104 protein-coding genes, 2 tRNA genes and 2 pseudogenes (2 of these 108 running past the window's edge) are annotated in these 115343 nt (G+C 62.6%); 51 read left to right on the top strand and 57 right to left on the bottom strand.

All coding sequences use genetic code 11. The annotated features are described in order from the left end of the window. The 4 genes from AIOL_RS11805 to AIOL_RS11790 all read right to left on the bottom strand — a co-directional run. Nucleotide 1 carries a 1-nt sliver of a carbohydrate ABC transporter permease gene (locus AIOL_RS11805; RefSeq protein ID WP_049643157.1) on the bottom strand. The gene continues 941 nt to the left of window position 1, outside the view, so only 1 of the gene's 942 nt is visible here; the start codon is cut by the window's left edge — 1 of its three bases falls inside, at nt 1; its stop codon lies beyond the left edge, outside the window. An 83-nt stretch (nt 2-84) separates the two neighbouring features. Further along, the gene (locus tag AIOL_RS11800; RefSeq protein WP_082152556.1) at nt 85-1338 is read right to left on the bottom strand and encodes an ABC transporter substrate-binding protein; all 1254 of its coding nucleotides are present in this window, start codon (nt 1336-1338) and stop codon (nt 85-87) included. 496 nt (nt 1339-1834) lie between these two features. Next, on the bottom strand, nt 1835-2512 hold the full coding sequence (locus AIOL_RS11795; protein WP_082152555.1) for a DUF1036 domain-containing protein: 678 nt from the start codon (nt 2510-2512) through the stop codon (nt 1835-1837). Nucleotides 2513-2586: 74 nt separating this feature from the next. Then, a complete protein-coding gene (locus AIOL_RS11790) occupies nt 2587-5049 on the bottom strand; it encodes a penicillin acylase family protein (protein ID WP_049643154.1) in 2463 nt (820 codons plus the stop codon). 81 nt (nt 5050-5130) lie between these two features. On the opposite strand from AIOL_RS11790, the gene AIOL_RS11785 reads away from it, so the two are divergent. After that, complete coding sequence (locus AIOL_RS11785; RefSeq protein ID WP_049643153.1) at nt 5131-6006, top strand: NAD(P)-dependent oxidoreductase; 876 nt, start codon at nt 5131-5133, stop codon at nt 6004-6006. Between the two features lie 126 nt (nt 6007-6132). On the opposite strand, the gene AIOL_RS11780 is transcribed toward AIOL_RS11785, so the two are convergent. Both AIOL_RS11780 and AIOL_RS11775 read right to left on the bottom strand, forming a co-directional pair. Next, nucleotides 6133-6594, bottom strand: a complete 462-nt coding sequence (locus tag AIOL_RS11780; RefSeq protein WP_049643152.1) for a disulfide bond formation protein B — start codon at nt 6592-6594, stop codon at nt 6133-6135. After that, a complete protein-coding gene (locus AIOL_RS11775; RefSeq protein WP_049645412.1) occupies nt 6591-7205 on the bottom strand; it encodes an exopolysaccharide biosynthesis protein in 615 nt (204 codons plus the stop codon). Before AIOL_RS11775 ends, AIOL_RS11780 begins: the two co-directional genes overlap by 4 nt. Before the next feature lie 654 nt (nt 7206-7859). Here AIOL_RS11775 and AIOL_RS11770 point away from each other — a divergent pair. The 3 genes from AIOL_RS11770 (at nt 7860) to AIOL_RS25055 (ending at nt 11447) form a co-directional block, all read left to right on the top strand. Next, nucleotides 7860-8255 carry a hypothetical protein gene (locus AIOL_RS11770; protein WP_049643151.1) on the top strand — a complete coding sequence of 132 codons (396 nt, stop codon included), beginning with the start codon at nt 7860-7862 and terminating at the stop codon, nt 8253-8255. Between the two features lie 708 nt (nt 8256-8963). After that, on the top strand, nt 8964-9158 hold the full coding sequence (locus AIOL_RS25060; protein WP_152912505.1) for a hypothetical protein: 195 nt from the start codon (nt 8964-8966) through the stop codon (nt 9156-9158). Between the two features lie 33 nt (nt 9159-9191). Further along, entirely contained in the window at nt 9192-11447 is a 2256-nt protein-coding gene (locus tag AIOL_RS25055; RefSeq protein ID WP_160314474.1) for a caspase family protein, read from the top strand. A 516-nt stretch (nt 11448-11963) separates the two neighbouring features. Here AIOL_RS25055 and AIOL_RS25050 read toward each other — a convergent pair. From AIOL_RS25050 to AIOL_RS11755, 6 genes are all read right to left on the bottom strand, one after another. Next, nucleotides 11964-12401, bottom strand: a complete 438-nt coding sequence (locus AIOL_RS25050) for a hypothetical protein (protein ID WP_152912503.1) — start codon at nt 12399-12401, stop codon at nt 11964-11966. A 311-nt stretch (nt 12402-12712) separates the two neighbouring features. Further along, nucleotides 12713-13093, bottom strand: a complete 381-nt coding sequence (locus tag AIOL_RS25045; RefSeq protein ID WP_152912502.1) for a hypothetical protein — start codon at nt 13091-13093, stop codon at nt 12713-12715. Then, nucleotides 13086-13478 carry a hypothetical protein gene (locus tag AIOL_RS11765; RefSeq protein WP_049643150.1) on the bottom strand — a complete coding sequence of 131 codons (393 nt, stop codon included), beginning with the start codon at nt 13476-13478 and terminating at the stop codon, nt 13086-13088. The genes AIOL_RS25045 and AIOL_RS11765 overlap by 8 nt, the downstream gene beginning before the upstream one ends. A gap of 10 nt (nt 13479-13488) precedes the next feature. Then, entirely contained in the window at nt 13489-14037 is a 549-nt protein-coding gene (locus tag AIOL_RS11760; RefSeq protein WP_049643149.1) for a recombinase family protein, read from the bottom strand. Nucleotides 14038-14159: 122 nt separating this feature from the next. After that, on the bottom strand, nt 14160-14849 hold the full coding sequence (locus tag AIOL_RS25040; RefSeq protein WP_152912501.1) for a HEPN domain-containing protein: 690 nt from the start codon (nt 14847-14849) through the stop codon (nt 14160-14162). 39 nt (nt 14850-14888) lie between these two features. Continuing rightward, a complete protein-coding gene (locus AIOL_RS11755) occupies nt 14889-16076 on the bottom strand; it encodes a DUF262 domain-containing protein (RefSeq protein WP_049643148.1) in 1188 nt (395 codons plus the stop codon). A 2153-nt stretch (nt 16077-18229) separates the two neighbouring features. Between AIOL_RS11755 and AIOL_RS26320 the strand changes: the two are divergent. The 8 genes and pseudogenes from AIOL_RS26320 to AIOL_RS11710 form a co-directional block, all read left to right on the top strand. Next, a pseudogene (locus tag AIOL_RS26320) lies at nt 18230-18568 on the top strand (tyrosine-type recombinase/integrase); the annotation flags it as partial. 14 nt (nt 18569-18582) lie between these two features. Further along, nucleotides 18583-18795 (top strand): hypothetical protein, encoded by a 213-nt coding sequence (locus AIOL_RS11740; protein WP_049643146.1) that lies wholly within the window; start codon nt 18583-18585, stop codon nt 18793-18795. A gap of 10 nt (nt 18796-18805) precedes the next feature. Beyond that, the gene (locus tag AIOL_RS11735; protein WP_049643145.1) at nt 18806-19282 is read left to right on the top strand and encodes a hypothetical protein; all 477 of its coding nucleotides are present in this window, start codon (nt 18806-18808) and stop codon (nt 19280-19282) included. A 123-nt stretch (nt 19283-19405) separates the two neighbouring features. After that, nucleotides 19406-19489, top strand: a tRNA-Leu gene (locus AIOL_RS11730). A gap of 248 nt (nt 19490-19737) precedes the next feature. After that, nucleotides 19738-20982 carry a glycosyltransferase family 2 protein gene (locus tag AIOL_RS11725; RefSeq protein WP_326973178.1) on the top strand — a complete coding sequence of 415 codons (1245 nt, stop codon included), beginning with the start codon at nt 19738-19740 and terminating at the stop codon, nt 20980-20982. Then, entirely contained in the window at nt 20982-21767 is a 786-nt protein-coding gene (locus AIOL_RS11720; RefSeq protein ID WP_049643143.1) for an NAD-dependent epimerase/dehydratase family protein, read from the top strand. The genes AIOL_RS11725 and AIOL_RS11720 overlap by 1 nt, the downstream gene beginning before the upstream one ends. After that, nucleotides 21760-22554: a glycosyltransferase family 2 protein gene (locus AIOL_RS11715; protein WP_049643142.1), complete on the top strand. Its 795-nt coding sequence runs from the start codon at nt 21760-21762 to the stop codon at nt 22552-22554. The genes AIOL_RS11720 and AIOL_RS11715 overlap by 8 nt, the downstream gene beginning before the upstream one ends. Then, nucleotides 22551-23711, top strand: coding sequence for a DegT/DnrJ/EryC1/StrS family aminotransferase (locus tag AIOL_RS11710; protein WP_049643141.1), 1161 nt, complete (start codon nt 22551-22553; stop codon nt 23709-23711). The genes AIOL_RS11715 and AIOL_RS11710 overlap by 4 nt, the downstream gene beginning before the upstream one ends. Nucleotides 23712-23872: 161 nt before the next feature. On the opposite strand, the gene AIOL_RS11705 is transcribed toward AIOL_RS11710, so the two are convergent. Continuing rightward, entirely contained in the window at nt 23873-24832 is a 960-nt protein-coding gene (locus tag AIOL_RS11705; protein ID WP_049643140.1) for a glycosyltransferase family 2 protein, read from the bottom strand. A gap of 129 nt (nt 24833-24961) precedes the next feature. Here AIOL_RS11705 and AIOL_RS25035 point away from each other — a divergent pair. The 8 genes and pseudogenes from AIOL_RS25035 to pobA form a co-directional block, all read left to right on the top strand. Continuing rightward, a pseudogene (locus AIOL_RS25035) lies at nt 24962-25090 on the top strand (IS5/IS1182 family transposase); the annotation flags it as partial. 104 nt (nt 25091-25194) lie between these two features. Next, nucleotides 25195-26976, top strand: coding sequence for an ABC transporter ATP-binding protein (locus AIOL_RS11700; protein WP_049645410.1), 1782 nt, complete (start codon nt 25195-25197; stop codon nt 26974-26976). Nucleotides 26977-27025: 49 nt separating this feature from the next. Further along, nucleotides 27026-27445 carry a sugar 3,4-ketoisomerase gene (locus tag AIOL_RS11695; RefSeq protein ID WP_049643139.1) on the top strand — a complete coding sequence of 140 codons (420 nt, stop codon included), beginning with the start codon at nt 27026-27028 and terminating at the stop codon, nt 27443-27445. Then, on the top strand, nt 27355-28551 hold the full coding sequence (locus tag AIOL_RS11690; RefSeq protein ID WP_326973105.1) for a DegT/DnrJ/EryC1/StrS family aminotransferase: 1197 nt from the start codon (nt 27355-27357) through the stop codon (nt 28549-28551). Before AIOL_RS11695 ends, AIOL_RS11690 begins: the two co-directional genes overlap by 91 nt. Nucleotides 28552-28684: 133 nt before the next feature. Beyond that, nucleotides 28685-29926: a hypothetical protein gene (locus tag AIOL_RS11685; RefSeq protein ID WP_049643137.1), complete on the top strand. Its 1242-nt coding sequence runs from the start codon at nt 28685-28687 to the stop codon at nt 29924-29926. Nucleotides 29927-30030: 104 nt separating this feature from the next. After that, entirely contained in the window at nt 30031-30768 is a 738-nt protein-coding gene (locus AIOL_RS11680) for a class I SAM-dependent methyltransferase (protein WP_049643136.1), read from the top strand. After that, the gene (locus AIOL_RS11675) at nt 30765-31718 is read left to right on the top strand and encodes a GNAT family N-acetyltransferase (protein WP_235438988.1); all 954 of its coding nucleotides are present in this window, start codon (nt 30765-30767) and stop codon (nt 31716-31718) included. The genes AIOL_RS11680 and AIOL_RS11675 overlap by 4 nt, the downstream gene beginning before the upstream one ends. Nucleotides 31719-32091: 373 nt before the next feature. Then, nucleotides 32092-33261, top strand: a complete 1170-nt coding sequence (gene pobA / locus AIOL_RS11670; RefSeq protein WP_049643135.1) for a 4-hydroxybenzoate 3-monooxygenase — start codon at nt 32092-32094, stop codon at nt 33259-33261. A gap of 189 nt (nt 33262-33450) precedes the next feature. Here the strand turns inward: pobA and AIOL_RS11665 are convergent, their stop codons facing one another. The 4 genes from AIOL_RS11665 to AIOL_RS11650 all read right to left on the bottom strand — a co-directional run bounded on the left by AIOL_RS11665 (nt 33451) and on the right by AIOL_RS11650 (nt 38272). Continuing rightward, nucleotides 33451-33939, bottom strand: a complete 489-nt coding sequence (locus tag AIOL_RS11665; RefSeq protein ID WP_152912500.1) for a hypothetical protein — start codon at nt 33937-33939, stop codon at nt 33451-33453. 43 nt (nt 33940-33982) lie between these two features. Then, nucleotides 33983-35143, bottom strand: a complete 1161-nt coding sequence (locus AIOL_RS11660) for a hypothetical protein (protein WP_152912499.1) — start codon at nt 35141-35143, stop codon at nt 33983-33985. Between the two features lie 90 nt (nt 35144-35233). Then, a complete protein-coding gene (locus AIOL_RS11655) occupies nt 35234-36475 on the bottom strand; it encodes a lytic murein transglycosylase (protein ID WP_152912498.1) in 1242 nt (413 codons plus the stop codon). Between the two features lie 114 nt (nt 36476-36589). Next, complete coding sequence (locus AIOL_RS11650; RefSeq protein WP_160314472.1) at nt 36590-38272, bottom strand: cyclic peptide export ABC transporter; 1683 nt, start codon at nt 38270-38272, stop codon at nt 36590-36592. Between the two features lie 122 nt (nt 38273-38394). On the opposite strand from AIOL_RS11650, the gene AIOL_RS11645 reads away from it, so the two are divergent. Further along, nucleotides 38395-39165, top strand: coding sequence for a hypothetical protein (locus tag AIOL_RS11645; RefSeq protein ID WP_152912497.1), 771 nt, complete (start codon nt 38395-38397; stop codon nt 39163-39165). Between the two features lie 54 nt (nt 39166-39219). Here the strand turns inward: AIOL_RS11645 and AIOL_RS11640 are convergent, their stop codons facing one another. Both AIOL_RS11640 and AIOL_RS11635 read right to left on the bottom strand, forming a co-directional pair. Beyond that, nucleotides 39220-39831, bottom strand: coding sequence for a CDP-alcohol phosphatidyltransferase family protein (locus AIOL_RS11640; protein WP_049643129.1), 612 nt, complete (start codon nt 39829-39831; stop codon nt 39220-39222). A gap of 7 nt (nt 39832-39838) precedes the next feature. Beyond that, nucleotides 39839-41392: a xylulokinase gene (locus AIOL_RS11635; RefSeq protein ID WP_049643128.1), complete on the bottom strand. Its 1554-nt coding sequence runs from the start codon at nt 41390-41392 to the stop codon at nt 39839-39841. Between the two features lie 108 nt (nt 41393-41500). Between AIOL_RS11635 and AIOL_RS11630 the strand changes: the two genes are divergently transcribed. Continuing rightward, a complete protein-coding gene (locus AIOL_RS11630; protein ID WP_049643127.1) occupies nt 41501-42463 on the top strand; it encodes a stealth conserved region 3 domain-containing protein in 963 nt (320 codons plus the stop codon). Between the two features lie 81 nt (nt 42464-42544). Next, nucleotides 42545-43651 (top strand): fatty acid desaturase, encoded by a 1107-nt coding sequence (locus AIOL_RS11625; protein ID WP_049643126.1) that lies wholly within the window; start codon nt 42545-42547, stop codon nt 43649-43651. Here AIOL_RS11625 and AIOL_RS11620 read toward each other — a convergent pair. Together AIOL_RS11620 and AIOL_RS11615 are read right to left on the bottom strand one after the other, a co-directional pair. Continuing rightward, nucleotides 43621-44715: a glycosyltransferase family 4 protein gene (locus AIOL_RS11620; RefSeq protein WP_049643125.1), complete on the bottom strand. Its 1095-nt coding sequence runs from the start codon at nt 44713-44715 to the stop codon at nt 43621-43623. The genes AIOL_RS11625 and AIOL_RS11620 overlap by 31 nt on opposite strands. After that, entirely contained in the window at nt 44712-45401 is a 690-nt protein-coding gene (locus tag AIOL_RS11615; protein WP_049643124.1) for a CDP-alcohol phosphatidyltransferase family protein, read from the bottom strand. Before AIOL_RS11615 ends, AIOL_RS11620 begins: the two co-directional genes overlap by 4 nt. 84 nt (nt 45402-45485) lie before the next feature. On the opposite strand from AIOL_RS11615, the gene AIOL_RS11610 reads away from it, so the two are divergent. After that, complete coding sequence (locus tag AIOL_RS11610; RefSeq protein ID WP_049643123.1) at nt 45486-46232, top strand: phosphocholine cytidylyltransferase family protein; 747 nt, start codon at nt 45486-45488, stop codon at nt 46230-46232. 90 nt (nt 46233-46322) lie between these two features. On the opposite strand, the gene AIOL_RS11605 is transcribed toward AIOL_RS11610, so the two are convergent. The 9 genes from AIOL_RS11605 to AIOL_RS11565 form a co-directional block, all read right to left on the bottom strand. Next, complete coding sequence (locus tag AIOL_RS11605) at nt 46323-47423, bottom strand: LptF/LptG family permease (RefSeq protein WP_235438987.1); 1101 nt, start codon at nt 47421-47423, stop codon at nt 46323-46325. A gap of 32 nt (nt 47424-47455) precedes the next feature. After that, nucleotides 47456-48622 (bottom strand): LptF/LptG family permease, encoded by a 1167-nt coding sequence (locus AIOL_RS11600; RefSeq protein WP_160314471.1) that lies wholly within the window; start codon nt 48620-48622, stop codon nt 47456-47458. A 124-nt stretch (nt 48623-48746) separates the two neighbouring features. Then, nucleotides 48747-49496 (bottom strand): phosphatidate cytidylyltransferase, encoded by a 750-nt coding sequence (locus AIOL_RS11595; RefSeq protein ID WP_049643120.1) that lies wholly within the window; start codon nt 49494-49496, stop codon nt 48747-48749. Then, entirely contained in the window at nt 49496-50284 is a 789-nt protein-coding gene (locus tag AIOL_RS11590; RefSeq protein ID WP_049643119.1) for an SDR family oxidoreductase, read from the bottom strand. The genes AIOL_RS11595 and AIOL_RS11590 overlap by 1 nt, the downstream gene beginning before the upstream one ends. After that, on the bottom strand, nt 50277-51371 hold the full coding sequence (locus tag AIOL_RS11585; protein WP_049643118.1) for an inositol-3-phosphate synthase: 1095 nt from the start codon (nt 51369-51371) through the stop codon (nt 50277-50279). Before AIOL_RS11585 ends, AIOL_RS11590 begins: the two co-directional genes overlap by 8 nt. A 69-nt stretch (nt 51372-51440) precedes the next feature. Then, complete coding sequence (locus AIOL_RS11580) at nt 51441-52046, bottom strand: DUF4833 domain-containing protein (RefSeq protein WP_082152550.1); 606 nt, start codon at nt 52044-52046, stop codon at nt 51441-51443. Between the two features lie 10 nt (nt 52047-52056). Next, nucleotides 52057-53295, bottom strand: a complete 1239-nt coding sequence (locus AIOL_RS11575) for an aminotransferase class I/II-fold pyridoxal phosphate-dependent enzyme (protein ID WP_049643116.1) — start codon at nt 53293-53295, stop codon at nt 52057-52059. Between the two features lie 325 nt (nt 53296-53620). Beyond that, nucleotides 53621-54601, bottom strand: a complete 981-nt coding sequence (locus AIOL_RS11570) for a glucokinase (protein WP_049643115.1) — start codon at nt 54599-54601, stop codon at nt 53621-53623. Between the two features lie 63 nt (nt 54602-54664). Continuing rightward, nucleotides 54665-55711, bottom strand: coding sequence for a substrate-binding domain-containing protein (locus tag AIOL_RS11565; RefSeq protein WP_049643114.1), 1047 nt, complete (start codon nt 55709-55711; stop codon nt 54665-54667). A gap of 246 nt (nt 55712-55957) precedes the next feature. Here AIOL_RS11565 and AIOL_RS11560 point away from each other — a divergent pair, with 246 nt between their 5' ends. The 7 genes from AIOL_RS11560 (at nt 55958) to AIOL_RS11530 (ending at nt 64531) form a co-directional block, all read left to right on the top strand. Then, the gene (locus AIOL_RS11560) at nt 55958-57226 is read left to right on the top strand and encodes an ABC transporter substrate-binding protein (protein ID WP_049645408.1); all 1269 of its coding nucleotides are present in this window, start codon (nt 55958-55960) and stop codon (nt 57224-57226) included. A gap of 226 nt (nt 57227-57452) precedes the next feature. After that, nucleotides 57453-58454, top strand: coding sequence for a carbohydrate ABC transporter permease (locus tag AIOL_RS11555; RefSeq protein WP_049643113.1), 1002 nt, complete (start codon nt 57453-57455; stop codon nt 58452-58454). A 27-nt stretch (nt 58455-58481) separates the two neighbouring features. Next, nucleotides 58482-59636, top strand: coding sequence for a carbohydrate ABC transporter permease (locus AIOL_RS11550; protein WP_049643112.1), 1155 nt, complete (start codon nt 58482-58484; stop codon nt 59634-59636). A gap of 56 nt (nt 59637-59692) precedes the next feature. Then, nucleotides 59693-61339: an alpha-glucosidase gene (locus AIOL_RS11545; RefSeq protein WP_049643111.1), complete on the top strand. Its 1647-nt coding sequence runs from the start codon at nt 59693-59695 to the stop codon at nt 61337-61339. Continuing rightward, a complete protein-coding gene (locus AIOL_RS11540) occupies nt 61340-62428 on the top strand; it encodes an ABC transporter ATP-binding protein (RefSeq protein WP_049643110.1) in 1089 nt (362 codons plus the stop codon). It begins immediately after the preceding gene. 278 nt (nt 62429-62706) lie between these two features. After that, entirely contained in the window at nt 62707-63660 is a 954-nt protein-coding gene (locus tag AIOL_RS11535; protein ID WP_049643109.1) for a GNAT family N-acetyltransferase, read from the top strand. A gap of 94 nt (nt 63661-63754) precedes the next feature. Beyond that, nucleotides 63755-64531 carry an HpcH/HpaI aldolase family protein gene (locus AIOL_RS11530; RefSeq protein ID WP_049643108.1) on the top strand — a complete coding sequence of 259 codons (777 nt, stop codon included), beginning with the start codon at nt 63755-63757 and terminating at the stop codon, nt 64529-64531. Nucleotides 64532-64582: 51 nt separating this feature from the next. Here the strand turns inward: AIOL_RS11530 and AIOL_RS11525 are convergent, their stop codons facing one another. Next, on the bottom strand, nt 64583-65476 hold the full coding sequence (locus AIOL_RS11525; protein ID WP_049643107.1) for a c-type cytochrome: 894 nt from the start codon (nt 65474-65476) through the stop codon (nt 64583-64585). 6 nt (nt 65477-65482) lie between these two features. Next, nucleotides 65483-65953: a c-type cytochrome gene (locus AIOL_RS11520; protein WP_053101253.1), complete on the bottom strand. Its 471-nt coding sequence runs from the start codon at nt 65951-65953 to the stop codon at nt 65483-65485. Between the two features lie 94 nt (nt 65954-66047). Here AIOL_RS11520 and AIOL_RS11515 point away from each other — a divergent pair, with 94 nt between their 5' ends. After that, entirely contained in the window at nt 66048-66932 is an 885-nt protein-coding gene (locus tag AIOL_RS11515) for a LysR family transcriptional regulator (protein WP_049643106.1), read from the top strand. Between the two features lie 43 nt (nt 66933-66975). On the opposite strand, the gene hpt is transcribed toward AIOL_RS11515, so the two are convergent. After that, nucleotides 66976-67518 (bottom strand): hypoxanthine phosphoribosyltransferase, encoded by a 543-nt coding sequence (hpt, locus tag AIOL_RS11510; protein ID WP_049643105.1) that lies wholly within the window; start codon nt 67516-67518, stop codon nt 66976-66978. A gap of 71 nt (nt 67519-67589) precedes the next feature. Between hpt and AIOL_RS11505 the strand changes: the two genes are divergently transcribed. The 3 genes from AIOL_RS11505 to AIOL_RS11495 all read left to right on the top strand — a co-directional run bounded on the left by AIOL_RS11505 (nt 67590) and on the right by AIOL_RS11495 (nt 70068). Continuing rightward, nucleotides 67590-68033 carry a type II toxin-antitoxin system RatA family toxin gene (locus AIOL_RS11505; RefSeq protein WP_049643104.1) on the top strand — a complete coding sequence of 148 codons (444 nt, stop codon included), beginning with the start codon at nt 67590-67592 and terminating at the stop codon, nt 68031-68033. A gap of 101 nt (nt 68034-68134) precedes the next feature. Beyond that, nucleotides 68135-69427 (top strand): MmgE/PrpD family protein, encoded by a 1293-nt coding sequence (locus AIOL_RS11500; RefSeq protein ID WP_049643103.1) that lies wholly within the window; start codon nt 68135-68137, stop codon nt 69425-69427. An 86-nt stretch (nt 69428-69513) separates the two neighbouring features. Then, nucleotides 69514-70068 (top strand): hypothetical protein, encoded by a 555-nt coding sequence (locus AIOL_RS11495; protein WP_049643102.1) that lies wholly within the window; start codon nt 69514-69516, stop codon nt 70066-70068. A gap of 79 nt (nt 70069-70147) precedes the next feature. On the opposite strand, the gene AIOL_RS11490 is transcribed toward AIOL_RS11495, so the two are convergent. The 4 genes from AIOL_RS11490 to AIOL_RS11475 form a co-directional block, all read right to left on the bottom strand. Next, on the bottom strand, nt 70148-71329 hold the full coding sequence (locus AIOL_RS11490) for an ammonium transporter (RefSeq protein WP_049643101.1): 1182 nt from the start codon (nt 71327-71329) through the stop codon (nt 70148-70150). Between the two features lie 158 nt (nt 71330-71487). Then, the gene (locus AIOL_RS11485) at nt 71488-71958 is read right to left on the bottom strand and encodes a CinA family protein (RefSeq protein WP_049643100.1); all 471 of its coding nucleotides are present in this window, start codon (nt 71956-71958) and stop codon (nt 71488-71490) included. 126 nt (nt 71959-72084) lie between these two features. Continuing rightward, on the bottom strand, nt 72085-72576 hold the full coding sequence (locus tag AIOL_RS11480; RefSeq protein ID WP_049643099.1) for a phosphatidylglycerophosphatase A family protein: 492 nt from the start codon (nt 72574-72576) through the stop codon (nt 72085-72087). Continuing rightward, the gene (locus AIOL_RS11475; protein WP_049643098.1) at nt 72573-73706 is read right to left on the bottom strand and encodes a bifunctional 2-C-methyl-D-erythritol 4-phosphate cytidylyltransferase/2-C-methyl-D-erythritol 2,4-cyclodiphosphate synthase; all 1134 of its coding nucleotides are present in this window, start codon (nt 73704-73706) and stop codon (nt 72573-72575) included. Before AIOL_RS11475 ends, AIOL_RS11480 begins: the two co-directional genes overlap by 4 nt. A gap of 224 nt (nt 73707-73930) precedes the next feature. On the opposite strand from AIOL_RS11475, the gene dusB reads away from it, so the two are divergent. From dusB to ntrX, 5 genes are all read left to right on the top strand, one after another. Beyond that, nucleotides 73931-74863, top strand: coding sequence for a tRNA dihydrouridine synthase DusB (gene dusB / locus AIOL_RS11470; RefSeq protein ID WP_235438986.1), 933 nt, complete (start codon nt 73931-73933; stop codon nt 74861-74863). Next, on the top strand, nt 74860-75924 hold the full coding sequence (locus AIOL_RS11465) for a two-component system sensor histidine kinase NtrB (protein WP_049643096.1): 1065 nt from the start codon (nt 74860-74862) through the stop codon (nt 75922-75924). Before dusB ends, AIOL_RS11465 begins: the two co-directional genes overlap by 4 nt. A 13-nt stretch (nt 75925-75937) precedes the next feature. Beyond that, nucleotides 75938-77299, top strand: a complete 1362-nt coding sequence (locus tag AIOL_RS11460) for a sigma-54-dependent Fis family transcriptional regulator (RefSeq protein ID WP_049643095.1) — start codon at nt 75938-75940, stop codon at nt 77297-77299. A gap of 63 nt (nt 77300-77362) precedes the next feature. Beyond that, entirely contained in the window at nt 77363-79663 is a 2301-nt protein-coding gene (locus AIOL_RS11455; RefSeq protein ID WP_152912494.1) for a sensor histidine kinase NtrY-like, read from the top strand. Nucleotides 79664-79672: 9 nt separating this feature from the next. Continuing rightward, on the top strand, nt 79673-81079 hold the full coding sequence (gene ntrX / locus AIOL_RS11450; RefSeq protein ID WP_049643093.1) for a nitrogen assimilation response regulator NtrX: 1407 nt from the start codon (nt 79673-79675) through the stop codon (nt 81077-81079). 208 nt (nt 81080-81287) lie between these two features. Here ntrX and AIOL_RS11445 read toward each other — a convergent pair whose 3' ends face one another. Further along, the gene (locus AIOL_RS11445) at nt 81288-81797 is read right to left on the bottom strand and encodes a hypothetical protein (protein ID WP_049643092.1); all 510 of its coding nucleotides are present in this window, start codon (nt 81795-81797) and stop codon (nt 81288-81290) included. 132 nt (nt 81798-81929) lie between these two features. Between AIOL_RS11445 and trkA the strand changes: the two genes are divergently transcribed. The 4 genes from trkA to hflX all read left to right on the top strand — a co-directional run bounded on the left by trkA (nt 81930) and on the right by hflX (nt 86580). Then, complete coding sequence (gene trkA, locus AIOL_RS11440; RefSeq protein ID WP_049643091.1) at nt 81930-83306, top strand: Trk system potassium transporter TrkA; 1377 nt, start codon at nt 81930-81932, stop codon at nt 83304-83306. Between the two features lie 2 nt (nt 83307-83308). After that, nucleotides 83309-84826, top strand: a complete 1518-nt coding sequence (locus AIOL_RS11435; protein ID WP_049643090.1) for a TrkH family potassium uptake protein — start codon at nt 83309-83311, stop codon at nt 84824-84826. A gap of 221 nt (nt 84827-85047) precedes the next feature. After that, complete coding sequence (gene hfq / locus AIOL_RS11430) at nt 85048-85281, top strand: RNA chaperone Hfq (RefSeq protein WP_049643089.1); 234 nt, start codon at nt 85048-85050, stop codon at nt 85279-85281. A 3-nt stretch (nt 85282-85284) separates the two neighbouring features. Then, nucleotides 85285-86580 (top strand): GTPase HflX, encoded by a 1296-nt coding sequence (hflX, locus tag AIOL_RS11425; RefSeq protein ID WP_082152549.1) that lies wholly within the window; start codon nt 85285-85287, stop codon nt 86578-86580. Between the two features lie 251 nt (nt 86581-86831). Here the strand turns inward: hflX and AIOL_RS11420 are convergent, their stop codons facing one another. The 10 genes from AIOL_RS11420 to AIOL_RS11375 all read right to left on the bottom strand — a co-directional run bounded on the left by AIOL_RS11420 (nt 86832) and on the right by AIOL_RS11375 (nt 97508). Then, on the bottom strand, nt 86832-87866 hold the full coding sequence (locus AIOL_RS11420) for an ABC transporter ATP-binding protein (protein WP_049643088.1): 1035 nt from the start codon (nt 87864-87866) through the stop codon (nt 86832-86834). Further along, nucleotides 87854-89275 carry a mannitol dehydrogenase family protein gene (locus AIOL_RS11415; RefSeq protein WP_049643087.1) on the bottom strand — a complete coding sequence of 474 codons (1422 nt, stop codon included), beginning with the start codon at nt 89273-89275 and terminating at the stop codon, nt 87854-87856. Before AIOL_RS11415 ends, AIOL_RS11420 begins: the two co-directional genes overlap by 13 nt. Before the next feature lie 4 nt (nt 89276-89279). Continuing rightward, nucleotides 89280-90044 carry an SDR family oxidoreductase gene (locus AIOL_RS11410; protein WP_049643086.1) on the bottom strand — a complete coding sequence of 255 codons (765 nt, stop codon included), beginning with the start codon at nt 90042-90044 and terminating at the stop codon, nt 89280-89282. Beyond that, on the bottom strand, nt 90041-90877 hold the full coding sequence (locus tag AIOL_RS11405) for a carbohydrate ABC transporter permease (RefSeq protein WP_049643085.1): 837 nt from the start codon (nt 90875-90877) through the stop codon (nt 90041-90043). Before AIOL_RS11405 ends, AIOL_RS11410 begins: the two co-directional genes overlap by 4 nt. A gap of 237 nt (nt 90878-91114) precedes the next feature. Then, nucleotides 91115-92053: a carbohydrate ABC transporter permease gene (locus AIOL_RS11400; protein WP_049643084.1), complete on the bottom strand. Its 939-nt coding sequence runs from the start codon at nt 92051-92053 to the stop codon at nt 91115-91117. 172 nt (nt 92054-92225) lie between these two features. Beyond that, nucleotides 92226-93512 (bottom strand): ABC transporter substrate-binding protein, encoded by a 1287-nt coding sequence (locus AIOL_RS11395; RefSeq protein ID WP_049643083.1) that lies wholly within the window; start codon nt 93510-93512, stop codon nt 92226-92228. A 147-nt stretch (nt 93513-93659) separates the two neighbouring features. After that, nucleotides 93660-94490: a protein phosphatase 2C domain-containing protein gene (locus AIOL_RS11390; protein ID WP_049643082.1), complete on the bottom strand. Its 831-nt coding sequence runs from the start codon at nt 94488-94490 to the stop codon at nt 93660-93662. 89 nt (nt 94491-94579) lie between these two features. Beyond that, on the bottom strand, nt 94580-95581 hold the full coding sequence (locus tag AIOL_RS11385; RefSeq protein WP_049645405.1) for a LacI family DNA-binding transcriptional regulator: 1002 nt from the start codon (nt 95579-95581) through the stop codon (nt 94580-94582). A gap of 104 nt (nt 95582-95685) precedes the next feature. Further along, nucleotides 95686-96567 (bottom strand): CobW family GTP-binding protein, encoded by an 882-nt coding sequence (locus tag AIOL_RS11380; RefSeq protein ID WP_049643081.1) that lies wholly within the window; start codon nt 96565-96567, stop codon nt 95686-95688. Then, nucleotides 96564-97508, bottom strand: coding sequence for an amidohydrolase (locus tag AIOL_RS11375; RefSeq protein WP_326973177.1), 945 nt, complete (start codon nt 97506-97508; stop codon nt 96564-96566). Before AIOL_RS11375 ends, AIOL_RS11380 begins: the two co-directional genes overlap by 4 nt. Here AIOL_RS11375 and AIOL_RS11370 point away from each other — a divergent pair. The 3 genes from AIOL_RS11370 to AIOL_RS11360 all read left to right on the top strand — a co-directional run bounded on the left by AIOL_RS11370 (nt 97507) and on the right by AIOL_RS11360 (nt 101140). Next, entirely contained in the window at nt 97507-99078 is a 1572-nt protein-coding gene (locus AIOL_RS11370) for an ArnT family glycosyltransferase (RefSeq protein WP_049643079.1), read from the top strand. The genes AIOL_RS11375 and AIOL_RS11370 overlap by 2 nt on opposite strands. Nucleotides 99079-99094: 16 nt before the next feature. Then, a complete protein-coding gene (locus AIOL_RS11365) occupies nt 99095-100657 on the top strand; it encodes a hypothetical protein (protein WP_049643078.1) in 1563 nt (520 codons plus the stop codon). A 141-nt stretch (nt 100658-100798) separates the two neighbouring features. Beyond that, nucleotides 100799-101140 (top strand): DUF2853 family protein, encoded by a 342-nt coding sequence (locus AIOL_RS11360; RefSeq protein WP_049643077.1) that lies wholly within the window; start codon nt 100799-100801, stop codon nt 101138-101140. 512 nt (nt 101141-101652) lie between these two features. Here the strand turns inward: AIOL_RS11360 and AIOL_RS11355 are convergent. The 4 genes from AIOL_RS11355 to tsaD form a co-directional block, all read right to left on the bottom strand. After that, nucleotides 101653-103482, bottom strand: coding sequence for a M3 family oligoendopeptidase (locus tag AIOL_RS11355; RefSeq protein WP_049643076.1), 1830 nt, complete (start codon nt 103480-103482; stop codon nt 101653-101655). Nucleotides 103483-103597: 115 nt separating this feature from the next. Next, nucleotides 103598-104017, bottom strand: coding sequence for an EVE domain-containing protein (locus tag AIOL_RS11350; protein WP_049643075.1), 420 nt, complete (start codon nt 104015-104017; stop codon nt 103598-103600). A gap of 4 nt (nt 104018-104021) precedes the next feature. Next, a complete protein-coding gene (locus tag AIOL_RS11345; RefSeq protein ID WP_049643074.1) occupies nt 104022-104966 on the bottom strand; it encodes an NAD(P)H-dependent glycerol-3-phosphate dehydrogenase in 945 nt (314 codons plus the stop codon). After that, entirely contained in the window at nt 104963-106033 is a 1071-nt protein-coding gene (gene tsaD, locus AIOL_RS11340; protein WP_049643073.1) for a tRNA (adenosine(37)-N6)-threonylcarbamoyltransferase complex transferase subunit TsaD, read from the bottom strand. Before tsaD ends, AIOL_RS11345 begins: the two co-directional genes overlap by 4 nt. On the opposite strand from tsaD, the gene AIOL_RS11335 reads away from it, so the two are divergent. From AIOL_RS11335 to AIOL_RS11320, 4 genes are all read left to right on the top strand, one after another. Continuing rightward, a complete protein-coding gene (locus AIOL_RS11335; protein ID WP_049643072.1) occupies nt 106032-106820 on the top strand; it encodes a uroporphyrinogen-III synthase in 789 nt (262 codons plus the stop codon). The two genes, tsaD and AIOL_RS11335, sit on opposite strands and share 2 nt — an antisense overlap. 78 nt (nt 106821-106898) lie before the next feature. Further along, the gene (locus tag AIOL_RS11330) at nt 106899-108287 is read left to right on the top strand and encodes a mitofilin family membrane protein (RefSeq protein WP_049643071.1); all 1389 of its coding nucleotides are present in this window, start codon (nt 106899-106901) and stop codon (nt 108285-108287) included. A 13-nt stretch (nt 108288-108300) separates the two neighbouring features. Next, on the top strand, nt 108301-109800 hold the full coding sequence (locus AIOL_RS11325) for a heme biosynthesis protein HemY (RefSeq protein WP_049643070.1): 1500 nt from the start codon (nt 108301-108303) through the stop codon (nt 109798-109800). 111 nt (nt 109801-109911) lie between these two features. After that, nucleotides 109912-109987 (top strand) — tRNA-Thr (locus tag AIOL_RS11320). Nucleotides 109988-110168: 181 nt separating this feature from the next. Here the strand turns inward: AIOL_RS11320 and AIOL_RS11315 are convergent. The 5 genes from AIOL_RS11315 to AIOL_RS11295 all read right to left on the bottom strand — a co-directional run. Further along, on the bottom strand, nt 110169-111236 hold the full coding sequence (locus tag AIOL_RS11315) for an ABC transporter ATP-binding protein (protein ID WP_049643069.1): 1068 nt from the start codon (nt 111234-111236) through the stop codon (nt 110169-110171). Nucleotide 111237: 1 nt separating this feature from the next. Next, complete coding sequence (locus tag AIOL_RS11310) at nt 111238-112674, bottom strand: carbohydrate ABC transporter permease (RefSeq protein ID WP_049643068.1); 1437 nt, start codon at nt 112672-112674, stop codon at nt 111238-111240. Next, complete coding sequence (locus AIOL_RS11305) at nt 112671-113735, bottom strand: carbohydrate ABC transporter permease (RefSeq protein WP_049643067.1); 1065 nt, start codon at nt 113733-113735, stop codon at nt 112671-112673. Before AIOL_RS11305 ends, AIOL_RS11310 begins: the two co-directional genes overlap by 4 nt. Before the next feature lie 33 nt (nt 113736-113768). Beyond that, on the bottom strand, nt 113769-115034 hold the full coding sequence (locus AIOL_RS11300) for an ABC transporter substrate-binding protein (RefSeq protein WP_049643066.1): 1266 nt from the start codon (nt 115032-115034) through the stop codon (nt 113769-113771). A gap of 92 nt (nt 115035-115126) precedes the next feature. Then, nucleotides 115127-115343 carry the final stretch of a sulfatase-like hydrolase/transferase gene (locus AIOL_RS11295; RefSeq protein WP_082152548.1) on the bottom strand. The gene runs 1295 nt beyond the window's last position, so only the last 217 of its 1512 coding nucleotides appear in the window; its start codon lies beyond the right edge, outside the window; the stop codon is at nt 115127-115129.

Here is a 115343-nt window from a genome sequence, read left to right as displayed (position 1 = left end):
TCACGCTGTGTCTTTCGTTTGCAAAGGCCGCACCCCGCTTCGGGTCAAACCGGGGGAAGAGACGGGGTGCGGTAAGGCGCGCTTTTATTGGAAGGCGCGCGTTTCTTCGAGCAGGGCCGCGGCCTCTTCGGCGGTGATGTCGCCCGTGGCCATCTGCGCCGAGACGTCATTGATCGCCCCGCCAAGCGAGCTGCCAAAGAACTGGTCCAGGAACAGCTGGTGGTAGGTCGACGCCCCGCCGATCGCGGCGAATTGCTTGAGGATCGGGTCCTCGACCAGCCCACCGGCCGACGGCACGGTTGGGATATAGACGCCCTCGCGCGCGGCGCGCTGTTGCGCCTCGACGCCCATGAAGGTCTTGAGGAAGTCGATGGCCTCCGGGCCAGCCTTGGACGTTAGCACAAAGCCAGAGGCGCCACCCAGCGTATCGGTCACGGCGCCCTTGCCGCCGGTGACCATCGGGAAGGGGATCACCCCAAGCTGGTCGTTGCTTAGCCCGCCATCCGAGGCCGCGCCGCGGCTGGCGCCCAGATCCCAGTCCCCCATCAGGTGGAACAGGCTCTCGCCATCGCCCCAAAGCCCGGTGGCCTGGTCGTATTTCACGCCCATGAACCCGTTCTGGAAGGGCTCAAGCTCGATCAGGCGCAGATATTCCTGACCGGCGCGCACCCAGTCGGCATTGTCAAACCCGCCATTCTCTCCGGCGGCAGAGGCGGCCATGCCGTCCTGCCCCATGATCCGCATGGCCAGGAAGGAGTAGAAGAAGTGCAGCGGCCACTTGTCCTGCCCGCCAACCACGAACGGGGTCACGCCGCCATCCTTGGCCACCTGGACCATGGCCAGCAGGTCGTCCCAGGTCTCGATGCTGGTGGGGTCGACGCCCAGCGCCGCGGCGTGGTCCTTGTTGTACCAGATCGCCACGTTCTGCGAGGCCTCGGGCGCGCCGTAGAACTTGTCTTTGTAAGACAGCGCGGCCATCCCGCCGGGCGACAGCTCCTGCTGCCAGGCGCTGACCACGTCATCCGGCAGGTGCTTGAGGAAACCCTGCTGGGCCTGCTCGTAGAACACGCCGCCGGACCAGCTAAAGAACATGTCCGGGGCGGAGGCCGATTGCAGCAGGGTGGGCAGCTTTTGCTTGAAGGATTCGTCTTCCATGTATTCGACCGTGACGGTGACGCCGGGATTGTTGGCGTTATACTCGGCCACGACGTCATCATAGAGCGTGCGCCACGGCGTGGAGTCGCGGTTGATTGACAGGACGTTAACGGTGGTCTCCGCCACCGCGGTCGTCGCCAGCGAGGCGGCCACCAATCCCATACCTAGTGATCTTAAATTCATGAATGCATCCTCCTTTGCGCTTCATTGTCTTTTGTGGCGGCGAATCCTGCCGCCCAAATCTCCTCTAGGTATTATCTGTATGACGGCTACATATGATCTGTAAAGGAGCATCGCGAAGATCCGCGCGATGGAGCCGCGATGCGAGCCAAGGAAATGCCCTCCGATCTGGCGCCCGTTGCCTGCCCAGCGCGGGCAAACCCTTCGCGATCAAACCCTTCCAGACAGAGCTAGCGCGCACCCGCAGGAAGGGCGGGGCGCTGGATCGGCGGCGGTGGATGTTTTTGGTCAGTATGGGCGGAAACGGGATGTTTAGACGCGCCTGCGGCGCCTACGCCCCGTCCGATCTTGCGTGGAACGTCTCTATCGGATCACGGACGCCCCTAAGCGGCGGTGCTGTCGCAATCTGTGTTCTGGATCTCAGAGATCCAGCCCCAAACGCATGAGACGAGCGTTTGGGAGGATTGGCCCGGCGCCCAAGTCCGGGCCGGCTTGTGGCCTAGCATTTGAACGTCTGGGTCGGCCCTTCGTCCTTCATGTCCACGCGAAAGAACTTTTCGTCGTTGCCGCGTACCCGGTATTCGCGCATGTCCGGCCCGACGTAGTATTTGTCGCCGCGCCCACCATGCAGGTAGATGATGCTGTTGCGGGTAGAGGTAATGCTGCCGCGCTCGCCGGGGCTGAACACGAAATAACCCCGCGTGCGCCACTCGTCGCTATCAGGATCGACATAGCGCAGGGCCACGTTCAAATCCGAGCCGCAATTGTTGGCGATCCGGATCTTGTAGGGCAGGGCGTCATCGCAGGTCAGCCGCGAGGTCCACTCGCCGTAGGTCTCACGATCGATTCTGACTTCGCGGAACCCGTAGCTAACGGGTTTGTTGCGCACTTTGTAAAAACGGTCTTTGCCGGACCAATCCGTGCCGTCGGATTGGGCATGGTAGTAATAGATCCGGTTCTTGCTTTCGGCAAGGAAACAGGTCTCGCCAGGCGGGATGTCGTACCAGCCGCGCACGCCCCAATCGCCATCAAGGTGCCGGTAGTTCAGCGCAACCTGCACCGACTGCCAGCAATCATTCTGGAAGCTTATCTTGAAGGCGTGCCCATCCGCGCGGGCGGGCGCGCTGTCAAAAACCAGCCCCATTAGAGCCACTGCGATTAATCCAAATATGCGCATGGCTTCCCCTCGGTTTGGCTCTGCTTGCCTAAGGGCTACCCAGCGCGGCGCACGGATTCAAGATGCTATACAGGCTAATTTTCCGGCGCCAGCGTGGTGATGCCAACCGAGGCCGCCCGCGCCAGGGCGGGGTCCAGCGACATCAGGATGTACTCGCCACGGCGCCACAGCACGCCCAGGTCGTCATAGTGGCGGCTCAGCGGGTGCCCGGATTGCCCCGTGGACGTGATGAAGACCGAGCTGTCGGGGTCCGCCAGGTCATAGACCCCGCGATAGCCCGCGCCATGCACGTTCAGGAAGGGCTCGGCCCCCGAGCCCAGCGTGCGCCCGCGCAGCAGCGTGTTGTCGCCGCCAGATGTGGACTGCCGGATGTTCACCACCCAGTTCAGCACCGGCACGGTGCCCAGCACCTGGTGGTCATGGGTGGCCTCGTGGGCGTCGCCCCAGCGCAGGCTCTCCAGCGTGCCGCCATGCGCCTCGTCGATCCAGACCAGCGCGTCGTCCAGCGCCAGCCGCGCGATGTCGGTGCAGGTCTCGGTGGGCGCCGATTGCAGCACGTCGCACCAGGCCGAGGCGCCGAAGATGTCGCGATAGACGCGCTCGATGAAGAGCGGCTCGACATGGGTGTATTCCTGCGCGAGCGGCCCCAGCTCGTCGCGGATCAGCCGGTCCTGCAGCGCGCGCATCCAGGCCGAGTAGATCAGCGGCTCGGGGCGGTGCTCGTTCATCTCGCCGTTCCACTCTGCCAGCAGCAGCAGCGCCTCTTGGCGGCGCCGCGCGGGCGTGCCCTCGGGGGCGCTCTCGCCGGTGAACCACAGATCCGCGGCCACCAGCGGCAGAAGCGCCCGCGCGGTGGGGCTGACCTCGTCCAACTGGGCCTCGATAAAGCTCTCGCGGGTATGCACCTCGCGGTTCTGCATCAGAAAGCGCCAGCGCTGCACCCTCTGGGTGTCGCCGTAATGGTGCGAGACATGCAACGGGAAGGGGCGCTCGACGGTCTTGTTGTTGGTGTTGCCCAGGATGCCGCCCGCGGGGGCCACGAATTCGGGGTTCGAGCTGTAGTTCATGCGCCCCTGCCAGCGGTTCACCGTCTCCCATCCGGGCGTCGGGATGCGTCCCTGGGTCTGGTGGCGGGCGTCGCGTTTGGGCATGGCGCCGATGGTCTTGAGCGCGATATTCTCGCCGTCGATCATCGTCAGGTTCTGGCTGGGCGCGATAAAGCCTTCGCCGGCCGCGAGCCCTTCTTCCACGGTCTTGGCCTGCATCAGCGCCAGCGCGGCGCTCAGGGAGGTGTCCGCGGGCGAAAGCGCCGTCCAAGCCAGCGAGGTGACATGCCCCGGCGGGGTGATCGTGCCGAGGTCGAACAGGTGCCGCGGCAGGACCGGGCCGTTCTGCGTCCATTGCAGCTGGACCGTGACCGGGTCGGCATCGTTGACCGTGATGATCGAGGACCGGCTGGTCATCGGCGCGTAGCCCTCTGGGGTCAGCACCTGGCTCGGATCGTCGGGGTTGAGCTGCTCGATATAGACGTCTTGGTCGTCCAGGTACGAGGACGTGATCCCCCAGGCGAAGCCCTCGGACCGCCCCGCCAGCACCACCGGCATGCCCGGTATGGTCCCGCCGATCACGCCGCCCGATTGCAGCTCTAGCCGGGCCAGATACCAGATCGTCGGCGCCGAGAAGCCCAGATGCGGGTCATTCGCCAGCAAGGTGCCCCCGGCGGCCGAGCGGGACGGCGCCGCGGCCCAGGCGTTGGAGGCGCCCGCAAAGCCGCGCGGCTGCGCCGGCATCAGCGGGTCATGCGGCAGGTCGAGCCCCGCGGTGTAACGCGGCACCGTGGGGAAGAGCTCGGCATATTCCGGCATCGCGGCGATCCCGGCGCCGGGCGAGTCCGGCAGGATATCCTGCAGCCGCTCATTGGGCAGGATCAGCGAGCTGCGCGCGCGCAGCACCTCCTCCTCAAGATGGCCCGCAAGCTGCAGCGCCATAAGCTTGATCACCGCGATGCTGTCGGCGGGCTGCCAGGGGGCCAACTGATTGGAGAACAGGAACATCTCTGGCGCGCCGCGCCCCAGGGCCCCTTCGTTGACCTCGGCGAGCCAGGCATTCACCCCGGCGGCATAGGCCTCGAGCGCGGCCAGGGTCTGAGGGTCCTGGGCGCGCACCGATTGCACCGAGAGGTTGTAAAGGTCCAGCCGCCGCAGCAACTCGTCAATGCGCACCGTGCGCTGGCCGAAGATCTCGCTGAGGCGCCCCTGCGCGGTGCGCCGCAGCATGGTCATCTGCCACAGCCGGTCCTGCGCATGGGCAAATCCCAGGCCAAAGAACACGTCCGCGTCGGTCTCGGCGAAGATATGCGGCACGTTGGCGTTGTTGCGCACAATCTCCACCGGCGCGGACACGCCCGCGACCTTAAGCGTCCGGTCGTAGTCGGGCAGAGAGCGCGACGCGAACCAGTAGCCGGTCACCAGCGCCAGCGCCAGCAGGACCACAAGGCCCGAAAAGATCCGCAAGAGCCAGCGAAAGGCAAACGCCATGATGAGTGATCCCGGTTGACCGTGCGATTGGACCCGTTAGTTAACTAGCCACAAGCCAACTGGCAATGGGAGCAAGGCATCATGGCGAAAGCAGCATTTCTCGGACTAGGCGTGATGGGCTATCCCATGGCGGGGTATCTGGCCAAAGCAGGCCACGAGGTGACGGTCTATAACCGCACCTTCTCTAAGGCCGAGGCCTGGGTGGCCGAGCATGGCGGCGCGGCGGCGCGCACCCCGCGCGAGGCGGCGGCCGGCGCCGAGTTCGTGATGGCCTGTGTGGGCAATGATGACGACCTGCGCTCGGTCTGCCTGGGCGAGGACGGCGCGTTCGCGGGCATGGGGCAGGGCAGCGTCTTTGTGGATCATACCACGGTCTCGGCGGCGGTGACGCGCGAGCTTTATGCCGCGGCGGACGGCGTGGGCGCGGATTTCGTCGACGCGCCGGTCTCTGGCGGGCAGGCGGGGGCCGAGAACGGCCAGCTTGTGGTGATGTGCGGCGGCAATGAGGGGCCCTATGCGCGCGCCGAGCCGGTGATCGACTGCTACGCCAAGCTCTGCAAGCGCCTAGGCGAGAGCGGCGCGGGGCAGCTGACCAAGATGGTCAACCAGATCTGCATCGCCGGGCTGGTGCAGGGGCTCTCTGAGGGGCTGCATTTCGCCGAGAAGGCCGGGCTCGACGGCAAGGCCGTCGTGGAGGTGATAGCGGGCGGGGCCGCGGGCTCCTGGCAGATGGCCAACCGCTATGAGACCATGGTGGAGGACCAGTTCGAGTTCGGCTTCGCCGTGGATTGGATGCGCAAGGACCTTGGGATCTGCCTGGCCACGGCCAATGAGAACGGCGCCTCGCTGCCGATGACCGCCATCGTGGACCAGTTCTATAAGGACGTGCAAAAGCTGGGCGGCGGGCGCTGGGACACCTCGAGCCTGATCAAACGGCTGCGCGCGTTGGACGGGTAGCGGGCTGTTATCAAAATGTGTGCTACCGCACGCTCTTATGATGCTGGGGGCGAGGCGACGCGCGAACGCTGATGTGGTGATTGCGCGCGCGCTTGCTTTCCCGTATTTAAGGCCAAGAAGAAGGGGTTAGGGCGCGCTCTTACGGTAAGCGGCGAGCCAAATCGCGACCAGGGCAAAGCTGATCAGCGCGTTCCAGGAGGCCATTGAGAGCCCCAGGAGCTGCCAAGCGACCTCGTCGCAACGCACCAAGGGCGCGGCCATGATCTGGTTGAAAAGGTCATCGGTGGACATGCCCGTGATGTCGCCGGAGGAGCAGCTTGAGGGCCCCTCCCACCAGCCGCGCTCCACGCCCGTGTGATAGACCCCGATCGCCCCCGTCGTGGCCGCGGCCAAGGCCCCCGCCAAGGTAAGGATCGCGACTGGCGCAGCCATCGCCGCCACCCCAAAGAGCACCGCCGCGCCATGCGGCCAGCGCTGCCAGAGGCACATCTTGCAGGGCGCATAGCCGAGATACTGGAACCCCCAGGCCCCGAGCAGCAGCGCCGCCGAGCCCAGAGTGGCCAATGCTATCAAGTGGTTGCGTCTCATAGCCCCATCCACCCTCTGATCAAACTCACCAATGTTGCCCCTGCGAAGACCAGCGACGCGATCCAGGCGGTGCCCAGGAGCGTGCCCAGGACCACCAACACACCGTCGCGCTGCAAAAGCCCCATCGAGACGATCACCACCGCAAAGCCCGGGACGGTGTTGGTGCCGGGCAGGGGGACCAGGATCGACGCGCTGAAGAGCACAAGGGCGAGGCCCACCAGTTGGTCCATCGGTGCCCGCGTCAGTGCGCCCAGCCGCGGGCGACTGAACGCCTCGATCCGGCGCAGCCATGGCCCCGCGCGCGCCGCCAGCCCGTGTAACGCCTCCGCTGAGACCGTCCGCGCGCCCAGGCGCCTTGGCAGCCAGGGCGTCTTGCGGCCAATCAGGATCTGCATCGCAACAAACATCAGGGGCAGCGAGACGATCTGGGGCACGCCGTAGAGAAACGGGATGCAGCAGGGCAGCGCCAAGACCAGCAGGAAGAGCCCGAAGGCGCGCTCGTGCAGCTGCGCCAGGATCCAGTCCAGCGAGGCCGCGTCGCCCTCGACCTCCTCGGCCAATTGCCGCAGCCGTGCCGATATCGCCATGTCCTCAACGGGTTGAGCCGCCATGCCTGTCACTCCTGGGCGCTCCGATCTGTGTCGGCGCTTCATAATTCCTGTCACCCGCCTAGCAAATCGCAGGCCAGGCCGCCACGTCGATTTGGGCTGGACGCCGCCCTTGCGCTTCGCTACTCAGGCCGCCGGTGGCCCGAGTGGCGGAATGGTAGACGCAGGGGATTCAAAATCCCGTGTTATCCCGCTCGCGGAAACTTCCGCTACAGGGATTGACAACACAAGCGGGAATGTTTTAGGGTGCCCAACCCCCAATAAACACAGGGCTTTCGCGTCCCGCCCTCCGCTGCGCACACCCTCCCTTATGCGGGAGAGTTGTGAGAGCGTTATGTCACTAGATAATTGACCCACACCCTAGGTGTGCCGGGGGTTTAACCCGCACCTTTGGAAAACCTCATGTAAAACAGGGGGTTAGTCCGCTGATAAGGCGGTGACATGACAGTGACATGGCGGTGACGTGAAGTCGCCATAACAGGTGTTTTTGGTAAAAACCAAACAAAAACAGGGGCTTAGCGTTCTGGTTTTTTCTGCGGAAACCCTTCCCTTATCGGAAGAGTTGCGCGGATGGCGAGTGAATAACTGATTAACCCACACCCTAGGTGCGAAGGGGGTTCAACCCACACCCTAGGGAAAACTTATGAGGAAGATGGAATGAAGATGAATATGAAGGTGAACCCTAAGGTGAACCATGAGGTGAACCCTAAGGTGAACCATGAGGTGAACCCTAAGGTGAACCATGAGGTGAACCCTAAGGTTCCCTCTATGGACCACGTTGCGGTCATACCTCTGGATGACCTTTACGAGCAGCAGCTCCAGCTTGAGCAGGGGATGACTGCACTAGGTGCTGACCGATACCGCTCACGCGCTGATAGGGCCGTCGAGCGCGGTGCCGAAGAGACCACCGCATACGGCAACACCTTGCTCGCACGTTGCACCGAGCAGGTGGCCGAAGGTGTTCATGAGTTCCTGCGTGATGCCGAGGCTGGACGCCCCGGTCGCCGTCATGCTGCCGTCAAATACATGAAGCAGCTCGATGCCCGAGAGTAAAGCCAGCGTGCTCAAGCCGGACACCACACACCTTAGGACGCAGAGGACAACGAAATGACACCGCCGAGCTGTTGGCGGACGACGACAAGCAGCCACGCAGAAGCCCAGTCACTCACGCGCCCCCGCGTTACACTGGCATGGTATGAGATTGGGCAGGTGACGGCCCCGATATGACGGCCCTGCGGAGACCAATTCTGGACGGCGGAGCCGTTGCTAACGGTTCATGTTAATGTGACCAAGAGGGTGAAACTGAGTATTCATCTCTATGATCATCTTCTCCTAAACCTCTAACATAAAACTTCACATGAAGCTTTATACCGGCTGTCGCCGGATGGTGGATTGAGGTTGGATGATAAGATGATCTGAGCTTCTGTGATCTTCCAGAGCGCTTGAGCGCGCCTTTATGGTCTTCCCTGAACATGCCCCTGAATCATTGGGGCCGGATGCCCGCTGATGGTTAAAAAAACGTAAAGGAACCTTAAGGTCCGCATGGAGCCCAAAGAGACGAATGCTGCGCGTCGCACCAATGTCCCCTTTCAAGTCTTTGCCGATTGAAGAAGGCAAAAAAGACTCCCCTTGGAGCGGTCTACATGGTTTGGTGTTTCTCGGAGTTAAAAGTTGCCCGCGCGTTCAAAACTGTTGCGTGGAATTTCTCACTAAGGTCAGAACTAGGTAGTAATTATGAAAATATACAGATTGGTGACGGGCTTGTCACTGCTTATTGTTGGGATAAGTGTTTTGATCTACTTTTCCTATCGCATCCCCTCAGGTGTCGAGCCAATGGGTGGAGATGGTGAAACTATTGCTCGATACAGCCTTATCGCTGCAGCGCTTGGAGCAATAACAGCGTTTCTAGGCGTGATCAAAGAAGTAATCTCCATGTTCAGAAAGAAAAAGGAATAGCTTTTGAGTCTGAGGATGTTCAGGGATTTTGGAATGCTTTTTTTGGCCATGCTCTTGGCGGTATGGCTTTTGTCAGGCAAGTCCCTTGCTGACGACACCCCATTTTTTAAGCCGTCAGGTGCTCCGACTTGGGGGAAGGTTGTCTCAACGTTTTCCGGGGCGCGCATCGGGCGGAGTAGAACTTACGCGCTTGTTGTTAGCATAAGCTCATATGATCACACCTACGACATCCCTTCGACGCATGAGAATGCAGTTAATGTTAAAGACTACTTTTTGGATGTCCTGGGCTACGATTATGTGCATGTGCTAACTGAAGAGGACGTCACATACGAACGTGTCCGCAATCTAATTCAGTCCGAGTTCCGCAACTTAATTCAGAAAGATGACCGGTTTGTTCTTTATTGGTCTGGTCACGGGGAAACCATTCAGTCTTGGGACGACATTCCTCAAGGTTTTTTACCAACCAAAGCTTCGAAGCTTGATGATATCTCGACAATGATCGAAATGTCGACGCTGAGCGGCTGGGTTCGGAAGTGGATACCGGCAAAGCAGACATTGTTTTTATTGGACACCTGTTTCAGTGGGTATGGCGCGGTTTCGCGGCAGTCTCCGGGCATTAGGACCACTGTGTCCGAGATGTTTACTCCGAGTCGCCAAACTTTCACCGCAGGTTTAGAAGGACAACAGACATTTGCCTCTGATCGCTTGGGGACTAGCGCCTTCACCCATGCGCTGCTTACTGGTATCGATGGTGCTGCTGATACAGCTGGCATCAATGGCATACCGGATGGCATCGTAACGTTAGGCGAACTGGAGGAGTTCGTCCGAAATACGGTCCGCCGGATAAGGCTTGAGTACAATTGGAGCGAGCCAATAACACCGACAGTTATGTCTCTCGGTTCCTTACAAGGTGAGTTCTTCTTTCTAAGTAAAAACAAGAGAATCGCAGCCCGTGAACAAGATGGCGAGATTTTTTCTGGTGAATTCGCATATGGTATTCCCATGTCGGCCAGCGCCTCGTTGAATCTCAGTCCACGAGAGGTGATTGCGTTAATCCAGCTAAGACTGCTTCAGGCCGGGTATCCCACAGGCAGCATCGACGGCATATATGGTCCTATGACGGGTTCTGCTGTATCATTGTACAAGTCGCATCATCAGGCGTACGAGAAGAATGAGCCGTCGAATGATGCGCTATCCGCAAGAAGCGAAATTGAAGAGCGCATAATGTGGGAGATTTCTGACGCTTGGGTTGCACTTGGGCTAAGCGAAATTGACGATTTATCGCGGTTCTCCTTTCGGGATTTCAACCGCGTAGTTGATAGGCGATTTGGGTTGGAGTACGGAACGTTGGACGTTCCAACTCATCTGGAGCGAGGTTCTCGAGTATTCACAAGTATTAGTTCTTTGATCGGTGCGGACGCTCCAATAGATATTCAGATTGCCGCGGCGTTGAGACGTGGACGAACTTCAACTGTGCAGAGTGAAAAGAACGACTTCAGACCACGACTTACACGTCATGATTTGGGCAAATTGTCATTTGACAACGGCACATTTCGGTACGCCGGGATTGAGCCGATATTTGAGCCGTTCCCCAAAATAAACGTTCCAGTCACCTCACTCATCGATTCAGTAAATAATGCGAATTCCGCTGATCTCAGCAAGGTTGATTACAACGATCTGCTTTCGAGCTTGAAGCGCCTGAACGGACACATAGTATACGAACCCAACGATTTTTCTCCAGCACGTATTGTCGATGTTCGTATTGCCGGAGCAGTCGACGGTTCAGCTCTGAAACTTCAGGCAATGCTGTCGCCGAACCGCCGAACCTCCGGCGCGGCATGCTTTGAAGACGGCATAGGTTGCGAAAATTATGACGTCAGAGATTGTGATTTTCTCGTTCTAGATTTGGACAATGGTCATCTGAATTCAATGACTTCAGAAATCGATTCGCGACTTGCAAGACAACATTTCCGGTGCTTCTATCGTGCATATTCAAGCGAGAACTCATCATCATTTCCAAATGATGGTTTTGCCTTTTCTTCAGAAAAACACTTTGTTGAGGTTTTTGGAGACTTCCAGGGCAGGGTGATATTTCAGGGTAAGGTGTATTCGCTTCAGGAGCTTTGGAATTCAAAGTCGTTGGACGGGGCGCTGCCGACGAATTATGGCTGCATTGAGTTTGCGGAGCCAAAGATCATTCGAGTTTGGTCTGTGCCGTGTGGAGAAGCTTTCTGGTTCGTCGCTGCCGATTCTGAATATCACGACGCAGCGCAGCTAAGCCCTTACTAAATCCGTTCACCGACCGGAACCGAAAGCAAAATTCGCCCCTGAACTGAAGCAGCCATTCAACTGAGTAAAACGAATGGCAGCATCGCCCCGCAAGGCGGTCATCAATCGGGAGACCTAGTTACTCCAGCCTAACTGTGTCCTCGGCACCCCGGGCCACGCCTTGCGCGTTTTGATCGCCACGGCGTCAGGGTGGTCGGCGAGATCTAACGCTTCGCCCTCTGTAACTACTAAGGCCCAACCTTGCCGCGCATCTGGGCCGTCTAGATCGGGGCGTATGAGAATTTTCCATACCATCATTGGGGCAGGATGCCCGCTGGTGGTTAGCAAAGCGTAGAGGAGCGCTAAGGTCCGCATAGAACCCTTAGCAGCCGTCGACCGGGTCGCGCAGCATTGCACTTGCGGCATCTTGCGTCGGCCCAAAGCCGCCCTCCACTCTGGATGTCGGATGCTGCGGTGCGGCCCGTCAAACCCGCCGTTCGCTGCGTTCACACCAATGACCGCTAACGTGCTCAACGACTAGAACACATGGATGTCTTGAAGAACCAACACGAATTGTTCCTTGACTTGCATAACTTCAAAAGTCGCAGTGAGGTCAGACCATTCTCCATCCAACGGAAGGTCAAACGACACAAATCCAATACGGCTACTTGGCTCAGCGTCTTGCCAACGATCGACTTCCCAACGAGGTGAAGGCCCTCCTTCGGTCTGTGAAATTTTTGAAATTCCATATACGTGGTCCCCAGGCTCATGCGGCATCCCATAACCAGCGACAACAGATTGGATTAACTCGGGTGTCCACGCATAGTAACTGTCATGTGCAGTGAGATTGTAAGCTTCGGAGAACCTATTTTCCGAAAGCAGGTCGACCCATTTTCTTACGCCATCTAACAGCTCTTCATTGCTTGCCGTTTTCGGGAACGTAAGAACACCTTCTGGCACGGAGATTTCTGACAAGTATCGACCCCACTTCTATTCCTTTACCTAGATAGCAGACCTTCGTGCATCTCGCAGCATCGGTCGAAGTGGGCTCTCAGCGGTCATGCGGCGATGCAGTACCAAAACCAATAAAATCGAATATACTGCCGTCGAGAAGAGCCCAGAGCTGCCGTCAGGCGGCTTGAGCGGCACTGCAACTGCAGCATCGTACATCGGCCCCATTGAGGTCCTTCGACCTGCCCACAAGATGCTGCTGTTGCAGCCCAAAAAGCGGACATTCGGGCCGATAGGGTTCATTATGTAATTTTTGTTGCTTAACGTGTTGAGCGTTAGTTCGCGCCTGTTTTTGAAGTTTTTTCGCTTGGAGGTTCCAAAAAATTGTCTCCAAGCTCTCTTTTCATGATTTGGCTGAGAACTTCGGCTTGTTCATCTGCTACCTTATTTAGGCCAATGATCGTAATGCGATGGTGAGACGGGTCAAAGAAGAATATGACACTTAGACCATGCATCCGATACTCCATGATTTGCCCCTCTAACCCATCATCACTTGCGATTCTTTTTGCACTTAGGGGATTTGCCAATCTAAGTGTGTCTCCGTTCGCCAGCCGTTTGAGGACCGCGAGCATCCTGTGCCGATCTCGTCTTGTAGCTGTTTCAACTTGATCCATCGCCTGCTTGGTAAGTTGGATTTTTTGCACGGTATCATTCATCGATTTCCACCAATTTTAGAGCATCTTCCAACGACTTCACTTCGCCATTTTCAACCATCTCCGGTATCTTTTTCGCGAAGTAATCAACTGCGACCTTGCCAACCAACGCACGACGAAAAGCGTCATCGTTGTATCTGAAAGCATCGTCTAACGCGCTGCTTTGGAGGATGCTTAGAACAATGTTCAAGATGAAGAGCGCGACAGTCACATAAAGCCAAGCAGTATGAAAAACTAAGTTTAACCGGATAGTTGCAGGATTTGTGCTTCCGTCAGTAATCTCTGTCGCCAAGAAGGAACTGCTTACACCAAGAAATAGTGCTATCAGGGCAAACAGCGTCGTCCTAAGAATATGATTTTTTATCAGAAGCTTACCAAATTTTTTCATTTGTTGATAGCTACTTTGTCATTCGACTAATTGTTGAGTGCGATACACCCATATCTTTGGCGATAGAGCGGCAACTGTCACCTGCGGAAAGCCGCTTACAGGCAACAATTCTTTGATGTTCGGTCAGTTTCGATTTTGGGCCAAATTTCACTCCCCTCGCCTTAGCAGCTTCTCGACCCTCATTCGCCCGCTTTGTAATCCTCTCGCGCTCGTCTTCGGCCAAAGCGGACAAGAAGGCGAGAATACCCTTGCCCATTGGACTGGTCAGATCAATCCAAGGCTTGTCCAGAACTTTCACAGTGGCACCACGTTCGGCAACACGCTGCATGATGGCGATGCCATCCATCATGGACCGGGTGGCCCGGTCCCACTCAGCGATCACCAGGACGTCATCCGTGCCGAGTGCATCGATAGCTTTTTCGAGCTGAGGGCGGCCCCTCACAGTTTTGCCTGTAGCTTTCTCGCGAAAGATGCGGGCCACGCCTGCACCGTTTAGCGCCCCGATCTGACGGTCGAGGCTTTGGGCTTGAGTGGACACTCTGGCGTAACCGATCTTCATGCGTTGAGGCTATCAGAACGGCCTGTAACTCGCACCTGATTTACGCACCATGTCCACAGATTGATTCCGTGGGATTTTTAAGATGGTGCGCAAGTCATGATTTATGCACCATAAGCATCCGATTAGGCTGCTTGCGGCAGATGCATGGGCAACGTCTCAGCGATGCTTAAACCGAATGATTCAAAAAATGCGATATCTTCGAAAAGCGACGTCGCAGAAGCCGAGTTTCCCGGGTTCAGGGAATGGGCAATATCATTCCTCTTCTCCATAAAGTCGTTCAACCGAGTCAAAAGCATTCCATGCACGCGCCCACTATCGTCATCACCAAAGAACGCCAGCAGCGGCTGTTTGTCAGAGGCTTTTCTGCATACATCTTTCAAATCACAGATCGCAAATATGGCATTTAGCTGAGCTGGCCGCATATTGCTTTCATTGTGCACCAAAGGCCCATAAATTTCTTGGGTCAAGTCGCCCTCTAGAAACCTACAAACCGCGTCTATTCGTGAACGCGCGTCGCGGGATACAGTCTCCAAGGATACAGCGGTCCCGCCAGTATCAATCTTGGCGCGTGCTAGTTCTTCGAGAGTTCGCTTCCATGCCGTTGCACTTAGCTTCCGCGGCAGTGTGCTTGGGTCAGTCTGAAGCTGCACCATTTCCCGGGCATACTGTCTTCCTTGTTCCCGAATGAACTCTTCAAACCGTGCGGCCAGCAACAACGTCGAAGAGTTCACGGAGGCAACTCGTGATCGCGCAGAATTGGCCGACGTTTCTACAACCGAAACCAGCTCCGATATCGCTGTCAGATCGGCCAAAAATTCGTCTGATATGGCATCGAAAATTGTAGACAAAGCTCAAGCCGCAACAAGAATTGCTTTAAGAAGATTGATACGATCTCTCACAGAGTCGGCGGTGTTCCCCCTGCCAACAAGAACTTCATACTTGTCTGGGTCTTCGTTGGCCGCACGCATACGCCCTACGACATTGACTTTGTCCGCGATGATTGCGGCCCTGTCGTCCCACAAAGAATTCATAGCAACCATTGCTGCATCGTATACAGCAGCAGAAACACGCTGCTTCTGATCGGTTTGGGATGTCAGAAGGAACGGTTTTTTGTCGAAGATCTCGTACAATGTGAGGAATCGGGCTGTATATTCTTCGCTAGCCTCTGCTGCCTCATTCTCGGTGAGTTTGACCTCCATTGCCCTATCAAGCATCGCCCTCATGGAACCCCTGATTTTACTTGGGTCTTTAAGCGCAAAATATCTTAGCACAAGCTCGCAGTCTTTCATGTTGCGATACAACGAGTTCTTCTGCCTGTCCGGATTGATGTAATAGTCCTCAGGGTCTTCTTCAGTGTAGGCCGGTATCCCAAACACTTCTGTAAAAAGATCAAACCTGCTGAGAGAAACAATAGCCTCGTTGAACGGTCCGGGGTTTTGAGCATTGCGCAGCTCTTGGGCGTTGAGACGCATCCCACCCGTGTTCAGGCGATCAAAAACGAGCCTGCGAATATCTGTCAGTGATAACGTGCCTTGGTTTGGGCGCTCAGATTCACTCTCCATAAGGAGTACGATTGCTGACAAGTTTGCCCTGTCTAGTGTTCGCTTCACTCTGGGAGGGGCCTTTGGGTAACGTAACCCATTGAGGGGGGATAGAACCTTCAAGCCGCTGAGTGCGAACGACCCTGCAAAGAAGTCACGGATAGTGTTCAATCGTTGTTGGCCGTCCATGACTTCGTATCGCGCAGCAGAGCTTTCGTAAAAGAACACTGGGGGAACGGGAATGTTCAAAAGTAAGGACTCGATAAGCTTTGATTTTTGAGATGGCGACCAACGCAAGCGACGTTGATACTCTGGGTGGAGGTTGATGGCCTCGCGTCTTTCGATCATGTCGCGGATTTGGGGGAGTAAGAAATTATTGGTCTGATAAACGATGCGAAAGGCGTTTTGGGCCAGAAACTCGTCTGGGTCACGACTGTCTGGTGGAACCGGCGCATCGTCATTTTCGTCGATGTCGCCAAGATCAATTTCTACACTCATTCGTAAATGCTCGCTTCCAGTCGATTGTCCATCATGGCTTATAGCTTTTCGTAGAATTTAACCAGACAAGGCACAAAGGCGCATAAGCCCTTGTATGTGAATTTAGGCAGATCTCCAATGTCGGCTTTTACGAGTGTCCGCTCGACGGCATGCGAGTGCAGCGAATGGCACCTTCCCACCCTGGGTCGCGTTGATAGGGCCAAGTTGTACAAACGCAGCGAATGACGGCTAGTGTCCGCTACCTCGCCATCGCGATATCTAAGATTCTGCCCGTTGCCGCCAATGTCTACAAAGCGGCCAAATCGGAGCCGCCGCCAGCTTGCACGACTTTTGGGCTTCACGAATGCCAGGGGCGGTGTTGAGCGTGTCGAGATAGTCGAGCAATACAGGCAACGTGCGATAGACCACCTTCTGCACCCCGTTCGCGGCCCCGAAGGCCACAAGAGTGGGGCGAGATCTCCGGACTGGTGCGTCCGCAGGGGCCGCCAGCGCCGCTGTGGAGGGCTACATTGCTGCTCAAGACCCAACCCGAGGGGCAGCGGATGTCCTCCTCGCAGGGGCCACTGGGCTGGCTGCGAGCGGCCCTCTGGCTTCCGGCTTCACCCCTGATGCGGAGGGCTTGGACCCCCTCGACTGGCGGGCCGTGGCTGACCACCTGAAGCTCGCGGTCGCGGACGCCGGGGCCACCTCCCCGAGGGTGCAGTTTACCGAACTCGCGGGCCTTCACGGGCTCCAGCGCATCATCCCCGCCGAGGCAGCGTAACGGCACTTCGTACACCCGCTCAGGGCACCTTCGGGGGCTCTGGGAAAAGATACAATGTTTTCAACTAATTAGTCAATTAACCCACCCTAGACCGGGCAATTAACCCACACCCTAGGGAAGGTGCATGGGAAGGTTACATAAGGTTACATAAGGTTACACATAAGGTTACACATAAGGTTGCACATAGAGAGTATATAGAAAGTGTATGTGAGGTTGGTGTGAGAGAGGGATGATAGAGATGTCCTCCTCCTCCACACCACCTTCATATACCCTTTAGGTGCCCCATGAGGTGCCCCCTAAGGTGCCCGCTAAGGTTCACCATAAGGTGCCCGCTAAGGTTCACCATAAGGTGCCCGCTAAGGTTCACCATAAGGTGCCCCCTAAGTTTCACCAGCAGCCCCCTTAGGTGCCTGGAAGGTTTTACCTGATGGTATCTCCCTCCTCATCTATCTCCTCCATCCATACCCCCTAGGGTGCCTCCTAAGGTTCACCACTAGGCACCTAAGGGGCCTGGGAGGTTTTACCTGATGGCATCTCCCTCCTCATCTATCCCTTCATCCATACACCATAAGGTGCCCATGACAGACCCCTCTGAGCTGCATGTGTACGGTTACCCCTCGGGGTGCCCCGCATGTGACAACCTCAAGGCTTTGCTGATCGAGCATAGCCTCTCCTTCACCTTCCATCATCTCCACCATAAGGGCCCCAAGTGTTCGACCGCGAAGGGAACCGTGTCGGGGATTACCAGACCATCAAGGCCACCCTCTCATGACCAAGAACTGCAACTTTAGCCACGCCTCTCTCAGGCCCACTGGGAAGCCCGTGGAGTGCTCGGTCTGCGGAGCCAAGCATGTGCCCGTGAAGACCGCCTAAGGGGCCTCTCAGAGGTGCTGTGGGGGGCTTCTGGGGTCTTCAGCCCACCCCAAGGGCCCGGAATGTTTTGTCACAAAAATCTGAGCAGCAGAGATCATTATAGAGGCCGCGCAAATCCCCCGGTGGGGGCCCCTATACGCGCACGCAGGCAAACGCAGGTGCGGATTATTGCTCCCGCGCGCCCGGATTATTGCTCTCACACGCTGCCCATGTCACCATCTTACGTCACCACATAGTTTAACCTGTTGTTTTCATTTTGTTTACGGGGGATTGAGTATCCCTTGAGGCATGTGAGAAGCGCCAGATGGGGCGTGTATGGGCGAGGGGTCTTAATACAACATCACTCCTGTCCTGTGGGATGCATCAGTGATTATTTTTGTTATAATGTAACAATCATCGTGAGCACCATCACGGGCACCAGATGGGGCAGGAAGCGCGCGCAAACGCGGGCGCGAGCTATACCCGCGCGTAGGCGAGTAGGGGCACCGGCAGGCTCTCCACCTGGGTCACCAAGGGCGACACGCCCCGCTCGGTGCCTCTCACGCCCCGCGCTAGGGAGATAGTCCTGCGTCGCCGGATGGATATTCGTGACTGGGAACCGCTGTTCCCGCGCACGGTCAACTCCAGCGCCGTGTCGCGCCGCCTTCGGGCATGGAAAGAGTGGGCGAAGCTGCCTCCTGATGACGAGGCTGTCTTCCATAGCTTCCGGCACACCACCTGTTCCCGCTTGATACAACGTGGCGTGTCCCTCCCGGTAGTCCAGAAGTGGATGGGTCACGCGACAATCCAAACGACCATGCGGTACGCGCACCTCGCGCCTGACGCCTTCGATGACGCACTAGCAGCGCTTAGCTGAGAAAGAACCCAGACATGAAGAAATACCTAACCGGCGGCTTTATGGCGGCCCCTTTGCTTGCCCTCACAGTCTGCCAGCAGGACGCAGGAGGGGCGGAACGCAACACCCAAGGGACCACCACGCGGCAGCAAGATCGCGGCCCCTCGGTGACGCTCCACGGGCCTCGCTTGGGGTTCGACGGCAAGATCAAACTGGGCTGCTGCTCGCCCGGCTTCAGCATGTACTAAGGAAATCGAGATGAGCACCTTCAAAGAGAATATGATCAACAAGGCGCACAAGTTCATCAAGAACCATGTGCCGAGACACACCCAGGCTGAGTACGAGGCGCTACTGGTAACGAACACCGACCTCGCGCTCCAGCTCATTAGCAAATGGCAGCAACTGGAGGAGCTTACGGCGTCCTACCACGCGCTCCAACGTGAAGCCACGCGAAGCATCCCGATGCCGCCGGTTACAGCCCGCGCAGATGCCTTCTACATGCTCAACATCTGTGCAAAGAGCTGGTCGGTTCGCTGGAGCATCGACCCGTACCATGCAGAGATGCGGTTAAGCGACAACCCCTTCAAGCGGACGGACCCCCAGGGCGCTCATATCGAGGCACAGGAGGTGGCTAAGGCTTTCCACGATGTCTTCCACCGGGACTATGTTCCGCGCCTCTGGGAGGCCACTGCGCAGGCGCTCAGCGTCCCATGGCGTGCGGAGCGCGCAGCATGAGACAGCAACTACTCGAAGCGCAGCTCGAAGAGATACGGGCGCTGGTCTCGACAATTAAGGAGGGCGCGTCAGCAAGCGAGGTTGCAAACAAAATCCTGCTCACTTATGAGGAGGATTATTCACGCCCTTCTGGTGGAATGGTAGACACGAAGCATTCAAAATGCTTTGCCTCACGGCGTCCCGGTTCGAATCCGGGGAAGGGCACCATCACCCCGAATATAGCCCACCCAGAATCGGTGACATGACAGTGACATGGCGGTGACATGGCGTCACCGGGTAGTGACATGGGCATCAATTCCACCCTTAAAAATAAGGACATTCCGATCAACCATCGGATTCAAAATCCCCCGCCTTCACGGGCGTGCGAGTTCGAGTCTCGCCTCGGGCACCATCTTTTAAGACATGCAATTGTATCGCTTCAGTTTCTCGTGGGATGAGCTAAGGCGTAGTACAGGATAGCAAACAAAACAGCGGCACACAGCTTCGTAAAGCAGGGTGTCTATTACTTCGTTCGGCGGGTACCGCACGAGCTTCGGCGGCACTACACCTCCGCTCGGAGTTCATGTTCCCTTCGTACTCGGTCCGTCTCTGTAGCCGCTTCAAGGGCATCCAGAGCCGCCAACCAGCTGGATGAATACTGGTTCCACCTACGAATGCGGGACGCTCAACTTCCTGGCAAACACATGCTGCGGCTCATCGACCCGCGCATGGTGCTCCACCCGGGGATTTGCCGCCAGGTCAACATGTGCGTTTATTTTGCCGAGCCACTCAACCTTACCGTTGCACGTGATCCTTACTCTCTGACATACGGTCAGAATGTCAGGCCGAAGGGAGCCGGCTCTAAGATGGCCCGCATTTCGATCATAACAGCAACCTACAACCTGCATGAGGCAGGCAGGTGGGAGAGCTTTCTGCAAGGCGTCGCCAGTGTGGAGGCGCAGACCCATCGCGATTGCGAGCATTTGGTGATCGATGGCGGCTCGTCTGATGGAACCGCAGACGGTATCGCCAAACTGGCCGACGAGGGTCGCATAGCGGGGTGGATCAGCGAGCCCGATCAAGGCGTTTATGACGCCATGAACAAGGGCGCCGCAATGGCCACGGGCGAGTGGCTGTTTGTCCTGAACTCTGACGACTATTTGCACGATCCCGACGGGTTGGCGAAGGCGCTGGCGAAGCTGGAAGAAGGCCATGACTTTGTCGCTAGCCCTGTCTTAGGGCTCGGCCCCGACGGAGAGATCACCAGCGGGGTTTTCCGTGGCACGATCAGCAGAGGGTATTCGCGTGTACTTTTGACGATGCCGTTTGGCCATTCCGGCATGGTGATGTCGCGGCAGCAGTTTTTGGACCTCGGAGGCTTCGATCTCTCGTTCAAGATCTCGGCGGATTACGACTTGATCCTGCGGCTCTTTCTGGCAGGTGCGAATTGTGGCGTGACCGAGCGTTTCGTGACGTATCGGGTGGGCGGTATGTCCTCGGATCAAGCCGGCATGCAGGATGAGAAAGCCAGGATCTGGCGCAAGCATTTCGGCAAGTTGGTTGCGTTGCCCGACGGGGCCTGGCTTGCATGTGCCAAAGCCAAACGCCTGCCGCGTGCGGTGTCATGGGCGCTCTTGACGGGGCGCGGCACGCCGACGGTGATCCGACGCAGCGCCCTGGTGCAATGGGTGCGCGCTCTTGGTAGCAGGGCGATAGGCTGATGCGGATCTATGTCACGGGCTCAGGTGGTATACTAGGGCGGCACGTGCTGGCTTGGCTGGATCGGCTCTGCCCCGAGGCTGATGTTATCAGGAACACGGCCGACCTTACGGACGGCGACGCCACCCAAAAAGCGCTGCACGATTGTGGCCCGCTCGACCTTGTGCTGCACTTGGCCGCGTTGGTGCCCGTCGCTGAGGTCAAGGCTGATCCGGCGCGCGCTTATGCGGTGAATGTTGCGGGCACGGCGAACCTTTGCGCCGCTATGACATCCAAGCGAATGCTATACTGCTCGTCAGGTCATGTTTACGCGCCAAGCGCAGAGCGATTGGCTGAGACCGCGCCCACGATACCTGTTTCGGTCTACGGCCAAACCAAGCTGATGGGGGAAGACACGGCACGGTTCTTCGCCCAGACAAAGGGTGTCTCGCTGTGTTGCGGGCGGGTTTTTTCGATCCATGACCCTGCCCAGACCGGATCCTACCTGCGCCCCACGATCAGTCGCCGCCTCACCACCGAGGATCTGAGCAAACCCTTCGAGCTTTATGGCGCAGAGTCGCTCCGCGACTTCTTGACGGCAAAAGAAGCGGCGCAACGTTTGGTAAAGCTGGCGCTGACGGAGGCGGAGGGCGAGGTCAATATTGGCGCCGGCTGTGGCACCAAAGTCGCGGAGTTTGTGCAATCCTTGTCAAGCGTTACGCTGGACATTCATCCCAAGGGACATGCTGACATACTCGTTGCTGATACGTCTCGCCTTCGGGCGATCTTAGGAGATTTGGATGGCTGAAGGTGTCTCAATTGTGGTGCCGACCTTCAATCGCGCGGCTTTGCTGCCGCGGGCGATCGACAGCGCGCTTGCTCAAACCGTGGCTTGTGAGGTGGTGGTGGTCGATCACGGCTCGACCGACGCGACGCCAGAGGTTGCCGCTGGCTATGGCGACAGGATCCAATACGTGCGGCGTGACCGCGACTTCGGTCCGCATTACTGCTGGCTTGATGGGATCATGCACAGCTCTGGCGAGTTTGTGCATCTGCAATATGATGACGACTGGATCCAGCCGACTTTCATCGAGGCATGCTTGAGTGTGATGACCCCAGACACTGGCTTTGCGTTCAGTGTGGCGCAGATCCACGAAGTTCTGGAGGACGGTGCCGGCAAGGACGGGCCGCGCATGTTCGAGGATTGGATGCCAGCGACGGGCACTTACCCGCGCAAGGCGCTGGAGAAGAAGATCTTGCGCACGATCATCTCGCCGGGCGCATGCGTATTTCGTCGTCACACCTTGATTGATGCGATCTATCAGGGTCGTTTGCCTCTGCCTAAGGCGCATTACCATGGCGTGGGTCCAGATGTGTACGCTTCGCTTTTGTCGATGCTGCGCTATCCAAAGATCGGCTTTGTCGCCGAGCCGCTGGCAGTGTTTCTGGCCCATGAAGGCTCGATCACCGTGGGCGCGGCTGAGGACGAGGCGAAGGCGCTGGCGATGAAAAACGCCTATAAGGAAGTCAAGCAGTTCTATCACGAACTCAAGATGATAAAGCGCTGGCGCGCGCTCAAAGGAGTATTTGGATGAGCCGGCCTGTCTATCTAGCTGACGACACGATCACACAGGACGAGCTGCAGGCGTTGTCCGATTGGATGCTGGCTGGCAACCGCCTGACCAAGGCGAACGAAACGGTATCCTTCGAAGAACAATTCGCTGATTGGATGGGTAGCAAGCATGCCGTGTTTGTGAACTCGGGCAGCTCGGCCAACCTGCTGATGATCTATGCCCTGCGAGAGGCCGGGCGGCTGCGTAACAACAAGGCGATTGCGGCCTCAGTCAGCTGGGTGACGACGGTGGCGCCTCTGCTGCAGTTCGGCTTCGACACAAAGCTTTGCGATTGCGACCCGATGGACCTCGGGCTGGACCTGAATCATCTGGAAGAATTGTGCCGAACCCATGAACCTTCTGTCCTGATCCTCGTGCATGTGCTGGGTCACGCAAACAAGTTGAAGGAAATCCAAGAGATCTGCGACCGATACGGCGTGATCCTGCTGGAGGACAGTTGCGAGGCGCTTGGCTCGGCATATGCTGGGCGCAAGCTGGGCACCCATGGCACCGCGGGCAGCTTCAGCTTCTATTACGGCCATCATGTCTCGACGATTGAGGGGGGCATGGTCGTCACTGATGACAGCGACCTGCAACAGGTGATGTTGTCTCTGCGCTCTCACGGCTGGAGCCGCGACCTGTCTCCCGAGCGGCGCGAGGCCCTCACGTCTGCGCATGACGTGGACGCGGTGCGTAACCTTTACACCTTCTATCACGCGGGCTTTAACCTGCGCTCGACAGACCTGCAGGCGCGGCTGGGACAGTCGCAGCTTCTGAAACTCGATGATATCGTCAAAGTTCGCGAGCGTAACTTCGAGGCCTATCGCGCCGCGCTGCCCGACTTTTTTGCGCAGACAAGCGAAGCTGACCCGCTGTCTTCTTTTGCATACGGGACCTTTGTCGAGAACCGCCTTGAGACGTATGAAGCACTAACTGACGCCCAGATTGAAGTTCGCCCCTTAATCTGCGGCAACATCGCGCGTCATCCGTTTTGGCTGCGGAACCACAAGGCCGCCGCATTGCCTAATGCGGACAAGGTGCATGATCTGGGGCTTTATCTGCCAAACCACCACAACCTGACGCTAGACGACATTGCGCACGTCACAGAGGTATTTCGCGCCGTTGCGCGTCCGGCGTGAGCGGAACCGCGGGGCGCAGCCTTTTGGTGTTCAGTGTTTTGCGGATCGAAAACGTAGAAAAGTGCAGACAGGCACCGGGTCGCCGCGCACCGCACACAGTAGTGTTTTCCCTACGCCGGAATAACTGAGGCAAGTCCCATAACTTCCCCCAGATCAGCCAACTAACGCATCAGTCCCAGCTTGCGTTTCAGTGCGTTCCCAAGCGACTTCTCCCAGATGATCCGAAGTCGTCTGGAAACGATTTTCCGGTCCTGCGGAAAATTGCGCAAATGGCGATAAACTTGTTTCGTCAATGGGAAAAGTGCTGGCAGATCTGTATCTATTTCCTGACGGACCATACCTGCCAGAATTTGCGCATAACTTTTGTCGCATTCCGCCAGCTCGCCGTTTTCTGACGACGCGTTTTCTATGATCTGCTCCACGGCTCGCAAATAGCTCTCCGAAAGTTCCCGATCCGATTGCTTCGCCACGACACCAACAAACTGTCGATAATAGCTTCCATCATAGTCCCCGATCAGCAGATGTTCCGCATGTTTGGCGAATTCCACTTCCTGTACGAGATCTGCCCACGAGCCGATGTCGTCAGAATTATCGGCATAGTCAGGAAAGCAGCGATGCAAGGCGGCGCTTATGCCTTGCAGGCGGCTGTGGTTCAGGTTTCTCAGGAACAGTCCGGGCGGGGTATATGACTTTATGTGGTCTTCGTTGTGTGGGAGCCGATCCTGATGTCCCGGTGACCAGATAATTGTGTTGGGCAAAATGCGGAACTTGTCCTTTTGCGGGTCCAGACCGCTGTTCGCAATCGTTTGGTTCATATTCGCCAAAAGGTCCGGGGCAAACCAATCATCGCCACCCAGATAGCTGACCACGTCGCCGCTCGCCAGTTTGGAGACCTTGTTCAAGTTCCCCCAAATCCCAAGGTTCTGGGCGTTGAAGTGAAGCTTGATAATGTCGGGGTGTTTGTCACGGTAGCGGCTCAAAACATCGCGCGTGCCATCGGTGGAGCAATCTTCACAAATCACGATCTCATAAGGAAGCGGTCGGCTGTTAAGGATGGAGTCTAGTGCTTCGCCAACAAAACCCTCCTGATTGTAGGTGATAAGCAAGATTGTGTGGCGCATGGGGGTCGCGATCTGACTTTTGAGGCAATCAAGGAACCAATAGGAAATACCCCGGGAAAGCAACAGTGGCAAAACTGTGGGATGACAGCTTACAGCATTGTCATGGCCAAAAGGCGTGCGGACACGCAATTGGGGCGCTGCCGCCGATTGGCGGAGGACTGGGAGCGCATAATCGCATCCGCAGAGGCTTGGGCACTGCTCGCCGCCATCAGAAGATCAACCTGCCATATCGTAAGGAGAACTGTGGGCGGGTTTTGAGCCAGACTCTGAGCTCCGCCGATAGACGCGGACCATGAACTCTACTAAGGGTCTGCGGGACGTTTACGAACTCGCACAATGATCCGCAAAGGTTGCTGTTTGACATGAAGCGCAGTGAACAGGCCAAAGAACGGCGGCGGTTTTTCCAGGACCCCGACCGCGAAAATCTGCATTGGGTCTGGCGGACCTATTTGAAGCAGAAAACGCCCTGGATGATCGTGATGCTGGTCCTGATCGTTGGGCAAGGTGTTGTGTATCAACAGTTTCTTGCGCTGACCGAAGGTGGGTTGCGGGTCATCTTCGAGAACGGAACGGTCGCGCAGCTGCTGTGGGTCTCTGCGGTGGTCTTCGCGATTTTTGTGCTGCGCGGATTTCTGTCCTTTGCGACGCCGCGGATCTCTGCCTGGCTGACGTCGGAAATCGTGCTGGAAATCCGCAAAGACATCATCTCGAATCTGCTGCGGTTGGATTTGGCGTATTTCGACCGCACCAATTCCGGCGAAATCATCCACCGTGTCGTCGCCCAAGCCAACGCGTTGGGCACGTTTCTGGGCCAGACCAGTGTGATTGCTGTGCGCGAAGCCGTCACGGTTTTGGTTGTTTCGGGTTATCTGATTTACAAATCGCCGCTCTTGTTTGCTGCGGCCCTGATCGCGATCCCCAGTGTCGCGCTGAGTATGCAGTTTGTCGGGCATCGCATCCGCAGCCTGCAAATCGGTGTCGAGAAGGCGACCAGCGACTACGTCACCAACATCGAAGAGATGTCGAGCGGCATGCGCACCGTCAAAATAACCGGCCAGGAGGAGTATGAGCAGGATCGGTTATTCAACGCTTCCGGCCTTATTCGAACCCTGAATTATCGCCTTTTGTCCACCCAGGCGCTGATCCCGCCCCTGATTGACCTAATCACAGCTTTCGTCTTTGTGATTGTGATCGCGGGCGGCGGATACCTTATTCTGACGGACACGTCCGGGATGGACGCCGCCGGCCTGATCACCTTCCTTCTTGGTCTTGCGATCTTGTTCGACCCGATCCGGGCCGTTGCCAATTACTTCGCCCAATTGCAGGGGATATTGGTCATGCTGGATTCGGTTTGCGCGCATCTGAAACTCAACTCGGCGCTGGCGCTTGCCGAGAACCCGGAACAAGATATCGACACGCAATCCGACTTCGTTCTTGAAGATGTCACCTTTGGTTATGAGGGCGAGGAGCCGCTGTTTCGGGATTTATCCCTGCGCCTCAAGGGGGGTGAGGTCACTGCGGTGGTTGGGCCGACCGGGTCGGGGAAAACGACGATCCTCAGCCTTTTGACGCGCCTCTACGATGTCGGGGATGGGAAAATCACCTTGGGAGATGCGGATGTGAAGGACCTCGACCTCGAGCGGTTCCGCAAGTCCTTCTCCGTGGTCGCGCAGGATATTGTCATCTTCAATGACACGATAAAGGAAAACATCCGCTATGCCCGGACGGATGCAAGTGATGAAGAAATCTGGGCCGCTGCGGAAGCGGCCGAAATTGCGCCCCTCATGCGCAGCCGCGGTGACACGCCGTTGGGGCCGAAAGGCAGCCAATTGTCAGGCGGACAGAAGCAACGCATTGCCATCGCCCGCGCCTTTTTGAACGACGCACCCATTGTCCTGTTGGATGAGGCGACCTCTGCACTGGACCAGGGCACGGAAGACCGCATTCAGGCGGCCATGCAACGCCTGACAAAGAATAAGACGACTGTTGTCGTGTCGCACCGGTTGTCCTCTGTCATGAATGCCGACCAGATCTATTTCCTTGAAAACGGGACCCTCATCGAGGGCGGGACGCATGAAGAGTTGTTGCAACGCGACGGGCTTTATGCGGCGATGTTCACGGCGCAAAAGCAAGGATATGATTGATTGCTCGTTTGTGTAACTGTGGTCGAAATCTATCGCCGCGGAGCCAAATATGAAAAAGAAACTTGGCGAAGTTCGTGAAGTCGAACTGCCCCAAATTCACGATTTCCGGGGGGACCTGACCTTTATAGAAGGCAACAGCCACGTCCCATTCGATATCAAACGCGTCTATTACTTGTACAACGTCCCCGTAGATTCAGAGCGCGGCGGCCACGCGCACCGGGATCTGCAACAGGTGCTGTTCGCCTTGTCCGGCAGTTTTCGCGTGAAGATCGATGACGGATTTGACACCACCGACTACTGGCTGAGGGACCCAAGGAAGGGATTGTACATCAGTCAGATGGTTTGGCGAGAGATGGACAGCTTCAGCCAGGGGGCGGTTTGCATGGTGTTGGCGTCACTTCCCTTCGACGAGGCGGACTATTACCGCGACTACGACATGTTCCGACAAGCTGTAAGTGCAGCAAATTGAAGGTTCCGTTTCTAGACGTCGGCGCGGCCTATCGCGAATTGAAGGATCAAATCGATGGCGCTGTCGCGCGCGTCATGGAAAGCGGATACTATATCGGCGGCCCCGAAGTGGACGCTTTCGAAGCGGATTGGGCGCGGTATTGCCAGGCGGATTTCGCGGTTGGCACCGGCAATGGGCTGGATGCCCTGGTGTTAGCCTTGCGGGCATTGGGCATCGGCCCCGGTGATGAGGTCATCGTTCCCGCCAACACATTCATCGCAACATGGCTGGCCGTGTCCGCCGTGGGCGCAACAATTGTCCCCGTTGACCCGGACCCCGCAAGTCATAACATCAACGCAAACGGTATCTCGAGCCGCCTATCACCCGCCACCAAGGCCATAATTCCGGTCCATCTTTATGGCTGCCCGGCTGATCTGGATGGCATTTTGGATGTCGCCAAAGATCGCGGTATTCCCGTCATCGAAGACGCAGCACAGGCGCATGGCGCGCGGTACAAGGGGCGGCGGATTGGTAGCCATGCCGATATTGTGTGCTGGAGCTTCTATCCCGGTAAAAACCTCGGGGCCGGTGGCGATGGCGGCGCCATCACAACCAACTCGGCCAAGATCGCAGAACGCGTCCGCATGCTGGGAAACTACGGCAGCCGGCGCAAATATGAGCATGAGATACTGGGCACGAACTCGCGTTTGGACCCTCTTCAGGCGGCCATCCTACGGGTGAAGCTTGCAAGCCTCGACACTTGGACGGCGCGGCGGCAAAAAATCGCGCGTTTTTATCTGGACGCGCTCCGCGATGCAGATCTGGTGCTGCCAAACGCCCCCGATTTCGCGGATCCGGTCTATCACCTTTTCGTCGTGCAACACCAAATGCGGGACAAGTTGCAATCCAGGTTGGCCGAGCGCGGCATCGCCACGCTGATCCATTACCCTTCGCCCCCTGGTCAGCAAAACGCCTATAGGGACGATCCTTCCTTGGCGGAAGGCTTCCCAATTGCACAGGACATGTCCCGCCGCGTTTTGAGCCTTCCCATGGGGCCGCATCTGTCAATGGAATGCGCAGAGTATGTGGCCGAGCAATTGCGACGTCTGACGCTCTCGGATTGTTGAGGCCACATGATCAGCAGCGCTGGATAACGAACCCGATTTTGGTTTGATGGCATGCTGATTGCGACGCAGTGGTTCTGCCGATAACACTGTCAGAGACGCAGCCCGCCCAAGCGAACGGAGCACACACCCAGACATGTCCGGCAAGAATGCCTTCTCAGATTGTGTGATCCTTGGCGATGGTTTCTCCGCGCATCTCGCCGCCATCGCCATGGCCCCGCATTTGCGGGTCACTCATCTGGTGGGGCCGGGCCGCGATGTCGAGCATCCCAAAGGGCCGGACGATATGAATGGGCATCGCGCCCACAGCCACATCTTTCTGCCCAGGCTCGAGGTCGAGTTGCGAAAGATCAATCCTGCGATCCTAGATCGTTTCGCCAAACATGCGCTGCAATTCACCCCCGGGTCCAAGCGGCTTACCGGGGACGTGCCACAGGAATGCCGCCGTCTGTTCGCCACCCGTTGGCAGACCGACAGCGCGCTTTTGGAATTGTTTGGCGAAACTGTCGGCCTAGCGAAAACCCAAACCCAAATCCAAGGCGCTGCCCTGAAAGCCGGTTCGATCCGGCAACTTGACCTTCAGGATAACGCCCCTCTGTCGGTTCAAGAAGACACGCTTGTCATTGATGCGATGGGCGGTAACTCACCGCTAATGTCCGACCTGCTCGTCCAGACGGGCGCCGGTGTTGATCAGCCCAGTAACGTGGTCTACGTCACCCAATTCTTCAGATTGGATCAGCCGTCATCAAAGGGTCTGCCTGACCCGCTGATCGAATGCGGGCATGATTTTGGGGCGCTGTACATGACCCTTTATCCGGCTCAGGGCGGATGGTTCTCGCTGACTTTGGCGATACATGCCGAGCACCGAGACCTGGTGCGAAAGTTCCGCGAACCCGATGCCTTTCTTGAGCTCGCCAACTCTCATCCAAAGGCGCGCGTTTGGTTAAGCCGTGCCAGGGCCGTGGGGCCAAACCGGATGTTCATCAAGCCCCGGAACCGATGGAACGTTGGGGTTCTGACGGCGGATGGCACGCCGAAAAACTATGTGCCCGTCGGCGATGCGCTCACCTCTATGAACCCGACCCTGGGGGCCAATTGCTCGTTCTCGGCAACCCATATTCGCATTGCTCGGGACTTGGTGCGTGATCGAGTGGCGGATTTTCCCAGTGCCTATGCCGCCCTTGTGACCAAGGAACAATATGCTTTCTTCGAGGGGGCCATCGCAGCCAATGCGCCGCCCAAACCGTTCGTCGCCTACAAAGACGCCCGGCAAAGCCGGTGGGACAAGCGATTGAACCGTACGTTGCGTAAGCTTCGGGGACGCGACAAACCCGGTATACAGAACCTTCTAAAAGAGACATCAAGCCTCAATAGCTAGCATGGCATCCACATATCAGCGATCGTTGAAGAACCTGATGTAACGACGCGCGGTAGTTTGATCGTCCATTGACAGGCTGAGGCAGAAAACCCAAAGAACGAGCCATGGACAAGAGCATTTCGCGCTACACCAAGGACTATAACGACGATTACGGCTTCGAGGCCGAGATGGTGCGATACCGCTGCCAGCTTGTGCAGGAACGCTTGTCTCACTATCGACCGGCCAATGTGATCGAATTGGGATGTGGTCGGGACCTTCAGGCTGCGGCCTACGTGAACGCCGGCGGCCAGTGGGACAGCTGGACCATTGTGGAACCATCTGCGACATTTGCCGAGGTCGCCCGCCAAAGCGGATTGCCGAACCTCAATGTCGTGCAAGGGTTCTTCGAGGAGATCGCGCCAAGCGATTTGGGGGCAGCCGATTTCATTCTCTGTTCTGGGCTCTTGCATGAGGTGCCCGACGCCGACAGTCTGATGTCAGCGATTGCAGCGCGTATGTGCCCGGACACGGTGGTGCACCTAAATGTGCCGAATGCACGCTCAATGCACCGTCAATTGGCCCAAAACATGGGGTTGATCCAGGACCTGACAGAGCTGAGTGCGCGCAATACCACTCTGCAGCAGCCCAGAGTTTATGACTTGGAGCGACTATGCGCCCAGGCGGCAGCCCATGGGTTGCGTGTGACGGAAACGGGCGGGCATCTGGTAAAGCCATTCACCCATGCACAGATGCTGCCGCTCGTCGAAAGCCTGGGGCGTGAGGTAATGGATGGGCTCTATCAGCTGGGGCGCGCGCGCCCCGATCTGGCCAGCGAGATCTTTATCGAGGCGCGCCGGGCGTGAGCACGCCAAACGTCCAAATCCGGCGGTTTGAACATGGCGCCGACGACGCAACCTGGAACGCATTTGTTGCGGGCGCATCGAACGCCACTTTCCTGCATGATCGACGTTTCATGGACTACCACCGGAACCGTTTTGAAGATCACTCGATGCTCTTTGAGGCTGACGGCAAGCTCGTCGCGCTCTTGCCTGCCAACCTTTCTGGGAAGACTCTGAACTCTCACGGCGGGTTGACCTATGGCGGGTTGCTTGTGGCACCAAATACGAAAGCATCGACCGTGCTCGACGTGATCGAGGCGCTGGAACATGACATGCGAACGCGCGGGATCGAGCAACTGATCTACAAGCCGAGCCCGCATATCTTCCACGCCCAACCCGCGGAAGCAGATATCTATGCGTTGGTGACATCCGGTGCTCAGCTTGTCCGCTCAGATCTGGGCTCGGCCATACCTGTGCCCCGTCGGCTGCCAATGAGCGGCGGGCGCAAGGATGGCATTCGCAAGGCGCGCCGAGCCGGGATCAGCGTCTCTGAAAGCAAGGACTTGGCAAGCTTCTGGGACATCCTGACAGAGGTTCTAGACACGCGTCACGGGGCCACCGCGACCCACAGCCTTGATGAGATCATTCTCTTGCAGTCCAGTTTCCCAGACCAAATCCGTTTGTTTGCGGGTTTCAACGGCGAGCAGATGTTGGGCGGTGCTTTGATCTTTGACTGCGGTACGGCGGTCCACACACAATACATGGCTAATTCACTGGCCGGGCGCGATCTGGGCGCGCTGGATTTGGTGATAGAAACGCTGCTGAGTGACGTTTATGCGGACCGCGATTGGTTCAGCTTTGGGATCTCCACCACGGATCGCGGGCGCACTGTGAACCATGGTTTGGCCCGCCAAAAAGAGATGTTTGGCGCCCGCAGCATCGCGTTTCAGCAGTACGAGTGGGACATCCGCTAGCACAGCACCGGCCTTGCTTTGGCATGGGGCTGGCTCAATTCAGAGGAAGAGGACCCCGTTGGAGAGCCCCAATCGGGCAGTCCGGGGTGGTGGTTAGTGCATGGTTGGCCACTGGTCCATTGGCACGATGCTTTCTGGTGCTGGCGGTCGGTATCCCACAGCGCCGTGAGGCCTGACCGTGTTGGAGTGGACACGTCATTGTTGGATCAGGTGGCGCGCGGGGGGCCTTGCCGGGGCCATGAGCCCAGCATCCGAGCCTTTTCTAATGCGGTCCACGGCAATTGAATGGCAATCGCGCCGGTTCGCGGCCTGGGTGGCATTTACCGAACGCATTGCTTTGCTATGCTCGCACAAACAAACAGGAGACGCAGGAATGCGGACGCAGGTCGCGATCATTGGGGGCGGTCCCTCGGGGCTACTTCTCAGCCAGATACTGAACCAGGCGGGTGTGGAAACCGTGGTGCTGGAACGCGCCACGCGAGAACATGTGCTTGGGCGCATTCGCGCGGGCGTGCTGGAGAGCGGCACCGTGGCCACCCTGCGCGCGGCGGGGCTGGGCGACCGGCTGGACCGCGAAGGGTTCTATCACGAGGGCTGCTTTCTGACCGATGGCGACCTCTCGATCCCGATCGAGCTGGACAAGCTCACGGGCAGGGGCGTGACGGTGTACGGCCAGACGGAGGTGACCCGCGATCTCTACGAGGCCCAGGACGCGATGGGCACGACGATCGTGCATGGCGTCGAGGATGTCGTCATCCAGGAGGCCACGGGCACCGCGCCCTTCGTGGAGTACACGCTGAAGGGCGCGCGCCACCGCCTGGATTGCGACTATGTGGCGGGCTGCGACGGGTTCCACGGGGTCAGCCGCAAGACCATCCCCGAAGACAAGCGCCAGGAGTTCGAGCGCGTCTATCCCTTTGGCTGGCTGGGCGTGCTGTCCAAGACGCCGCCGGTGAGCCATGAGGTGATGTATTCCAACTCGCCGCGGGGCTTCGGGCTGTGCTCGATGCGCAACGCAGAACTTAGCCGCTACTACATCCAAGTGCCCGTGGGCACCGACCCCAACGCCTGGTCCGACGATCAGTTCTGGGAGGAGCTCTCGCTGCGCCTGCCCAAGGAGACCGCCGACAGGCTGGTCACCGGACCGTCCGTCGAGAAATCCGTGGCGCCGCTGCGCAGCTTTGTGTCCGAGCCCTTGCGCTGGGGGCGGCTGTTCCTTGTGGGGGACGCGGCACATATCGTGCCGCCGACCGGCGCGAAGGGGCTGAACCTGGCGGTCTCAGATGTGTACTACCTCTCCGAGGCCCTGATCGACGCCCTAAAGAGCGGCAACGAGACGGGTATCGATGGCTATTCCGACCGCGCCCTAAACCGGATCTGGAAGGCGATGCGCTTTAGCTGGTCGATGACAACCATGCTGCACCAGTTTGAGGGCGAGAGCCCCTTTGAGGCGCAGATGCGGCGGGCCACGCTGAACCACCTGTCGCGGTCAGAGACCGCGCGCAAGGACTTGGCCGAGAACTATATCGGCCTGCCGTACTAGGGCGTTTCGCTTCTAAATTGAGGCATCACGTTGAAAGCAAACACGCACATCATAGCTCGGTTCCGCCGCATTTCGCCTGAAAATCTGATTCAGGTCCCTCGCGATCCGCTGTAGGACCTGTGGCCAATCACCACGCATCACTGGCGCGGCTCGCCGCGGCGGACTGATCTCTACGACGTGGAGTAGCGATCAGTCCGTCGCCGCCGCATCCTTGCGCCCATAAAGCGTCCAAAGCTCTGACTGGTCCAGGATCTCGAAACGCTCCAAAAGCCCCGGCCCATATGTTGTCTGTATAAAGCGGAGCGCCCTTTGGTTGGTCGCGACAAAGGGCTCCATCACGTAGTCGACGCCGCCGAAGAAATCCGCGTCCGAGATATGGCCCGCCTCCGCCGCTGACAAGTTGCGCCCGGCATGCATCCAGTTGTAGCCGCCCTTGCGCCGCGGCAGGTCAAGCACCATCGGGAACGGGTTGGAGTAGTCAAAGCTCATGACGGTGGCATCCGTGACCGCGTTGCGGCGCAAAAGGGCCTCGCCATCGGCAAGAAGCGCGATGTATTCGGCGCCGAACCTCAGCCCCCATGTCTGGTAATCGCCCGGTTCGGCGGTGAGGTCGGCGGTGTTGCGCCGGTCGCCTTGGCGCGCCGCGTCCAGATTGCCAAGGCTGTTGCGTTGAAACACCACGCCTTTGATGCCAGAAAGCTCGACCTGAACAAGCTCAGGATCAAACCGCGATTGCGTGTAGCGCAGCCCGGCCTTTATCCAGTCTAATCGACGGGGTGCTCAGGAACACGGCCATCAGGCCGAGCCCGATCAGGCGGGCACCAAGTCCAGCATCAGCCTGCCGCGCGATATGGCGGTCGGCATAGACGAACCCCACCAGAAAGAGCGGCATCACCAGGCTTTGGAAGTTTTGCGCCAGGATCAGCACGCCGCCCGAAATCAAGAACACCAGCAGCAGCCCATCGCGCGGGTCCGCGCGCCGTGTCAGGGCCGCCACCGCGAAGGCGGTCACCACCAGCGCGATGTCCTTGATGTTGTCCACCAGAATGAAGTCAATGCGCGGCGCCAAAACACCGGAGGCCGCAATCGCCATGCGCAGATCCGTGGCATAGGCGGGCAGGAGTGCGGGCCAAAGCAGCCAAACGATAAGCCCCCCAGCCGGGATCACAAGCAACGCCAGCAACGCCGCGCGCAGACGTGCGCCGCCATAGATCAGCATTAGCGCAGGAACGCCAAGGCCGACCGCGAAATAACTCAACTTCAGGAACGCCAGCGCCAGCAGTAAGACTCCGGCCATAAGGCCCTGCGAAATCGCATCGAAACGACGCGCTTGCAATGGCGAGATCAAAGCCAACCCAAGCACTGTCAGTATGGCCCAGCCCCAGCGGTTGTAATGCATCGCCGCGGTGACCGCGTTGCCGTCCTCGCCGGTGTTCAGCGGCACGACGCAAAGGCAAAGGATCGCGAATAAAAACAGTATCGAGGTCAGGGGATGTGCGCGCCGGGCCAAAAGAATGGCCGCATTCGGCCCCAAGAGCAGGGCAAGCAGCACGGAACCGGCCTCGACCGACCCGCCATAGCTGCCCGTCCACAGATACCCAGCATAGGGCCCCAGATATCCCAACACGCCCAGCGGCGTGCTGAAATCGACATGCGGGATCTGCCCCGCCGCCAGGCGGTGGATGCCATCATAAATGATGAAGGTGTCGTGGGTGTAGTCATGCAGGAAGCTATGGCCGGACGCAAAGAGCAGCGCCGCCGCGGCCAGCATCGCCGCTGTCGCAAGCCACACCCAGGCCGGGTTGGGCAAGCTCGGCTGCGCCGACGGGCCATCTCGGCGCGAGCGCCGCGCCGTCAGTTCTTTGAGGCCTGCAGATGTCACTTTATCCGCCATATACGCGCGATATCCCAACCTGGCGGGGGCTAAAAGGCCTCATGGGTTAACGCGCGGCTCTGCGCTGACCTCTGCGGATCAAAGCGCGGCAAGCAGGGCGCGCGATGGCAGGCCAGTCACCGCCAGCCCGGCTTTGCGCTGGTAGGCCTCAATGGCGGCGAGTGTCTTTTTGCCGATCACCCCATCCACCGTGCCGATCTCGTATCCCTTGGCGGCAAGGCGGTTTTGCAGGCGGAGGCGGTCCTGCAATGTCAGCCCGTATTCATCAGGCCCGAAGGAGGCCGAGAAACCGGGCCGCCCCGCAAGCCGGTCCGACAGATGCCCGACCGCGATGACATAGTTATCGGCGTTGTTGTAGCGCCGTATCGCGTTGAAATTCTTGGTGATCAGCAGGGCTGGGCCCACATCTCCGGACGGTCGGATAAGACCCGCGCTGCCGCTCTTTGGCAGGCGCTCGCCCCGCACGCCGCGAATGCCGGATGCGGTCCAATCCGCAAAGCTGCGCCAAGTTGCGGATTTCGACGAGCTTGGCGCGCGCATACCGGTGGGCAGGCGCACCTCATAGCCCCAACGTGGGCCGCGGACCCAGCCGGATTTCGCCAGATAATTCGCGGTCGAGGCCAGCGCATCGGTGGGATCCTCGGCCCAGACGTCCCGCCGCCCATCGCCGTCAAAGTCGACCGCAAAGCCCTCAAACGTGGTGGGGATGAACTGGGTGTGCCCCATAGCGCCGGCCCAGGACCCGACCATCTTGTCCTGGGTGGTGTCGCCGCGCTGCAGGATGCGCAGAGCCGCCAGCAGCTGGCCCTCAAAGAAGCGCGCGCGGCGGCTGGCAAAGCCAAGCGTGGCCAGTGACGAGATTGTCGGGAAATCCCCGCGCAACGTGCCATAGCGGGTCTCAACGCCCCAAATCGCTGCCATCACCTCTGGCGGGACGCCAAAGCGATCCTCGATTCCTGCCATCGCCTTGCCCGCGCGGCGCAGCGCTGCGCGCCCGCCGGCGAGGCGCTCCTGGGATGTGGCAATGGCCACATAATCCTCCAGCGTGCGGCGCTTGTGAAACTGGTTCTGATCGCGCTCGATCACGCCCGGCAGATAGGCGGCGCCGCGCAGGGCCCGGTTCAGCACCTGCTCTGAGATACCTTGCGCCGCGGCCCGGGCTCGAAACCCAGTCAGCCAGGCGTCAAATTGCGGCGAGGCGGCGGGTCGCAAAGCCGGATTGCCGCGCGCCGATGTCGATGGAACCGAGCCGCCGCCCGCGCAGCCAGACAGCAGCGCCGCGGTTGCGCCGATGGAAAAGCTTCGACGGGTTAAGTTCACGATATAATCCATTTATAAATAACGCTTTTTATCCTATGCACATCCGACGTCGCCGCCCAGGTCCCATTCACCTTAGCGATGTTTCGCGCGACCGGCTATCCCGGCCCGCATAGCTTAGCCCGTTTTGGCGGGCTTTTGCATCTCGTCCGAGATGATCTTGCCATCGGCCATCCGGATCAGCCTGTCCGCCTTGTCAAAGCAATGCTCGTCATGGGTCACGGCAACCACGCAATGACCATCCGCGGCCAGGCGGGGCACCAAGACGTCGTAGAAGAAGGCCCGCCGGGCGGGGTCCTGGTCGGCGGCGAATTCGTCCAATACAATTACGGGGCGCTCCTCGGCCAAAGCGATGGAGAGCGCCAAGCGCCGCATCTGCCCGGTGGACAGCGCGAGGTTAGAGAACTCTTCCTCCTCAAGCGCCACCCCTTCGGACAGGCCCATCTCGGCAATATGCTCCAGGAGGCGTTCCCGCTCCTGCGCGTCCAGACCGTAGAGCCGCTTGAACATATAGAATTCGCTAAATACGGCGGCAAAAACGCTGCGGTAATCGCTTATCGTTTCGGGGGTGACCGGCGTGCCGTCGATCAAGATCTCGCCTTCATCCGGATGCCGCAGACCGGTCAGCAGCTGCAGCAGGGTGGACTTGCCCATGCCGTTTCCGCCGGTGATGAAGACGGATTGCCCAGGCACAAGCGTCAGATCCACCGGACCAAGGGTAAAGCTGTCCTTGGCAGAGGCGTTGTCGCCCACGTCGCGGGTCAGATGCACCGTTGCGCCGCGAAGCTCGATGGATTTAAAGCCCGCGCGGTGATCAACGCCGGGCTTTGCGCCGTCTTGTACCTCGGCGTTGCGGGACAGACCGTCCTCGAGATCGCGGAAGATGCGAAACGAGACGCCCGCGCGTGCGATCTGGGGCAAATCGCCGATCATCGTCTCAATCGGCGTGAAGCTGAACAGGACCAGCGTTAGGATCTGCAGGATTGTGACGCTGTCGGCCCCCGCCAGAAGCGGCAGCACGGTCACGATAGAGATCAGCAGCGCGGCGAGGGCGCCGCTGGCGCTGATCTGGCCATAGCTGTAGTGGCGCTCGGCGGTGACGGTCAGCCGCTGCGCCTCTTTCACCTGCGTCTCAATGCGCTGTGAGATGTCGTGGCGGCGGGCGCGGCGCAGGCGCAGCTCTTTGTAGCCGCGCAGCAGGTCATGCACCGAGTTGTGGTAGGCGACCGTGGCCTCGTGGCTCTTCTTGACGGCGCGCGTTGCGGGGCCCTCGGTCGCAAAGAACGCACCCACGCCAACCAGCAGAGCAATCACCGTGGCCAGCACCGAGGCGGGCAACTGCCACAGCATATAGCCAAGCATAAAGAGCAACAGCAGTACTGCCTGCGAAATTTCCGCAACCTTTATAGTAGTTTGCGCGACGCTGTTCACATGTCCGGTCGAGCCGTGATAAATCTGGCCGTAGTCGCGGTTCTGGAAGAACCCGACATCCGCCGCCAGGATGCGCCCAGCCATGCGGGTGCGCATCTTCAGGGCCAGGCGCTGCACGACGTAGACGCCGGTCATCTTGGCCCAATGGGAGGTCGCAAGCATCACCGCGCTCGCCGCAAGCAGGGCTGCAAACAGCCAGATGTCGGGCCCACCCCGTGCGGCGGTCTCGTTGATGAGGAAGATAAGCGCCGTGCGGCTCGCGGATGCGAGCACAACGAAAACAAAGACCGGGCTGCGCAGCAGGTCGCTCTCCCGCAGGATATAGCGCAGAAGATCCCGTGTGGTGGAAGTGACGTTTTCGTCTGCCAAAATGCTTCCCTTGTTACCCGGCCAATGCGGCAGGCCCATGCCGCTGAAATCATATCAGTATATGGCGGTCAATCGCACAAACGGGGGTGACGGGGCTTGCGAAGGGCCATAAAACCGCACCCATGGTTGATGGAACGGCAAGCACAAGCCACGACAGAAGCGGACGCGTCCCGCGCATTATCGTGCTTGCGGCGGTTTTGAACGGCGCGGCCTTCGTGGTTGTGAATTTCTGGATCTACTACGCCCGCGCATGGTTCATTGAGACCCACCGCGAGGTCTATTTCGAGCCGCCAACCATCAGCCGGGCCATTACGCCGGAGTTCATCGGGCAGGTATTCTCGGTATGGATCACCCTATCTGCGGTGTGCCTGTCGGTGGGGGTGAGCCTTTTGGTGCTGCACTATGTGCGGATCGCCCGCGCATTGCCCGATACGGGGTCCGATCTGCGGCGCCTGTTTGGTCTGACGGCCTGTGGCATCGCGCCCTTGCAGGTCCTCTCGGGGGTGGGAATGGTGGTTCTTAGCCGGTATCGCGGCGCGGAATTCAGCGAAATGCACATGATGGGCAGCTACATGTTTTTTGTCAGTCAAGCGCTGATTAACGCCCTGTATTTCAACCTTAACCGAGCCCTGCTGCGCGCCCCCGTGGAGCTTGCAGCCCTGGAACGGGACGGTTTGTTGCGTAGGTTCTGGGTGCGTGTGCGTTACGTATTGAGTTTGATCGCCATTGCGCTCACCCTTGCATATCTCGGATTATTTCTGGCCAAAGACGTCTGGAGCTTTGATCAGGCCCCGCAGCTGCATCTGATCTACGCACTTACGGAACCGGCGCTGATCTCAACCTTTCTTTTCGTGCTTCTAACGGCGCATGTCGATAAGTTGCGGCGCCGTTAACGACACAGGGTATGGGGCCCGGCGCTCGAGCGACGAAGCCGGCGCGCATTCCCGCTAGGGCTTGTCTGCGTCGACGGCCGCCAGAAGGGCGGCGGCCCGGCGCATCCGTTGCAGCGCCGTGAAATGGCAAAGCGCCGCGTAGAGCGCCAATCCGCTCGCCAGAAGCCAATCCGCGCCGGTCACCCCCACCAGGACCAGCATCACGCAAAGGTAGATGACGCGCTCCAGCCGCTCAAAGAGGTCCGGCCAGGCGGCGTTGTCCACGGGCACCTCAATGGCTGTGCGCGCCTTGGCGTAGCTCGTCAGCATCGCCCCAGAGAAGCCCAGAAGCGCCAGGGCCCAATGCCCGCTGACCCAAGCGATCGCGCCAAGCACGACCAGCTCTTGGTAGCGGTCCACCATCGCATCAAAATACCCGCCGAGCTTCGTCATCATGCCGCGTTGGCGTGCCACCGCGCCGTCGAGCGCGTCAAAGGCGAAGGCCACCGCCAGGGTGAGGCCAAAGACCCAGGCGCTCTGATGGAGAAGATACGCGCCGGAGGCCAGCAAGATAAGCGCCAACCCCGCCGCCGTCACTTGGTTTGGCGTAAGACCCGCGCGCACCAGCGGCTGCGCCATGCGCTCCCATAATGGGTCGATAACGTCCTTCATCAGCCCGTCGATCATGGCGCGGCTAGCCCCCTTTTTTGTATAGCTTCACCAGCCCGGTGCGTATGGTCGATAGGCGTTCGTAGCGCTCGCGCATCATAGCGACCCGCGCGGGGTCGGGCAGGTAGGTGGGACCCTCGCGGCCGTTGACCACCTTGGCGGCCTCCCAGGGCGTCTCATACCATTTCAGCGCCGGCGCGGCCATCGAGGCGGCCCCCAGCACACCGCTCATGCGCGCATATCCGACCGCAATCGGGCGGTTCAGCGCGTCCGAGAGCGCCTGTGCCAGATGCGGGTTCTGCGCCGCGCCCCCCACCAGCGGTATGGTGCCATCGCTGCGGGCGTCGCGCTCGGCGGCGACTTTTTCAAAGGCCCAGCGCGTGTTTAGGGCGACGCCTTCGATCACGCTGCGCTTGATCTCCTTTAGGCCGTGGCGCAGCGCCAGGCCTATGAAGGCGCCGCGCAGGCGCTCGTCGTCGACGGGCACGCGCTCGCCCGAGAGCCAAGGCACAAAGAACGGATCATCCAGCTCGGGCGCACCGTAATCGTCGTAGAACTCCTCTAGGCCTTCACCGGCGTCGCGTTGGCGGGGGTCGAACCCCTCGGCCAGCCAATGCAGCGCGGCCCCTGCGTTCTCCTGCGTCGCGATCAGCAGCGGGCGAAAGCCCAGCGATGACGTGATCGTGGCGTAAGAGGACGAAACCGACAGCACCCGGCGCTTGAAGAAGCCGCTGACCCAGCTTGAGGTCGACAGGCAGATATGCAGCGCGCCGTCATCCACCGCGCCAGAGCCCAGCGCCGTGGCCGTGACGTCTCCGCCGCCCGCAACGACGGGCGTGCTGGCGCGCAAGCCAAGCTGCGCCGCGGCCGCCTGTGTCAACGCGCCCACGACCGAGCCGCCATCCACAATCGGTGGCAGCTTCTCCAGGTCCAGCCCGACGCGCTTTGCCAGGGCGGTCGACCAGCCCTCGCGCCCCGGGCGGGTGTCCATCAGCCAGGTCAGGTTCGCGCTGTCCGCGGTTGTCGCAAAAGCGCCCGTCGCGCGGTGCACCAGCCAGTCCTTCACATCCAGAAGATATGCGGAATTCTCGTAGACGCGCGGCTCGTTCTGCTTGATCCACAGCATCTTTCCGATCGGGTCCATGCCGTTATGGCTTGGGGCGCCATTGGCCACCGGCAGCCATCGCGCAAGGGTGCCCAACCCGTAGCCAGAGACACGCGGCCAGCCGCCCAGCACGTTCTGCATCAGCGGGGCAGAGCGCTTGTCGAGCCAAACCAAGGCGGGGCGTAGTGCTGCGCCATTGGCATCGGCGCAAACGAGCCCGGCCATCTGCGCGCAGAACACCATCGCCTGGCAGCGCGTGGCAAGATCTGGCACCTCCGCGGAAAGCCGCCCGACGCCTCTTGCGAAGCCGGCCCACCAATCTTCAGGCAGTTGCTCGGCCTGGCTGGGACCCGGCAGGTGAAGCGGGTAGGGCTCTACTGCGCGGGCAACAAGGTGCATGTCGCCGTCCACAACGCCGATCTTCACCCCGGACGTGCCGAAATCTGCGGCGATGATCAGATCGGTCTTTATCATTTAATCCCCAATGCCTTTTGTGGCGGTTCTGCCCAATGCCATGCGTGAAGGCAAGCACCCGGCTTGCAAAGCGTCGCCCACTGGCCGAAGACAGCGCGAGGGGGCGCCATGACCGACGCTGAATTCGATGTGGTATACACTTGGGTGGATGACAGCTTTCCGGGCTACCTGGACGAGCTGAACCGCTACTCAGCGGACAAGCGCGACCTCAACCCCAACCGCACGCGGGATAATCTGGACCTGATCCGCTATTCGATGCGTTCGGTGGCCAAGCACCTGCCGCAGGCGCGCCGGATCTACCTGCTGACCTGCCGGCCGCAGGTGCCGCCCTGGCTGGACGCCGCGCATCCAAAGATCCGCGTCGTGCACCATGACCAAGTCATGGCGCCCGAGATCCTGCCGACCTTCTCTAGCTTTGCGATTGTCAGCCACCTGCACATGCTGCCCGGTCTGGCGCGGCGGTTTGTGTATTTCGAGGACGACTTTCTGGCCAATTCCAACGCCCTGCTGGGCGCTTTGCTGGCCGAAGATGGGCGCGCCATTGTCAATCTCGGGCGGCATTGGATCCTGCCGCAAGACAAGCTTAACCCCGCGACGTCAAGCCCCTGGAACCTGGCGCTGGCGCATGCGGATGCGGTGCTCTCGCAGCGGTTCGGGCCGGGCCCGCGGCGCCAGGTCCTGCATGGGCCGCAGATGTTTGACCGCGAGGCCATGGCGGCGATCGCGTCGGACTATGACGATCTCTTTGCCGCGACGCGGAATGCGCGCTTTCGGGCGGGCGACGGCGTGCCGCCCGAGGTGTTCGTGCCGCTTGTGATGGCCGCGACAGGGGCGGCCCAGCTGGCGCCGATGGAAGACGCCCGGCGCGTCGAGGGCTATGCCAGCCTAGAGAACTTCCTGCCCTGGACCTGGGCGCAGCTCAAACGCCTGGACCTGCGGCGCCCGCTGAGCATCGCGTTGAATGACAGCTTTGGCGCGCGGCCCAACCCGCGGGTGGAGCGCCTGGTGCGTGGCTGGCTGCAGGCCAAGTTCCCGGACGCCGCGCCCTGGGAGAAGACCCACCCTGCCTGAGGGGCTCGGAAGGCGCGACACGGCCTCTCTTCCTCTTGCGCCGTGGCGCCGCTATGGTCGCCAAAGACAAACAGGACGATCATGGACCAGTCCCCCAGCCAGCTCCCCTCCGGCGGAAAGAAAGCCGGGATCTCGCCGCAGGCGCGGCGCCATAATGACTTGCGGCGTCAGGCGATTGCCGCCCATCCCGAGCTAAAGGAGGTCTCGGGCGCCGATCCGCGCACCGTGTTTGCGTTGCCCGTGATCCTTGCGGCGCATTGGGGCATGGCCTGGGCGGTCTCGGGCGCGCCGATCTGGGTGATCTTCATCGCCGCCTTCTTTTGGGGTCAGATCGCGATCCACGCCGCCGGATCGCTGGTGCATGAGACCGCGCATAAGCTGATATTTCGCGCCGAGCGCCCCAAGCTTTTGTTCGATCTCGGGCTCGAATGGATCCTGGGTAGCTACGGCAAGCAGCTGACCTACCAGCACGAGCACATCACCTCGCATCACCCATTCATCGGCGATTACGAGCGCGACTATGAGCACGAGGACATCTGCGCCTTCCAATCGCGGATGCAGCTGCGCCACGACAACCCCATCATCCAGCGCCTGCTGACGGGTCTGACGCTTGTGATCCACGGCCTGCCGCTTGGGTTCCTGATCGGGGACGAGGTGCTGCCGCGCATGAATGCCTGGATCTCTGGTCGCCCGCAGAAGGACCCCGAGCGGGTGATCGAGGCCACCAGGCCGCCACGCTGGCAGGTGCGCGTGTTCATCGCGGCGTCGCTGGCGTCGAACATCATGCTGCTGCTGCTATTCGGGCCCTGGGCGCTGCTCTATCACCTGTGGGCGCTGTCGCTTTTCCTGGGCAAGCTCGGGATCTGGAACCTGGGCCAGTCGCTGTCAGAGCATGAGGGCACGGATGACACCGCGCCCAGCCGCTCGACCTATGGTTGGATCAACCTGCCGCTCTTCAACACCGGCTATCACAACGAGCACCACACCTTCCCTAACGTGGCCTGGACCCGGTTGCCAAAGCTGACGCGCACTGCACCGGAGGTGTTCGATATCCGCGCCGAGAAGAGCTATTTTGGCTATTGGCTGGACCATATCCGGGGTGATTTTACCGCCAGCCGGGGCTCGCCATTGCACGATGAGGATAACGCGGAGCGCTGTCAGGGGCGCGCAGAGAGGACCTCTGTGTAGAGCCTGACATAGTCGGGCGCTGCAAGGGTTACATCGGCGGGGATTGCTTCTTTTAAGGGCGCGCGACCCTGCGGGCCGCGATCCTGTGACATCAGGCTGATCAGCTTATCGGCAAGCGCGTCCGGGTCCCCTGGGGGGGCCAAAAGCTCCTGCCGGTTGCGCAGCACATGGCTGTAGCCCGCATTCGCAGCCGCAACCGGGGTGGCCCCAGCCGCCATCGCCTCTGCCAGCACCAGCCCGTAGCTCTCGCCGTAAGGGGCGGGGGCGACGAAATACTCTGCCTGTGCCATCAGTTGCACGGCCTCGGCGTCGCTGGGGCGCCCGGCATAGGTGACGCCGGCGATGGCGCGCAGCTCATCGTGCATTGGGCCTTCGCCTGCGAGTGTTAGGGTCGCGCCTGGTATCGCGGCGGCGACCCTTGGCCAGGCCCTCAGCAGCACATCCAGCCCCTTGCGGGGCTCCAAGCGGCCAAGAAACAGGCAGCTTTGTGGGGTGGCCTCCGTGCGGGCCGCCATATGCGCATTGAGGTCCACCGCGGGCGGCAGCACCTGCGCCTGCAGCCCCGGCACCAGCCGCTCTAGCATCGGCAGCGGCGCGGGCGAGGGCACCACCACGCGCGCGGCGCGGTTCAGGTGGCGGCGCGCCGACCAGCGGATGTATCGGTCCACCAAGCCAGGCGCTTCGGCCTCGGGGAGCGTCGCGTGGATGGTTGTCACCACCGGCAGCCGGAGCGCGCGGATCATCTGCCCGGCCAGTGCGGGGGTCCAAGGCGTGTGCGCATGCACCAGATCGGCGCCCCAGTCGCGCAGCTCTTGGGCCAGGCGCCGCGCCGCCCAGGGCGCGGCAAGGCTGACTTCGAACCCGGTGCCATGCACGCCGATCATGCGCGCGCAGCCGATCTCGGTCACGGAGCCTCTTTGGCGCGGCGCCTGCCCAGGGGAGGGCGGGGCAATGATGCGCGTTTCATGCCCGTTTTCGTTGAGCCAGGCGGACAGGTCGCGCACATGGCGCTGCACCCCGCCGGGGCGGTCCATCGCATAGGGGCAAAGCTGGACGATCCTCATTCTCGCAAGAGCGGCGCGAGCCCCTCGGCAATGTCCAGGAGCCCATAGAGCAGCAGGAAGCCAACCGCCCAGGGCAGGCCGGCCCCGGCGAGCGCTAGGAACGGCAGCAGGCCCGATATGCCGCCCAGGATCAGGCTTGCCAGGCCAACGGGACCGCCGACAGGGGCAGGGGCTTCATCGGCGTGACTGCCCAGCCGGTCGCGCACCACCCGCGCCATCAGCCGCGCCCACGCGGCCCCGGCGGCCAGGGCGGTCCAGGCGTGGCCCGTCTCCATCACCCGATCCGCCAGGATGCCGATCGACACGTAAAGCAGCGCCCATTGCGCCATATCCACGAGGAAATCCATGTCGCCGCCGCGCGCGCTGGCTTGGCCGGTCGCGCGGGCCAGCGTGCCGTCAGAGCAGTCCAGGATCTGGAACAGCATGCCCGTCAGCGCAACGCTCCACGGCGCGAACCACATGGGCCCAAGCCAGGCCTGCAGCGGCATTGTCAGCGCCAGCGCCAGGGCGATCAGCGTGACCGCGCTGGGGCGCAGCCCGCATTGCGCGAACACCCAGGCCAGCGCGATACCGGGGCGGCGATAGAGCAGCGCCATCGCCCAGTTGCCGCGCCACTCAGCCGCCGCCGCCGGTCCGCGCAAATCCGCCGAGAAGCTGGCAAAATCCTGACCCTTTGGCGCCGTCACCCGCGTCCTCCATGTTGAAGCCCGTGCCCTGGTAGCATAGCTTGCGCGTAACTTACGAGCGCTCTTCATCATGTCGAGGTCCCAATGTCTGAATTCACCGCACTGATCCTTGCGGCGGGGCTTGGTCTGCGCATGGGCCCCCGTGGCAAGCTGGTGCCTAAGGGCCTGATCGAGATGGGCGGGCGCGCGCTGGTGCCGCAATCGGTGGACACGCTCCGCCGCGCGGGCGTGACGCGCATCGCGGTGGTGACGGGGCACCTGGCCGAGCAGTACCAAGAGGTCTTTGCCGGGACCGACATCCAGATCATCCACAACCCTGACTACGCCACGACCGGCAGCCTGCGCACCCTGGCGACGGGGCTGGCGGCCTGCGCGGGCCCGGTGCTGATCCTGGAGAGCGATCTGGTTTATGCGCCGCAGGTCCTGACGGGCTTGGAGCCGTCCCGCAACAGCTTTACCGTCTCGGGCCCGACGCAGGCTGGTGACGAGGTCTACACCTGGGTGCGCGACGACCGGCTGATCGAGATCTCGAAGGATCGGAACGCGCGGCCAGAGCCGCCCCTGGGCGAGATGATCGGGATCACCGCCCTGACGGCGGCGGCGACCAGCACGATGCAAGGTGTCGCGCAGCGGGTGCTAGCCGAGGCGCCTGAGGCGCATTACGAGCAAGGACTGGTTGCCCTGGCGCAAGAGGTCGAGATCGCGTGCCCCTTCCTTGGGGATATCGCCTGGGCCGAGGTCGATGACGAGCAGATGCTCGCCCGTGCCCGCGCCGAGGTCTATCCCGCCATTGAGGCCGCGCGCCGTGCCGCTTGGAAGGGCATCGAATAGCGCTAAATGGCGTCGAGCCCTCGTCAAGCTGATTGGATTGGCGAGGCTGCGAACCTGGCGCCTTGCCTTGCGTTGACGGTCCAAGCAGTCTTAGGACGCCCGATATGTCAACACGGCGGTGACCCCCATCAGCAGGACAAGCGGCAAGAGCGTTGCGGTGGCCGGGCTAATTCCGCCGGTCTCGCCCATGGAATAAATGACCTTTATCGACACGACCCCGATGTACCCCGCTCCGGCAGCCGCGATCATGCGGATGGGGCGCAGCAAGCGCCCAGAGAACCCAAATCGCGCCAGGGAAATCGCCAGCCCCGCCAACACAAAAGGCGTCACAAAGATCAGTCCCCGCCGCCATGTCGCCATGTCAGCGCTTATCCGCGCAGCCGAGCCCGGATGCGCCTGCGACAGCGCTGCGAGCGGCGCATTGGCCAGATAGAAGCCCTGAATTTCATGGTAACGCAACTCTTCGCGTATGAGCGGCAACTCGATCAACTGGTCCGGCAGGTCAACGCTGGTGTTCTGCCCTTCGCGCGGGTTCCAAAGCTTGACGCCTGACAGGCGCCATTGCCCCGGCACATCGGTCGGGTCCAAGCGCTCGGCGGCGTGTATGGTCCCAAGCTGTTCGTCCTGCAGCCCGCGGAAGATCAGGACGTCGCGCATCGCGGGCGGCTCGCCTCGAAAGACCTTTCCGCGCACGGCGACGTCGCCATAAAGAAACCAGCTGTCGAAGGGAAACCACCTGGGGCTAAAGCGCTTTCCATAGGCGCCTTCTCCCAGTTCGATCTGCTGGATGATCACATAGGGGCGCAGGCGCTCTTCGAGCTGCCATAGCACCGCACCAACCACGACCCCATAGACCAGGATCGGCGCCAGCATCTTGAAAGGCGACAGGCCCGCGCCCATCAGTATCACGGTCTCAAGCCGCATGCGGCGCAGCACCTCGGCGCAGAACACCCCAAAGAAACATGCGACGGGCAAGAGGCGGACCAGGATGTCCACCGCGCGGTAGAACAAGTAGGGCAGCAGGATCTCCGAAAGCGGCACCTGCCGGAACTCCGCGGCGCGGCGCAGGTGTTGAAAGTGGCGGGCCAGGTCGATGCTCCAGGCGATGGCAAGCAACAAGAACGCAAAGAGCGCCGTGATGAGAAGGTAATCCAGCGCGGTGCGGCGCGCCGACAGGCCAAAAAGGCTCACATATCTCAAACGCAGGCGCATCGCGCGGCGACCTAGCCCTGGCCCCGGCGCGGCACGATCAGCGCCTCGCGTCGCCAAAGCACATAGGCCATGGGCAGTAGGATCATCACCAGCAAACTCAGGGCGAAGCTGGCCGCAAACTCTGCCGGGCCGCGCATCGCCGCCTCGGCCAGTACCGCGCGCGCGACCACGTCCCCGGCCAGCACGACAAGCACTCCAACGGGGACCCCGGCGACGCGCCCGATCCACGTGCCCGACCCGGCCGCGCAGGCGACCGCCGTCAGCGCCGCCAAGATGCAGCCCAGCGCGCGGCCAGATATCTGCCCCACAACGCCGTTGATGGATTGCCATTGGGCCTGCGCGCCCGTCGCGACGGCGACGATTGGGAGCAGCACGACGCGCTCGTTCGAGCGCCGTTGGAGGTCGATCGGCTTGATCAACTCCTCCAGGCGAAAGACCAAGGCGACGTTCTGCACGTTCCACTGCGCGGCCTGGAAGGCCGACTGGACGGGCGCTTGGTCCTGATCCAATCGGGCCTGCTGCTCGGGGGTGCGGCCGGTGTAGTCGCGGTAACTTTTCAGTTGGATGGCATAGCTTTCGTCCTCGCGCGGGCCAATCACGGACCAATCATCGGCCTGGCTGGCCCGCCAGCCGTCGCCCGTGTCGGGCTCGAAGATGAATAGGTGGCCGCGTTCCTTGGTGAGGTCCGCAGGCGGGGTGGCAATGTAAGAGCGCCCGTCCAGTCGGCGGATCGAGTTCTTATGCCCCGGTTCAGTGATCTCACGAACGACCGACCTTGCCTCGATGGTCTTGGCGAGGATCCTTTGCGTGTAAAGCGCCGTGGGCGTGATCCAAGAGGCAAATGCAAGGCTCAGGCAGAACCCAAGAGCACCCACGATGGCGGCGAACCCGGGAACACGGGTCCAGGGCACGCCCGCGGCGGCGCAAACCACAAGCTCGTTGGTCTCGCGCGCGCCGACAATCGCAAAATAGAGCGCAATGAGAACGGCGATGGGCAGCGCAAAATCAACCACCTCGGGCAGCTTTAGCAGCGACAGTCGGAGCGTGTCCCAGATCGTGCCGCCATTCTCTACGATGAAACCTAAGAGGGTGGTGAACTCCTCGGCCAGATAGATCGACTCGATCAACACGATAAGACCGGCAAACAGCCAAAACGTGCGCGGACCAAGAAGCCTCAAAATGGGGCGACCTTTCAGCATGGCGGCGGCGTTGCGTTGGCGTGCGAAGGCAAGGGGCGTCTCGGGGCTATGGGCTGTATTGCGCTTGGCCCTGAGTTTCACCGCGAATGGGCATGGACGCAAGCTATCCTGATGCCTGCAGATGCGCGAGCATCACAAATACAGCCCCGGTGACAATCCAGGCATCCGTTGTGTCCAAAAGCCCGCCCTGATGCGGCAGGACCTTGGGGAAATCCTTAACCCCGCTCATGCGCTTGAGCTTTGAGGCCGCAAGGTCCCCGGTTACCGCCAGCGGCGCCACCAAAAGCGCAAGCCCCATGGCTGGCAGGATCGCGGTGCCCAGCACCGCCGCGCCGCCCGCCGCGACCAGCATCAGCATCACCGCGCCAGCGGCCAGCCCCTCGATGGTCTTGTTCGGGCTTAACTCTGGGAAGGCCTTGGTGCGGCCAAAGAGCTTGCCGCCCAAAAGCGCGAAGCTGTCAAACACCTCCACCAGGATGTAGGCCAGCAACAGCCAGGCGGTATAGGTCTGCGCCATGCCGCCGATGGTGAACACCGCCAGCGGCAGCAGCGGGAAGGCCAAAACATAGAGCCGCCGCCCGCGGTCCAGCCCGTTTGGGTGCGCGCCCGCGACGTATAGCGCCTCATAGGCAACCCGTGCGGCATGCGCCAGCAACGCAAGAACCAGGACCCATCCGCCCCACCAGAGCGTGCCCGCGACCACCACGGCGATGAGGGTCTCGACCCAAAGGATCGGCCAGACCTCGCGGATCACACCCGCAGAGCTTTGCCGCGTCGCCAGCGCCGCAAAGAGCAGGTGCCCAAGGACAAGGAGCCCCAAGGTGACCAGCGCCAGTGCTGCCGTCGACGGCATCACTTATGGTGCTTTCGCACGATCCCGGCCTGCCACCAGCGCAGCAGCGGGGCCAACACCGAATGCAGCCCCAGCAAGGCGCGCATCTGGAACCCGGGGGCGACCGTAAACTTGCCCTTCGCAGCGCGGCTGATGATCAGATCGGCCACGTCCTGGGGCTGCCAGACGCCTGCCTCCCCGGTGATCTCCTTGGTGGCGGCGGGCTTGGTGGCGGCCTCGGCGGCGAGCTGCGGCGTGTCCGTGTCCGGCGGGTAGGCCAGGGTGACCTGGATGGCGGGCGCAAGCTCGACCCGGAGCACCTCCGCAAGCCCGCGCAACGCGAATTTCGTGGGCGCGTAGGCCGCATAGCCAAAGATGCCAAAGAACGCCGCGCCGGAGGAGACAAAGACCAAATGGCCGCCGGAAGGCATCGCCGGGACCAAGAGCTTGGCGAAATGCAGCGCGCCGGTATAGTTCACGTCCATCTGGCGCGTGAAGCTCTCGATGGGTTGCTGCACAAACAGGCCCGGCTCGGCGATGCCCGCATTGGCGATGGCCCATTCCGGGGCGCCATGGGTGGCGATGGCGGCCTCCACGGCGGGCGACAATTGATCCAGCACGGATACGTCCGCCGGGTGGCCGCTGATGATGCGGTCAGGATGCGCGGCCTTGAGATCGCGCACCGCGTCCTGAAGCTTTGCCGGGTCGCGGGCGAACAACGCAATGTCATGGCCCTTGGCGGCCAGGCCCCGGGCAAGCGCCAGCCCGATGCCGCTTGACCCGCCGGTGATGAAGGCCGCTCTAGGCATCCCCTGCGAAGTTCAACAGCATGTCATGCGCTTCGGGGTCGTCAACCTGCACCGGGGGGTGCTTGAAGAGGAAGGCGGAAGCCTCTGGAATGGCACCGGAAAGCCCTTTCTCGCGGGCGATGCGGGCGCAACGGATGGCACTGATCGCCATGGCGGCGGCGTTGGGGCTGTCCTCGACCTCTAGGCGCATCTCGATGCTGGTGCGCGCGCCGCCCAGCAACCGGCCCTCCAGGCGTACATAGGCCACCTTGCGGTCATCCAGCCAGGGCACGTAGTCAGAGGGCCCGATGCGGATATCGCCATCGCCCAGCCGGTCCACCATGGCGGTTTGCACCGCCTCGGTCTTGCTCTCGCGCTTGGTGGCGAGGCGGTCCATGTCCATCATGTTCATGAAATCGGTGTTGCCGCCGACATTCAGCTGGTAGGTGCGGTCGATCTTGACGCCGCGCATATCGGCCAGATGTGCCAGCGTGCGATGCACCACCGTGGCGCCGAACTGTGCCTTAAAGTCGTCGCCGATCAGAGGCAGCCCGGCCGCTTCGAATTTCGCGGCCCATTTCGGGTTGGAGGCCAGAAAGACCGGGATGCCGTTGACCACGGCGCAGCCCGCGCGCAGGGCGCAGTTGGCGTAGAACTCGACCGCTTGGGTGGAGCCCACGGGCAGGAAGATGATCAGCACCTCCGCCTCGGCCGCGCGCAGGGCCGCAACGACCTCATCCGCCGTTAGGGCGGGGGCGTCAGAGGGCACGAAAGAGACCTCGGGCGGCTGGTTGCGCATATAGGCCGACACGCCGTCCAGATCAGGGCCGCGATGCACCGGCGCGCCCTGGTCGCCAAGCTGATCCCAGAACACCTCGGTGCAGTTGGGGTCCGCCATCACCGCCTCGTGCATGGGGCGGTTCACTTTACGGCGGTCGACGTCAAAACCGGCCACGATCTCGATATCTTCGGGGCGCAGCCCGCCAAGCGATGGGAAGTTTACACCCACGGCGTCCGGGCCCTTCACCTTGCAATAAGAGACGGCCTGCACCAGCGAGCTGGCACAATTTCCAACGCCCGCGATGGCCGTGCGGATGGGAGTGATCATGTCCCCTCGTACATCGTTATTACTTGTTGTTCTTGCGCTTTTGGCATGGGGTGTCGGGATGCGCCAGCTTTAATAGCGAAAGCCCCCGCCAAGCACCCGAAAGGTCTCGGACACGGCTTGTCCCGTGGCGATATCCACGCCGAACAGCTTGAGTTCGGTGACCTTTGGCAACAGGCCGCTCTCGTCAACGGTGACATAGGCGTAGCGCGCCCGCGTCTGGCGCCCGCCGATCGTGGCGATCAGCTCTGCCTTATTGGGTCCGGATTGGTGCAGCTCCATGGTCAGGCGGGGCAGGGCGCGCAGCGAGACGAGGAAATGCCCGGGCTGCTCCAGCTTGCGATAGTTGAGCCCGAAGGCGAGGTGCTCATACGCTTTCAGGCGCTTGCGCTCGCCCGCGTCGTTATAGCGCCGCCACATGATGCGGCCGGGGCGGGTCTTTAGGTTCCCGTTGCGATCATAGCGGGCCGTGTAGACGACGGTGTTCGAGTTGATGGAGCGCTGGATGTAAAAGATCTGGCCCGGCTCCTTCGGGACGGGCCAATCTGGCCGTACCGCCGGCAGCGCGTCCGAGATCCGTACCGCCTGGCTTTCCAGGCGCACGGCGCGCGCGTCCTCGCTGCTTCCAATAACGAAAAAATCGGCCACAAGGACCGCCCGCAATGCCCAACTCAACATGGTGAACCCCCTAACGGTCCGCGGATGCGATCTGTACCGGCAGACTACCACTTGCCGCCGCCGCCGCAATGTCCACGGCGCGCAGGATGTCTTGGTCGCGATGTTCCGCCGAGAAGAAGAAGCGGATGCGCGGCTGGTCCTTGGGAACGCCGACCTGCACGATGGGCGGGGCATAAATTCCCGCCTCCAACAGCGTCTGGCTGACCATCATGGTCTGCTCGGGGCTGTTGAACATGAGCGGCACCACCGCCTCGCCAATGGCATCGCCCGGGTTAAGGCCCGCCGCCACAGAGGCATCCAGAAAGAGGCGCGACTTCTGTTTTAGCCGCGAAACGCGCTCGGGCTCGTCACGCAGCACGTTCAGCGCAGCATGCGCCGTCGCCACCGTGGTTGGCGAAAGACCGACCGAGTAAACGAACCCAGGCAAGGTAAAGCGCAGCCAAGAGATGATGTCTTTCGAGGCGCAGATGAAGCCGCCCGATGACACAAAGCTCTTGGATAGGGTGCCGACGCTGAGCTCGACCCGCGATGGGTCTATGTCAAAATGCTCGCATAATCCGCGCCCGGTGGCGCCGAGAACGCCGTAGGAATGCGCCTCGTCAACCAGAAGCCAGGCGTCATGCGCCTCCTTCATGGCTACCAGTCTGGGAAGGTCCGGGATGTCCCCATCCATGGAATAAAGTCCCTCCACGACGACAAGGACGTGGCGGTATTGGTCACGGTTCTCGGTGAGGCGCTGCTCTAGGTCGTCCAGGTCGTTATGGGCGAACATCTCGCAGTGGAAGCGCCCAGATTTTGCGCCGAGCAGAATCGAGTTATGCGCCAGCTCATCAATCAGCACCAAGTCACGCGGCCCCAGCAGGTGATTGATCAGGGAGACATTCGTCAGATAGCCAGAGATCATCGCCAGAACGTCGCCGGCGCCAAGGAACTCTGCCATATCGCGTTCCAGAGCCTGGTGCGTGCTGCGCTCGCCCCCGACCAGGCGGGACGCACCGGCACCCGAGCCCATCGCATCTATAGCGGCGTGGCCCGCTGCCAGGACATGTGGATTTCGCGAAAGCCCCAGGTAATCGTAATGCGCCAGGCTAAGGTAGCCATCGGGGTCAGAGGCAAATTTCTGCTCTAGCTTGTCGACCGGTACGAAGTAAGGGTGGCCCTTCTCGATGATCGATTTACCTGCAAGCCGAAAGCGCCTCTCTGCAACGGCGGAAAAACTTGGCCGTTCCGGCTTTACGCGATCTTTCATTCCAAACCTCCGAGGCGACGAGATCGACTATGCCGTTCCCGTCCAATGCGTCCAGTGTTTGCGCGAACGCGTGCGTTTTGTCCACCTTCACACGGATGTTACCCGCTTTGCCAACTCAAAAAACCGGCGTTCCTGAGATGAAACTCGATCAAACAGTTCTTGAGCCGTCACGCGTTAGCGCCGATCGGCGCTGAAAACGGCCAAGTGGGGCTTTCCTGGCGGCGGTGTCGGGGCTTGACCCGCACGGCGCCCGCTCTGCGGGTCGGCAGATTCCTGCCTGGATCCGCCGGTTGGAAGCCTTGTGCCTTCGTCGCGAATGCTGCCGCTAGGTGATATCGGAGGCCGAAATCGCCTGAACCAGGTGCTCGGCGGCACCGGACAGAGCGGCAAAATCATCCTCTATGACGTGAATGGCAAAACCATCCATGAAGCCCGAGAATCGGCCCTTGTTTCGAAACGCCTCTCGGAACCCTAGCTCTAGCAGATGCCGCCCCAGTGCGCGGGCCACGCCGCCAGAAAAGAAGATGCCGCCGGTGGGCAGCGTGTTTAGCGCAATGTCGCCGGTCACCACGCCCATGACGCGCGCGAAGGCCTCGAATGTGGCGCGCGCGAAGGGGTCACCGCCCAGGCTGAAGCTCGCGAAGATGTCGTTGGCGCTGGCCTGCCCGGGGTCGCCTGCCTCTTGGCGCAGCCAGGCATAGACATTCTCGACGCCGCGGCCCGACAGCACCTCTTCTACATCGGCAAAGCCGTGGCTTTGCGCGACATGGGCGGCCAGGCTCAGATCGGTCTGGCTGTGCACGGGAAGGCTGACATGCCCGGCCTCAGAGGGGGGCACGAAGGCGCCGTTTGGTGTCGGATAAACCGGTGCGATGTTAAAGCCGGTCCCGATCCCGACAACAACCTTGGTGCCGTCTCCGGTTGGGCCGGGCACGATCTCGCGCAGGTTCTGCGGCGCGATATGGGTCAGCCCATAGCCTTGCGCCTGCAGGTCATTCAGGACCGCCGCATGGGTGCCCCCGGTCACCGCGCGCAATCCGGGCAGGTCGATGCGCCAGTTCAGGTTGGTCAGCTCGGCGACGCCGTCGCGCACCGGCCCGGCCATGGCCACCGCCGCGCCGTCGACCGCCTCTAAGGCGCGCTCTGCCATATAGGCGGACAGAACCGCGCCAAGATCGTCAAACGCTTCGTTGCGGAACCGCGTGACGCTGGATTGGTCCAGCGCTGTGCCGCGCGCCAGCCCCACACGGGTGTTGGTTCCGCCGACATCCGCGACAAGCGACAACATCTGTTTTGGATCGGTCATGTTGGGTCCATAAGGCCATTTGGGGCGAATTCAGGCGTGATCTGCGCGAAACCGGGGCTGGCTTCAACCCATTTGCTGCGTCGTACCTCGCGGCGCGGGGCCGGTGGAGCGGCCCACCGTGAGTGCCGCCTCGAGCAGATGCTCGACCGGGGGCTGTGCGGGGTCCGCGATGATCGACATCAGCCGGTCGGCGCAGATCCGCCCGGCTTCGCGCACCGAGGACCGGGTGGCGGTAAAGGTCGGCACGTCGCTGGCGTCGCGCAGATAGCTGAGGTCGTCATCGAAGGTGATCACCGACACGTCGCGCCCCAGCACAAGGCCGGAATCCTCGATCGCACGCCTGATCCCGAAGGCCGAAATGATCGACGCGCCCAGGAAGGCCGTCGGCGGGGCGGGCAGGGCGAGCATCTGCTTGGCGGCGGCATAGCCCTGCGCCTCGGTCATCTCTGAGGTGTGGATTAGGGTCTCATCCGCCGCGATCCCGCGCGAATGCAGCGCCTCGACATAGCCCTGATGCCGCCGCGCCGCGAAATCCATCGCCAGCAGGCCGTTGATCAGCCCGATCCGGCGGTGCCCAAGGTCCATGAGGAACTCTGTGGCGCGCAGAAAGGCGCTGCGATTGTTCACGTCGACCCAGTTATAGGGCCCGGGCTCGTTGGTGGAGCGACCATGCACCACGAAGGGCAGCCCGATCTCGCGCAGAAGCGCGATGCGCGGGTCAAGGCTGCGCGGCGCGTGCACGATCACCCCATCGACCGAGCCCTTGGACAGCAGCGCGCGATAGGCCTCCTCCTCGCGCTCGTCGGGCACCGCCGAGATCACCATGTCATAGCCGCGGTCCAGGTAGACCTCGCTGGCGCCGGCGATGAAATCCGAGAAGATCGGGTTGACCATCTCATGATGCGTGCTGATCGGGATCACGTGGCCCACGGCCATGGAGCGCCCCGTGGCCAGCCCTCTTGCGCGGGCGTTTGGGCGGTAATTCGCCGCCGCTGCGGCCTGTGCGACGCGAATCCGGGTGGCCTCGGCGACCTCGGGGTAGCCGTTCAAAGCCCGACTGACCGTGGTTTGGCTAAGGCCTAAGGAGTCCGAGAGTTCCTTTAGATTCATCTGCGAAGATACTCAAAGCGCTTTCAATTACAGTGAATTATTAGTCGTCGGTGCGGTTGAGGTCAAAGGATTTATACGAGCGCCGAAGCGCCCTCAGGTCAGCAGATGCGGGTAAATTAGGCGAAAATGATTGACAGATCAGCGTGAATATCAGACTTATAGGATATTCAAAGCGCTTTGAATTTACCGGAGTGCACAGGATTGCTTTGCGGGCGCGAGTTCTGCGCCAAACTGGGAGGAACGCAAATGAAGCACGTGATGTATGCCAGTGTGGCCACGTTGGCGCTGAGTGCCGCGGCGGCGCAGGCCGAACAGGTGACCGTGTTTGGCCCGTGGCTTGGGCCGGACCAAGAGACCGTCGAAAAGGTGCTCGCCGCCTTTGCCGCCGCTTCCGGTCATGACGTGCGTTATGTGGGCTCCGACAGTTTCGAGCAGCAGATCATGGTGGATGCCGAGGCGGGCTCGGCTCCCAATGTCGCCGTCTACCCGCAGCCGGGCCTGGCCTCTGATATGGCGGGCCGTGGGTTCCTGGCGCCGCTGGCGGAGGGAACCGGCGAATGGATCCGCGACAACTATGCCGCCGGGGAATCCTGGGTCAATCTTGGCACCTATGCCAATGCGGAGGGTGAGAAAGAGCTCTTTGGCTTCTTCTACAAGGTCGATGTGAAGTCGCTGGTCTGGTACTCGCCCGAGAACTTCGAGGATGCGGGCTATGAGATCCCGACCACGATGGAAGAACTGAAGGCGCTGAGCGATCAGATCGTGGCCGATGGCGAGACGCCGTGGTGCATCGGGCTGGGTTCCGGCGGCGCGACGGGCTGGCCCGCCACCGACTGGGTCGAGGATATGATGCTGCGCACGCAGCCGCCAGAGGTCTATGACATGTGGGTGTCCAACGAGATGCCGTTCACCGACGAAAAAGTCCTGGGCGCGATCGAGGAATTCGGCGCGTTTGCGCGCAATGACGATTATGTGGCCGGCGGGGCGGGCGTCGTGGCCTCGACCGATTTTCGCGACTCGCCCAAGGGGCTCTTCGCGAGCCCGCCGCAATGCTACATGCACCGCCAGGCGTCGTTTATCCCGGCCTTCTTCCCGGACGGCACCGAGGTGGGCGCGGATGCGGACTTTTTCTACTTCCCGGCCTATGCGGGTAAGGACCTGGGCACGCCGGTTCTGGGCGCGGGCACGCTTTGGGCGATCACCAATGACAGCCAAGGGGCGCAAGACCTCATCAAGTTCCTGCGCGAGCCGCAGGCGCATGAGATCTGGATGGAGCTTGGTGGATTCCTGACGCCGCATAAAGGCGTGGACAGCTCGAAATTCGCCGATGCGCCAACCGCGAAGATGAACGAGATTTTGCTGGGTGCGACGACCTTCCGGTTCGATGGTTCGGACCTGATGCCGGGCGCGGTTGGCACCGGCAGCTTCTGGACGGCGATGGTGGACTATTCCGGCGGCGCGCCCGCTGCGGAGGTGGCCGCAGATGTCCAGGCCAGCTGGGACGCGGCGAAGTAAGTAAGGCAAGCGCTGGATCCATATTTGCGGGTCCGGCGCGTCTTGGTGGGGGGCAAAAATTTTGAAAATTTTTGCGCAAGAATTTTTCCAAAATTCTTGGCCCGCTCGAAGGCCAGGTGACAAGAATGAGAACCCGGCGGGCGCAAAATCCTTGCAAGGATTTTGACAAGGCTTTTGCAAAAGCCTTGCGGCGCTCCGCGGACAGGCTTCGCAAAGGAAGTGAGCTATGCATCCAGCGATACAAGGGATCATCACCATCGTGCTCGGCGTGGGCGGCTGCGTGGGGTATTTCTACTTCTCCAACCTGATCCTCGATAAGGTCATTTTCCCCGCCAGCGGGTCCAATATCGGCCGCAACATCAACCGCGCCAATTTGATCCGGCCCTGGCTGTTTCTGGGCCCTGCATTCCTCGCGTTGGGGCTTTATCTGGCCTATCCGGTCTACGAGACGATGCGGCTAAGCCTGATCGACCGCGACGCGGGCAACGCCTTTGTGGGGCTGGCCAACTACAAGCAGATGGTGGGCGAGCCGAAGTTCTGGGAGGCCTTGCGCAACAACTTCCTGTGGCTCTTGATCGTGCCGGCCGCGGCGACGGCGTTCGGGCTGTTGGCGGCCCAGCTTACGGACCGCATCTCTTGGGGCAACCTCGCCAAATCGCTGATTTTCATGCCCATGGCGATCTCGTTTGTGGGCGCGGGTGTGATCTGGAAGCTCGTCTACGAGACCCGCCCCGCCGATGCCGAGCAGATCGGCATCCTCAACGCGCTCTACATCTATTTTGGCGGCACCGACCCGCAGACCTGGCTGACCATCCCGTTCTGGAACAACTTCTTTCTGATGATCGTGCTGGTTTGGATCCAAACGGGTTTTGCCATGGTTATCCTCTCTGCGGCGATCCGCGGCATCCCCGAGGACACCATTGAGGCCGCGATCATCGACGGGGCGGGGCCGTTCCAGATCTTCTTTAAGATCAAGGTGCCGCAGATCATGGGCACTATCCTGGTGGTCTGGACGACGGTGACGCTGGTGGTCTTGAAGGTCTTCGACATCGTCTTTGCCATGACCAACGGGCAATGGGAGACGCAGGTTTTGGCGAATTACATGTTCGACAAGCTTTTCCGCGCCAATGACTGGGGGATCGGCTCGGCCAGCGCCATGGTGATCATGCTTCTGGTGACGCCGATCCTGGTGTGGAACGTTGTGAACGCCCGCAGGGAGTTGCGCTGATGGCCCACGACCAAAGGGGAGCAAATCATGGATAATATCGCTGGAACTAAGTCGAGCCTGACCTGGGCGGTGCATATTTCTGCCGCGGCGCTGGTGATCCTGTGGCTGCTGCCGACGGTGGGGCTGTTTATCAGCTCGTTCCGCACGGCAGACCAGATCGCCACCTCTGGCTGGTGGAAGGCGCCGTTCCCAAGCGTGCAGAACCTCACGCTGCGCTCTGCGGCGCCGGACACCCAGCGGGAGGCGGGCGGGCTTTTTGTGATCGAGGGCAACCTATTCGCCGAGGACGCGCGCGAACAGGCGCCGATCACGGTCTACGGTGTCTCCTCGCGCGCCGTCGACGCCTTCCAGCCCGGCGAGACCGCCGAGCTGCGCAAGGGCGGCACGATCACGGTGCAGGCGAATGGCGACTACCGCATGGAGCATAGCGAGGCCTTCACCGGCGCGCGAGGCCAGCGCGTGTTCGTTACCGCCGAGATCCCGCCGGAGTTCACGCTGGGCAATTACGACAAGATGCTTTTTGATCCGGCCAATGTCGAGGGCATGTCCAAGGCCTTCTTCAACACGTTGACGGTGACGATCCCGGCCACGATCATCCCAATTCTGATCGCCGCCTTCGCCGCCTATGCTTTGGCCTGGATGGAGTTCCCGGGCCGCGTGCTGTTGATCGCGCTGGTGGTGGCGCTCTTGGTGGTGCCGCTGCAGCTGGCGCTGATTCCGCTCTTGAAGCTGCACAACAGCATCGGGATCGGGAAGGGCTATATCGGCGTTTGGCTGGCGCATACCGGGTTCGGCTTGCCCTTGGCGATCTACCTGCTGCGCAACTATATGGTCGGCCTGCCCAAGGACATCATCGAGAATGCGCGGGTGGACGGGGCCTCGGACTTTCAGATCTTCACCAAGATCATCATCCCGCTGAGCTTCCCGGCGCTGGCGAGTTTCGCCATCCTGCAGTTCCTGTGGACCTGGAACGACCTTCTGGTGGCCAAGGTGTTTCTGATCGACGCCAGCGGCGAGACCACGGTGATGACCAACAAGATCGTCGAGCTTCTGGGCACCCGCGGCGGCAATTGGGAGATCCTGGCCACGGCGGCCTTTGTCTCGATCGGGGTGCCGCTTTTGGTGTTCTTTGCAATGCAGAAATACCTGGTGCGAGGCCTGCTGGCAGGATCGGTGAAGTAATGCGGAACGCGCCCCGGGCCTGACCCGGGGCCTCTGATTAGAGGCAAGAGAGCGACATGAACGAGATGGTGCAAATGTCTGTGAAGGCGGGGAAATCAACCGATCCGGATTGGTGGCGCGGGGCGGTGATCTATCAGATCTACCCGCGCAGCTACCAGGACAGCAATGGCGATGGGATCGGCGATCTGCCGGGGATCATCCAGCGGCTGCCCTATGTGGCCTCGTTGGGGGTGGATGCGATCTGGATCTCGCCCTTCTTCACCTCGCCGATGCTGGATTTCGGCTATGACGTCAGCGATTACTGCGATGTCGACCAGATGTTCGGCACGCTCAGTGATTTTGACCAGCTCATCGCCCGCGCCCACGAGCTGGGGCTGAAGGTGCTGATCGACCTGGTGCTGTCGCATACCTCGGACCGGCATGACTGGTTCGCCGAAAGCAGGCGCTCGCGCGAAAATGCCAGGGCGGATTGGTATGTCTGGGCCGACCCCAAGCCCGACGGCACCCCGCCCAATAACTGGCTTTCGATTTTCGGCGGCCCCGCCTGGGAGTGGGACGGCGAGCGCATGCAGTACTATCTGCACAACTTTCTAAAGGAACAGCCCGACTTGAACCTGCACAATCCTGCGGTTCAGGACGCGCTGCTGGGGGTCGTGCGGTTCTGGCTCGAGCGTGGTGTGGATGGTTTCAGGTTGGATACGATTAACTTCTATTTTCACGATCCAGAGCTGCGCGACAACCCGGCGCTGTCGCCGGAGGACCGTAACGCCTCCATCGCCCCGGCGGTGAACCCGTATAATTGGCAAGACCACCTGTATGATAAGAACCGCCCGGAGAACCTTGAATTTCTTAAGAGATTCCGCGCCGTTCTAGAGGAGTTCCCCGGCGCCACCGCCGTGGGCGAGGTCGGTGATAGCCAGCGCGGCGCCGAGATCCAGGCCGAGTATAGCTCGGGCGGTGACAAGGTGCAGATGTGCTACTCGTTTGATTTCCTCAGTGGCGACAGCCTGACCGGGACGCGCGTGCAAGAGGTCGTGGACCGGTTCGAGACGCTAAGCCAGGACGGCTGGGCCTGCTGGTCGTTTTCCAACCACGACGTGGTGCGGCATGCGACGCGCTGGGGACTGTCCGAGGCGGCGTTGCGGGTGCACGCGGCCTTGTTGCTGACGCTGCGCGGCTCGGTCTGCCTCTACCAGGGCGAAGAACTTGGCCTGACCGAGGCCGAGGTCGGCTTTGAGGACCTGCAAGACCCCTATGGCATCCGCTTCTGGCCCGAATTCAAGGGCCGCGATGGCTGCCGCACGCCGATGGTCTGGCAGCAGGACAATCGCAACGCCGGCTTCTCTGAGGGCAGCACCTGGCTGCCCGTCGCGCCCGAGCATCTGGCCCGCGCCGCCGCCGCGCAGGAGGGCGACGCGGCCAGCACGCTGGCCTGGTACCGCAACATGCTGGCCTTCCGCGCCCGGCACCTTGTGTTGGCCAAGGGCGATGTCGAGATAACCGAGGCCCGCGACGGCTTTCTGTCGCTGATCCGCCGCCATGAGGGGCAGCGCATATTCGCGGCGTTCAACCTGGGCGCGGACCCGCAGCCGATGACCCTGCCGCAAGGCCGCTGGGTCCAAGACCAGTCCGCGCCGTTCAGCGCGACGCATACAACCGAGCTTGCCGCCCATCAGGCCTGGTTCGGCGTAGAGGAGGGGTAGATGGCGAATCTAAAGCTGAAAGATGTGGGTAAGGCCTATGGCGGCACCGTTGAGGTGCTCAAAGACATCAACCTGGACATCAAGCAGGGCGAGCTGATCGTGTTCGTGGGCCCCTCTGGCTGCGGCAAGTCCACGCTGCTGCGCATGATCGCGGGGCTCGAGAAGATCACCACGGGCACGCTGGAGATCGACGATCTGATGGTCAATGACGTGCCGCCCGCGCAGCGCGGCATCGCGATGGTGTTCCAATCCTACGCGCTTTATCCGCATATGACGGTGCGCGATAACATGTCGTTTGCGCTGAAGATCGCCAAGAAGAGCCGGGACGAGATCGACGCGGCGGTGAATAAGGCCGCCAAGATCCTGCAGCTCGAGCCGTATCTGGACCGCCTGCCCAAGGCGCTCTCCGGCGGGCAGCGCCAGCGCGTGGCCATCGGGCGCTCGATTGTGCGCGACCCCAAGGTCTATCTCTTCGACGAACCGCTCTCGAACCTCGATGCGGCGCTCCGGGTGGCCACGCGAATCGAGATCGCGCAGCTCAAGGAATCGATGCCCGAATCCACGATGGTCTACGTCACGCACGACCAGGTGGAGGCGATGACCCTGGCCAGCCGAATCGTTGTGCTTGCCAATAAGGGCATTGCCCAGGTGGGCTCTCCGCTGGATCTCTATGAGCGGCCCGAGAACGAGTTCGTCGCGCAGTTCATCGGCTCGCCGGCGATGAACCTTCTGCCGGGAGAGATCATCGGCACCGGCGCGCAAACGACGGTGAAGATGGCGGATGGCGGGACAGCGGTGTCCAACGTGCCGACCACCGATGCCGATATGGGATTGGCGGTCAATGTCGGCGCGCGGCCCGAGGATATGGTCGCCGCAGAGGGCAACGCGCTCTTTGAGGGCAAGGTCAATATTGTCGAGGCTCTTGGCGAGGTGACCGTGCTTTATTTTGAACCCGCAGGCGCCGCGGACCCGGTCATCGCCAAGCTGCCGGGGATCCAGCATGACATGCGCGGCAAGTCCGTTCGGCTGACGGCGGATCCGTCCAAGGTGCACCTCTTCTCGAACGGTCAATCGCTGCTCTACCGCTAAGCGCCACGCCCCTGCTTCACCTTGTTCCAAATACGCAAACCCACGCTGTCAACGCGCCCCGCGGCTGCGTTTGGGCACGGCCTGACGATTGCGGCCTAAAAGAGCAAGGACCCAATCGCCCAGGTCCCTAAGAAACCGAGGCTAAGTACGGTGGCTAAGAGGAATGCAGCCCAGGCAGAGGGCCGCGGCGGGGGGGCGTGAACGCCCCGGACGGTGTGGGGATGTTGAGCCATATCGGGATTAACGCAAATTCCACCTAATATAGCGTTAATGGGGATATGAAAATTTGCCCCATCATCTCCGCGACCGCTTGGCAGGACCGGCTGCCGCACGACGCCGCGGCACTGCAGCAGTCCTGGGCCTATGGCGCCGCGGTTGAGGCGATGGGGCGCGAGGTCTTTCGCGCAGAGATCACAGATCAAGGCCTGACGCTTGGGGTCGCGCAGGTTTTGCTCAGGCGGTTGGGGCGGTTTGGGCTCGTAGGGCTGATGTCGCGCGGGCCCATTTGGTGCGGCGAGGTGGATGCAAGCCTGCGCTCCGCGGCGCTGCGCGGCCTGCGCGCCGCGCTGCCGGGGCAGGGCGCGCGGCTGCTGCTTGCGACATCCGAAGAGCCCGACCAGGCCGGGCTAATGCCGCTCTATACCGCCGCTCATATGGCAGAGGTTGACCTCTCCGCGGGGCCACGGGCCGCGCGCCAGGCGTTCCACGGCAAGTGGCGCAACCGATTGGTCAAGGCCGAGGCCGCGCGGCTGCGCGTTCAGACCAGCCGCGACCCCGACACGTTGGTCGCGCTGATCGAGCGTGAGGCGGAGCAGCAGCGCCACAAGCGCTATCGCAGCCTGCCCGGGCGCTTCATTGCCAATTGGGTGCGCAATGACCCTTGCGGATTTCGCATCTACCGCGCGCTGATGGGCAATCAGCCGGTGGCAGAGATGCTGTTTTTGGACCACGCGCCGGGGGTGACCTATCAGATGGGCTGGAGTTCCGGCGCCGGGCGGACCCTTTCGGCCCATCATCTGCTGCTTTGGCTCGCTATCCAGGATTTCGCCGATATCGGGCGCCTGCGCATGGATTTGGGCACGCTGGATACCGTGACGGCGCCGGGGCTGGCGCGGTTCAAGCTGGGGGCGGGCGCAAAAGTGCGCCGCTTGGGGCAGACCGGTCTGGTGCTGCCCGGTGTCCCGTGGCCCGGGGGTCAGGGCCGAGCGACCTCGGTGGGCCGCGCGCAATAGGCGCTGATCCGAGAATACGGCATGCGCCGCACCGGGGCATCGCAATTCTGCGCCGCTTATGCTTTGATCGCTCCGATATGCCACGGAGAACACAATGCCCGCGCCCCGCAACCTCCTGAAAGAAAAACTTATCGCCGGTCAGACGCAGATCGGCTGCTGGCTGGATATGGCCGCCAATGTGCCCGCCGAGATCGCGGGCCGGGCCGGGTTTGACTGGTGCATGATCGACGGCGAGCACGCTCCGCTGAACCCCACGCTGATCCGCGATCAACTGATCGCGCTTCAGGCCGTAGGCTGCGCCGCAGCCGTGCGCGTGCCCATGGGCGAGGCCTGGTATCTCAAGCAGGTGCTGGATGCGGGCGCGCAAAGCGTGCTGGTGCCCATGGTGGACAGCGCCGCCGAGGCGCGCGCGATGGTGCAGGCGGTGAAGTATCCTCCCCAGGGCGGGCGCGGGCTGGCCGCCTTGGTTATCCGCGCCAGCGGTTACGGCGCCGAGGCGGATTACACCCAAACCGCGAATGACCAGATCTGCCTTATGGTGCAGGCCGAGACCCCCGGTGCGGTCGAGCATATCGACGCCATCGCCGCGACCGAGGGCGTGGATTGCGTCTTTATCGGCCCGCATGACCTGGCCGCGAATATGGGCTACGTCGGGAACACCGACGCGGCAGAGGTGCGCGCGGCAATCGCCCATGTGATGGCGCGCACCCGCGCGGCGGGTAAAGCCGTGGGGATGTTCTGCCTCAATCCCGATGATCTGGCGGGGTACCGCGATATGGGGGCGACGGTGCTGGCCGTGGCCAGCGACGTTGTGAGCTATCGGCAGGCGTTGGAGGAACGGATCCGAAAGGTCCGCTCTGTGCTGAAATGAATCAAAAATATCATTACAATCCAGAATCTTGCTGGTTGAAGCTAATGTCGCTTACTCGATCGGCGCGACCTTCTTGAGATAGGCCGCTATCGCCGCGCGGTCCGCGTCTGTCAGCTTCGCGGTGTTCTCGATCACATCCGCCATATGGCCGCCCGCGCTGTCAAAATCGGGGGTGAAGCCCGACTTTAGATACTCTGCGATGTCACGTTCGGACCAGCTCAGCTTGCCCGGCGTGATGTTGGGGATGGTGCCGCGGCCAGAGGGGTTGGGCGCCCCGCCCAGCCATGCCGACAGGGTCATCCCTCCCAGCGGGTTGCGCGCGGTGTGGCATTCGCCGCAATGGCCCAGGGCCTCCACCAGATAGCGCCCCTGCGTCTCAGCTTCGGTCAGGCCATCGGCGACGACCCAATCTTGGTTCAAAAACAAGAACTTCCAGCCTCCCAAAGAGCGGCGGATGTTGAAGGGAAGCCCCACCTCATGCGGCTTGGAGGGCTCGGCACTGCTGGGCAGGGTCATCAAGTAAGCGTGCAGCGAGACCACATCGCCCAATTCCGCCTTGGCATATGAGCCATATGGGAAAGCCGGGAAGTAATGCGCGCCATCGGGTGAGACGCCCTTGAGCATCGCGTTGGCCAAATCCATAGCGGACCAGCCGCCGATGCCATGCGCAGGATCGGGCGAAATGTTAGGCGCAAGGAAGGTCCCGAACGGGCTGGGAAAGCTGCGCCCTCCGGCAAGCACCAGCTTTGCCTCGCCTTCGGCGCCGGGCGCGGCGTGGCACGACGCGCAGCCCGCGGCGTAAAACACCGCCTCGCCGCGCGCCATATCCGGCTCTAGTCCGGCCAGCGCATCCGCGGGCAAGGTCTGGGGCCGTGTGACCCACCAGAAAACGGCAGCCCCGACCAAGGCCAGAGCAACCGCCCATCGAAAGAGCGCTTTTAGCATGCCCGTTTAGTTGCTTGGGCCGCGATAGGCCTTGTGGCAGGAGCCGCAGGCACCTCCGACCGCGCCGATCGCGCCTTGCACGCCCTCAAGCGAGCCCGCCGCGGCTTGCATCGCCGTGGCCGCCGCGCCAAGCGCCATAGCTTTATCGATGACCGTCGAATCTGCCGCCCACATCTTGGCAAGCGCGCGGGTTTCGTCGCCCAACTCGTCCACCGACGTGCCCGGGACCCAAAACGCCATGGTGTTCATCGTGGCAAGGGCTGCGAGGTTGTCGGCGGCGGTCTGCGCGGCTGCGGCGTTGTACTCGGTATCGCCCTTGGCCATGCCGCCCAGGATGCCCAAATGGAATCCGTAGAGCTGCATATGCGATTTGCGGGCCTTCACAGCGGGGTTCCCGGCATGGCCGCCCGCGAATGCGGTTGTGGCGGCGATGGCGAGGGCGGCGAAGCTGCCCATCAGGTGGCTGGTCCGTAACATACGTCTGACTCCCTGAACTAATTGATTGTCCCTGCATGGTAGCTGTGTGAAAAATCGGAACCAGTCGTCATTTTTGCGGATCGGCTATTAATTTATGCACAGCGAGAATTGGGATGACCTTAGATTTGTGCTGGCGGTGGCCGATCACGGTTCGGTCTCGGCGGCGGCGCGGGCGCTTGGGGTGAACCACGCAACGGTGCTGCGCCGGGTGGCCGCCTTCGAGGAGCGCCAGGGCGCGACCCTCTTTGATCGCACGCAAGCGGGTTACACGGTCGCGTCGGCGCAGGCGCATGTCATCGCGGCCCTGCGCGAGGTCGAAAGCGCGACCCTGGCCGTGCGTCGCGCCGTGGAAGGCACCCAGGCGCCGGTCTCTGGTGAGGTCAAGGTCACATCAACTGACACGGTTTGCCAGTTGATATTGCCGGAGATTCTGGAGGCCCTGCACTGCGCGGAGTCGCGGTTGCGGATCAACCTGATCAGCTCGAATGCGCATCTCGACATGGCGCGCATGGACGCCGATATCGCGGTGCGGGCGGCTCTTTCGTTGCCCGATGACCTGATCGGCGTGGCGGCGGCCTCGCTGAGTTTCGCCGTCTACGCATCGGCAGAGACCGTCGAGGGCTGGCTGGGTCTTGGCGGCAACCTGGCGGGCTCGGCGCCGGGGGCCTGGATGTCAAAAGGGGGCGTGGCCGCGCAAGACATCGTGGCGGTTTCTGATAGCTTTCTGACATTGGCGCAGATGGCGCAGGCCGGGATGGGGCGCTGCGCGCTCCCGCGATTCGTCGGCGACGCGACGCCTGGCCTTCGCCGCTTGGTCAGCGGGATGCCGCCACTGAAGGCAACGATTTGGGTCGCCTCGCATCGCGATTTAGAGGCCGTGCCGCGCATCCGCGCCGTGCGGGAGTTCTTGGTCGAGCAGATCGCCGCGCGCGCGACCCTTTTCGCCCCCGAAGAGGAGGCGGCGGCGCGCCGTCCGTAAACCTGCCGCCACACCGCAGAAAGATGGAGGTGTAGCGCCTGTGTCAGCCGCCGGTAAAGCGCACCTTGCCGATATGCGGCAGGTTGCGGTTGCGCTGCGCGTAGTCGATGCCGTAGCCCACGACGAACTCGTCCGGGATCTCAAAGCCGGTCCAGGTGGCCTTGATGTCCACTTCGCGACGCGACGGCTTGTCGAGCAGCGCGATGGTCTCCAGCCGTCTAGGCTTGCGCGTGTTAAGAAGCTCAGTGACGTGCTTTAGGGTAAAGCCCGTATCAACGATATCCTCGACCAGCAGCACGTCGCGCCCGCCGATCTCGCCGCGCAGATCCTTGAGGATGCGCACCTCGCGGCTGCTCTCCATGCCGTCGCCGTAAGAGGACGCCTCAAGGAAATCCACTTCTACGGGCAGGTCCAGCTCGCGCACCAGATCCGCGATGAACACGAAAGAGCCACGCAGCAGCCCCACGATGATCAGCTTGTCGGTGCCCTTAAAACTGGCCCTTATCTCTTTGGCCATTGCCTCGATCCGTGCGGCAATGGACTTGGCCGAGATCATCTCGTCGATCACATATTCAGGCTGCGCCATCCTGCCCCTCTTGTAATTTCGTCGCTGCTCGCCGACATGGCCGGGCAGGACTGTAACGAACGAAGACGCCCATGCCCACCCATTCGGAGACCAAATTCCTACCTTATTCGGCCAGCCAGATGTACGCGCTTGTGGCCGATGTTGCGCGCTATCCTGAATTCCTGCCCTGGTGCGCGGCGGCGCGGGTGAAGTCTATTGTGCCGGACGGCGAGGCAGTGGTGATGCAGGCCGACCTGGTGATCTCGTTCAAGGTCTTCCGCGAGAAGTTTGGCAGCCGCGTCACCCTATGGGAGGAGGCGCGCAAGATCGACACACGCTATATTGACGGGCCCTTCCGGCATATGGTCTCGAGCTGGGCCTTCCGCGAGGCCGAGGGCGGCTGCGAGGTCGATTTCCACGTCGATTTCGAGTTCAAGAACGCCATCCTGCAATCGGTGATCGGGCTGGTGTTCAACGACGCCATGCAGCGCGTGGTGCGGGCGTTCGAGCGCCGCGCCGTGGAGCTTTACTCCTAGTTTCGAATTTTGCTGCGCAAAATCCGACCGTTGCGAGGGGGCTTTGCCCCCTCGCGCTCCCCCAGGATATTTATAGAACCGGAGAAGGGGAGAATCAGCGCATGGTCACAGAGCGGTTGGTGGAGTTTGCCTGCGGGCCGGTGGAAGGCGAAGCCGCCCTTGCGATGATGCGGCTTTCGCTCATGGACTGGGCCGCCTGCGGGATTGCGGGCGCCGGTGAGCCGGTGGCGCGGATCGTCCGCGAGATGGCCTTGGAAGAAGGCGGCGCCGCGCAGGCGGCCTTATTTGGCGGAGGGCGTGCTCCGGCGCGGGCCGCGGGGCTGGTCAACGGGACCATCAGCCACGCGCTTGACTATGACGACACGCATTTTGGGCATATCGGCCACCCCTCGGTGGCGGTGATCCCCGCGGCATTGGCGATTGGCGAGCGGGGCGGCGCGTCAGGACGCGCGATCCTAGAGGCGGCCTTGGTCGGCGCGGAGGTCTCGATCCGTGTAGGGATGTGGTTGGGGCGGGACCATTATCAGACCGGGTTCCATCAAACCGCAACGGCGGGGGCCTTTGGGGCCACCGCGGCGGCGGGGCGGCTCTTGCGGCTGAGCCCGGGCCAGATGGCGCAGGCGCTAGGGCTGGTGGCCACACGCGCCTCTGGGCTGAAATCGCAGTTCGGTACGATGGGAAAGCCCTATAACGCCGGTCTGGCGGCCGCGAGTGGCGTGGAGGTGGCGCTGTTGGCCGCGCGCGGGTTCGTGTCGAACCCGCAGGCCTTGGACGGGCCGCAGGGCTTTGGCCCGACCCATACGGGGCAGGGGGATCTAAGCGCTTTCGACGGGCTCGGCTCTGTGTGGCGCATGGAGGCGGTCAGCCACAAGTTCCACGCCTGCTGCCATGGATTGCATGCGATGCTCGAGGCTTTGGCCGAGATCGCCCCGCATGTGAGCGCCGTGGACGCGGTAGAGGTCACCACCCACCCGCGCTGGCTCAGCGTGTGCAACATCGCGGCCCCGCGCACCGGGCTGGAGGCGAAGTTCAGCTACCGGCTTACGGCGGCGATGGCGCTGAGCGGCCTGAGCACGGCCGCGTTGGGGAGCTTCTCGGAGCGCACGGCGCGCGATCCGGCTCTGGCAGGTCTGAGCGACAAGGTGCGGGTGGACACGGATGCTGCATTGCCCGAGACCGCGGCGCGCGTCCGAGTCCACGCGGAGGGGGGCTGGCATGCGGCAGAGCACGACCTGGCCGCACCGATGACACTGCAGGATCGCGCGGCGAAGCTGCGCCGCAAGTCGGCTGCCCTGCTGGGCGAGGCGCGGGCCGACGCGCTTTGGCAGGCCACGCAAAGCGACGACCTATCAGCGCTTCTGGCGCAGATTGTTTCGCCCCAGGCGCCGGGTTAACCATAGGTTCACGCCCAGCCGCCGCTGTCCAGTTTTCGACATATTGCTCTGTCTTCCAGGCCTCATAGGCAAGTACGGAGACGTGAATGATTAATGCAATAGCCAGTCCCTTCGCGCAGCCAGACACGGCGCGAATCTCCGCCGCGGCCCGACGCGAGGCCGCGGATAATGACAAACCGAAACCGGCCACCGGCACGCCGGAAGGCCCGGCGGCCGCAAAGGAGGCCAGCGAGCCGAACCCCTATGTCAAGGAGGCCAGCAAGACGGCGGAGGCCGATAACTCGATCAAGGCCAAGATCGCGCGCGCGGTGGCCGAGGGCCAGGCCGAGGCCCATGCCAAACGCAATGAGGGGTTTGAGAAATCCGACGAGGCCCGTCAGGATCTGCTTGAGCAGATCGGCGATTCTAAGACGCCGAAGGAGATCGTCGTCTCGGCGGAAATGTCGGCCCGCGCCGCGCGCGAGGCCTATGGCGGAAGCGAGGTGATGCGCTCAGTGACTGACCTACAAAAGCCGGGCGATCCGGCGGTATTGACCCAGCAAGACATCGCACGGGCGCGGGAGGCGGCCGAGAGCTTTGATGCGGCCAAGTCCATCTATGACGGCGCGCAGGCGCAAACTGCCTTGGAGCTTGTGCGCTAACCCGCGCGCCCCCGCTCCTAATAGAGACCGCCGCGCCCTTTGCCCAGGCGCGGCGGTCCATTCTGCATGGCGGGACGGCTTACGACGTCAGGTCGTAGGCGCGCTCGCCATGCGCGGCGATGTCCAGCCCGTTGGTCTCGTCCTCCTCGCTGACCCGGATCGGGAACACCGCCTTGGCGACAAACACGATCACCGTGGTGATCACCAAGGTCCAGACGCCGACCACCGCCAGGCCGGTCAACTGCGAGGCCCAGGCCGCATGGCCAAAGATCGCCAGCATCACGATGCCGAACATGCCGCCCACACCGTGCACCGCAAAGACATCCAGCGTGTCGTCGATATTCATGATGTCTTTAACAAGCTTGCAGGCCTCCTGGCACAGCACACCCGCAATCGCGCCGATCGCCAGCGCCTCGACCGGGCCGACCGAGCCCGAGGCGGGCGTGATCGACGCCAGGCCCGCGATCGTGCCGGTGACCATGCCCACCAGGCTCGCCTTGCCGTATTTGATCCGCTCCCAGAGCGCCCAGGTCAGCGAGGCCGTAGCCGCCGAGATATGCGTCACCGTCAGCGCCATCGCGGCGGTGCCGTCGGCGGCCAGCTGCGAGCCTCCGTTGAAGCCGAACCAACCGACCCACAGCATCGCCGCGCCGATCATCACCATGCCGGGGCTATGCGGCGGGGTGGTCTTGTTCTGACGCGCGCCCAGGAAGAAGGCCACGACCAGGGCCGCCAGGCCCGCCGTCTGGTGCACAACGATGCCGCCGGCAAAGTCGTTAACGCCCTCGGCCACCCAGGAGCCCTCACCTCCGGCCAACAGGCCTCCGCCCCAGATCCAATGCGCCACCGGCGCGTAGCAGATCAGCATCCACAGCGCCGAGAACAGCATCACAAAGCCAAAGCCGATCCGCTCGACATAGGCGCCGACGATCAGCGCGGGCGTGATGATCGCAAAGGTCATCTGGAAGGCAAAGAATAGGACCTCTGGGATCGTGCCCGAAACCGTGTCGGCGTCCACGCCGCTCAGAAAGGCCTTGCCCAGCCCGCCCCAGTAAAGCCCGCCATCGCCAAAGGCGATAGAATATCCCGCGACAAGCCAAAGCACGCTCATCAGGCAGGCAATGCCAAAGCACTGCATGAAGACGCTCAGCACGTTGCGCGCGCGCACCAGCCCGCCGTAAAACAGCGCCAGGCCCGGCAATGTCATGAACAGCACCAGCGCTGTTGCCACGATGATCCAGGCGGTATCCGCTCCGACCATATTAATCTCCCTTTTAATCCCCAAGAGTTTTCAGTGCGCCGCTTGAAGCGGCGCAACGGTGCTTTTGGAAGCGATATGGTGCCTACTCTTTGTGCGATTCATAGATCGCGCTCAAAATGAGCGCGTAAATTGGATATGTGATTAAATAATATACGAAACTAAGAAAGCGCGGCGATCAATAAATCCAGAGCGTAATCCCGAGCGGCCTCACGGACCTTTGCGCGCCCCAGCGCTCCGAACTCTACCGTGAAACTGCGAAACCCCTCCGCCTCGCCGGCCACACAGAAACACACGCGCCCCTCGGGCTTGTGCTCTGATCCGCCTGGCCCGGCGATACCGGTGATCGACACCGCATGTGTCGCCTCGCCGGCCGACAGGGCGCCGGACGCCATTTCGATAGCGACCTCCTCGCTGACCGCGCCGAATTTCTCGAGGGTCTGCGCGCGCACCCCCAGCATCTCGGCCTTGGCGTCATTGGAATAGGTGACGAAGCCGCGATCAAAGATCTCGGAAGAGCCCGGCACGTCTGTGATTGCGGCCGCGACCATGCCGCCGGTGCAGCTTTCCGCGGTCGTCAGCACCGCGCGCGCTTCTTTTGCGAGCAAAAGAAGGGTCTCTGCGCGGCTCATACCCGGCGCCTTAACGTTTTGTTTACCAGCAAAGTTTCCCCCTCCCTACCACCCTTTATGGTTTGGCGATTCGGTGAAGATATAGTTTATTCTGTCGAAATTGGATGCAATCGGGCGGGGTGCGTCTCAGAGCCCCAGCGCCCCATGAGACAGCCAGGCCAGCCCGCCCACGCAGATCGCCGCGGCCACCCCGGCCAGCAGGTCGTCCAGCATCACCCCCAATGGCGTGTTCATCCGGTCGGCCCAACCGATCGGGCCGGGCTTTAGGATGTCAAAGAGCCGAAACAGGACAAAGCCCGCCAAAAGCCCGGGCCAGAGCCGCCAGATCTCGACGCCCGCATGGCCCGCTCCCAGGGATACGGGCCATAGGGTCAACCACATGCCCGCAACCTCGTCGATGACAACCTCGCTGGGGTCGTGGTTGGCTTGCCCGCGGGTGATCTCCGCGGTTGCCCACCAGCCAAGGATTGCGACCCCCAGGGTCGCCGCCGCCAGCAAGGTGATCCCCCCGGCCCAATGCAAAAGGATCGCGGCGGGCACCGCCGCCGCCGTGCCCCAGGTGCCGGGCGCCCAAGGCAGGTATCCCACGCCAATGAAGGTGGCGATCAGGCGGCTCATTTGATCAGCACCGCAGAGGCCTGGGCCGCGATGCCCTCACCGCGGCCGGTAAAGCCCAGCCGCTCAGACGTGGTGGCCTTCACGCTAATGCGCTCGGCGGCCAGTTCCATGATCTCGGCCATGCGCGCCTGCATCGCGGCCGCATGGGGGCCAATCTTGGGGCGCTCGCAGATGATCGTGACGTCTATATTGCTGATCCTAAACCCCTTCTCGGCAGCGCGGCTCACCGCATGGGCCAGGAAAGTGGCGCTGTCCATGCCCTTCCATTGTGGGTCGCTGGGCGGGAAGTGCCGCCCAATGTCGCCATCCGCCAGGGCGCCGTATATGGCATCGGTCGCCGCATGCATGGCCACATCGGCGTCAGAGTGCCCCTGCAGCCCGCGGTCATGCGGCACCGCCACGCCGCAGAGCATCACATGATCCCCCGGCCCAAACCGGTGCACGTCAAACCCATTGCCCATACGGATGTCCATCTCGCCCCCTAGCATGGCCTCGGCGCGGGCGAAATCCTCGGGCCAAGTGAGTTTCATATTGCGCTCCTCGCCCGGTACCAGCGCGACTTCAAGCCCCGCCGCACGGGCGATCTCGACATCATCGGCGGCGTCCCCGTCAAAGGCGCGATGCGCCTCCAGGATGGCCTGCAACGCAAATCCCTGAGGGGTCTGGGCGCGAAAAAGCCCGGACCGGTTTTGCGTGCCCTGCACGACGCCGTCGCCTCCGCGCCAGAGTGCGTCGGTCACGGGCAGGGCAGGGGCGGCGCCCGCTGAGCCCGCCAGGGCGGCTTTCACCGCGTCGATCACCTGCGCGCTTACCAAGGGCCGTGCGGCGTCATGGATCAAGACATGCGTTATGTCAGAGCCCTCAAGCGCCTCGAGCCCGCGTAGCACAGAGGCCGCGCGGTTGGCGCCCCCGGCAACTACCTGGGCGTTAGGGAATAGTTCGGCGCGGTGCATCTCGGAAGGGTGCAGCACCAGCACGATCTGCGCCACCTTGCCGTGAAACGCCGCAACGCTGCGCTGCGCCACGGTTTTTCCGGCCAGGGCGCGCCATTGTTTCGGGGTGCCGCCACCGGCGCGTTCGCCGCGCCCGGCGGCCACGATCACGGCGGCGAATTGCGTCCCATCACTCATGGCGGCTCTCTAGGCCGTGCAGTCTCGGATGGCAATCCGGCCCGCGCACGGGAATGTTTGCCTAAATTGTGGGCAAATTGCGTTTCTGGCCGAAGAGTTGGGCGCGTAACATTGCTATCCAAGTCGCTGCACTCTAACTAAAACGCTGTAACTGCCCAAGGAATGAGCACCTGAACATACAAGTGGCACATCTGGCGCTTTCGCCGCCTGTGTTCCTGGCCCCAATGGCCGGGATCACTGACGTGCCATTTCGTCGGCTTGTCGCGTCCTTCGGGGCGGGCTTGGTGATTTCCGAGATGGTGGCCAGCCAGGAGATGGTGCAGGCCAAGCCAGGCGTGCGCGAGCGTGCCGAGCTGGGCTTTGGCGCGGGGCAGCGTACCGCGGTGCAGCTTGCCGGGCGCGACGCCTATTGGATGGCCGAGGCCGCGCGCATGGTGGCCGCCAACGGCGCGGAGCTGATCGACATCAATATGGGCTGCCCTTCCAAGAAGGTCACCGGCGGTATGTCGGGCTCGGCTCTGATGAGGGACTTGGACCATGCGCTGAGCCTGATCGAAGCCGTGGTCGACGCGGTGGAGGTGCCGGTGACGCTCAAGACCAGGCTGGGCTGGGACGATGAATTGCTGAATGCGCCGGAGCTGGCGCGGCGCGCGCAGAACGCCGGCATCCAGATGATCACCATCCATGGCCGCACGCGGTGCCAGTTCTATAAGGGCCGCGCGGATTGGGGCGCGATCCGCGCCGTCAAGCAGGCGGTGGATATCCCGGTGATCGCCAATGGCGACATCTGCGGGCCGCAGGACGCCCGCGCGGCGCTGGCCGCTTCGGCGGCGGATGGCGTGATGGTGGGGCGCGGGGCGCAGGGGCGCCCCTGGCGCATCGCCGAGATCGCCGCAGAGCTCTATGGCGCGCCGCGGCCCGAAATCCCCTCGGGCGATGCTTTCGCAGATTTGGTGGTGGGCCATTACGAGGCTTCGCTGTCCTTCTACGGTGCCACGCTGGGCGCGAAGGTGATCCGCAAGCATCTGGGCTGGTACATGGATGTTGCGGGCACGCCGAAGGCGCTTCGCCAGGCGGTGCTGACCCAGCGCGACCCGGCGATCGCGATGCGGCTGCTGCGCGAGGCTTTCACGCAAACCCAGGAGACCGCCGCATGAGCCCGCTCTCTGACGCGATCTGGAACTCGCTGCCGGTCCCGGCCTTCGTTCTGGATGGCGATGACATCATCACAGAGGCCAACCCGCCCGCCGAGCAGTTCCTGAACTCCTCGGCGCGCTCCCTGCGGGGGCAGCCCGTCTTTGACCGGCTGGCGATTGATGCGCCGCTAGAGGAGGCCTTTGCCCGCGTGCGCAAGGACCTCTCGCCGCTGTTTATCAACACGGTGGACGTCTCGGGCGGCAACGCCGCGCCGGTGATGTGCAACATCCAGATCGGGCCCATCACGGGCATGCCGGGATACGTGCTCTTGATGATGGAGCCGCGCCAGATCGCGGACCGCCTGGGCCGGGCGCATAACGTCAACTCGGCGGCGAAGTCGGCCATTGGCATGGCCGAGATGCTGGCCCATGAGATCAAGAACCCGTTGGCGGGGATCACCGGCGCGGCGCAGCTTCTGAGCATGAACCTAGAGCCCGGCGACCAAGAGCTGACCGACCTCATCGTGGCCGAGAGCCGCCGCATCGTGGCGCTTCTGGACCAGGTGGAGCAGTTCGGCAACCTGCGCCCGCCAGAGCGCAAGCCGGTCAACGTGCACGATATCCTGGACCGGGCGTTGAAATCCGCCGCGGTGGGATTCGCTGCGAGCATGAGGATCATCGAGGATTTCGACCCCTCGCTGCCGCCGACATATGCGGACGGGGATCAGCTGTTGCAGGTGTTCCTCAACCTGCTGAAGAACGCCGCGCAGGCCGCGGGCCCGCAGGGCGGCACGATCCGCCTGCACACCTTCTATGACATGTCGCTGCGGCTGCGGCGCAAGGACGGCACCGGCAATGCGCTGCCGCTGCAGGTCGAGGTGATCGACGACGGGCCGGGCCTGCCGTCAGAGATCGCGGCCGACATCTTTGAGCCCTTCGTATCGGGGCGCGAGAACGGCACCGGGCTGGGCCCGGCGCTGGTGAGCAAGATAATATCAGACCATGACGGCTGGATAGATGTGGACAGTGCGCCGGGGCGCACGATCTTCCGCATCTCTTTGCCGGTGATGCCCAAAGGGTAAGGAGACTAAGAAGATGGACGGAACTGTCCTTGTAGCAGATGACGACCGTACGATTCGAACTGTTTTGACTCAGGCTCTGACGCGTGCGGGCTGCAAGGTGCATGCCACAAGCTCGATGGTGACGCTGATGCGCTGGGTCGAGGAGGGCAAGGGCGACCTGGTGATCTCGGACGTGGTGATGCCCGACGGGAATGGCCTGGACGCGCTGCCCACCATCAACGAGGAGCGCCCCGGCCTGCCGGTGATTGTGATCTCGGCGCAGAACACCATCATGACCGCGATCCAGGCCGCCGAGAAGGAGGCCTATGACTACCTGCCCAAACCCTTCGACCTGCCGGACCTGATGAAACGCGCCGCGCGGGCGCTGGACATAAAGCGGCGCGTTCCCGCGGCGAAGGCCGAGACCGGGGCGCCGCAGGACGACCTGCCTCTGGTGGGGCGCACGCCGGCGATGCAGGCGCTCTACCGGCTGGTGGCGCGGGTGATGAACACCGACCTGCCGGTTCTGATCACCGGCGAGAGCGGCACCGGCAAGAGCCTGATCGCCCGCGCGGTGCATGACTTCTCGGACCGGCGCACGCTGCCCTTCGTGGTGGTCAGCGCCATGGACCTGGCCTCGATCGAGGGCCCGGCGCAGGTGCTGAGCCGCGCCAAGAACGGATCCATCCTGTTTGACGAGATCGGCGACCTTGACGAAGAGGCGCAGGGCCGCATCGTGCGCATGCTCGACAGCCTCACCGACAACGCGCCGCGGATCATGGCCACAAGCCAGGCCAATCTAGACCTTAAACTAGAGAGCGGCGCGTTCCGTCAGGATCTTTACTATCGCCTGGGCGGTGTTGCGATGTCAGTGCCCTCCCTGCGCGAACGTGTGGACGACATCCCCCTGCTGGCCGAGCACTTCCTGGGCCGGGCCGAGCGCGAGGGGCTGCCGCAGCACCGTTTGGCCAGCGACGCGATGGAGATGGTGCGCACCTATAGCTGGCCCGGGAATGTGCGCCAGCTGGAGAACGCCATCCGGCGCCTCGCCGTAACCTCGACCGAGGAGGAGATCACCGCCTCCGAGGTGCAGACGGTCCTGGGCAACCAGCCCGCGATGGAGCCCGCCCAGGGCGGCGAGGCCGACAAGTTGGGCGGTTCGGTGGCCAAGCACCTGCGGCGCTACTTTGATTTGCATGGCGGGGTGCTGCCGCCGCCGGGCCTTTACGGGCGAATCCTGCGCGAGATCGAGCTGCCTCTGATCGAGATCGCACTGGACGCGACGGGCGGAAATCAGGCGAAATGCGCCGATCTGCTGGGAATCAACCGAAATACGCTGCGGAAAAAGATAACGGACCTCGATATCCGCGTGACACGTCGCAGAAAATTGATGTAAAACCGCAACAGAAGAGTGACCATCGCGCAGCAGCGCGCATAACGGTCACCATATTTGGCGGCAATGGCGCAGCGCGCGTCAACATCATGGGGTGGCAAGTCCGTGCGAGCGGCGGTGACCAGTCTCACTTGGGATACAGTTTTGCGGCTTCGCCGTACCCGGCGCGTGCAGAACGCGGCGACCTTGGGGCTTGTGGTTCTGGGGCCGATCCTGGCGGTTGCGACCTTCCTAGTGCTGGGACCGCTGGATCAGGGCGCCAACTCGCAGACGCTGCGCTTCGTGCTGTTGGCCGACTTCATTTACATCCTCGTTGTTGCGGCGCTCCTCCTGCAGCGCGTCGGCGCGATTGTGGCGGCGCGGCGGGCGCAATCGGCGGGCTCGCGGCTGCATCTGCGGCTGACCGGCGTGTTCGCGATCATGGCGCTGATGCCGGCGGTGCTGGTGGCGGTGTTCTCGTTTCTGACGATCAACCTTGGCCTCGAGACTTGGTTCTCCGAGCGCGTGCGCTCGGTTGTCGGCGCGTCGCTAACCGCGGCGCAGGCCTATGAGGCGAACGAGCGCGAGGCGTTGACCGAGGACGCGCAGCTTCTGGCGGGTTTCCTGGCCCGTTACCGCCAATCGAACCGCAATCTCGCCGAAGCTGACATGCGCCAGACCCTGGCGCAGGGGCAGGTGCTTGTACAGCGCGGCCTCAGCGAGACCTTCTTGATCGATGGCGCGGGCGAGATCCGATTGCGCGGCGAGGGCAGTTACCTGTTTGACTATGAACAGCCCAATGTCGCGCAGATTCAGCGGGCGGCGGCGGGCGAAGTCGTGCTGATTGCCGACCTCGCGATCAACGAGTTCCGCGCGTTGATCGCCATTGAGGGCTTTCTGGACCGGTACCTCTACATCACGCGCACGGTGGACGGGGACATCCTCGAGCTGCTCGACGACACGCAAGAGACCGCCAAGTATTACCAGCAGCAAGAGCAGGAGCGCGGGCAGGTTATCTTTGACTTTGCGCGCATCTATCTGGCCTTCGGGGTGATCCTGATCCTGGCCGCGGTCTGGCTGGGCCTGTGGTTCGCGGAACGTCTTGCACGGCCCGTTGGGCGCCTGGCGGGCGCGGCGCAGCGGGTCGGGGCGGGTGATCTGGACGTCCGCCTGGAGGAGGAGCGCGGCGACGACGAGATCGCCATGCTGGGCCGCGTCTTCAATCAGATGACCAAGCAGCTGAAGCTGCAGCGCGACACGTTGCTGGAGAATAACGCACAGATCGAGCGTCGACGGCGGCTGTTCGATTCGGTGCTGTCCTCGGTCACCGCAGGCGTCGTGGGCTTGGATGTGGACGGGCAGATCACCTTCATCAACCGCTCGGCGCAGAAGCTTCTGAAGCTGCCCGCGGGCGCGCATGACGGCGCAATCGAGGATGTCGTGCCGGAGTTCTTCGACCTCTTCCGGCGCCTGAGCGACGGCCGGGGCACCGCGGCGCAAAAAGAGATCAAGATGGTGCGCCAGGGCAAGCTTGAGAACTTTTTGGTTCGTATCGCATTGCGCCGCAGCGCCGACGGCACGCGCGAGGGCTACGTGATTGCTTTCGACGATGTCACCGACCTGGTCAGCGCGCAGCGCATGGCCGCCTGGGGCGATGTGGCCCGCCGCATCGCGCATGAGATCAAGAACCCGCTGACGCCGATCCAGCTCTCTGCGGAGCGGCTGAAACGCAAATACACCCCCAAGCTTGACGAGCAAGAGGCCGAGAACCTGGCGCAGATGACCGACGTGATCGTGCGCCAGACCAACGATCTGCGCCGCATCGTTGACGAATTCTCGAAATTCGCGCGCATGCCAGAGCCGGTGCGGCGGCGCGAGGACCTGACGCAACTGGTGCGCGACGCGGTGCTGTTGCAGTCAGACGCGCAGCAGGATCGGGTCACCGTTGCATCTGAGCTTCCCGCAGAGCCCGTGATCGCCGAGGCGGATTCCACCATGATCGGCCAGGCCTTGACGAACCTGATCAAGAACGCCGGGGAAGCCGTTGAAACCTATCGTGAAAAATACGGTGACGCCGATCACGCCGGGCAGGTGCGCGTCGCCATGCAGACCAGCACCGAATATGCCACAATCACCATCTCGGACAATGGCGTCGGGCTGCCCGAGGACCGCGCCAAGCTCTTTGAGCCCTATGTGACCACGCGCGAAAAGGGCACCGGCCTGGGCCTGCCTATTGTGAAAAAGATCATCGAAGAACATGGCGGGCAGCTTGCGCTGACGGATGCCGAGCCTTTCGAACCCGGTGCCCGCGTAGGCGCCGCCGCTGTGATCCGCCTGCCCTTGGCAGCGGTCACGGATCCTGAGTTGCAAGAATTAAAGACAGAATAGGAGGATATTATGGGCGATATTTTAATCGTGGATGACGAGCGGGACATCAGGGAACTGATCTCTGACATTCTGGAGGATGAGGGGTATTCGACCCGATTGGCGGCGAACTCCAACGAGTGCATGGATGCGGTCGCCGATGAGGTGCCCGCGCTGATGGTTCTCGACATCTGGCTTAAGGACAGCAAGATGGACGGCATCGACATCCTAAAGGCCACCAAGCGCGATTACCCTGGCATCCCCATTGTGATCATCTCGGGCCACGGGAATATCGAGATCGCCGTGGCCGCGATCAAGCAGGGCGCCTATGACTTCATCGAGAAGCCGTTCAACATCGATCAATTGATGGTGGTGATTGGGCGCGCGATGGAGACCTCGCGCCTGCGCCGCGAGAACGTGGAGCTGAAGCGCAAGGAAGAGGGTCCCGCCGATATGATCGGCACCACCTCTGCCTTCAAGACGCTGAAATCCAACCTGGATAAGGTGACCAAGTCCAACGGCCGCGTGATGCTTACAGGCCCGGCCGGGTGCGGCAAGGAGGTCGCCGCGCGCTACATCCACTCCAACTCCAACCGTGCGGACGCGCCTTTTGTGAGCGTAAACTGCGCCTCCATTGAGCCCGAGCGCATGGAGGAGGTGTTGTTCGGGCGCGAAAGCTCGGACCGGGGCGTCGAACCAGGCCTGCTGGAGCAGGCCCATGGCGGCGTGCTTTACTTCGACGAAGTCGCGGATATGCCGCAGGGCACGCAGTCCAAGATCCTGCGCGTGCTGGTGGAACAGGCGTTCCAACGCGTCGGGGGCAATGACAAGGTGCGGGTGGATATCCGCGTTGTCACCAGCACAAACAAGGACTTGCAGGAAGAAATTGATGCGGGCCGCTTCCGCGAGGAGCTGTACCACCGGCTCAATGTCGTGCCGATCTCGGTCCCAAGCCTGGAGGAGCGCCGCGAGGACATCCCCAGCCTGGCGCGGCATTTCATCGAGAGCTTCAACCAGGCCCAGGGGCTGCCGCTGCGGGAGCTGTCCGAAGAGGCCGTGGCGCTGCTGCAAACCATGGTCTGGCCGGGCAATGTGCGCCAGCTCAAGAACGTGGTCGAGCGCGTTCTGATCCTGGGCGAAGGCACCGGCGCGATCGCCGCCAGCGAGCTGCCGCAGAACGAGGAGGCGCCGCAGGAAGAGGGCCGGGTGGTGCTGTCGGGGTCGTTGGCGACGCTGCCGCTGCGCGAGGCCCGCGAGCTGTTCGAGCGCGAATACCTGCTGACGCAGATCAACCGCTTTGGCGGCAACATCAGCCGCACCGCAAGCTTTGTGGGCATGGAACGCTCGGCGTTGCACCGCAAGCTGAAGTCGCTGGGGGTAGTGACGTCGAATAAATCAGGCAACCGGGTGGCGCATATCGAGGAAAACGCGGAAGCGTGAGGTCGGGCTAGACCTCCATCGGAGCTTGGCGCGACGCAATTTTCTTGCAAGAAAATTGCGAAACTCTTGCAAGAGTTTCTTCAGCGCGACCTGAAATGATCGCTCTATCCCACCCTCTTACCGGCGTGCGGGCCCACTTTCCTTGGAAGGAAAGTGCAAATCTCTTGCAAGAGATTTGGCGGGCCCGAACGGTCGCCACAGGCCAAAACTACCCATAGTCCAAAAACACAAAAGTCGGTACGCCGCGTTTGTCTGGCTCCACCGGGTAGGCGCATAGCTGCTTGCTGACCGGCGGCGTTGATCGCAACGCCTGGAGCAATTCTGCCTGGCTGGGTGGTCGGGGGCAGCGCGGGATGGTCTTGAACCGATATCCCAACGCCTCCAGGCAGCGCCATTCTTTGCGCTCGGCCAGGATGTCGTCGATGGCGTTCAGCGCCTCATAATCGATCTCTGTTCGGGTTCTGGTCTGGACTTCTGCACGGGCGGTGGCGCTGGACGACCCAGATGTCACCGATGCGCTGGCCCGCGCGGTGATCGTTTGCCGGGTGGGCGCCACCAGAACCACCGCAGTGTCATGGGTGACGCGCCCGCGCCGGCACTCGGTGATCCCCTTATACATATCAACGGGCCGCACACCGGGTTTGTAGTCGCCCCAATACCCCGTGGCGCATCCGGCCAGGATCAGCGGCATATGCAACGCCAGCAGAAGATGCTTCATCACGACCTTTCCCCTTGGCGCGTTGTGGTGTATCAGCTTGTATGCGCGATCCTATGGCGCGAAAGAGACATGGCTAAGATTAATGACGGGTTAATGCACATGTCCAAACCCCTCCCAACGTAAGAGCAGGCGATGAAAGTCATCATTTGCGGCGCAGGTCAGGTCGGCTGGCAGATCGCCCGGCACCTCTCGGGCGAGAAGAACGACGTCACCGTGGTGGACAACAACCCCGAGCTGGTGCGGAGGGCGACGGACACGCTGGACGTCCAAGGCGTGTCCGGTTTTGCCAGCTACCCCGATGTGCTGGACCGCGCCGGGGCGCGCGACGCGGACATGGTGATCGCGGCGACCCATTCCGACGAGGTGAACATGGTCACCTGCCAGGTGGCGCATTCGATCTTTGAGGTGCCCAAGAAGATCGCGCGCCTGCGCGGGCAGTCTTACCTGAACGCGATCTACTCGGATCTCTACCGGCGCGAGCATATGCCCATCGACGTCGTGATCAGCCCCGAGCGTGAGGTCGCCGAGGCCGCGCTGCGGCGGCTGGCCTCGCCCGCAACCTTTGACACCGAGAGCTTTCTGGACGGCAAGGCGCAGCTTATGGGGCTGGTGCTGGACGATGACTGCCCGGTGGTGAACACGCCCCTGCGGCAGCTCTCGGATCTCTTCAGCACGCTGCGCGCCATTGTGGTGGGGGTGCGCCGCAACGGCTCGTTGTTTGCGCCGGATTCCGGCGACCAGCTGTTTGTGGGCGACGAGATCTATGTCTTCGCCCATATCGAGGACACCGAACGCGCCCTAGAGATCTTCGGCAAGTCCAACAGCGCGCAGGAGCGCATCGTTGTGATCGGCGGCGGCAATGTTGGGCTGGCCGTGGCGCAGGCCCTGGAGGCGCGCGGCGCGCGCGTGCGCACCAAGGTGGTGGAGAAGAGCCGCAAGATCGCCGAGCGCGCGGCGGACGCGCTAGAGCGTACAATCGTGCTGCATGGCGACGGGCTGAACACGGAACTGCTGGAAGAGGCCAATATTAGCCGCGCGGACGCGATCCTGGCGGTGACCGATGACGACAAGACGAACCTGCTGGCCTCGGTGCGGGCCAAGTCCTCGGGCGCGAAGCTGGCGATCTGCCTGATCAACGATCCCACGATGGCCTCTTTGATGCAGCCGCTGGATATCGACGCCTTCATCAACCCGCGCACGACGACGGTCAGCTCGATCCTGCGCCACATCCGGCATGGGCGGGTGCGCGGCGTCTACTCCATTGGCGATGCGGAGGCCGAGATCATTGAGGCGCAGGTGCTGTCGACCTCTCCCATCTCCGGCCGGCTTGTGCGCGACATCGACTTTCCCGAGGGCGTGCTGATCGGCGCGATCATGAAGGGCAGCAAGGTGGTCCGGCCAACCGGGCATACCAAGATCGAAGAGGGCGACGTGATTGCGCTGTTCTCGATGGCGGCGGATGTGCCAGAGGTGGAGCGGCTGCTGCAGGTCTCGATAGACTTCTTCTAGGGATGCGGGCGCGATCCATATACCTGCCGCTGATTGTGGTGCTCGCGGGCGTGACGGCGCTGGCGATGTATGTGCCGGCGATCTTCGCCGCGGTGTCGCGGGACTGGCTGAGCGCGCGGGCGTTCTTCTATTCGGGCACAATCGTGCTGTCCCTGACGGCGATGGTGGCGTTGGCGCTGGCCAACCGCTCGCCGGCCAAATCAGAGCGCAAACCGCTGATCGACATCGTCGCGGCCTTTGTCGGGTTGCCGGTGGTCATGGCGCTGCCAGTCTGGGAGATCGGCGGCGGGGAGCTGACGCTGCTCGACAGCTATTTCGAGATGGTGTCCAGCTTCACCACCACGGGGGCCTCGGTTGTGGAGGGCCTGGTGCCAGACGCGGTGCATCTGTGGCGCGCATTGGTGGCCTGGCTCGGTGGGTTTCTGGTCTGGGTGGCGGCGGTTGCGATCCTGGCACCGCTGAGCCTGGGGGGCTTTGAGGTACTGCGCCCGCGCGCGGCGCGGTCGGAAAGCGCGTTCAGCCAGATCGCCTATACCGCCGACATATCAGAGCGGCTGCTCCATTTCGCAGCCCGACTGGCACCGATCTATAGCGGGCTGACGATCGCGTTGTGGTTCGGGCTGTTTCTGCTGGGCGATCGCGGGTTGGTGGCGCTGTGCCACGCGATGTCGACGCTCTCCACCAGTGGCATATCGCCGGTAGGCGGCCAGCCGGGCGCGTCCTCGGGCTTTGGCGGCGAGTTGCTGATCTTGGTCTTCTTCGCCTTCGCCCTGTCGCGGCGCACCTTCAGCCGCGAGGCCACGTCCGCGGGGGATCGCTACTTCTGGTCCGATCCAGAACTGCGACTGGGGCTGCTGCTGGCGGCGACCGTGTCTGGGATGCTGTTCCTGCGGCACTGGGTCGGTGCGGTGGAGGCTCAGCAGGACAGCGGCGGTTGGCTGGACGGCTTGCGGGCGCTTTGGGGCGGGGCCTTTACCGTCCTTTCCTTTATGACGACCACCGGGTTTGAAAGCGCCAGTTGGGAGCAGGCGCGCGACTGGTCGGGTCTGCGCACGCCGGGGCTGATCTTTCTTGGGCTGGCGCTTGTCGGTGGCGGGGTGGCTACCACGGCGGGCGGGGTAAAGTTGTTGCGGGTGCATGTGCTCTACCGGCACGGCCAGCGCGAGCTGGAGCGGCTGGTGCATCCAAGCTCTGTCGGTTCCGTCAGCGGCGGCCTGCGCAGCGAGTGGCGGCAGGGCGCCTTCATGGCGTGGATATTCTTTATGCTGTTTGCGCTGTCGGTCGCGGTGGTCATGTTGGCGCTGTCATTGACGGGAATCGGCTTCGATTCGGCGGTCGTATTGACGATTGCCGCATTGTCTACAACTGGACCATTGGCAAATGTTGCGGTTGACCAAGTGTTGATCTATTCTACCCTGACGGATGCAGCGAAACTTATTCTTTCGGCGAGTATGATTCTTGGACGACTTGAAACACTGGCGATTATTTCGCTATTCAACCCAGAGTTCTGGCGCAACTGACTTCGTTAAGCTTCGTTTCTTTGCGTCAGGCTGTTCATATTTTTGCGCAATAAACAACGATAGTTTGTATTCTGCGTGCAAGATTCCCGTTGAATTCGTGGCCCCGGACATAATACCTCACCTAAAAGGGGTGGAAACTTGCTGTTTCCCGAACCATAATCGCGCAAGCCATAAAGCGGTGCCAAGCCGCGAGGCAGAGAATAAAAAAGGGCGAAGAATCCATGGCTGCTGATAAGCAGAGTTTGCAAGATGCATTTCTGAATCATGTTCGGAAAACCAAGCTTTCGGTGACGATCTTTCTGGTCAACGGCGTGAAGCTGCAGGGAGTGATAACGTGGTTTGACAATTTTTGTGTGCTGCTTCGGCGCGACGGGCAATCACAGCTCGTCTACAAACACGCGATCTCTACCATAATGCCGGCGCAGCCGATCAATTTGTATGACGGCGAAGAGTAGCGCGTGAGAGAGATCGAGGTCGCAGATACCTGCGCCTGGGTTCTACATCCGGAGATACAGAACGCACCGCGCAGCCGCGCGGCCGAAACCGCTCTTGAAGAGGCGGTTGCTTTGGCCGTTGCGCTGCCGGGACTGGCCGTTGCGGGCGCCGAGGTGGTGCGGATATCCAAGCCGCATCCAGGACAGCTTTTCGGCTCGGGCAAGGTTGCAGAGCTCGCTGAGCGGTTGCACGACGCCGAGGTCGAGCTGGTTCTAATCGACGGACCGTTGAGCCCGGTGCAGCAGCGCAATCTAGAAAAAGCCTGGAAGGTGAAGATCCTTGATCGGACCGGGTTGATCCTAGAGATCTTCAGCGACCGCGCCCGGACCCGCGAGGGCGTGCTGCAGGTCGAGATGGCCGCGCTCAGCTATCAGCGCACCCGCCTGGTGCGGGCCTGGACCCACCTGGAGCGCCAGCGTGGCGGCTTGGGCTTTGTCGGCGGGCCCGGCGAGACCCAGATCGAGGCTGATAGGCGCGCCATTGACGACCAGCTCGGGCGGCTCAGACGCCAGCTAGAGAAGGTTGTCAGAACCCGCACCCTGCACCGCGCCGCGCGCAAGAAAGTGCCGTTCCCCATCGTCGCGCTGGTGGGCTACACCAACGCCGGGAAGTCCACGCTGTTCAACCGCATGACCGGAGCCAAGGTGATGGCCAAGGACATGCTGTTCGCCACGCTGGACCCAACGATGCGGCGCGTGACGCTGGCCACCGGGCGCGAAGTGATCCTCTCGGACACGGTGGGGTTCATCTCGGACCTGCCGACGCAGCTCGTGGCGGCCTTCCGCGCGACCCTCGAAGAGGTGCTGGAGGCCGATCTCATCCTGCATGTGCGCGACATCGCCGATGCCGAGACCGAGGCCCAGGCCGAGGATGTGGCCTCGATCATGGGCGATCTGGGCGTGAATGAGGACGTCAAGCAGCTTGAGGTGTGGAACAAGCTCGACCTTCTAGAGGGCGAGGCGCGCGAGACCGTCGAGACCCAGGCCGGGCGGCGCGACGACGTGCTGGTGACCTCGGCGCTGACGGGGCAGGGGCTAGACGCGCTGACCGAGGCCATCGAGGCCGCGCTGGCCGAGAAAAGCTTTGACGAGGCGCTAGAGCTGCCCTTCAGCGCGGGACGCGCACGCGCCTGGCTGCACGATCAGGGCGTGGTCCTCTCGGAAGAAACGGGCGACACGGGGTTCCGCTTGGAACTGCGCTGGTCTGGCGCGCAACGTGACAAGTTTCATGCGGGGCCGGGCGCGGATTTATCGCCTTAATTCAATCGCTTGGTCGCGAGGGGGCTTTTCCCGCTCCGGCGGGGCGGGAATTGCAGAGAGCCTATAGCGTCCCGCCTATCACTTGAGCCATCAGACAAAGGCTGGACGCGCGGAAGCTGTTGATAGGGTGCGCGCGCTGCCAAATGCTGTGGTGACTCGGGTTTTTTGCGATCCGCTGTCGTGTCATTCCGGGCGTTTACGACCAAACGCTCCGCATCTCCGGTGAACGGATTTGCAAGCGCCGCCGCCGATCACTGCCGCAGGCCAGAGGCCTTGTCGAAGCGGTGCACGCGTTCTGGCGCCGCTGTGAACTGCATGGCGCTGGTGTCCGCGCCCTCGGGCAGCGTCTCCATTTTGGCGATGAACTCGGTCCCATCCGTGGCGACCATATGCGCCAGCACATGCTCGCCCAGGTTCTCGATCAGATCCAAGCGCGCGGTGACGATTGCCTCGCTCGGCTCGCAGACGCGCAGATGCTCTGGGCGGATGCCTACGAGCAGCGCGTCCTCCGACCCGCCGCGCAGGTCCGCGGGGGCAGTTGCGGCCAGCGCCGAGGGCGCAAAGAAGTTCATCTTGGGGCTGCCGATGAACTGCGCCACAAAGGTGTTCTTGGGTCGCTCGTAGAGGTCGACCGGAGCGCCGACCTGTTCCACGCGGCCATCGCGCAGCACCACGATCTTGTCGGCAAGCGTCATCGCCTCGACCTGGTCGTGGGTGACGTAGATCATCGTGGTCCCCAGCCGTTTATGCAGCCGCGCGATCTCTAGGCGGGTCTGCACCCGCAGGGCCGCGTCGAGGTTGGACAGCGGCTCGTCGAAGAGGAAGACCTCGGGCTCGCGCACGATGGCGCGACCGATGGCCACCCGCTGGCGCTGGCCGCCGGACAGCGCCTTGGGCGTGCGCTCCAGGTAGTCGGTGATATGCAGGATCTCGCCCGCGGCGCGCACGCGCTTGTCGATCTCGGCCTTGTCCATCTTGGCCTGCTTCAGACCGAAGGCCATGTTGTTATAGACCGTCATATGCGGGTAAAGCGCGTAGGTCTGGAACACCATCGCGACGCCACGCTTGGCGGGGGCCACCTCGTTGACCACGGTGCCGCCGATCTCGATCGTGCCGTCCGAGATATCCTCAAGTCCCGCGATCATCCGCAGAAGCGTGGACTTGCCGCAGCCCGAGGGGCCGACGAAGACCACGAACTCGCCGTCTTGGATGTCCAGGTCGACCCCATGCATCACCTGGGTGTCGCCGTATCGCTTGATCACTTGTTCGATGGTTACGCTGGCCATGTCTCTTCCATCTCATTGATTGCGGTGAGGATACCTGGTGCAAATTCGGGATAGGTTTCGGGCAGATCGGCCCAAAGCGCGCCGCTGCGCGCCATGGCCTCTTCCTGGCCAGGCGCCAGAAGCGGGGCGAGCGTATCCCAGAAGGGCTCGGTATAGGGGATCGGCATTGCTCCGGCGGCGATGCGGCGCGCGTAGACATACCAGCTTGCCACGCAGTCATAGCCGCGCGTGGGCGAGATGCCCTGCGCCAGGCAGCCCTCTAGCGTGGGGCGGATGAAGACCTGCATCTTGGTCCAGCCGTCCATGCAGATCCGCGCCAGGTCGTCGGCGATGGCGCGGTTGCCGAAGCGGGCGGCGATCTCGGCCAGATAGGCGTGGCGGTCAAAGGGCAGCTCTAGCGCCAGCCCCGGCAGCACGTTCTCTGTCTCGTAGGCGTCGAAATGCGCCCGCAGGGCCGGGTCAAGCATCGCCTGGTCAAAGGTCTGGTGCCCGGCCAAGGCGCCGAGATAGCACAAGCCCGTATGCCCGCCGTTCAGGATGCGGATCTTGGCCTCCTCATAGGGATGCACATCGGCGACTACCTGCACGCCGACCTGCGCCAGGTCGGGGCGCGGCCCGGCAAAGCGATCCTCGACCACCCATTGGATGAAGCTCTCGCCATGGATCGGGGCCAGGGCGCGGCCTGGATAGGCCGCGGTCACCTCGGCGATCAGGGTCTCGCTTGTGCGCGGCGTGATCCGGTCGACCATCGAGCAGGGGAAGGTGGCGTTCTCGCGCACCCATTCGGCCAGATCGTCCCGTCCCAGAGCCGCGAGATAGGTCAGAAAGCTCCGCTCCAGGATCCGGCCATTCTCGCGGATGTTGTCACAGCATAGGATCGTGACCGGCATGCCGGTCACCGCGGCCCGAAGGGTCAGCGCGCGGGTCAGATAGCCGTAGACCGACGCCGGCGCTCCGCCGGCGATCTCGGCGGCGATCGTCGGGTCCTCGCGATCCAGATCGCCATTCGTGTCCAGGAAATAGCCGCTCTCGGTGACGGTCATCGAGATGATGTGCACGCTCTCTCGGGCGGCCAGCTCCTCCGCCCTGGCGGGCGTCTTCGCCCAATCCTCGAACGCCACATGCGGACGGATAAGCTGATAGCGCAGCTGGTCCTCGGGCGAGGTGGTCTTGAGCAAATACCCGTCCCGCGCCTCGCGCGCCGCCACAAAGCCAGCGCTGTCGCCGCCGCGCAGGTTCACCGCCGCGATGCCCCAATCCAGATCCCCTGAGGCCTGCATATAGGCATCCAAGTAAACCGCCATATGGGCGCGGTGAAACGCGCCGTAGCCTAGATGCACAATGCCGATCTTGGCCGCGTCACGGTCGTAGGTCGAGGCGTCAAGCCGCGGCTGGGTCTGCAGGTTCATCGCCTCACATCCTCAGCACGTTGCCGCCATCGACGCTGAGCGTCTGCGCGGTGATATAGTCGGACTGCGCGCTGGCCAGGAACACGGCCACGCGGGCGATCTCGAAGGGGCGCCCCATATGGCCCAGCGGCACCGCCTCGCCGACCTCGCGTTTCTTCTGGCCGATCTCTTTGCCTTCGAAGCGGGCAAAGAGCGCGTCCACCTCTTTCCACATTGGCGTGTCCACCACGCCGGGGCTGATGGCGTTCACGCGGATCTTATGCGGCGCCAGGGCCAGGGCGGCGGATTGGGTGTAGCTGATAACCGCGGCCTTGGAGGCGCAGTAATGCGCAACCAGCGCCTCGCCGCGATGCCCCGCCTGGCTGGCGAGGTTGATGATCGAGCCTCGCGTGCCCGTGGCCACCATCGACTTGGCCGCGGCCTGCATCAGTGCGTACATCGCCCGCACATTCAGGCCGAACAGGCGGTCATACTGCGCCAGGTCGGCCTCCAGAACAGAGCCCATGTCGAACAACGCCGCGTTATTGACGAAGACATCCGGCTGCGCGGAGGCGATCCAGTCGCAGGCCGCGGCCAGCCCGTCCTCGCTGAGCAGATCAAAGGCCTGGTAGTCTGCGGGCAGCCCGGGATCGGCGCCGACATCTGTGGCAAAAACGCGGGCGCCGAGGGCGGCGTAATGCTCGACAATGGCCGAGCCGATGCCGCCTGCCGCGCCGGTGACGACGCAGGTCTTGCCCGCAAGGTTGGTGGGGGCCGGATCGAACGTCATTTCACTGCTCCGAATGTTAGGCCCTGCACGAGCTGTTTTTGGCAGAACCAGCCGAGCACCACGATGGGCCCCACTGCCGCTGCCGAGACGGCGGATAGGCGGCCAAAGAACAGTCCCTCCGGCGCGCGGTTACCCTCGATCAGCTTGGATAGCGTCGCCGCCTCAGTCGTCGTCAGGCGCACGGTCCAATAGGCCTCGTTCCAGCAGAAGATAAAGCACAACAACGCGGTGGAGGCCACGCCGCCCCAGGCCAGCGGGATCAGGATGTCCTTGATCTCGCCCCAGGTCGAGACGCCGTCCATCTTGCCCGCCTCGATGATCTCCTTAGGGATCTCCTTGAAATAGGTAAAGAGCATCCAGATCACGATGGGCAGGTTGATCAGGCATAAGACCACGATCACCAGGAAATGCGTGTCGTAGATCCCCAGGAAGTTCTTGGTCAGGAACGTCATCGGGTAAAGCACCGCCGCCGCGGGCAGCATCTTGGTCGACAGCATCCACATCAGGATGTCTTTGGTCGCGCGGGTGGGGTTGAACGCCATCGCATAGGCGCAGGGCACGCCCACGATCAGCGCGAACAGCGTGGCGAAAACGCTGGTGATGACCGAGTTGATGGCAAAGCGCCAATAGTCATAGTTCTCGGTCATGTTGATGTAGTTCTCCAGCGTCGGCGTGAAGAAGATCAGATGCTCGGGCTTCACCGCGTCGGCGTCGGTCTTGAAGCTGGTGAAGACCAGCCAGAAGATCGGGAAGAAGAAGATGATCGCGATGGTCCAGGCCAGGATGGGCCAAAGCACGCGGCTCAGTCGGGATTCTTGTGCGACGATCGCCATGGTTACATGCCTCCTTGCAACGCGCCTGGGCAGCGGCCGACCTGGAGGTCGCTATGGGAATGATGTTGGGCGCAATCCATGCGCCAGGCAAAGCCAGGTTTCCGTAAGACGCGCGGTTGCACGGCTTGGGTCCCGTTGCATCTGGTGCCGGCAAGCGCGGCTGCGCGCAGGCTCATCGTTGGCCCGGGATGGCACGAGTTGTTGGCGCTTTGGTCCTGTGTCACTGCGATGCCCCCCTCAATCCATCAATGTTTTGCCGACCATCCGAAGCAGGAAGATCGCGATTACGTTGGCAAGGATCACGGCGAAGATGCCCGCAGCAGAGGCCGCGCCGATGTTGTTGGTGGCGAACTCGCCGATCAGGTAGGGCAGGTTCTTGTTGCCGTTGCCGCGGCTGACGATCTCGATCTCGGCGTAGAGCGACAGGTGAAAGATCGCCTGGATCATCACCACGATGGCGATGGGGCGGCCCAGATGCGGCAGCGTCAGGTTGCGGAACATCGACCACTTGCCCGCGCCGTCCAGGATGGCGGCCTCCTTCTGCTGCTGGTCCTCGGATTGCAGCGACGTCATGAAGATCAGCACCGCAAAGGGCGTCCACTGCCAGGTGACCATAATGATCACGGCGTAGGCGCTGGTCTGCGTGGCGCGGAAGCTGATCGGAGAGAGCTCTGGCCAGAGCGAGAAGAACCCGCCCAGCACCGGGAAGTCCCGCAGCCCGTCGATCATCTCATTCAGGCCCGCCACGGCGATCCCCTGCAGGCCCAGCACCGGGTCCAGGATCATGTTGATCCAAAGTACCGCGTTCACCGCGGGCATCACGAAGAAGGGCGAGATCAGCAGCACCCGCACGATGCCGCGACCGGGGAAGCTGCGGTTGACCAGGATCGCAATCGCCAGCCCGAAGATCACGGTGAAGACGACAATGGAGGTCACGATGAAGACCGAGTTGTAGATCGCCAGCCAGAACCCGTCATTGTTCCAGACGAACTGGTAGTTGCCAAAGCCGCGCCAGTTGTCGATCGACGGCGAGGTCCATTCCGGGCGGCGCAGGCTGTTCAGCACGTAGCGGATGAACGAGAAGAAAAGCGTCATTCCCAGGGGGACGAGCATCCAGACCAGCAGCAGAAGAACCGCGGGGGTCTGTAGCAGGCGAGGAAGCGTTCTGTCGGACATGGCTCAACTATACCCTTGGCAAAGCGAAAGGCGCAGGACGTTAGCGGCGAGGCGGAGCGCCGGTTGCCTTGCTGGTGATACTGCCGCAGGGCGGCGGGGCAATGCAATCGGCTGGAGGTTTAGGGAGAAGGGCCCGTAGGCTACCGGGCCCTTCCTTGGTCTCGTCAACCGGTTAGTAGTAACCGGCCTCGGACATGATGGCGTCCGCTGCGGCTTGGGATGCCGCCAGAGCTTCGTCCACCGACTTGGCGCCGGACAGAGCCGCTGCCATTTCCTGTGCGACCGCGGAACCAACCTGCGGGAACTCAGGGATCGCAGCAAACTGAACGCCGACGTAAGGCTTCAGGTCGGTTGCTTCAGGAGCCGCGGATTCGATCGCTGCCATCTCGGCGCCCGCAAAGCTTGCAACGGCCTTGAACTCGTCGAACATGTAGGTCGACGCACGCTGACCGGTCGGAACAGAGCCCCAGCCGAAGTCAGGGTGGTTCGCCACGGCCTGGACGTACTCTTTCGAGGTGGCCCACTCGATGAAGGCCTTCGCCTCATCGGTGTTTGCAGTGCCGGTCGGCACAGCCATGGCCCAAGCCCACAGCCAGTTCGCGCCAACTGGGTTACCAGCGTTCGGCGACTGAGCGTATGCAACGCCGTCAACTTCCAGGAAGGAGGCCGCGATCGTCGCGTCGATCCACATGCCGCACTTGCCTTCGTTGTAGAGCGCCAGGATCTCGTTGAACGAGTTGCCTTCCGAGCCCGGAGGGCCGTAGTTGCCCAGCAGATCAACGTAGAAGTTGATCGCAGCGCGCCACTCGTCGCTGTCGATGGTGGGTTTAAAGTCCGCGTCGAACCATGCGCCACCGAAGGAGTTCACCATGGTCGTGATGAACGCCATGTTGTCGCCCCAGCCGGGCTTGCCGCGCAGGCAGGCGCCGTAAACGCCGTTGTCGGGGTCATGCATGGCAGCCGCGGCGGCCTTGATGTTGTCCCAGCTGTCGTTGTCAGCAACGCTGACGCCAGCGGCGTCGGTCAGGTCCTTGCGATACATGACCATGGACGATTCGCCGTAGAAAGGCGCGGCGTACATGGTGCCCTCATGGGACAGGCCTGCGCGGATTGCGGGCAGGATGTCGTCCATGTCGTACTCGGCGCCGAACTCAAGCGGCTCGATCCAGCCTGCAGCGCCCCAGATCGGCGCTTCCTGCATGCCGATATTGATGACGTCGTACTGACCGCCACCGGTGGCGGTGTCCGAGGTGACCTGCTCGCGCAGAACGCCTTCTTCCAGCGACACCCATTTCAGCTTGACGCCGGTCTCGGCGGTGTAGGCCTCTGCGACCTTCTGCATGTTGATCATGTGACCGTTGTTCACGATGGCGATCGTGAGTTCGGACGCGTGCGACCCGGCTTGTGCAAATCCGGTCGCTGCCATCAGCGCGAGCGCTGAAGCCTGTAATGCTTTCATGGTTTCCTCCCTAAGTGCATTAACTGCTTTGGGTAGGGTGACAAAAACTCATCACGGGGTCAATATAAATTTTACGCGCGATAACTTTTGAAGTTTATTCGCCCCAACTAAAGGCCCAAGCCCCCAAAAACGAGCGAGGAATCACGCTCACCCAGCAGCGACGCGAAGCCAAAGCGCCGTCGCATCGTCGCTGATTTTGAACCGAGGAAAGCGCAGGCAGGCGGCATCCTCCGCTTCAACGGCGCGAATCTCTTCCGCCACCTGCGCCAGTCCTTTGGACCTAACCGCCTCGGCGAGCTGACCCGCGGAGTACCGCTTGTAGTCGGTCACAAGGCTGGCAAACCCGTCACTCATCAAGAGCAGCTCGTCGCCCTCAGAAACGGGGTGGTCCGCATAGCTGGTCACATTGGCAGAGGCTTGCCCGTTGGTGCTGAGCGCGACGTGATCGGGGCGGGCTCTATGCGCGCGTCGATCCTCAAGAACCGCGCCGGTTATGCCTTGGGTCGCACCAATGCCTTCACCCAGCGCCAGCGCGTCCGCCGCCTCTGCGCCTGTATTGGGCGTGCCGGTGCACCAGCGGATGTCGTCACCAGAGATCTGCAGGATCGGGCAATCCGCCGCCCAAGCAACGGAAAGCTTGCCGGGTGCCAGCTGCAGAGCCGCAAACGCGGCCTTGGGGACTTCCCAGGCGGCGGTGACGTCCCTGGATTTCTGCTGGTGGAACCGCGTCTCGATCTGCGCGAACACGCCCTGGCAGGTGGAACGGAAGTCGCCAGAACCTTCTGCCGTTGCAAAGACCTGGCTGGCGGCGGAGGCCAGCCAGGCCGCGCCGCCTTGCCCGCCCAGAAGCCCTGGCGCGCCCATGTCGGTGGCGCCATCTATCACCCAGGCCAGATGCGAGGTGGCCCCGTACCGGTCGTCATTTGGGCGGCCCGGGCTGCCATTCAGGCTGATCGACTGAAGTGTTTCGAGATGCATCTGCGGGTCCAATGTGATGGGGGAACGGCTGGTTGAGCCTGGCACATCCCGGAGCGCGCGCCAACGGCGCGTTATGAGGGGCGATCAGCTTAGGCGGATTGCCGCATCACCAGCTTGCCTTCGAACAGAACGGTTCGTTGCTCTATCTCCTCGCCCTCTATGGCGCGGAACAGGGTGTCCACCGCATGCCCGGACACGGCGTCGAAATCCTGTGCGATGGTGGTCAGCGGCGGGCAGGTGTAGCGCGAGAAGGGGTGGTCATCCATGCCGGCGACGCGGATCGCGCTGCCCTCGGCCAGGCCCACGGGCAGGCCGCGCTCGTAGCAGGCCACCAGGAACCCAATGGCCAGGCGGTCGTTGCTGCATAGGATGGTGTTGGTGGCAAAGGCGTTCTCTGAAAGGGCCTTGATGCCGCCGAGGCGCCCGATCTCCTCAAAGGACCAGCCCTCGCCGTCGATGCTCACGATCTGCGGGTCCAGGCCCAGAGCCTCCATCGCGGCGATATAAGCCTGCCGGCGCTTGTTGGCGTTGGGGTTGGCGGGCTTTTTCATCTCGAAGAAACAGGGCGGCTCGCCGGTGCGGCACAGGTAGTCCACCACCAGCCGCGCGAATTGCGGGTTGTCAGAGCCGCTAAAGGCCAAGCCTACGCCCTCGATATTGCTGTCAAAGAGCATGGTCGGCACGTCGGCGCAGAACTTCTCGATCTCCGCCTGGTCCGAGCCTCGCCCCAAGGGCGCCATCAGCACCCCGGCGGGTTTCAGCGAACGCAGGCTGTCCAGGATCTCGACCTCAAGCTCGCGGTGGCCATGCGCGCTGTAAAGCGTCGGGCGGAACCCAGCGTCGATGCAGCGCTGCTCGGTCTTGCGCGCGATCTCGGCGAACACCGGGTCGGCCAGATAGGGCACCACGATGCCGATATTCTTGGTGGCCTTGCGGTTCTGGTTCATCGCAAAGATGTTGGGGCGATAATCATGCGCCTCCAGCGCGCGCTCGATCCGTTCTCGGGTGGAGACGCGCACGCTGTCGGGGTCGTTGAAGTATTTAGAGACCGTGGGACGCGAGATCCCACTCGCCGCGGCGAACTCCTCCATATTGCGGATCTTGGTCTTCTGCGTCACGCGCCGGGCTTTCCCGAAAGTTTCATCTGCTTTACAATTTCTTGCCGCGCGGAAAAAATCAAGAGCGCGGGTCCCGATCAGTCGAGAAGGGCCTGAAGCGCGGTGTCATCGAGCTGCCCGGCGGGTCCGATGCAGACCACGCCGACCTGCTGGCCCGGCTTGGCCCGGGTCACCGCCCAGCGCCGCCCGGTGACCTGAATCGCCCAGAGAGCCCCCTCCGCGTCCAGCACGAACCCCTTGGCGCGCACCACGCCCAGCCGCTTGGACGCCAGCGCCCTGGCCATCGCGTCGGCGTCAACGGCGCCGCGCGGCGTCAGAATGAGGCTGTCAAACTGCGCGTCGGCATGCGCGGCGGCGGGGCGCGCGTCGCTGGGATGCAGGTCCAACAGAACCTCCCGCGGCGCCGCGCCGCCGGTGACGGCGATGACCGGCGCGCCGTTCGAGGCCTCCGCCACCCAAGCGGACGTGGCGCCGACCGCATCGGGCGCCACAAGGTCGCATTTCGTCAGCAGCACCAGATCCGCGTCGCCCAACTGCCGCGTGATCGTATCGCCGATATAGGGGTCCTCTGCCTGGCCCCGCACCGTCTCGGCATCCGCCAGCACCACCGTACCGAACAGGCGGAACCCCGGCAGCAGCGACACGCTGGCGGCAATCGCCGAAGGGATCGAGACGCCCGAGGCCTCGATGATGACCTGGTGCGGGGCAGGGGAAAGACCTGCCAACTCCTGCAGCGCGCCCACCAGGTTGTCGCCGAAGGAGCAGCAAATGCAGCCGCCAGCGAGCGCGATCATCCGATCGCTGCGCTGCTCGATCAGATCGGCGTCAATCGGCAGCGCGCCGAACTCGTTGACCAGGATCGCCAGCCGCGCGCCGTCTGACTGCCGCAGGAGCCGATTGATCAGGGTGGTCTTGCCCGCCCCCAGGTAGCCGCCGATGACCGTGACCGGTAGGCTCACTGATCCGCCGCCGCAAAGACCCGCCCGCCCTGCACCGTGCCCCAGACGGGCACGTCCTTCAGCGCCATGGGATCGCATTCGGTCGGGTCTGCGTCCAGCACCGCGAAGTCGGCGCGCTTGCCGGTCTCGATAGAGCCGATCTCGCCATCCAGATGCAGCGTGTAGGCCGCGCCCAGGGTGATCGCGCGCAGGGCTTCGTCCACCGTGATGCGCTCGGCCTCGCCCTGCACCCGGCCCGAGGCGGTCACGCGGTTCACCGCGGCCCAGGCGGTGAACAAAGGCGCCAGGGGCGTCACCGGCGCATCCGAATGGATCGCCATCGGCACGCCGCTGTCCAGGGCCGTGCGGCAGGCGTTCATCCGCGTGGCGCGCTCTGGCCCCAGGGTCAGCCAGTAATGCTCTTCGCCCCAGTAATAGTGGTGATTGGCAAAGAGGTTCACGCACATCCCCAGCTTGGCCATGCGCCGGAACTGCGCCGCATCCGCCAGCTGGCAGTGTTGCAGCGTGAAGCAGTGATCGGGGGTAGGATGGGTTTTCAACCCATCCTCCAGCAGGTCCAACGCCAGCTCGGTGGCCTGGTCGCCATTTGTGTGCGTGTGCACAGGCACCCCGGCCTGCAAGGCGCGGCGGTAGATCTCGGCCAGCTGCTCGGGCGCGATGTACCACAGGCCGTTCGGCGCGCCGTTGTAATAGCCGGGCCATTTCAGCCGTGCGGTGAAGCCCTGGATCGAGCCGTCGGCGATCACCTTGATCCGGCCCAGCCGCAGCCGGTCGGTGGATTGCGCTTTGAGGGCGCTGGCCATCTGCACCAGCTCCTCCGGCGTGTGGCCCATGAAGAACTTCAGCGGCACAACGCGGGCAGGGAACCGCGCCTCGCCGGTGACGCGCAGCATCGTCTTAAGCCGCTCTCTGACGTGCAGATTTTGAAGAAGCGCCGCGATGATACTGCCATCCCGAGAGAACCGGCTCGCAGAGCTTTTCCCTGAACAGACGCAGATCGGCCAATGGGTTGCGCTGGTCGGCGTGGTGGCGCTGGCGCTGGGGTTCCGGCTGTTTTACTTCCAAAGCGATGTGATGCCGATCCTTGATGGCGGCATGTTCCACGAATTCATCGCCGCCATCGCCGAGAACGACATGCGGCTGCCGCCGAGCGCGGTCTACAACCATACCGAGCTGCCCTTCGCCTATCCGCCTTTGGCCTTTTGGGTCGGCGCGGCGCTGCACCAGTATTTGGGCCTCGACATTGTGCAGGTGCTGCGGGTCTACCCGTTCGCGGTGCATTTGATTTACGTGGTGATGATCATCCCGTTCCTGCGCGGCTTCGGCTTTCCCATGACCGGGGCGCTTCTGGCGTTCGCGGTGATGATCCTGATCTACCAGAGCTTTGAGTGGCTGATCATGGGCGGCGGGCTGACGCGAGCCACGGGGGCCGCGTTTGCGATCAGCGCGGGCACGGCCTGCGCCTGGGCGATGCGCCGCGACAGCCTGGCGCTGGCGGTGCTGGCGGGGGTGCTGGCGGGGCTGGGGATGCTGACGCATTTGCTGTGGGGCATATTGGGCATTATGTTCTGCGTGGCGGCCTGCCTTTCGCTGGGGGATCGCTGGGGCCACCGGCTGCGCGTGCTGGCGATCGGCGTGGTGATCGTGCTTGCGATGACGGTGCCCTGGTTTCTCTGGGTGATCGGGCATCACGGGATGGAGCCGTTCCAGAACGCGCAATCGGGCTCTATGCGGGGCACGCATCAGTTCTATCGGACAGCCCGCGCGCAGTTGTTCCCCAGCTTCCTGACCTATTTCTGCATCATTGGGGCGTGGGAGTGCTTTCGCCGCCGGGTGTTTGTCTGGCCGCTTCTGATCATCGCGATCATCGCGATTATCCCGCGCAACTATTTCAACGTGTCGGTGGTTCCCAATGCCGTGCTTGCCACCGTGGGCGCGGCGGCGGTCTGGCAGTGGCTGACAGAGGCCGTGGGCGACATCAAGTGGCGCGGCTTTACCCCGTCCTGGGTGTTTGTGATTTCTGACTGGCGCCGGTTCTGGGTGCCAATGGTGCTATGTGCCGGGTGGACATTCTTTGGCTCGTTCAGCGACATCAACCCGCGGATAATGTCCTCGCTGAGCGACGAGAACCTGGACGCGTTTGAATGGGTCAATGAGAACCTAGAAGAGGGCGCCAACATCTTGGTGATCGCACCGGAGGAATGGTTCTCCGACGAGGTCTCAGAATGGATGCCGGTGCTGACAGAGGCGAAGTCTCTGACGACGATCCAATCGACCGAGTGGCTGCCAGATGACTACTTTCCGAGGCATATTGGCAAGGTCGGGCACCTCAAGCGCAGCCTCGGCTGCCCGCAATTCGTGGATAGGATCGCCGAGGACTGGCCGGAGGCGCAGTATGTTTACGCGACCCTCCACGTGCACTGCCATTTGGAGGATCCCCGCCTAATACAGCTCTACGAGACAGATGAGGTTTGGATCTTCCAGATCGACCTGTACTACGGTGCCGATTAGTTTAGGTTGGCACCGCATGCTCTCAGATCCTTTCGAAGACCTGTTCCCGCGCCGGGTTTCTCTGGGTGTTTGGGTGCTCTTTGGGCTCTTGGTTCTCGGCGCGATTTGCCATCGGCTCTACCTGATCTACGGCGCGCCGCTGCCGCTGAATGATGGCGGGTTGTTCTGGGTGCATACGCAGGCGATCTATGAAGGCGGGCTGCGTTTGCCCGCGGTGGTGCCGTATAATGGGCTGGAGATCCCTGGCAGCTATCCGCCGCTGAGTTTCCTGCTGGCCGCGAGCATCGCGTGGGTGACGGGCGTCGATACGCTCGAAATTGTGCGTTACTTGCCGTTTGCCTTGCATGTGGGCTTTATCGCGTTGCTGGCGCCGCTGATGCGGGCCTATGGTGTGGCTTGGTCGGGCGTGCTGCTGGCCCTGGTGGTGCTGATCCTGACGCAACGATCCTATGAGTGGCTAATCATGGGCGGCGGGTTGACGCGCAGCGCGGGGGCGATGGCTGCGATGGCTGCGATGGCCGCTGCGGTCTTTACTGCCTGGGCGATGAGCGGCCCGCGCGCGGGCTGGGCCTGGGCCGGGGGGGCGAGCCTGGGGCTCGCGATCCTGTCGCATCTAGAATGGGGCCTGACAGCGGTGCTGCTCTGCGTGATGGTCGTGGCAACGCGAGCGCCGCGCTGGTCGGTGGCGCTGCGGGGCTGCACCATGGGAGCGGTGGCGGCGCTGCTGGTCCTGTCTCCCTGGCTTTGGTGGCTCAGCCAGAACACCGGTTTCGCGCCCTTGGGGGACGCCATGGCCACCAGCCAGCATTCCACGGCGCAGTACTACAGGGCGCTTCGGGCGCATCTCTTCCCGACATTCCTGACCTATTTCGCGATCGTCGGCGGCTATGAGTGCCTGCGGCGGCGCGCCTTCCTGTGGCCGCTGCTGCCCTTTCTGATCCTGGCGCTCACGCCGCGGCATTTCGAGACGGCGGTGACGATCCCCAACAGCGTGCTCGCCGCGGTGGGCTTTGCGGCGCTGTGGCGGGTTGCAGTGCCGCTGCTCGGCGATATCAGTGGGCGCCTTAGACCGCGCGCGCGGTGGACATCCGAGGATTTTCGACGCCCGGCCGTGTTCCTGGTGCCGATGGGCTTCGCGGCCGGAATGACCATCTTTGGGACCGTGAGCGATTGGAAGTCTGACGCGCTGGAACCCATGCGCGCGGGCGACTATCAGGCGATGCTCTGGGCGCGGGACAACCTGCCGCCCGGCGCCGCTATTGTGGCTTTGAACCCCGACCATTGGGCCGCGGATGAGGTGAGCGAGTGGCTGCCCGCGATTGCCGATCTGCAATCGCTTGGTACCGTGCAGGGGCGCGAGTGGCTGCCTGGTGGGGCCTTCCACACGGCGACCAATCTCAGTGGGCAGCTGAAGGCGAATAGCAATTGCCCTGAATTGGACGCGTTTCTGTCGCTAGAATTCCCAGAGGCGGAGTACCTGTTCGTCTCCGCCGATCTGGGCGAGCGGGTCTTTGATTGCCTGCCCGGCGCGCAAGTATTCGCGGACCAGGGCACGCGCATATGGCAGCTGAAACAATAGCCAAGCTTAGCGCCGGCAGGCGCGGATGTTCGCCATGCGGAAATTCAAGCTTTGTGTAAATCGAAATCCTGGTTACTGTGCGCCACGCTTTGCGGGCGGGACTGCCCTTGTTTACGCGTGACCAAATTTTGAGAGGGACCAATGGGTAAAAGAGACGATCTCATCGCGCAGTATGCCGACGATTTGAAGAACAAGTGCGGCATGTCGCCTGACATGGCCCTGCTGACCAAGGTGACGATTGGCTGCGGGCCGTCGATCTATGACGCGGACGCCTCCACAGTCGCAGGTAGCCAGCCGCAGGAGCTTGAGACGGTCAAAAACAACTTCCTTATCAAGAAACTCGCCCTGCGTGACGGGCCCGAGCTTATGGACGCGATCAACTCTGTGATCGAGACCTATGGCCGGTCCGAGCGCAACAAATACCGCGCGGTGGTCTACTACATGCTGGTGAAGCATTTCGGCAAGGAGTCGATCTACGGCTAAAGCGTTTCGCTGCAAAACCGGATGCGGGTTTGCAGCTATAGGCCAAGGCACTGCGCCATCGGCAAAAACTCCCAACGCCCGCTTCCCATAGCGGGCGTTTTGCTGGGGGATATGAACAGTTTAGCTCGAATTCGCGGCACTCTTTCTTTGTGAAAGCGGAGCAAGTGGTGTAGCGTAAGAACAGGCCAGGATGGTCGAGACCTTATTTGCGATACACGTGTGGTGCTGAGGGAGCACGTGGGGTGATGGAGGGTCTCGATGGGGTCGAGACCCTCCATCCGTGTGCGCGTTTCCGCGTTTTATCTCACCAATACATCGGCAATACTAAGATTCCGTGCGCGGCGCGCATTCGGCAACCGCATTGGCTGCGTTTCTTGCCTGTGCTTGGCCCAGGGCCGAGCTTTGCGCGAAACCGACCTTGATGGCCGGTTCACACGCAGATCGCGCCATAACCCACTGACATCGCAAGCGTTTGCCTTCAACTTGATCGCTCAAGTCAAAGGCAGAGCACTTCAGTCCTCCATCGCCTCCAACTCGTCGATGAAGCCCGAGATCATCGACAGCCCCTTGTCCCAGAAGCTGGGGTCGCTCGCGTCCAACCCGAAGGGCGCCAAGAGCTCTTTGTGGTGCTTGGACCCGCCCGCGCGCAGCATCTCGAAATACTTCTCTTGGAAGCCCGCGTCGCCCTCGGCGTAGACCGCATACAAGGCGTTCACCAGCCCGTCGCCGAACGCGTAGGCGTAGACGTAGAAGGGCGAGTGCACGAAATGCGGGATGTAGGACCAGAAATTCTCATAGCCCTCCATGAAGGTGAAGGCGGGGCCAAGGCTCTCGCCCTGCACGCTCATCCAGATCTCGTTGATCTGGTCCGGTGTCAGCTCGCCGCCCGCGCGGGCCGCGTGCAGCTTGCATTCGAAGTCGTAGAACGCGATCTGGCGGACCACCGTGTTGATCATGTCCTCGACCTTATTGGCCAGCAGAACCTTGCGCTGCGCGGGGGTCTCGGCGGCCTCCAGCATCTTGCGGAAGGTCAGCATCTCGCCGAACACGGATGCGGTTTCGGCCAGGGTCAGGGGGGTGGAGCTCAGCAGCTCGCCCTGATCCGCCGCCAGCACCTGGTGCACGCCGTGGCCCAGCTCATGCGCCAGCGTCATCACGTCGCGCGGCTTGCCCAGGTAGTTCAGCATCACATAGGGGTGCACGTCGGTCACGGTGGGGTGGGCGAATGCGCCGGGGGCCTTGCCGGGCTTCACGCCCGCGTCGATCCAGCCGCGGTCAAAGAAGGGCTCGGCCAGCTTGGCCATCTCGGGGTCGAACCCGGCATAGGCGTCCAGCACCAGCGCCCGGGCGTCGCCCCATTGCACCACGCGGTCCTCCTCCAGCGGCAGCGGCGCGTTGCGGTCCCAGACCTGCAGCGTGTCGAGCCCCAGCCATTTGCGCTTTAGCTCGTAGTAGCGGTGCGAGAGCTTGGGATAGGCCGCGACCACGGCGTTGCGCAGCGCCTCGACCACCTCGGGCTCGACATGGTTGGCCAGGTGGCGGCCATGCTGCGGGCTGGGCATCTTGCGCCAGCGATCCTCGATCTCTTTCTCCTTGGCGAGCGTGTTGTGCACGCGCGCGAAGAGGCCCAGATTCTCGCCAAAGACCCGCGCCAGCTCGCGCGCGGCGGCCTCGCGGGTGTCGCGGTCCTTTTCGGTCAGCAGGGTGGTGCAGGCCTCTAGCGGCAGCTCCTCGCCGTTTACGTGAAAGGTCAGACCCGCGACGGTCTCGTCAAAGAGCCGGTTCCAGGCGGCAGAGCCCACCACGGATTGGTCATGCAGGAACTGCTCGAGCTCGTCCGACAGCTGATGCGGGCGCATCGCGCGCAGCCGCTCGAAGACGGGGCGGTAGCGCGCCAGCGCCTCGGAGGCCGCGAACATCGCCTCGAGCGCGTCGTCCTCGATGCGGTTGATCTCGAGCGTAAAGAACACCATCGGCGTGGCGAAATCGGTGATCTTCTGCTGGCAGTTGCCCATGAACTGCGCCCGCTCGGGGTCGGTGGTCTGCTGGTAATAGCGCAGGCCCGCAAAGGACATGATGCGGCCCTGGATCATGTCGATCTTCTCGTGCCGCTCGACGCATGCCAGCATCTCGGCTCCGGTCAGCCCGGCAAGCTTGCCCTGGTAGTCGGCGGCGAATGCGGCGCATTCGGCCTCCAGCCATGCCATGTCGCGGTCCAGCTCCGGCGCGTCCGGGGCGGCATAGAGATCCGTCAGATCCCATTCCGGAAGGTCGCCAAAGGCGCCCGTCCCCCCATTGGCGTTGGCGTCAAGAAGAGGGCGCGGCAGATCGCGAAACGGCATAGTAAACGGTCCTTTATATGTGGCTGCGACAGAGATAGGCGCGGCGGGCTTTGGGGGCAAGGCACGGTTGTGTGGCGCGCCGCATTCGCAGGGCGATATGGCGGCGGGGTCCGGGCTAGGGCGCGACCCCGGCCATCTCGCAGACCGCGCGCCATTCGGCCTCGGTCACCGGCTGCACCGACAGGCGGGTGTTCTTGACCAGCGACATCTCGGCCAGGCGCGGGTCCTCTTTGCACATCTGCAGGGTCACCGGGGTCGCCACCGGGGCCACCGCCTTGATGTCCACGCATTCCCAGCGCGCGTCATCGGTGGTGCTGTCGGGGTGGCTCTCGGCGATCACCTCGACCAGGCCGACCACGGCCTTCTCGGATTGCGAGTGGTAGAAGAACCCGCGGTCGCCCAGCTTCATCAGGCGCATGTTGTTGCGGGCCTGGTAGTTGCGCACGCCGTCCCATTCCTCGCCCGTGTCGCCCTTGGCCACTTGGTCATCCCATGACCAGGTGGAGGGCTCTGATTTGAATAGCCAATACTGCATGCGCCTATTCTGCCCGAAGCGGCCGGTTGAGCAAGCCCTGAATGGTCTCGGCGATCCCGGCCTGTCCGGCGCAGAAATCCACAACCGCCTGAGTGATCGGCAGCTCGAGGCCAAGCCGCGCCGCAACCGAGGCGGCGGCCCGCGCCGTGGCGACGCCCTCGACCGTGACGGCGGGGTCAAGCCTGTCCTGCCGCGCCAGGGCCTGGCCGTGGCGGAAGTTGCGCGACAGATCCGAGCCGCAGGTCAGCGCCAGATCGCCCAGGCCAGACAGGCCCGTCAGCGTCTCTGGCCGCGCGCCCATGGCCTGCCCAAGCCGCTGCATCTCGGCAAAGCCCCGCGTCATAAGGGCCGCCCGCGCGCTCTCGCCCATGCCCTCGCCAATGGCGGCGCCGCAGGCGATGGCGATGACGTTCTTCAGCGCGCCGCCGACCTCAACGCCGACAGGGTCGCCGGAGCGGTAGAGCCGCAGCGACGGGGTGGCGAGCGCTTGCTGCAGGGCCTGTGCGCCTTTGGTGGCGGCGATGGTCAGCGCGGTGGGCAGGCCGCGTCCGATCTCGGCGGCAAAGCTCGGGCCCGACAGCACCGCAGGCCGCGCATCGGGCACGCAGCGCGCGATCACGCCGGTGGGGCCCTCGCCGGTCTCCAGGTTAATGCCCTTACAGCAGGCGACCAGAGATTTCCCGGCTAAATCATCGCGGTAGGTGATCAGAAGGGGCTCTAGGGACTGCGCGGGCACCGCCAATAAAACCACATCCGCGGCAAGCTCTTGCAGCGTGTCGGTTACCAAAATGTCATCCGGCAATGCGACGCCGGGCAGGCGGGGCACCCTGCGGGTGCGGGCGATGTCTTCGGCGCCTGTGCGCGCCCACAACGTCACCTGTTTGTCGCCCCGCGCCAGGGCCACCGCAAGGGCCGCACCAAAGGCGCCCGCGCCCAGAACCGCGATCACGCCTTGGCCCCGCGCTTGCCGCCGCCCAGCATCGGCGTGCTGGTCTGGTCCAGGGGCCAGCGCGGCCTTGCGGCTAGATCCATCCCATCGCGCTGACCACCTGCAAAAAGCTCCGCCCCGGCCCAGGCGATCATAGCCGCGTTATCGGTGCAAAGCTTAAGCGGCGGCGCCACGAATGTGGCGCGATCCTGCGCGGCGACGGTCTCGAGCGCGGCACGGATGGTCCCGTTCGCCGCCACGCCGCCCGCCACCGCCAGCGCCCCCATCCCGGGCGCAAGCGCCAGGGCCCGCCGGGTCTTCTCGGCCAGCACATCCGCCACCGCGGCTTGGAAGCTGGCGCAGATATCCGCGCGATCCTGGGCCGTTATGCCGCCCTTCTCCGTCACAAGCGCGTCGCGGGCGCGCAGCACCGCCGTCTTCAGCCCCGAGAAGGACATGTCACAGCCAGGACGATCCAGCAGCGGCCGCGGCAGCGCAAAGCGCTTGGGATCGCCCCGCCGGGCCTCGGCCTCGACCACCGGGCCGCCCGGCTGCGCCAGCCCCAAGAGCTTGGCCACCTTGTCGAAAGCCTCGCCCGGGGCGTCATCAATCGTGCCGCCCAGGCGGGTGAATTCCTCTGGGCCGCGCACGACCAGGAACTGGCAATGCCCGCCCGAGACAAGAAGCATCAGATAGGGAAAGCCCAGCCCGTCCGTCAGCCGCGGCGTCAGGGCGTGCCCGGCCAAATGATTGACCCCGATCAAGGGCTTGCCGGTCGCCGCGGCCAGCCCCTTGGCGCACATCACCCCGGACAGCACCCCGCCGATCAAACCGGGTCCAGCGGTGACCGCGATGGCGTCCAGCGCGCGCAGCTCAACGCCGGCCTGCGCCAAGGCGGCCTCGACCGCGTGATCCAGCTTTTCGGCATGCGCCCGCGCGGCGATCTCAGGCACCACGCCGCCGAAGGCCGCGTGCAGCTCGGCTTGGCCCATGACGACGCTCGACAGGATCTCCCGCCCACGCAGCACCGCAGCCGCCGTGTCGTCACAGCTGCTCTCGATCCCCAATACGGTTAGGTCGTCATTCATGGTGCCGCCGGTTGCGCCCGATAAGGCCTGCGGGGTAACACCGCAGCGAGCCTGCATCAATCCCGAGGCGCATGTGCGAGCCAAGCCGATCCTCTTGCTGACCAGACCCCACGCACAGTCGCTGGAATTCGCCGATATGTGCCGACGGCGCCTGGGCGCCGGCATTGCGGTCATGATCTCCCCGCTGCTCGAGATCCAGCACCGGAGCGGGATCGCACCCATAGACCCTAATGCGGCGCTGGTTTTCACCTCGGTGCATGGGGTCGCAGCACTTGGGGCCGCGCAGCCGCGGGGCAGGCGGGCCTATTGCGTGGGCGCGCGCACCGCCCAGGCGGCCACCGCGCAGGGCTATACGGCGGTTTCCGCAGGGGGCGATGGCGCCGCGCTGGTCCAGCTCTTGGTCACCGAACGCCCGCTTGGGCCGATCTGGCACGCGCGCGGCGACCATGTGGGCACCGATATTGTGGCAGAGCTGGCCGGGCAGGGCCTGCAGGCGCAATCCCTGGTCGCCTATGAGCAGCTCGCGCAGCCCCTGACGGCGCAGGCCGAGGCCGCGTTGATCGCCGCCCGCCCCATCGTCGCGCCGGTCTTTTCTGCGCGCTCGGCGCGGCTCTTGGGGCAGGCCGTGCAGAACGCCGCAGCACCGCTTTGGTTGGCGGCGATCAGCGCCGGCGCCGCGCAGGCCTATGGCGGCCCCGCGCCCGCGCGGCTCGCAATCGCACAAAATCCAGACGCCGCGGCGATGCTGGACCTGGTCGCGACGTTTTGGACCCAAGCCGCCGCTTGAGGCGGCACGCCTCGCGGTTTATTCTGAACCGTGGCGCAGATATTCGCGACATGAACCGATTCGAAAGGTCTAGAGACATTGGCGGACGCAAAAGATCCCGAACGGTCCAAAGGCTCTGAAGATATACTGCCGGATAAGGCTCCGGATGTGGCCATTGAAGGCGCTGAGATCCCAACGCCCGAGGACGCCCTGGAAGAGTCTGACGACATCGTCGAGACGACCTTGTTGCTGGGCGAGGAACACGCCACCGGTGAAGCGGCAGAGGCCGAGACCGAGGCCGAGCCGGTCGAAGACCCCGAGGCCCCGCAGGACATTCCCGAGCCCGATCACGACGCCCCGCAGGCCGCGCCTGCGCCCGTCGCCCCGGTCACCGAAGTTCAGCGCGTCGGGTTCTTCCAGCTCGTTCTGGGCGGTGTGATCGCGGCTGGCCTGGGCGCCGGAGTGCTATACTTTGGCAACCAGCAGGGCTGGATTTCGCTGGGCGGGTCCAGTTCCGCTGATCTGTCCGCCTTGCAGGACCAGCTTGGGCAGAGCCAGAGCGAGATCGCGGCCCTAAGGGACGCTCTCGCCGCCGAGCAATCCACCCGCGCAGAGGCCATCGCCGCCCTGCAAGCCGGCGCCGATCTGACCGAGCTGCAGGCCGCGCTAGAGGCCCAGGGCGCGGCGGATGCCGATACCGGCGCCGCGGTCCAAGAGCTGGCCGCGGGTCTGGCCGAGACCCGCGCCCAGCTTGCCGAGCTGGCGCTGCAGCCCATCCCAGAGGCGCAGCTGCCGCAAGAGGTCGCGCAGGCCTATGAAAAGCAGCTTGCGGATATCCTGGCGACTATCGAGGGCCGCTTTGCCACGATGCAGGCCTCGCAGACCGAGGCGATGGCGCAGATCGAGACCGACTTGGGTGCGCAGCTGGCGGTGATCGAGGCCGCGCAGGCCGAGGCTTTGGCCTCGGAGCAGGCAGCACAGAAGGCCGCCGAGCGCTTGGCCGCAGAGGCCGCTTTGGCGCAGGTCCAGGCCGCTTTGGATGCCGGCACGGGCTTTGCCGCGCCGCTGGCGACCTTTGGCCAGAAATCCGGCATTGCCGCCCCCGCGGCGCTGACCGCCGTGGCCTCGGAGGGCGCGCCGTCCTTGGGCGCGCTGCAAGAGGCGTTCCCAGAGGCCGCGCGTGCCGCCCTCAACGTCGCCTCGCGAGAGGCCGCCGGTGACGGCTCGGGCAGCCCTCTGGCGTCCTTCATTATGGCGCAGCTTGGGGCGCGCTCCTTGGAGCCGCGCGCGGGCAGCGACCCGGACGCGGTGCTGAGCCGCGCCGAAGGCGCTTTGGGGCAGGGCGATCTGCCCGGCGCGCTGGCCGAGCTAGAGGCGTTGCCCGACGCAGCAAAGACGTTATTTGCCGACTGGATTGCCCAGGCCACCGCGCTTGGGGAGGCCAAATCCGCCGCCGCTGCCTTGGCGGCACAGCTTAACGAGCAATAAGGACGCCCCGCGTATGCTTTGGTCGCTTTTGAAGATGGTGCTTTTCTTTTGCGTGGTGGCGGCGTTGGCCGTGGGCGCGGGGTATCTGCTAGAGGCCGGCGGCGGCGTGCGCGTCGCGCTTGGCGGCATGGAGTACAACCTGGGCCCGATCCAGGCGCTGGTGCTGCTCTTACTGCTCTTGCTGACCTTCTGGCTGGTGCTGAAACTGTCGGGCATTCTTGTGGCGCTTATCCGCTTTCTGAACGGCGATGACACCGCGATCACGCGTTACTTTGACCGCAATCGCGAAAAGCGCGGGTTCAAGGCGCTCTCGGACACGATGGTGGCTTTGGCCTCCGGGGATGGGCGCGAGGCGATGCATCAGGCGGTCAGGGCCGAGCGGCTGCTGCAAAAGCCCGAGCTGACCAACCTGCTGGCGGCCCAGGCGGCCGAGATGTCCGGCGACACAAAGCGCGCCGAGACGGTCTATCGCGCCCTGCTAGAGCACGAGCCCACGCGGTTCGTCGGCGTGCGCGGCATCATGAAGCAGAAGCTGGCCGAAGGCGACACAGCGACCGCGCTGAAGCTGGCCGAAAAGGCCTTTGCGCTGAAGCCAAAGCATGGCGACACGCAGGACGTCCTGCTGCAATTGCAGGCCAGCAAAGAGGACTGGGCCGGCGCGCGCAAGACACTGGCGGCCAAGCTGTCCAGCGGCACGCTGCCCCGCGATGTGCATCGCCGCCGCGACGCGGTGCTGGCGCTGTCCCAGGCCAAATCCAGCGACGAGATCGGCGATGACGCCGTGGCGCATCAAGAGGCGATCGAGGCCAACCGCCTGTCGCCCGACCTTGTGCCCGCCGCCGTGATGGCCGCGCGCCGCCACATCGTAGAGGACAAGCAGCGCTACGCCACGCGGGTGATCAAGAAGGCCTGGGCGACCGCGCCGCATCCAGAGCTGGCCGCCGCCTTCGCAGCGATCGTGCCCGACGAAACCGCGCAGGCGCGCTTTAAGCGCTTCTCGCCGCTGCTGCGCGCGCACCCGGATGACCCCGAGACCAAGATGCTTGAAGCCGAGCTGCAGATCGCGGCTGAGAACTTTCCCGCCGCGCGGCGGGCGATGGGCGATCTGGCCAATGAGGAACCCTCGGCGCGGGCCTTGTCCATCATGGCAGCGATTGAGCGTGGTGAGGGCTCCGACGACGCGGTGGTGCGCGGCTGGCTGACCCGTGCGATCTCGGCGCCGCGCGGCCCGCAATGGGTATGCGACAATTGCCAATCCATCCATGGCACATGGGAGCCGGTCTGCGGCAATTGCGGGGCCTTCGATACGCTGACCTGGCGCGCGCCAAATGAGGCGGAGGTCAGCGTGCCGGGCTCGTCCGACATGCTGCCGCTGCTGGTCGGCGAGGCGGAGGTTGATTCGCCCGAAGACGCGATTTTGGACCCGGATGCTGACCCCAGCGACGGCGAGGTCATCTCGCTGGAGGCCGGGGACGCGGATGATCCAATTGAGAATGCAAAATCCGCAAATTAGGGCTACCCTCGACGCCATGAGGGTGCTAGAGACCGCGCCACGAAGCGACGCCCCCGCCGGGGTCCCGCTTTGATTGGGCCACCGCTTGGACGGTCCGATGGTAACAAGTTAGCCGCTGTAGCTCAGCTGGTAGAGCACGTCATTCGTAATGATGGGGTCGGAGGTTCGAGTCCTCTCAGCGGCACCACTTCCAACGTAATCGTTGGAGATCCCCTTTAACTATCTGAATTGCCCCGGCGTTTTGCGTCCGGCTCTCCACGTCCGGCCCGCCGCGCGTGACCCGGGCGCGCGGGGTCAGCGGTGCTCAGGCTTTGATCTGCGCGGTTTTGGGCGCACGCTGGGTGCGAGGCGGGGCGGTCGGGCTCCGTTCAAGTCGACCGGCAAGATTGTCCGCTGTGTTGGTCAAACAGGTGCATGGCGCCCGCATTGATGGACAGCGTGATCTCTTGGCCCTTCTGGGCCGTGGTCTGGCCCAATTGGTGGGTCGTGATCGGCTCGTCGCGTGATGTCTTGCAGTAGAGGTAGCTCTCGGTGCCAAGCTGTTCGACGCCGGTGATTGTGGCCCGGATCCCGGCGCCCTCCGATTGGCGCAGGTCGCCCGCGCGGATGCCAAGCTCGACCTCTTGGCCCTCGGTCACCGTGAACTGGTCGCCAACGGGCTGGACCGCGCCGTTCTCCAGAGCCACGGCGCCGCCCTTCACGGTGCCCTTCAGGAAGTTCATCGCGGGCGAGCCGATGAACCCGGCCACGAAGCGGTTCTGCGGCGTGTTGAACAGGTCCAGGGGCTTGCCGAACTGCTCCACGACGCCGGCCCGCAGCACCGCGATCTTATCGGCCATGGTCATCGCCTCGACCTGGTCGTGGGTGACGTAGATCATGGTGTTGCCCAGCCGCCCATGCAGGTCCGAGATCTCGGCCCGCATCGCCACGCGCAGCTCGGCGTCGAGGTTGGACAGGGGCTCGTCGAAGAGGAAGATCTTGGGCTCGCGCACCACGGCGCGCCCGATGGCGATGCGCTGGCGCTGGCCGCCGGAAAGCTGGCCCGGCTTGCGGTCCATCAGCGGTTCGATCTGCAGCATGCGCGCGGCCTCGGCCACGCGCTCGGTGATCTCGGTCTTGGACATGCGCATGTTCTGCAGCCCGAAGGACATGTTCTGGCGCACCGACATATGCGGGTAGAGCGCGTAGGACTGAAACACCATCGCCAGCCCGCGCTGCGCGGCGGGGATGTGGTTCACCGCCGCGCCGTCGATCTGCACCTCGCCCTTGGTGATGTTCTCGAGCCCCGCGATCATCCGCAGCAGCGTGGACTTGCCGCAGCCCGAGGGCCCGACGAAGACGCAGAACTCGCCGCTCTCGATCTGCATGTCGATGCCGTGGATCACGTCGACCGGGCCGTAGGACTTGTGGACGGCGTTGAGGGTGAGATTTGCCATGTTACTTCAACCCCGTATTGGCGATGCCAGTGGTGATGTATTTCTGCAGGAAGACGAAGACCAGCGTGGTCGGGATCAGGCTGACCACGGTCATCGCCAGGCGGAAATGCTCGCGGCTCAGGTGCTCGCCGCGGAACTCCAGGAGGCAGAGCTGGATCGTGTAGGCGTCCTTGGTGGTGGCAATCGCCACCATCGGCAGGATCAGGTCGTTCCAGCGCCAGACGATGGACAGGATGCCAAGGGCCGCTACCGCGGGCAGCGCCAGGGGCAGCATGATGCGCCAGTAGATCTTCCACTCCGAGGCCGCGTCCATCCGCGCCGCCTCCAGCAATTCGTCGGGGATTGTCAGCATGTATTGCCGCAGCAGGAACACCCCCGCAGGCGTGGCCGCGCCGGGGATGATCACCCCCCAGATCGAGCCCGAAAGCCCCGTCGCGTGGATCGCCTTGAACACTCCCACCAGGGTGATCGTGGCGGGCACCATCAGCGTCGCCAGGATGAACAGGAAAAAGAACGCCTGGCCGCGGAATTGGTACTTGGACAGCGCGAAGGCGGCCATCGAGTTGATGATCAGCGTGATGATCGTGGCCAGGATCGTCGCCAGGAACGAGTTGGTAAAGCAGCGCGCGAAGTTCACGTTCACCATCGAGGTCTGGCCCTGCAGGGGCTCAAAGAAGTTGCTCCAGGCGGGGCGGATCGCGCGCTCGACCTGGGCGTCCGCGGTGGCGATCTGGATCACGCCCGCGGCAGAGTTATCGGCCAGGCGCGCGGGCAGCCTCTCTTTCGAAGGGTCCCAGCGGGGCACCGCAAAGCGGGTCGTCTCGCCGGTGTCGGGATGCGGGGCGATCACCAGGATCTGCGCCACCAGCTTGTTGGGCTGGTAGGGTTCCAGGCCCAGGAACTCTGACATCAGCCGGACCTCTTCGGGGTCCAGCTGCGCCAGGGCGCCCTCGACATCCAGCGCGGCGCGGGCCGCGCCGGTCATGGTGGGAAAGCGCACCATCCAATCGGGCAAGCCGCGCTCGGCGATCAGCGCGCGCGCCTCTATGGCCACCTGGCCTAGGGCGCTGCGCAGGGCATAGTAATCGTCGCCGTCATACTGGCTCAGCAGCGCCGCGACGTCATGGGTCGCGCGCTCTTGGTCGGTCATGCCGCGCCATTCCAGCACCCAGGCGGGCAGCCCGTCGATGATGACAATCGAGCGCCCCTCGGGGCCATAAACGGTCGCCCGCGCGACCTGGGTGTACTCGCTTGGCAGCAGCGACAGGTCCTGCTTTTCCAGCTGCGCCTGGGTCTTGAAGCTGTTGAGCACCAGCCAGCAGACCGGCAGGAAGATCAACAAGAAGCCAAAGCCCAGATAGATATAGGTGATCCAGTCCACCCAGGTCAGCCGGTGCCGCCCCTGGGTGCGGCTGAGGAAGGCCCAAGCGCCGCTCATTTCGTTCCCCTATTCGACAGCCAGATCTGGATCAGCGACAAGAGCACCAGCGCGAAGGCCACGATCAGCGAGGCCACCGCCGCCAGGCCCAGCCCGTGCGCCGTGGGGTTGCCGCGCAGCCCCGAGGTCTCAAAGATATAGGCCACGATCGACATCCAGCGCACGTTCAGCGCGTAGAGCTCCTCGAAGGCCTGGAAGGCCTTGATCAGCGACAGCACCGTGACCACCAGCAAGGTCGGCCCCAGCAGAGGCAGCGTGATCCGCGTCAGCTGCCGCCAGGGCGAGGTGCCGTCCATCTCGGCGGCCTCATAGAGATCCTTGGGGATCGCCTGCAGCCCGGCCAGGAGGATCAGCATGTAAAAGCCCAGATGCGCCCAGGTGAAGACCACAACGGACCAGAACATGGTCCAGCTCTCGTCCTGCAGCCACTGGATCGGCTCGTCGATGACGCCCCAGTTCATCAAGGTGACCGACAGCACCCCCTGGCGCTTGAGGATCAGCGTCCACAGGAAGGCCACCACCACCGGCGACAGCATCACCGGGTAAAAGAAGATAGAGCGCCAGAAGCCGCGGCCCCAGATCTCGCGGTTCAGCGCCAGCGCGGTGCAGAGCGCGAAGAAGATCATGATCGGGACCTGGAAGATCACAAAGATCAGCGTGTCCACCACCGCTTGCAGGAACTTGTCGTCCTCGCGGTTCTCCTGCCCGGTGTCGATATTGGTCTCGCCCAGCAGGCGCTCGAAGTTCTGCGCGCCGGTGAAGGGGCGTTCGGTGAACAGGATCGACTGGCCCTCGGTGACGCTGAAGCCCACATTCACGAATAGCGGCGCGAAGGTGTAGATCCCGAAGATCAGGAAGTTCGGCAGCAGGAAGATATAGGGCAGGCCGGTGACGCCCGCGATCTTCTGCGTGGCCTCAAGCGGCCAGCCGATGACCGAGACCAGCTGGTCCCAGAACCCGCCGCTGGGGCGGACGATCACCCAGCCCAGCGCCAGGTAGATCAGGACGTAGAGGGGCCAACCGCCAGAGAATGCGTCGACGATGGCGTCTAAGCTCTCCATACCCGTTGGCCCCCCTCCTAATGTTACTTACTACTATTCGGCGATCTTCGCGGCAACATCCGCGTCAATGGCCGCCAGGGCCTCGTCTAGGCTCATCTCGCCATTGATCGCCTTGGTGATGTAGTCGGGCACGATGCCGTAGATGGCAAAGTTCTTTGCGTAGCCCTGGAACACATAGGCCTGCGGCGTGGTGGTGGTCGCCGTGCCGGCGTTGGCCGCGAAGGTCGACAGCGCCGCCGCGATGGTGGGCGTGGCGTTCTGGTAGTCGACGCCCGAGGCCTGCAGGCCGGCATGCGCGGTGATGTTGTTGGTCTCAGAGGCGAACATCTCGGCCTGCTCGGTCTGCGCCATCCAGTCGACGAACATCGCCGCCGCATCAGGCACTTCGGTGTCGCCAAAGACCACCAGCGAGGCACCGCCCGGCATCGCGCCGCAGCCGCCCGGGCCGCAGGGCGCCGGAACCGCTTTCCAGTCGAAATCAGAGATGTTGTTGGCGTAGTTGTTGATCATCCAGGACCCGGACATATGCATGGCCGCGTCGCCCGCCAAAAACAGCGGAGCGGCGTTGCGGTACTGGGTGCCAGAGCCAGCGGGCCAGCCCTCGGCGGGCATCAGGCCGCTTTCGTGCCAGCCGATGAAGACCTCGGCGAAGTTGCGAAAGCCCTCATCCACCAGCAGCGGCTCGCCCGCGTCGTCAAAGAACTGCGCGCCGTAGGAAAACGCCGGACCGGCCCAGCGATGCGCTGTGCGGTCCATCACCAGACCGGCGGTCAGGCCCATGGTGTCCTGCACCTCTTTGGCGGCCGCGGCCCAGTCGTCCCAGGTCGCGCCCTCGCCGGGCATCTCGACGCCGGCATCCTCAAAGGCGGTGACGTTCACGTAGGGGCCGGTCACCGTCAGCTGGGTGTTCCAGCCGTAGATGCCATTATCCTCGCCGCCCGGCGCGCGGAACCAGGGCAGCATGGAGCCATAGTTGGCCTCCCAATAGGCGGCGTCCACATAGGGCGTCAGGTCCAGCGCCAGGCGGCCGAAGGCGCCCGGGTTGGTGACCCGCGCGATGTCGGGGGCGTTGCCCGCCTGCGCCTGGTTCAAAAGCTGGTCGCGGATCACGTCATAGCCCACGGTGTTCACAACAACGGTGTGGCCGGTGGCGTCCTTGAAGGTCGCGGCCATCGCCTCGAACACTTCGCATTCATTGCCGTCCTGATAGCACAGAAAGTCGATCTCATCGGCGGTTGCAGCCGACGCGGCCATAATCGCTGTGGTCGACAGGGCCGCCATCTTTAGAGTCAGTTTCATGTTAGTCCTCCCTAATCGTTAATCGTGTGGTCAAATGTGACCAACTGGTGATTCATAATCCCCAAGATCCGTTCCCGGCAATCCTAATTCCACTAAGCGGAGCGCACCTCCGACATGCTGAACCGGGTCAGCACTTCCGGCGGGGCATCATGTTGGACCAGCACCTGCTGCATCGCCGCGCGCAGCCGGGTCTCGGTCATGTGGTCGCCCAGGATGGGATTCAACTGCTCGGGGTCGGCGTCTAGGTCAAAAAGCATGGACCCAATGGGCATGAACTCGGTCGCGCCGCGCGCCTGCACGCCGGTCGAG

Origin of the sequence: Candidatus Rhodobacter oscarellae, from assembly GCF_001078595.1 — a bacterium.
GTDB lineage: Bacteria > Pseudomonadota > Alphaproteobacteria > Rhodobacterales > Rhodobacteraceae > Rhodobacter_B > Rhodobacter_B oscarellae.
The sequence above is the reverse complement of the archived record's forward strand: the minus strand, read 5'-3'. Positions and strand labels throughout refer to the sequence as shown.

Coding starts and splice junctions, on each gene's coding strand:
- hpt (WP_049643105.1), bottom strand. CDS start 67,518: ATGGCGCAGCCTGAATATGTGATCGACGAGATGATCTCGGCCAAGTCC.
- AIOL_RS11555 (WP_049643113.1), top strand. CDS start 57,453: ATGCATCCAGCGATACAAGGGATCATCACCATCGTGCTCGGCGTGGGC.
- AIOL_RS11410 (WP_049643086.1), bottom strand. CDS start 90,044: ATGACGTTCGATCCGGCCCCCACCAACCTTGCGGGCAAGACCTGCGTC.
- AIOL_RS11480 (WP_049643099.1), bottom strand. CDS start 72,576: ATGAGCCGCCTGATCGCCACCTTCATTGGCGTGGGATACCTGCCTTGG.
- dusB (WP_235438986.1), top strand. CDS start 73,931: ATGGCCGGGATCACTGACGTGCCATTTCGTCGGCTTGTCGCGTCCTTC.
- AIOL_RS11645 (WP_152912497.1), top strand. CDS start 38,395: ATGGTTGATGGAACGGCAAGCACAAGCCACGACAGAAGCGGACGCGTC.
- AIOL_RS11795 (WP_082152555.1), bottom strand. CDS start 2,512: ATGCGCATATTTGGATTAATCGCAGTGGCTCTAATGGGGCTGGTTTTT.
- AIOL_RS11755 (WP_049643148.1), bottom strand. CDS start 16,076: ATGAGTGTAGAAATTGATCTTGGCGACATCGACGAAAATGACGATGCG.
- ntrX (WP_049643093.1), top strand. CDS start 79,673: ATGGGCGATATTTTAATCGTGGATGACGAGCGGGACATCAGGGAACTG.
- AIOL_RS11685 (WP_049643137.1), top strand. CDS start 28,685: ATGTCCGGCAAGAATGCCTTCTCAGATTGTGTGATCCTTGGCGATGGT.
- AIOL_RS11625 (WP_049643126.1), top strand. CDS start 42,545: ATGGACCAGTCCCCCAGCCAGCTCCCCTCCGGCGGAAAGAAAGCCGGG.
- AIOL_RS11590 (WP_049643119.1), bottom strand. CDS start 50,284: ATGCCTAGAGCGGCCTTCATCACCGGCGGGTCAAGCGGCATCGGGCTG.
- AIOL_RS11770 (WP_049643151.1), top strand. CDS start 7,860: ATGAAGATGAATATGAAGGTGAACCCTAAGGTGAACCATGAGGTGAAC.
- AIOL_RS11700 (WP_049645410.1), top strand. CDS start 25,195: ATGAAGCGCAGTGAACAGGCCAAAGAACGGCGGCGGTTTTTCCAGGAC.
- trkA (WP_049643091.1), top strand. CDS start 81,930: ATGAAAGTCATCATTTGCGGCGCAGGTCAGGTCGGCTGGCAGATCGCC.
- AIOL_RS11365 (WP_049643078.1), top strand. CDS start 99,095: ATGCTCTCAGATCCTTTCGAAGACCTGTTCCCGCGCCGGGTTTCTCTG.
- AIOL_RS11680 (WP_049643136.1), top strand. CDS start 30,031: ATGGACAAGAGCATTTCGCGCTACACCAAGGACTATAACGACGATTAC.
- AIOL_RS11560 (WP_049645408.1), top strand. CDS start 55,958: ATGAAGCACGTGATGTATGCCAGTGTGGCCACGTTGGCGCTGAGTGCC.
- AIOL_RS11630 (WP_049643127.1), top strand. CDS start 41,501: ATGACCGACGCTGAATTCGATGTGGTATACACTTGGGTGGATGACAGC.
- AIOL_RS11550 (WP_049643112.1), top strand. CDS start 58,482: ATGGATAATATCGCTGGAACTAAGTCGAGCCTGACCTGGGCGGTGCAT.
- AIOL_RS11790 (WP_049643154.1), bottom strand. CDS start 5,049: ATGGCGTTTGCCTTTCGCTGGCTCTTGCGGATCTTTTCGGGCCTTGTG.
- AIOL_RS11740 (WP_049643146.1), top strand. CDS start 18,583: ATGAAGAAATACCTAACCGGCGGCTTTATGGCGGCCCCTTTGCTTGCC.
- AIOL_RS11445 (WP_049643092.1), bottom strand. CDS start 81,797: ATGAAGCATCTTCTGCTGGCGTTGCATATGCCGCTGATCCTGGCCGGA.
- AIOL_RS11405 (WP_049643085.1), bottom strand. CDS start 90,877: ATGGCGATCGTCGCACAAGAATCCCGACTGAGCCGCGTGCTTTGGCCC.
- AIOL_RS11610 (WP_049643123.1), top strand. CDS start 45,486: ATGTCTGAATTCACCGCACTGATCCTTGCGGCGGGGCTTGGTCTGCGC.
- AIOL_RS11385 (WP_049645405.1), bottom strand. CDS start 95,581: ATGGAGGAGTTCGCCGCGGCGAGTGGGATCTCGCGTCCCACGGTCTCT.
- AIOL_RS11500 (WP_049643103.1), top strand. CDS start 68,135: ATGGTCACAGAGCGGTTGGTGGAGTTTGCCTGCGGGCCGGTGGAAGGC.
- AIOL_RS11620 (WP_049643125.1), bottom strand. CDS start 44,715: ATGAGGATCGTCCAGCTTTGCCCCTATGCGATGGACCGCCCCGGCGGG.
- AIOL_RS25055 (WP_160314474.1), top strand. CDS start 9,192: ATGCTTTTTTTGGCCATGCTCTTGGCGGTATGGCTTTTGTCAGGCAAG.
- AIOL_RS11695 (WP_049643139.1), top strand. CDS start 27,026: ATGAAAAAGAAACTTGGCGAAGTTCGTGAAGTCGAACTGCCCCAAATT.
- AIOL_RS11455 (WP_152912494.1), top strand. CDS start 77,363: ATGGCGCAGCGCGCGTCAACATCATGGGGTGGCAAGTCCGTGCGAGCG.
- AIOL_RS11435 (WP_049643090.1), top strand. CDS start 83,309: ATGCGGGCGCGATCCATATACCTGCCGCTGATTGTGGTGCTCGCGGGC.
- AIOL_RS11540 (WP_049643110.1), top strand. CDS start 61,340: ATGGCGAATCTAAAGCTGAAAGATGTGGGTAAGGCCTATGGCGGCACC.
- AIOL_RS11515 (WP_049643106.1), top strand. CDS start 66,048: ATGCACAGCGAGAATTGGGATGACCTTAGATTTGTGCTGGCGGTGGCC.
- AIOL_RS11780 (WP_049643152.1), bottom strand. CDS start 6,594: ATGAGACGCAACCACTTGATAGCATTGGCCACTCTGGGCTCGGCGGCG.
- AIOL_RS11525 (WP_049643107.1), bottom strand. CDS start 65,476: ATGCTAAAAGCGCTCTTTCGATGGGCGGTTGCTCTGGCCTTGGTCGGG.
- AIOL_RS11310 (WP_049643068.1), bottom strand. CDS start 112,674: ATGAGCGGCGCTTGGGCCTTCCTCAGCCGCACCCAGGGGCGGCACCGG.
- AIOL_RS11315 (WP_049643069.1), bottom strand. CDS start 111,236: ATGGCAAATCTCACCCTCAACGCCGTCCACAAGTCCTACGGCCCGGTC.
- AIOL_RS11485 (WP_049643100.1), bottom strand. CDS start 71,958: ATGAGCCGCGCAGAGACCCTTCTTTTGCTCGCAAAAGAAGCGCGCGCG.
- AIOL_RS11490 (WP_049643101.1), bottom strand. CDS start 71,329: ATGGTCGGAGCGGATACCGCCTGGATCATCGTGGCAACAGCGCTGGTG.
- AIOL_RS11415 (WP_049643087.1), bottom strand. CDS start 89,275: ATGAACCTGCAGACCCAGCCGCGGCTTGACGCCTCGACCTACGACCGT.
- AIOL_RS11585 (WP_049643118.1), bottom strand. CDS start 51,371: ATGATCACTCCCATCCGCACGGCCATCGCGGGCGTTGGAAATTGTGCC.
- AIOL_RS11580 (WP_082152550.1), bottom strand. CDS start 52,046: ATGTTGAGTTGGGCATTGCGGGCGGTCCTTGTGGCCGATTTTTTCGTT.
- AIOL_RS11635 (WP_049643128.1), bottom strand. CDS start 41,392: ATGATAAAGACCGATCTGATCATCGCCGCAGATTTCGGCACGTCCGGG.
- AIOL_RS11710 (WP_049643141.1), top strand. CDS start 22,551: ATGAGCCGGCCTGTCTATCTAGCTGACGACACGATCACACAGGACGAG.
- AIOL_RS11575 (WP_049643116.1), bottom strand. CDS start 53,295: ATGAAAGATCGCGTAAAGCCGGAACGGCCAAGTTTTTCCGCCGTTGCA.
- AIOL_RS25045 (WP_152912502.1), bottom strand. CDS start 13,093: ATGAATGATACCGTGCAAAAAATCCAACTTACCAAGCAGGCGATGGAT.
- AIOL_RS11720 (WP_049643143.1), top strand. CDS start 20,982: ATGCGGATCTATGTCACGGGCTCAGGTGGTATACTAGGGCGGCACGTG.
- AIOL_RS11505 (WP_049643104.1), top strand. CDS start 67,590: ATGCCCACCCATTCGGAGACCAAATTCCTACCTTATTCGGCCAGCCAG.
- AIOL_RS11775 (WP_049645412.1), bottom strand. CDS start 7,205: ATGGCGGCTCAACCCGTTGAGGACATGGCGATATCGGCACGGCTGCGG.
- AIOL_RS11565 (WP_049643114.1), bottom strand. CDS start 55,711: ATGAATCTAAAGGAACTCTCGGACTCCTTAGGCCTTAGCCAAACCACG.
- AIOL_RS11420 (WP_049643088.1), bottom strand. CDS start 87,866: ATGGCCAGCGTAACCATCGAACAAGTGATCAAGCGATACGGCGACACC.
- AIOL_RS11735 (WP_049643145.1), top strand. CDS start 18,806: ATGAGCACCTTCAAAGAGAATATGATCAACAAGGCGCACAAGTTCATC.
- AIOL_RS11395 (WP_049643083.1), bottom strand. CDS start 93,512: ATGAAAGCATTACAGGCTTCAGCGCTCGCGCTGATGGCAGCGACCGGA.
- AIOL_RS11355 (WP_049643076.1), bottom strand. CDS start 103,482: ATGCCGTTTCGCGATCTGCCGCGCCCTCTTCTTGACGCCAACGCCAAT.
- AIOL_RS11495 (WP_049643102.1), top strand. CDS start 69,514: ATGATTAATGCAATAGCCAGTCCCTTCGCGCAGCCAGACACGGCGCGA.
- AIOL_RS11335 (WP_049643072.1), top strand. CDS start 106,032: ATGGTGCCGCCGGTTGCGCCCGATAAGGCCTGCGGGGTAACACCGCAG.
- AIOL_RS11570 (WP_049643115.1), bottom strand. CDS start 54,601: ATGACCGATCCAAAACAGATGTTGTCGCTTGTCGCGGATGTCGGCGGA.
- AIOL_RS11530 (WP_049643108.1), top strand. CDS start 63,755: ATGCCCGCGCCCCGCAACCTCCTGAAAGAAAAACTTATCGCCGGTCAG.
- hfq (WP_049643089.1), top strand. CDS start 85,048: ATGGCTGCTGATAAGCAGAGTTTGCAAGATGCATTTCTGAATCATGTT.
- AIOL_RS11765 (WP_049643150.1), bottom strand. CDS start 13,478: ATGAAAAAATTTGGTAAGCTTCTGATAAAAAATCATATTCTTAGGACG.
- tsaD (WP_049643073.1), bottom strand. CDS start 106,033: ATGAATGACGACCTAACCGTATTGGGGATCGAGAGCAGCTGTGACGAC.
- AIOL_RS11705 (WP_049643140.1), bottom strand. CDS start 24,832: ATGCGCCACACAATCTTGCTTATCACCTACAATCAGGAGGGTTTTGTT.
- AIOL_RS11360 (WP_049643077.1), top strand. CDS start 100,799: ATGGGTAAAAGAGACGATCTCATCGCGCAGTATGCCGACGATTTGAAG.
- AIOL_RS11300 (WP_049643066.1), bottom strand. CDS start 115,034: ATGAAACTGACTCTAAAGATGGCGGCCCTGTCGACCACAGCGATTATG.
- AIOL_RS11475 (WP_049643098.1), bottom strand. CDS start 73,706: ATGAGTGATGGGACGCAATTCGCCGCCGTGATCGTGGCCGCCGGGCGC.
- AIOL_RS11350 (WP_049643075.1), bottom strand. CDS start 104,017: ATGCAGTATTGGCTATTCAAATCAGAGCCCTCCACCTGGTCATGGGAT.
- pobA (WP_049643135.1), top strand. CDS start 32,092: ATGCGGACGCAGGTCGCGATCATTGGGGGCGGTCCCTCGGGGCTACTT.
- AIOL_RS11760 (WP_049643149.1), bottom strand. CDS start 14,037: ATGAAGATCGGTTACGCCAGAGTGTCCACTCAAGCCCAAAGCCTCGAC.
- AIOL_RS11305 (WP_049643067.1), bottom strand. CDS start 113,735: ATGGAGAGCTTAGACGCCATCGTCGACGCATTCTCTGGCGGTTGGCCC.
- AIOL_RS11800 (WP_082152556.1), bottom strand. CDS start 1,338: ATGAATTTAAGATCACTAGGTATGGGATTGGTGGCCGCCTCGCTGGCG.
- AIOL_RS11785 (WP_049643153.1), top strand. CDS start 5,131: ATGGCGAAAGCAGCATTTCTCGGACTAGGCGTGATGGGCTATCCCATG.
- AIOL_RS11370 (WP_049643079.1), top strand. CDS start 97,507: ATGATACTGCCATCCCGAGAGAACCGGCTCGCAGAGCTTTTCCCTGAA.
- AIOL_RS11715 (WP_049643142.1), top strand. CDS start 21,760: ATGGCTGAAGGTGTCTCAATTGTGGTGCCGACCTTCAATCGCGCGGCT.
- AIOL_RS11390 (WP_049643082.1), bottom strand. CDS start 94,490: ATGCATCTCGAAACACTTCAGTCGATCAGCCTGAATGGCAGCCCGGGC.
- AIOL_RS11595 (WP_049643120.1), bottom strand. CDS start 49,496: ATGCCGTCGACGGCAGCACTGGCGCTGGTCACCTTGGGGCTCCTTGTC.
- AIOL_RS11545 (WP_049643111.1), top strand. CDS start 59,693: ATGAACGAGATGGTGCAAATGTCTGTGAAGGCGGGGAAATCAACCGAT.
- AIOL_RS11520 (WP_053101253.1), bottom strand. CDS start 65,953: ATGTTACGGACCAGCCACCTGATGGGCAGCTTCGCCGCCCTCGCCATC.
- AIOL_RS11465 (WP_049643096.1), top strand. CDS start 74,860: ATGAGCCCGCTCTCTGACGCGATCTGGAACTCGCTGCCGGTCCCGGCC.
- AIOL_RS11400 (WP_049643084.1), bottom strand. CDS start 92,053: ATGTCCGACAGAACGCTTCCTCGCCTGCTACAGACCCCCGCGGTTCTT.
- AIOL_RS11325 (WP_049643070.1), top strand. CDS start 108,301: ATGCTTTGGTCGCTTTTGAAGATGGTGCTTTTCTTTTGCGTGGTGGCG.
- AIOL_RS11640 (WP_049643129.1), bottom strand. CDS start 39,831: ATGATCGACGGGCTGATGAAGGACGTTATCGACCCATTATGGGAGCGC.
- AIOL_RS11460 (WP_049643095.1), top strand. CDS start 75,938: ATGGACGGAACTGTCCTTGTAGCAGATGACGACCGTACGATTCGAACT.
- AIOL_RS11535 (WP_049643109.1), top strand. CDS start 62,707: ATGAAAATTTGCCCCATCATCTCCGCGACCGCTTGGCAGGACCGGCTG.